Annotated in this window: 105 protein-coding genes (2 of these 105 cut by a window edge); 47 read left to right on the top strand and 58 right to left on the bottom strand. The window is 61.1% G+C overall.

Going from position 1 to position 114,192, the window contains the following annotated elements; translation table 11 throughout:
* From ACI512_RS08725 to ACI512_RS08755, 7 genes are all read left to right on the top strand, one after another.
* Window positions 1–877, top strand: partial view of a D-alanine--D-alanine ligase gene (locus tag ACI512_RS08725; protein WP_122810004.1) — the 3' portion only. It extends 80 nt beyond the left edge of the window; 877 of the gene's 957 nt are visible here — the last part of the coding sequence; the start codon falls outside the window, past its left edge; its stop codon occupies window positions 875–877.
* 3 nt (window positions 878–880) lie between these two features.
* Window positions 881–1,750, top strand: a complete 870-nt coding sequence (locus ACI512_RS08730; protein WP_046034338.1) for a cell division protein FtsQ/DivIB — start codon at window positions 881–883, stop codon at window positions 1,748–1,750.
* Window positions 1,751–1,765: 15 nt separating this feature from the next.
* A complete protein-coding gene (gene ftsA, locus ACI512_RS08735; RefSeq protein WP_010213031.1) occupies window positions 1,766–3,028 on the top strand; it encodes a cell division protein FtsA in 1,263 nt (420 codons plus the stop codon).
* Between the two features lie 66 nt (window positions 3,029–3,094).
* Window positions 3,095–4,300, top strand: a complete 1,206-nt coding sequence (gene ftsZ, locus ACI512_RS08740; protein WP_012722300.1) for a cell division protein FtsZ — start codon at window positions 3,095–3,097, stop codon at window positions 4,298–4,300.
* Between the two features lie 112 nt (window positions 4,301–4,412).
* The gene (gene lpxC / locus ACI512_RS08745; protein ID WP_003171886.1) at window positions 4,413–5,324 is read left to right on the top strand and encodes a UDP-3-O-acyl-N-acetylglucosamine deacetylase; all 912 of its coding nucleotides are present in this window, start codon (window positions 4,413–4,415) and stop codon (window positions 5,322–5,324) included.
* 362 nt (window positions 5,325–5,686) lie between these two features.
* On the top strand, window positions 5,687–6,160 hold the full coding sequence (locus ACI512_RS08750; protein WP_122810003.1) for a CesT family type III secretion system chaperone: 474 nt from the start codon (window positions 5,687–5,689) through the stop codon (window positions 6,158–6,160).
* Window positions 6,153–7,157 carry a hypothetical protein gene (locus ACI512_RS08755; protein ID WP_231808457.1) on the top strand — a complete coding sequence of 335 codons (1,005 nt, stop codon included), beginning with the start codon at window positions 6,153–6,155 and terminating at the stop codon, window positions 7,155–7,157. Before ACI512_RS08750 ends, ACI512_RS08755 begins: the two co-directional genes overlap by 8 nt.
* Before the next feature lie 68 nt (window positions 7,158–7,225).
* Here the strand turns inward: ACI512_RS08755 and ACI512_RS08760 are convergent, their stop codons facing one another.
* The 6 genes from ACI512_RS08760 to ACI512_RS08785 form a co-directional block, all read right to left on the bottom strand.
* Window positions 7,226–8,719 carry a sensor domain-containing diguanylate cyclase gene (locus tag ACI512_RS08760; RefSeq protein ID WP_064054791.1) on the bottom strand — a complete coding sequence of 498 codons (1,494 nt, stop codon included), beginning with the start codon at window positions 8,717–8,719 and terminating at the stop codon, window positions 7,226–7,228.
* Window positions 8,720–8,804: 85 nt separating this feature from the next.
* A complete protein-coding gene (locus ACI512_RS08765) occupies window positions 8,805–10,127 on the bottom strand; it encodes an OprD family porin (RefSeq protein WP_236380985.1) in 1,323 nt (440 codons plus the stop codon).
* Window positions 10,128–10,539: 412 nt separating this feature from the next.
* Entirely contained in the window at window positions 10,540–11,904 is a 1,365-nt protein-coding gene (locus tag ACI512_RS08770; RefSeq protein ID WP_236380984.1) for a heavy metal sensor histidine kinase, read from the bottom strand.
* On the bottom strand, window positions 11,894–12,586 hold the full coding sequence (locus ACI512_RS08775; RefSeq protein ID WP_236380983.1) for a heavy metal response regulator transcription factor: 693 nt from the start codon (window positions 12,584–12,586) through the stop codon (window positions 11,894–11,896). Before ACI512_RS08775 ends, ACI512_RS08770 begins: the two co-directional genes overlap by 11 nt.
* A 26-nt stretch (window positions 12,587–12,612) precedes the next feature.
* Entirely contained in the window at window positions 12,613–15,708 is a 3,096-nt protein-coding gene (locus ACI512_RS08780) for a multidrug efflux RND transporter permease subunit (RefSeq protein ID WP_236380982.1), read from the bottom strand.
* Window positions 15,705–16,871, bottom strand: a complete 1,167-nt coding sequence (locus ACI512_RS08785; protein WP_064054795.1) for an efflux RND transporter periplasmic adaptor subunit — start codon at window positions 16,869–16,871, stop codon at window positions 15,705–15,707. The genes ACI512_RS08780 and ACI512_RS08785 overlap by 4 nt, the downstream gene beginning before the upstream one ends.
* A 214-nt stretch (window positions 16,872–17,085) precedes the next feature.
* Here ACI512_RS08785 and ACI512_RS08790 point away from each other — a divergent pair, with 214 nt between their 5' ends.
* Together ACI512_RS08790 and ACI512_RS08795 are read left to right on the top strand one after the other, a co-directional pair.
* Entirely contained in the window at window positions 17,086–17,319 is a 234-nt protein-coding gene (locus tag ACI512_RS08790; RefSeq protein WP_064054796.1) for a hypothetical protein, read from the top strand.
* A gap of 164 nt (window positions 17,320–17,483) precedes the next feature.
* Entirely contained in the window at window positions 17,484–18,254 is a 771-nt protein-coding gene (locus ACI512_RS08795; protein ID WP_236380981.1) for an ABC transporter substrate-binding protein, read from the top strand.
* A 34-nt stretch (window positions 18,255–18,288) separates the two neighbouring features.
* Here ACI512_RS08795 and ACI512_RS08800 read toward each other — a convergent pair whose 3' ends face one another.
* The 5 genes from ACI512_RS08800 to ACI512_RS08820 all read right to left on the bottom strand — a co-directional run bounded on the left by ACI512_RS08800 (window position 18,289) and on the right by ACI512_RS08820 (window position 22,895).
* Complete coding sequence (locus ACI512_RS08800) at window positions 18,289–19,032, bottom strand: YkgJ family cysteine cluster protein (RefSeq protein WP_012722311.1); 744 nt, start codon at window positions 19,030–19,032, stop codon at window positions 18,289–18,291.
* A gap of 108 nt (window positions 19,033–19,140) precedes the next feature.
* Window positions 19,141–19,623, bottom strand: coding sequence for a GNAT family N-acetyltransferase (locus ACI512_RS08805; RefSeq protein WP_012722312.1), 483 nt, complete (start codon window positions 19,621–19,623; stop codon window positions 19,141–19,143).
* A 3-nt stretch (window positions 19,624–19,626) separates the two neighbouring features.
* On the bottom strand, window positions 19,627–20,529 hold the full coding sequence (locus tag ACI512_RS08810; RefSeq protein WP_236380980.1) for a chemotaxis protein CheV: 903 nt from the start codon (window positions 20,527–20,529) through the stop codon (window positions 19,627–19,629).
* 208 nt (window positions 20,530–20,737) lie between these two features.
* Entirely contained in the window at window positions 20,738–21,712 is a 975-nt protein-coding gene (locus tag ACI512_RS08815) for a D-glycerate dehydrogenase (protein WP_012722314.1), read from the bottom strand.
* A gap of 214 nt (window positions 21,713–21,926) precedes the next feature.
* Entirely contained in the window at window positions 21,927–22,895 is a 969-nt protein-coding gene (locus ACI512_RS08820; protein WP_058422937.1) for a LysR family transcriptional regulator, read from the bottom strand.
* 182 nt (window positions 22,896–23,077) lie between these two features.
* Here ACI512_RS08820 and ACI512_RS08825 point away from each other — a divergent pair, with 182 nt between their 5' ends.
* Genes ACI512_RS08825 through ACI512_RS08840 form a run of 4 tightly spaced genes read left to right on the top strand, consistent with a single transcriptional unit; the run spans window position 23,078 to window position 27,841 of the window.
* A complete protein-coding gene (locus tag ACI512_RS08825) occupies window positions 23,078–24,589 on the top strand; it encodes an efflux transporter outer membrane subunit (RefSeq protein ID WP_236380110.1) in 1,512 nt (503 codons plus the stop codon).
* A gap of 10 nt (window positions 24,590–24,599) precedes the next feature.
* Complete coding sequence (locus tag ACI512_RS08830; RefSeq protein ID WP_043204810.1) at window positions 24,600–26,777, top strand: FUSC family protein; 2,178 nt, start codon at window positions 24,600–24,602, stop codon at window positions 26,775–26,777.
* Window positions 26,767–26,967 (top strand): DUF1656 domain-containing protein, encoded by a 201-nt coding sequence (locus tag ACI512_RS08835; protein WP_064054799.1) that lies wholly within the window; start codon window positions 26,767–26,769, stop codon window positions 26,965–26,967. The genes ACI512_RS08830 and ACI512_RS08835 overlap by 11 nt, the downstream gene beginning before the upstream one ends.
* A 10-nt stretch (window positions 26,968–26,977) precedes the next feature.
* A complete protein-coding gene (locus ACI512_RS08840) occupies window positions 26,978–27,841 on the top strand; it encodes an HlyD family secretion protein (RefSeq protein WP_236380109.1) in 864 nt (287 codons plus the stop codon).
* A gap of 869 nt (window positions 27,842–28,710) precedes the next feature.
* On the opposite strand, the gene ACI512_RS08845 is transcribed toward ACI512_RS08840, so the two are convergent.
* The 3 genes from ACI512_RS08845 to ACI512_RS08855 form a co-directional block, all read right to left on the bottom strand.
* Window positions 28,711–29,112: a hypothetical protein gene (locus ACI512_RS08845; RefSeq protein ID WP_046034349.1), complete on the bottom strand. Its 402-nt coding sequence runs from the start codon at window positions 29,110–29,112 to the stop codon at window positions 28,711–28,713.
* Window positions 29,113–29,195: 83 nt separating this feature from the next.
* Window positions 29,196–30,008 (bottom strand): SDR family oxidoreductase, encoded by an 813-nt coding sequence (locus tag ACI512_RS08850; RefSeq protein WP_064054803.1) that lies wholly within the window; start codon window positions 30,006–30,008, stop codon window positions 29,196–29,198.
* Window positions 30,009–30,022: 14 nt separating this feature from the next.
* The gene (locus tag ACI512_RS08855) at window positions 30,023–30,487 is read right to left on the bottom strand and encodes a hypothetical protein (protein ID WP_012722322.1); all 465 of its coding nucleotides are present in this window, start codon (window positions 30,485–30,487) and stop codon (window positions 30,023–30,025) included.
* Window positions 30,488–30,664: 177 nt separating this feature from the next.
* Between ACI512_RS08855 and ACI512_RS08860 the strand changes: the two genes are divergently transcribed.
* Complete coding sequence (locus ACI512_RS08860) at window positions 30,665–31,078, top strand: hypothetical protein (RefSeq protein ID WP_122809996.1); 414 nt, start codon at window positions 30,665–30,667, stop codon at window positions 31,076–31,078.
* An 819-nt stretch (window positions 31,079–31,897) separates the two neighbouring features.
* Here ACI512_RS08860 and ACI512_RS08865 read toward each other — a convergent pair.
* The 13 genes from ACI512_RS08865 to yaaA all read right to left on the bottom strand — a co-directional run bounded on the left by ACI512_RS08865 (window position 31,898) and on the right by yaaA (window position 50,038).
* Window positions 31,898–33,349 (bottom strand): mannose-1-phosphate guanylyltransferase/mannose-6-phosphate isomerase, encoded by a 1,452-nt coding sequence (locus ACI512_RS08865; protein WP_012722325.1) that lies wholly within the window; start codon window positions 33,347–33,349, stop codon window positions 31,898–31,900.
* Window positions 33,350–33,520: 171 nt separating this feature from the next.
* Window positions 33,521–34,174 (bottom strand): alginate O-acetyltransferase AlgF, encoded by a 654-nt coding sequence (locus ACI512_RS08870; RefSeq protein WP_012722326.1) that lies wholly within the window; start codon window positions 34,172–34,174, stop codon window positions 33,521–33,523.
* A gap of 16 nt (window positions 34,175–34,190) precedes the next feature.
* Window positions 34,191–35,375, bottom strand: a complete 1,185-nt coding sequence (locus tag ACI512_RS08875; protein ID WP_012722327.1) for an alginate O-acetyltransferase — start codon at window positions 35,373–35,375, stop codon at window positions 34,191–34,193.
* 11 nt (window positions 35,376–35,386) lie between these two features.
* The gene (locus tag ACI512_RS08880) at window positions 35,387–36,919 is read right to left on the bottom strand and encodes an MBOAT family protein (protein WP_012722328.1); all 1,533 of its coding nucleotides are present in this window, start codon (window positions 36,917–36,919) and stop codon (window positions 35,387–35,389) included.
* A 216-nt stretch (window positions 36,920–37,135) separates the two neighbouring features.
* Window positions 37,136–38,245 (bottom strand): mannuronate-specific alginate lyase, encoded by a 1,110-nt coding sequence (locus ACI512_RS08885; RefSeq protein WP_085983627.1) that lies wholly within the window; start codon window positions 38,243–38,245, stop codon window positions 37,136–37,138.
* 8 nt (window positions 38,246–38,253) lie between these two features.
* The gene (locus ACI512_RS08890) at window positions 38,254–39,702 is read right to left on the bottom strand and encodes an alginate O-acetyltransferase (protein WP_236380111.1); all 1,449 of its coding nucleotides are present in this window, start codon (window positions 39,700–39,702) and stop codon (window positions 38,254–38,256) included.
* Window positions 39,703–39,713: 11 nt separating this feature from the next.
* The gene (gene algG, locus ACI512_RS08895; protein ID WP_012722331.1) at window positions 39,714–41,303 is read right to left on the bottom strand and encodes a mannuronan 5-epimerase AlgG; all 1,590 of its coding nucleotides are present in this window, start codon (window positions 41,301–41,303) and stop codon (window positions 39,714–39,716) included.
* A complete protein-coding gene (locus ACI512_RS08900) occupies window positions 41,303–42,790 on the bottom strand; it encodes an alginate export family protein (protein WP_012722332.1) in 1,488 nt (495 codons plus the stop codon). The genes algG and ACI512_RS08900 overlap by 1 nt, the downstream gene beginning before the upstream one ends.
* Entirely contained in the window at window positions 42,787–44,196 is a 1,410-nt protein-coding gene (algK, locus tag ACI512_RS08905; protein ID WP_236380106.1) for an alginate biosynthesis TPR repeat lipoprotein AlgK, read from the bottom strand. The genes ACI512_RS08900 and algK overlap by 4 nt, the downstream gene beginning before the upstream one ends.
* Window positions 44,197–44,336: 140 nt before the next feature.
* Window positions 44,337–45,503 carry an alginate biosynthesis protein Alg44 gene (locus ACI512_RS08910; RefSeq protein ID WP_012722334.1) on the bottom strand — a complete coding sequence of 389 codons (1,167 nt, stop codon included), beginning with the start codon at window positions 45,501–45,503 and terminating at the stop codon, window positions 44,337–44,339.
* A gap of 37 nt (window positions 45,504–45,540) precedes the next feature.
* A complete protein-coding gene (alg8, locus tag ACI512_RS08915) occupies window positions 45,541–47,022 on the bottom strand; it encodes a mannuronan synthase (RefSeq protein ID WP_236380104.1) in 1,482 nt (493 codons plus the stop codon).
* Window positions 47,023–47,105: 83 nt separating this feature from the next.
* Window positions 47,106–48,422: a nucleotide sugar dehydrogenase gene (locus ACI512_RS08920; RefSeq protein WP_012722336.1), complete on the bottom strand. Its 1,317-nt coding sequence runs from the start codon at window positions 48,420–48,422 to the stop codon at window positions 47,106–47,108.
* A gap of 836 nt (window positions 48,423–49,258) precedes the next feature.
* Window positions 49,259–50,038: a peroxide stress protein YaaA gene (gene yaaA / locus ACI512_RS08925; protein ID WP_064054808.1), complete on the bottom strand. Its 780-nt coding sequence runs from the start codon at window positions 50,036–50,038 to the stop codon at window positions 49,259–49,261.
* A 119-nt stretch (window positions 50,039–50,157) separates the two neighbouring features.
* On the opposite strand from yaaA, the gene ACI512_RS08930 reads away from it, so the two are divergent.
* From ACI512_RS08930 to moaE, 5 genes are all read left to right on the top strand, one after another.
* A complete protein-coding gene (locus ACI512_RS08930; protein ID WP_046034356.1) occupies window positions 50,158–51,282 on the top strand; it encodes a polysaccharide deacetylase family protein in 1,125 nt (374 codons plus the stop codon).
* A gap of 339 nt (window positions 51,283–51,621) precedes the next feature.
* Window positions 51,622–53,016: a PhoH family protein gene (locus ACI512_RS08935; RefSeq protein WP_012722339.1), complete on the top strand. Its 1,395-nt coding sequence runs from the start codon at window positions 51,622–51,624 to the stop codon at window positions 53,014–53,016.
* 88 nt (window positions 53,017–53,104) lie between these two features.
* Window positions 53,105–53,578 (top strand): cyclic pyranopterin monophosphate synthase MoaC, encoded by a 474-nt coding sequence (gene moaC, locus ACI512_RS08940; RefSeq protein WP_012722340.1) that lies wholly within the window; start codon window positions 53,105–53,107, stop codon window positions 53,576–53,578.
* Window positions 53,575–53,817: a molybdopterin converting factor subunit 1 gene (moaD, locus tag ACI512_RS08945; RefSeq protein WP_012722341.1), complete on the top strand. Its 243-nt coding sequence runs from the start codon at window positions 53,575–53,577 to the stop codon at window positions 53,815–53,817. The genes moaC and moaD overlap by 4 nt, the downstream gene beginning before the upstream one ends.
* Before the next feature lie 2 nt (window positions 53,818–53,819).
* Window positions 53,820–54,269 (top strand): molybdopterin synthase catalytic subunit MoaE, encoded by a 450-nt coding sequence (moaE, locus tag ACI512_RS08950; protein ID WP_064054810.1) that lies wholly within the window; start codon window positions 53,820–53,822, stop codon window positions 54,267–54,269.
* 147 nt (window positions 54,270–54,416) lie between these two features.
* Here the strand turns inward: moaE and rhlB are convergent, their stop codons facing one another.
* Together rhlB and ACI512_RS08960 are read right to left on the bottom strand one after the other, a co-directional pair.
* Entirely contained in the window at window positions 54,417–55,886 is a 1,470-nt protein-coding gene (rhlB, locus tag ACI512_RS08955) for an ATP-dependent RNA helicase RhlB (protein WP_405121887.1), read from the bottom strand.
* Window positions 55,887–55,982: 96 nt separating this feature from the next.
* The gene (locus ACI512_RS08960; RefSeq protein ID WP_236380426.1) at window positions 55,983–56,639 is read right to left on the bottom strand and encodes an alpha/beta hydrolase; all 657 of its coding nucleotides are present in this window, start codon (window positions 56,637–56,639) and stop codon (window positions 55,983–55,985) included.
* Between the two features lie 345 nt (window positions 56,640–56,984).
* On the opposite strand from ACI512_RS08960, the gene ACI512_RS08965 reads away from it, so the two are divergent.
* From ACI512_RS08965 to ACI512_RS08980, 4 genes are all read left to right on the top strand, one after another.
* Window positions 56,985–58,016, top strand: coding sequence for an amino acid ABC transporter substrate-binding protein (locus ACI512_RS08965; RefSeq protein ID WP_010212954.1), 1,032 nt, complete (start codon window positions 56,985–56,987; stop codon window positions 58,014–58,016).
* Window positions 58,017–58,088: 72 nt separating this feature from the next.
* A complete protein-coding gene (locus tag ACI512_RS08970; RefSeq protein WP_236380424.1) occupies window positions 58,089–59,270 on the top strand; it encodes an amino acid ABC transporter permease in 1,182 nt (393 codons plus the stop codon).
* A 10-nt stretch (window positions 59,271–59,280) separates the two neighbouring features.
* Entirely contained in the window at window positions 59,281–60,378 is a 1,098-nt protein-coding gene (locus ACI512_RS08975) for an amino acid ABC transporter permease (RefSeq protein WP_012722346.1), read from the top strand.
* A gap of 11 nt (window positions 60,379–60,389) precedes the next feature.
* Window positions 60,390–61,154: an amino acid ABC transporter ATP-binding protein gene (locus tag ACI512_RS08980; protein WP_003171943.1), complete on the top strand. Its 765-nt coding sequence runs from the start codon at window positions 60,390–60,392 to the stop codon at window positions 61,152–61,154.
* Window positions 61,155–61,383: 229 nt separating this feature from the next.
* Here the strand turns inward: ACI512_RS08980 and ACI512_RS08985 are convergent, their stop codons facing one another.
* Both ACI512_RS08985 and ACI512_RS08990 read right to left on the bottom strand, forming a co-directional pair.
* The gene (locus tag ACI512_RS08985) at window positions 61,384–61,875 is read right to left on the bottom strand and encodes a type II toxin-antitoxin system MqsA family antitoxin (protein ID WP_064054814.1); all 492 of its coding nucleotides are present in this window, start codon (window positions 61,873–61,875) and stop codon (window positions 61,384–61,386) included.
* Complete coding sequence (locus ACI512_RS08990) at window positions 61,872–62,183, bottom strand: type II toxin-antitoxin system MqsR family toxin (RefSeq protein ID WP_236380422.1); 312 nt, start codon at window positions 62,181–62,183, stop codon at window positions 61,872–61,874. Before ACI512_RS08990 ends, ACI512_RS08985 begins: the two co-directional genes overlap by 4 nt.
* A 158-nt stretch (window positions 62,184–62,341) precedes the next feature.
* Here ACI512_RS08990 and ACI512_RS08995 point away from each other — a divergent pair, with 158 nt between their 5' ends.
* Together ACI512_RS08995 and ACI512_RS09000 are read left to right on the top strand one after the other, a co-directional pair.
* A complete protein-coding gene (locus tag ACI512_RS08995; RefSeq protein ID WP_012722349.1) occupies window positions 62,342–63,001 on the top strand; it encodes a FadR/GntR family transcriptional regulator in 660 nt (219 codons plus the stop codon).
* Entirely contained in the window at window positions 62,991–64,256 is a 1,266-nt protein-coding gene (locus ACI512_RS09000) for a CynX/NimT family MFS transporter (protein ID WP_236380421.1), read from the top strand. Before ACI512_RS08995 ends, ACI512_RS09000 begins: the two co-directional genes overlap by 11 nt.
* A 22-nt stretch (window positions 64,257–64,278) precedes the next feature.
* Here ACI512_RS09000 and ACI512_RS09005 read toward each other — a convergent pair whose 3' ends face one another.
* The 10 genes from ACI512_RS09005 to ACI512_RS09050 are packed head-to-tail and all read right to left on the bottom strand — an operon-like array spanning window position 64,279 to window position 73,335.
* Window positions 64,279–64,929, bottom strand: coding sequence for a DUF1120 domain-containing protein (locus ACI512_RS09005; RefSeq protein WP_405121740.1), 651 nt, complete (start codon window positions 64,927–64,929; stop codon window positions 64,279–64,281).
* A 46-nt stretch (window positions 64,930–64,975) separates the two neighbouring features.
* Window positions 64,976–65,602: a DUF1120 domain-containing protein gene (locus ACI512_RS09010; protein ID WP_236380420.1), complete on the bottom strand. Its 627-nt coding sequence runs from the start codon at window positions 65,600–65,602 to the stop codon at window positions 64,976–64,978.
* Between the two features lie 10 nt (window positions 65,603–65,612).
* Window positions 65,613–66,758 carry a DUF1120 domain-containing protein gene (locus tag ACI512_RS09015; protein ID WP_236380419.1) on the bottom strand — a complete coding sequence of 382 codons (1,146 nt, stop codon included), beginning with the start codon at window positions 66,756–66,758 and terminating at the stop codon, window positions 65,613–65,615.
* Window positions 66,759–66,764: 6 nt separating this feature from the next.
* A complete protein-coding gene (locus ACI512_RS09020; RefSeq protein ID WP_405121741.1) occupies window positions 66,765–69,236 on the bottom strand; it encodes a fimbria/pilus outer membrane usher protein in 2,472 nt (823 codons plus the stop codon).
* Between the two features lie 51 nt (window positions 69,237–69,287).
* A complete protein-coding gene (locus ACI512_RS09025) occupies window positions 69,288–70,013 on the bottom strand; it encodes a fimbria/pilus chaperone family protein (protein ID WP_231808598.1) in 726 nt (241 codons plus the stop codon).
* 32 nt (window positions 70,014–70,045) lie between these two features.
* Window positions 70,046–70,672 carry a DUF1120 domain-containing protein gene (locus tag ACI512_RS09030; protein ID WP_012722355.1) on the bottom strand — a complete coding sequence of 209 codons (627 nt, stop codon included), beginning with the start codon at window positions 70,670–70,672 and terminating at the stop codon, window positions 70,046–70,048.
* Between the two features lie 44 nt (window positions 70,673–70,716).
* On the bottom strand, window positions 70,717–71,337 hold the full coding sequence (locus ACI512_RS09035) for a DUF1120 domain-containing protein (RefSeq protein ID WP_236380418.1): 621 nt from the start codon (window positions 71,335–71,337) through the stop codon (window positions 70,717–70,719).
* Between the two features lie 55 nt (window positions 71,338–71,392).
* Window positions 71,393–72,013 carry a DUF1120 domain-containing protein gene (locus ACI512_RS09040; RefSeq protein ID WP_093542112.1) on the bottom strand — a complete coding sequence of 207 codons (621 nt, stop codon included), beginning with the start codon at window positions 72,011–72,013 and terminating at the stop codon, window positions 71,393–71,395.
* Between the two features lie 38 nt (window positions 72,014–72,051).
* Window positions 72,052–72,675: a DUF1120 domain-containing protein gene (locus ACI512_RS09045; protein ID WP_064054823.1), complete on the bottom strand. Its 624-nt coding sequence runs from the start codon at window positions 72,673–72,675 to the stop codon at window positions 72,052–72,054.
* Window positions 72,676–72,708: 33 nt separating this feature from the next.
* Window positions 72,709–73,335: a DUF1120 domain-containing protein gene (locus ACI512_RS09050; RefSeq protein WP_236380416.1), complete on the bottom strand. Its 627-nt coding sequence runs from the start codon at window positions 73,333–73,335 to the stop codon at window positions 72,709–72,711.
* Between the two features lie 476 nt (window positions 73,336–73,811).
* On the opposite strand from ACI512_RS09050, the gene ACI512_RS09055 reads away from it, so the two are divergent.
* The 7 genes from ACI512_RS09055 to dacB all read left to right on the top strand — a co-directional run bounded on the left by ACI512_RS09055 (window position 73,812) and on the right by dacB (window position 81,343).
* Window positions 73,812–74,555 carry a response regulator gene (locus ACI512_RS09055; protein WP_236380414.1) on the top strand — a complete coding sequence of 248 codons (744 nt, stop codon included), beginning with the start codon at window positions 73,812–73,814 and terminating at the stop codon, window positions 74,553–74,555.
* A gap of 183 nt (window positions 74,556–74,738) precedes the next feature.
* On the top strand, window positions 74,739–75,374 hold the full coding sequence (locus ACI512_RS09060) for a response regulator transcription factor (RefSeq protein ID WP_012722361.1): 636 nt from the start codon (window positions 74,739–74,741) through the stop codon (window positions 75,372–75,374).
* Between the two features lie 91 nt (window positions 75,375–75,465).
* The gene (locus ACI512_RS09065; RefSeq protein ID WP_012722362.1) at window positions 75,466–75,936 is read left to right on the top strand and encodes a nuclear transport factor 2 family protein; all 471 of its coding nucleotides are present in this window, start codon (window positions 75,466–75,468) and stop codon (window positions 75,934–75,936) included.
* 37 nt (window positions 75,937–75,973) lie between these two features.
* Window positions 75,974–76,249 carry a GIY-YIG nuclease family protein gene (locus ACI512_RS09070; protein ID WP_012722363.1) on the top strand — a complete coding sequence of 92 codons (276 nt, stop codon included), beginning with the start codon at window positions 75,974–75,976 and terminating at the stop codon, window positions 76,247–76,249.
* A gap of 75 nt (window positions 76,250–76,324) precedes the next feature.
* Entirely contained in the window at window positions 76,325–77,260 is a 936-nt protein-coding gene (locus ACI512_RS09075) for a glutathione S-transferase family protein (protein WP_236380413.1), read from the top strand.
* Between the two features lie 109 nt (window positions 77,261–77,369).
* Complete coding sequence (locus ACI512_RS09080) at window positions 77,370–79,790, top strand: TonB-dependent receptor (RefSeq protein ID WP_236380411.1); 2,421 nt, start codon at window positions 77,370–77,372, stop codon at window positions 79,788–79,790.
* 95 nt (window positions 79,791–79,885) lie between these two features.
* A complete protein-coding gene (gene dacB / locus ACI512_RS09085; protein ID WP_236380409.1) occupies window positions 79,886–81,343 on the top strand; it encodes a D-alanyl-D-alanine carboxypeptidase/D-alanyl-D-alanine-endopeptidase in 1,458 nt (485 codons plus the stop codon).
* A 1-nt stretch (window position 81,344) separates the two neighbouring features.
* On the opposite strand, the gene ACI512_RS09090 is transcribed toward dacB, so the two are convergent.
* Window positions 81,345–82,124 carry an IclR family transcriptional regulator gene (locus tag ACI512_RS09090; RefSeq protein ID WP_236380407.1) on the bottom strand — a complete coding sequence of 260 codons (780 nt, stop codon included), beginning with the start codon at window positions 82,122–82,124 and terminating at the stop codon, window positions 81,345–81,347.
* 120 nt (window positions 82,125–82,244) lie between these two features.
* Here ACI512_RS09090 and hmgA point away from each other — a divergent pair, with 120 nt between their 5' ends.
* From hmgA to ACI512_RS09110, 4 genes are all read left to right on the top strand, one after another.
* The gene (gene hmgA, locus ACI512_RS09095; RefSeq protein WP_236380405.1) at window positions 82,245–83,528 is read left to right on the top strand and encodes a homogentisate 1,2-dioxygenase; all 1,284 of its coding nucleotides are present in this window, start codon (window positions 82,245–82,247) and stop codon (window positions 83,526–83,528) included.
* 4 nt (window positions 83,529–83,532) lie between these two features.
* The gene (fahA, locus tag ACI512_RS09100; protein ID WP_405121742.1) at window positions 83,533–84,819 is read left to right on the top strand and encodes a fumarylacetoacetase; all 1,287 of its coding nucleotides are present in this window, start codon (window positions 83,533–83,535) and stop codon (window positions 84,817–84,819) included.
* 12 nt (window positions 84,820–84,831) lie between these two features.
* The gene (gene maiA / locus ACI512_RS09105) at window positions 84,832–85,467 is read left to right on the top strand and encodes a maleylacetoacetate isomerase (RefSeq protein WP_236380743.1); all 636 of its coding nucleotides are present in this window, start codon (window positions 84,832–84,834) and stop codon (window positions 85,465–85,467) included.
* A 232-nt stretch (window positions 85,468–85,699) separates the two neighbouring features.
* Entirely contained in the window at window positions 85,700–87,070 is a 1,371-nt protein-coding gene (locus ACI512_RS09110; protein ID WP_405121743.1) for an MFS transporter, read from the top strand.
* 40 nt (window positions 87,071–87,110) lie between these two features.
* On the opposite strand, the gene ACI512_RS09115 is transcribed toward ACI512_RS09110, so the two are convergent.
* Window positions 87,111–87,914: a SirB1 family protein gene (locus ACI512_RS09115; RefSeq protein WP_012722372.1), complete on the bottom strand. Its 804-nt coding sequence runs from the start codon at window positions 87,912–87,914 to the stop codon at window positions 87,111–87,113.
* A gap of 187 nt (window positions 87,915–88,101) precedes the next feature.
* Between ACI512_RS09115 and ACI512_RS09120 the strand changes: the two genes are divergently transcribed.
* The gene (locus tag ACI512_RS09120) at window positions 88,102–89,121 is read left to right on the top strand and encodes a Glu/Leu/Phe/Val dehydrogenase dimerization domain-containing protein (RefSeq protein ID WP_043204825.1); all 1,020 of its coding nucleotides are present in this window, start codon (window positions 88,102–88,104) and stop codon (window positions 89,119–89,121) included.
* 54 nt (window positions 89,122–89,175) lie between these two features.
* On the opposite strand, the gene ACI512_RS09125 is transcribed toward ACI512_RS09120, so the two are convergent.
* Window positions 89,176–89,436, bottom strand: coding sequence for a YebG family protein (locus ACI512_RS09125; RefSeq protein ID WP_012722374.1), 261 nt, complete (start codon window positions 89,434–89,436; stop codon window positions 89,176–89,178).
* A gap of 372 nt (window positions 89,437–89,808) precedes the next feature.
* Here ACI512_RS09125 and ACI512_RS09130 point away from each other — a divergent pair, with 372 nt between their 5' ends.
* Window positions 89,809–90,297: a phosphate-starvation-inducible protein PsiE gene (locus ACI512_RS09130; RefSeq protein ID WP_012722375.1), complete on the top strand. Its 489-nt coding sequence runs from the start codon at window positions 89,809–89,811 to the stop codon at window positions 90,295–90,297.
* Here ACI512_RS09130 and ACI512_RS09135 read toward each other — a convergent pair.
* The 3 genes from ACI512_RS09135 to ACI512_RS09145 form a co-directional block, all read right to left on the bottom strand.
* Window positions 90,294–90,608: a DUF3509 domain-containing protein gene (locus tag ACI512_RS09135; protein ID WP_231807884.1), complete on the bottom strand. Its 315-nt coding sequence runs from the start codon at window positions 90,606–90,608 to the stop codon at window positions 90,294–90,296. The two genes, ACI512_RS09130 and ACI512_RS09135, sit on opposite strands and share 4 nt — an antisense overlap.
* A gap of 298 nt (window positions 90,609–90,906) precedes the next feature.
* Window positions 90,907–92,193, bottom strand: coding sequence for a serine/threonine transporter (locus ACI512_RS09140; protein WP_012722377.1), 1,287 nt, complete (start codon window positions 92,191–92,193; stop codon window positions 90,907–90,909).
* 62 nt (window positions 92,194–92,255) lie between these two features.
* Window positions 92,256–93,632: an L-serine ammonia-lyase gene (locus ACI512_RS09145; RefSeq protein ID WP_046034377.1), complete on the bottom strand. Its 1,377-nt coding sequence runs from the start codon at window positions 93,630–93,632 to the stop codon at window positions 92,256–92,258.
* 137 nt (window positions 93,633–93,769) lie between these two features.
* Here ACI512_RS09145 and ACI512_RS09150 point away from each other — a divergent pair, with 137 nt between their 5' ends.
* Both ACI512_RS09150 and ACI512_RS09155 read left to right on the top strand, forming a co-directional pair.
* Entirely contained in the window at window positions 93,770–94,717 is a 948-nt protein-coding gene (locus ACI512_RS09150) for a LysR substrate-binding domain-containing protein (RefSeq protein ID WP_012722379.1), read from the top strand.
* Between the two features lie 213 nt (window positions 94,718–94,930).
* On the top strand, window positions 94,931–95,341 hold the full coding sequence (locus ACI512_RS09155) for an HPF/RaiA family ribosome-associated protein (protein WP_012722380.1): 411 nt from the start codon (window positions 94,931–94,933) through the stop codon (window positions 95,339–95,341).
* Between the two features lie 59 nt (window positions 95,342–95,400).
* On the opposite strand, the gene ACI512_RS09160 is transcribed toward ACI512_RS09155, so the two are convergent.
* Window positions 95,401–96,915, bottom strand: a complete 1,515-nt coding sequence (locus ACI512_RS09160) for an MFS transporter (RefSeq protein WP_236380751.1) — start codon at window positions 96,913–96,915, stop codon at window positions 95,401–95,403.
* Window positions 96,916–97,022: 107 nt separating this feature from the next.
* On the opposite strand from ACI512_RS09160, the gene ACI512_RS09165 reads away from it, so the two are divergent.
* A complete protein-coding gene (locus tag ACI512_RS09165) occupies window positions 97,023–97,934 on the top strand; it encodes a LysR family transcriptional regulator (RefSeq protein WP_236380755.1) in 912 nt (303 codons plus the stop codon).
* 156 nt (window positions 97,935–98,090) lie between these two features.
* Here the strand turns inward: ACI512_RS09165 and fecA are convergent, their stop codons facing one another.
* The 3 genes from fecA to ACI512_RS09180 form a co-directional block, all read right to left on the bottom strand.
* On the bottom strand, window positions 98,091–100,427 hold the full coding sequence (fecA, locus tag ACI512_RS09170) for a TonB-dependent Fe(3+) dicitrate receptor FecA (RefSeq protein WP_231807881.1): 2,337 nt from the start codon (window positions 100,425–100,427) through the stop codon (window positions 98,091–98,093).
* A 91-nt stretch (window positions 100,428–100,518) separates the two neighbouring features.
* On the bottom strand, window positions 100,519–101,460 hold the full coding sequence (locus ACI512_RS09175) for a FecR domain-containing protein (protein ID WP_064054836.1): 942 nt from the start codon (window positions 101,458–101,460) through the stop codon (window positions 100,519–100,521).
* Window positions 101,457–101,945 carry a sigma-70 family RNA polymerase sigma factor gene (locus ACI512_RS09180; RefSeq protein ID WP_236380758.1) on the bottom strand — a complete coding sequence of 163 codons (489 nt, stop codon included), beginning with the start codon at window positions 101,943–101,945 and terminating at the stop codon, window positions 101,457–101,459. Before ACI512_RS09180 ends, ACI512_RS09175 begins: the two co-directional genes overlap by 4 nt.
* A 170-nt stretch (window positions 101,946–102,115) precedes the next feature.
* Between ACI512_RS09180 and ACI512_RS09185 the strand changes: the two genes are divergently transcribed.
* From ACI512_RS09185 to ACI512_RS09205, 5 genes are read left to right on the top strand one after another with little or no spacing between them, the layout of a single operon-like run.
* On the top strand, window positions 102,116–102,418 hold the full coding sequence (locus tag ACI512_RS09185) for a DUF3649 domain-containing protein (RefSeq protein ID WP_236380760.1): 303 nt from the start codon (window positions 102,116–102,118) through the stop codon (window positions 102,416–102,418).
* Window positions 102,415–103,989 (top strand): PepSY domain-containing protein, encoded by a 1,575-nt coding sequence (locus ACI512_RS09190; protein WP_236380762.1) that lies wholly within the window; start codon window positions 102,415–102,417, stop codon window positions 103,987–103,989. The genes ACI512_RS09185 and ACI512_RS09190 overlap by 4 nt, the downstream gene beginning before the upstream one ends.
* A complete protein-coding gene (locus ACI512_RS09195; RefSeq protein WP_064054839.1) occupies window positions 103,990–104,316 on the top strand; it encodes a DUF3325 domain-containing protein in 327 nt (108 codons plus the stop codon).
* A 7-nt stretch (window positions 104,317–104,323) separates the two neighbouring features.
* Window positions 104,324–104,902: an RNA polymerase sigma factor gene (locus ACI512_RS09200; protein ID WP_043204830.1), complete on the top strand. Its 579-nt coding sequence runs from the start codon at window positions 104,324–104,326 to the stop codon at window positions 104,900–104,902.
* Complete coding sequence (locus ACI512_RS09205; protein WP_236380766.1) at window positions 104,899–105,876, top strand: FecR family protein; 978 nt, start codon at window positions 104,899–104,901, stop codon at window positions 105,874–105,876. The genes ACI512_RS09200 and ACI512_RS09205 overlap by 4 nt, the downstream gene beginning before the upstream one ends.
* Here ACI512_RS09205 and ACI512_RS09210 read toward each other — a convergent pair whose 3' ends face one another.
* Window positions 105,877–106,227, bottom strand: coding sequence for a glutaredoxin family protein (locus ACI512_RS09210; protein WP_064054842.1), 351 nt, complete (start codon window positions 106,225–106,227; stop codon window positions 105,877–105,879).
* Complete coding sequence (gene yejK, locus ACI512_RS09215; protein ID WP_012722392.1) at window positions 106,227–107,231, bottom strand: nucleoid-associated protein YejK; 1,005 nt, start codon at window positions 107,229–107,231, stop codon at window positions 106,227–106,229. The genes ACI512_RS09210 and yejK overlap by 1 nt, the downstream gene beginning before the upstream one ends.
* 396 nt (window positions 107,232–107,627) lie before the next feature.
* Between yejK and ACI512_RS09220 the strand changes: the two genes are divergently transcribed.
* Entirely contained in the window at window positions 107,628–107,909 is a 282-nt protein-coding gene (locus tag ACI512_RS09220) for an HU family DNA-binding protein (protein ID WP_003188840.1), read from the top strand.
* 181 nt (window positions 107,910–108,090) lie between these two features.
* On the opposite strand, the gene rlmF is transcribed toward ACI512_RS09220, so the two are convergent.
* From rlmF to ACI512_RS09245, 5 genes are all read right to left on the bottom strand, one after another.
* On the bottom strand, window positions 108,091–109,110 hold the full coding sequence (rlmF, locus tag ACI512_RS09225) for a 23S rRNA (adenine(1618)-N(6))-methyltransferase RlmF (protein ID WP_064054843.1): 1,020 nt from the start codon (window positions 109,108–109,110) through the stop codon (window positions 108,091–108,093).
* 431 nt (window positions 109,111–109,541) lie between these two features.
* Window positions 109,542–112,388 carry a valine--tRNA ligase gene (locus tag ACI512_RS09230; protein ID WP_236383063.1) on the bottom strand — a complete coding sequence of 949 codons (2,847 nt, stop codon included), beginning with the start codon at window positions 112,386–112,388 and terminating at the stop codon, window positions 109,542–109,544.
* 260 nt (window positions 112,389–112,648) lie between these two features.
* Window positions 112,649–113,026: a hypothetical protein gene (locus ACI512_RS09235; protein WP_043204835.1), complete on the bottom strand. Its 378-nt coding sequence runs from the start codon at window positions 113,024–113,026 to the stop codon at window positions 112,649–112,651.
* A 7-nt stretch (window positions 113,027–113,033) separates the two neighbouring features.
* Window positions 113,034–113,462, bottom strand: a complete 429-nt coding sequence (locus tag ACI512_RS09240; RefSeq protein ID WP_012722396.1) for a DNA polymerase III subunit chi — start codon at window positions 113,460–113,462, stop codon at window positions 113,034–113,036.
* Window positions 113,463–113,620: 158 nt separating this feature from the next.
* Window positions 113,621–114,192, bottom strand: the end of a protein-coding gene (locus ACI512_RS09245) for a leucyl aminopeptidase (RefSeq protein WP_064054846.1). 919 nt of this gene lie beyond the right edge of the window; 572 of the gene's 1,491 nt are visible here — the last part of the coding sequence; its start codon lies beyond the right edge, outside the window; the stop codon is at window positions 113,621–113,623.

Consider the following 114,192-nt stretch of genomic DNA (forward strand, 5'->3'; position numbering starts at 1 on the left):
GAGCGCCGAGCGCGAAGTGTCGCTCAAGTCCGGCAACGCCGTGCTCGAAGCCCTGCAAAGCGCCGGTGTGAACGCGTTCGGCATCGATGTGGGCGATGATTTCCTCGCTCGCCTGCAGGCCGAGAAGATCGACCGTGCCTTCATCATCCTGCACGGCCGTGGCGGTGAAGACGGCAGCATGCAAGGCCTGCTGGAGTGCGCCGGCATTCCTTATACCGGCAGCGGCATCCTCGCCTCGGCGCTGGCCATGGACAAGCTGCGCACCAAGCAGGTGTGGCACAGCCTGGGTATTCCAACACCGCGTCACAGTGTGCTGTGCAGCGAAGACGATTGTATTTCTGCAGCCAAGGAACTGGGCCTGCCTTTGATCGTCAAACCAGCCCATGAAGGCTCCAGTATCGGCATGGCTAAAGTGAACTCGGCCGCCGAATTGATCGACGCATGGAAAGCGGCAAGTACCTACGATTCGCAAGTGTTGGTGGAACAGTGGATCCAAGGTCCCGAGTACACCATCGCCACCCTGCGTGGCCAGGTATTGCCGCCTATCGCATTGGGCACGCCCCACACCTTTTACGACTACGACGCCAAGTACGTGGCTTCCGATACCCAGTACCGGATCCCGTGCGGCCTCGACGCAGCCAAGGAACAGGAATTGATGGACCTCACGGCGAAAGCCTGTGAGGCGCTGGGTATCGCCGGTTGGGCGCGGGCAGACGTGATGCAGGATGACCAAGGGAATTTCTGGTTCCTGGAAGTCAACACTGCACCGGGCATGACCGATCACAGCCTGGTACCTATGGCCGCCCGTGCCGCCGGTCTGGACTTCCAGCAGTTGGTGCTGGCGATCCTGGCCGCAAGCATTGAGCCCAGAGGCTAAGACATGAAAGGCGCATCGCTTCGTCATCAGCCCCCACAAGCACCGAGCCGCAAGCCGGTGCCACGGGGTGCCAGCCGAATGGTGGCTAAAGAGCCGATGTCGGCGCGCCTGCCGAAAGCCAATTTTGGTTTCCTCAAGGCGCTGTTCTGGCCGGTGCTGCTGGTGGTGTTGGGCTTCGGCACTTACGAGGGCGCACAGCGTCTATTGCCGTACGCCGACCGGCCGATCACCAAGATCAGCGTACAGGGCGACCTGAGCTACATCAGTCAGCAAGCGGTACAGCAGCGCATCGGCCCGTACCTGGCGGCGAGCTTCTTTACCATCGACCTGGCGGGTATGCGCGCCGAGTTGGAACAGATGCCGTGGATCGCCCACGCCGAAGTCCGCCGCGTGTGGCCGGACCAGGTGACGATCCGCCTGGAAGAACAACTGCCCGTGGCCCGTTGGGGTGACGAGGCGCTGTTGAACAACCAGGGCCAGGCGTTCACCCCGCGTGAGCTGGCCAATTACGAGCACCTGCCGCAGCTGTTCGGGCCGCAGCGGGCGCAGCAGCAAGTGATGCAGCAGTACCAGGCCTTGAGCCAGATGCTGCGGCCACTGGGCTTCTCCATTGCACGCCTGGAACTGCGTGAACGGGGCAGCTGGTTTTTGACGACCGGGGCAGGCAGTTCCGGCCCGGGCATCCAGTTGTTGCTGGGACGCGACCGCTTGGTGGAAAAGATGCGCCGCTTCATTGCCATCTATGACAAGACCTTGAAAGAACAGATTACGAACATTGCGAGCGTCGACCTGCGTTACGCCAACGGCCTTGCCGTCGGCTGGCGTGAACCGGCTGCGCCCACGGCAGCGCAACCCGCTGTCGCGAAGAATTAAGAAGAGGCAGGACCCATGGCAAACGTGCAAAGCGGCAAAATGATCGTCGGTCTCGATATCGGCACCTCCAAGGTGGTGGCGCTGGTGGGCGAGGTCGGGGAAGACGGCGTCATCGAAATCGTCGGTATTGGCACGCATCCGTCCCGGGGCCTGAAGAAGGGCGTGGTGGTGAACATCGAGTCCACCGTGCAATCGATCCAGCGCGCCATCGAAGAAGCGCAGCTGATGGCGGGTTGCCGGATTCACTCGGCGTTCGTCGGCGTGGCCGGCAACCATATCCGTAGTCTGAACTCCCACGGCATCGTGGCGATCCGCGACCGCGAAGTCAGCTCGGCCGACCTTGAGCGCGTCCTCGACGCTGCCCAGGCCGTGGCGATCCCGGCTGACCAGCGCGTGCTGCACACCCTGCCGCAGGACTACGTGATCGATAACCAGGAAGGCGTTCGCGAGCCCTTGGGCATGTCGGGCGTACGTCTGGAAGCCAAGGTTCACGTGGTGACCTGCGCCGTCAATGCTGCACAGAACATTGAAAAATGCGTGCGCCGCTGCGGCCTGGAAATCGACGACATCATTCTTGAGCAGTTGGCTTCGGCTTACTCGGTGCTGACCGACGACGAAAAAGAGCTGGGCGTCTGCCTGGTCGACATCGGCGGCGGCACCACCGACATCGCGATCTTCACCGAGGGTGCGATCCGTCACACCGCCGTGATCCCGATTGCCGGCGACCAGGTCACCAACGACATCGCCATGGCGCTGCGTACGCCGACCCAGTACGCCGAAGAAATCAAGATCCGCTACGCCTGCGCCCTGGCCAAGCTGGCCGGTGCCGGCGAGACCATCAAGGTGCCAAGCGTGGGCGACCGTCCACCGCGCGAACTGTCGCGCCAGGCTCTGGCTGAAGTGGTCGAGCCGCGTTACGACGAGCTGTTCACCCTGATCCAGGCTGAACTGCGCCGCAGCGGCTACGAAGATTTGATCCCGGCCGGCATCGTGCTGACCGGTGGCACCTCGAAGATGGAAGGCGCGGTCGAACTGGCCGAGGAAATCTTCCACATGCCGGTTCGCCTGGGCGTGCCCCATGGCGTCAAAGGCCTGGGCGACGTCGTGCGCAACCCGATTTATTCCACCGGTGTGGGCTTGCTGTTGTACGGGCTGCAAAAGCAGACCGACGGCATTTCCCTGTCGGGGCCGAGCAACCGTGACAGCTACCGCAGCGACGACGAGGCGAAAGCGCCGTTGTTCGAGCGGCTGCAGGCTTGGGTCAAGGGCAATTTCTAACGATTTACCGCAACACCGCAGTAAGCAGTAGGCGAAAAAACTAGAGAAAACGAAAGGAGAGGGAACATGTTCGAACTCGTAGACAACATCCCCGCCAGCCCGGTCATCAAAGTGATTGGTGTTGGTGGTGGCGGCGGCAACGCTGTCAACCATATGGTCAAGAGCAACATTGAAGGCGTTGAATTCATCTGCGCCAACACTGATGCCCAGGCGCTGAAAAGCATCGGCGCGCGGACCATCCTGCAATTGGGCACAGCCGTGACCAAGGGCCTTGGCGCTGGCGCCAATCCGGAAGTCGGCCGTCAAGCCGCCCTGGAAGACCGTGAGCGTATTGCCGAAGTGCTGCAAGGCACCAACATGGTGTTCATCACCACGGGCATGGGCGGGGGTACCGGTACCGGTGCGGCGCCGATCATTGCCGAAGTGGCCAAGGAAATGGGCATCCTGACGGTCGCTGTGGTGACTCGTCCGTTCCCGTTCGAAGGTCGCAAGCGCATGCAGATCGCCGACGAAGGCATCCGTCTGCTGTCTGAAAGCGTCGACTCGTTGATCACCATTCCTAACGAGAAGCTGCTGACTATCCTGGGCAAGGACGCAAGCCTGCTGTCCGCGTTCGCCAAGGCTGACGATGTACTGGCCGGTGCCGTTCGCGGTATCTCCGACATCATCAAGCGCCCAGGCATGATCAACGTCGACTTTGCCGACGTACGTACCGTGATGAGCGAAATGGGCATGGCGATGATGGGCACTGGCTGTGCCAGCGGTCCGAACCGTGCACGTGAAGCCACTGAAGCGGCTATCCGCAACCCGTTGCTGGAAGACGTGAACCTGCAAGGTGCACGCGGCATCCTGGTGAATATCACCGCCGGCCCTGACCTGTCCCTGGGTGAGTACTCCGACGTGGGTAGCATCATCGAAGCCTTCGCTTCCGAGCACGCGATGGTCAAAGTCGGTACCGTGATCGATCCGGACATGCGCGATGAGCTGCACGTGACTGTGGTTGCGACCGGCCTGGGTGCCAAAATCGAGAAGCCTGTGAAGGTTATCGACAACACCCTGCATAACAGCCAAGCCAGCCACGCCAGCCAATCGGCTGCCGCTCCAGCGCCTTCGCGCCAGGAACTGCCGTCGGTGAACTACCGTGACCTGGATCGTCCGACCGTGATGCGCAACCAGGCTCAGGCCGGTGCTGCGGCGTCCCGTAGCCCGAATCCGCAAGATGATCTGGACTACCTGGACATCCCGGCATTCCTGCGTCGTCAGGCCGATTAATGGAATGTATCAGGGCTATGAAGGTGATTGGTGTTCAGCAAAGGTCTGGTCTGCTATTATCGCCAGCCTTTGTTGATACCAGTTCGCAATTTGCGCTGAAGCGGTCCAAGCCATGATTAAACAACGCACTCTGAAGAATATTATTCGTGCCACAGGTGTAGGTCTGCACTCCGGGGAGAAGGTATACCTGACCCTCAAGCCTGCACCTGTCGACACCGGCATCGTGTTTGTGCGTGCCGACCTGGACCCTGTGGTGCAGATACCTGCTCGCGCGGAAAACGTTGGCGAAACCACGATGTCGACCACATTGGTCAACGGTGACGTCAAGGTGGACACGGTGGAGCACTTGCTCTCGGCCATGGCCGGTTTGGGCATCGATAACGCCTACGTCGAGCTCTCCGCGTCCGAAGTCCCGATCATGGATGGCAGCGCTGGACCCTTCGTATTCTTGATTCAATCTGCCGGCCTGGAAGAACAGGACGCAGCCAAGAAGTTCATTCGCATTCTGCGGGAAGTGACAGTAGAGGACGGCGACAAGCGCGCCACCTTCGTCCCGTTCGAAGGCTTTAAAGTGAGCTTTGAGATCGATTTCGATCACCCGGTATTCCGTGACCGCACTCAAAGTGCAAGCGTGGATTTTTCCAGCACTTCGTTCGTAAAAGAAGTCAGCCGCGCCCGTACCTTTGGTTTCATGAGTGACATCGAGTACCTGCGCAAGCACAATCTCGCACTCGGCGGCAGCGTTGAAAACGCCATTGTGGTCGACGCGGATGGTGTACTGAACGAAGACGGCCTTCGCTACGAAGACGAGTTCGTGAAGCACAAGATCCTCGATGCAATCGGTGACCTCTACCTGCTGGGCAATAGCCTGATAGGCGAGTTCAAAGGCTTCAAGTCGGGCCACGCCCTTAACAACCAGCTGCTGCGCAAGTTGATTGAGCAGACAGACGCTTGGGAAGTCGTGACCTTCGAAGATGCCAGCACCGCACCGATCTCTTACATGCGTCCCGTTGCGGCGGTGTAAGTAACAACTCTCTTTCTTTAGTTTTGAAAGGCCACCTTCGGGTGGCCTTTTTTTTTGCTTGAATTTCAGTGCCTTGTATTTATCCGGGCGGCGATGGAGCGTCGAGGTGGAAATGTATTTGTGGTCGGGTAGGGGGTTATGTTCCGGTCGCCAGGTGTTGAATTTTTTTGCAATAGTTAGCGGGTTTTCTTTATTCAAGCTGTCTGAATAATGTAGTGCTGTCGTACTGTTTTTCGATGTGAAGCATGGATGCTCTGAATTGTGGTTTCCACGAATTTCGGAGTGATTTTTATGTTTATGATTTTAGAGCTTGGCAGATTGTTCGATATGAACTTCGTCGGTTATGCCGGGAGTGTTCGAACATGAGTAAAGAAGACGCTATCTTGCACTCGTTCGGTCTGAAGCTCGGTCTGCCCGGGCTGAAGTTTGATGCTTCTCGCGCTTGCCAGTTGAGAGTTGAGGGGCTCAAGCTGGCAATTTATGATAATCGAGTCAGAAAGAGTATGACAATTCTTTGTGAACTCTCGGATCACTCGATGAGTGACACGGAGGTCCTCGATTGGCATAAGTTTCTGTTTGAATCTCAATTTGAATACTTGAATAAGGATACGGCTGTCGTCGGGCTAAATTATCTGTCAGGTGCAATGGTCGCGATGAGTCATATCGCTGATCACGATCTGTCTCTCTCACAGCTCATTGCGAAACTAAATGAGCTGATTGAATGGGTGCTGGAGTGTTCCCACCGGTTTGCCACCCGATCACGTCAGGTGCTTATCGGCCTGTCGCCCCCCACTTATCAGTGTGCGAAGAGCCTGAGCAGAGGTCATTATGCCTAGTATCAGCCCGACCAATTCCCATGACACCCTTCCCACCTTCCCTGACGCATCGGCAGTCGGTGTTTTGGAAAGTAATGGTGTAAAGCGCCGAGTAACTATTGACGATGCCACTGGCCGATTGGGTGGTTCACTACCTGATTCATCAGGTAGCGGTTCCACGGTAGACAAGGATGTTGCTGCTCGACAGATTGTGAAGGCGATTCGGGGATTCATCAGTGGAAAGTCTCATGAGCGGATGATTCACAACGGTTCGCTATGGAGGGGCGCGCCGGCCAGTGCTGAGAAAGACCACATTGATAAACTTTCAAGAAATAACCTCAAAACGCTTTATAAAGAACTGGGGGGACTGTCCGCACAGGAAAGTAAATTTCTCACCGAGTTTTTTAATGTGCCTCTGTATGCGACCCATAGTACGGCCGCTCCGGTAAAACGTGAGGATGACAACATTGCATTGTTTTCGCGTCAAAAACTGATTGATCGAAGTATTATTTTTAATACTGATAATTCACCTCAGGAAGATATAAAGCTATTGGGTAATGATGACTTTGTATTTTTTGCCTTGGAGGCAGGCGTCGAACCCAAGAAGCCAAGTAGCCGTTTTGGTGGTACCACGTTTCGTTTCGAATTTGACGCGCCTGCGTTCAAGGATTCAGCGTGGTTAAGTTTGGTTGAAATGCGTTTTGCACAGACGCCAAATTTGGATCGACATATAGACAGCTTGAGCGGTCCCGAATACGCCCGGGTCTCAAAGCGAAAACTTAATCCATTTGAGACTGTTTTTTCAGGGGGGGACATGAGAGCGGGTATTGGCTTATCGCTTGTTCAGGATTTTCGGAAGCTTTCACCGGCATCAAACCATCGTATGCTTGAATGTACGGGAGAAGTGGAAATGAATAAGCTTGTTAATGGCTTCTATCGTCCAGAGATAAAAGTCGCCAGGCATTTTTTCTCGGACAACTATATGGAGGCGGCCGTCAGAAAGGATGACAAGACATAGGCCAACAGTTGACGGCGTGCGGGGCGCGGCGTTCGTGATGCGATGCACTTACCTGGCAGGCGCAGGTGTTACAGGGTGCTGGCATCCACAATCCGATTACGCCCTGTGTGCTTGGCCTCGTACAACGCCTGGTCCGCACTCAACAGCAACGCCTCCAGCGATAGGCGACTGCGTTTATCCCAGGTGCTCATGCCGATGCTCACCGTAATCGGCCGCTCGCTCCCCGTTACCCGCGGCAAGTGTTCGACAGCGCTGCGGATATGTTCGGCAATCACCCATGCGCCCCGGGTATCGGTCAAGGGAAGTACCACCGCAAACTCCTCACCCCCATAGCGTGCCGCCAGGTCGGCAGGGCGGCGGATGTTGGCGCCGATGACCTGCGCCACCGTACGCAGCGCCTCATCACCGCCTTGATGGCCATGGCGGTCGTTGAAGGCCTTGAAGTGGTCCACGTCGATCATCAACACCGTCAGGGGGTCAGTTGAGCGCTGAGCGCGGTCCCACTCCAGGCGTAGGCGTTCATCCAGCACGCGCCGGTTGGCCAGGCCGGTCAGCGCGTCGGTGGCTGCCAGTTCTGACAGGACGCGTTCAGCGCGATAACGACGCCGCAGTTCCCGGCGCAGCATCCAGGTCAACCACAACAAACCCATACACAGAAAGCCGGTGGCGCCACTGGTCAGCAGTGCGGCGCGTTTCCAGGGAGCGAACACATCCTCGCTGGACAGTGCCACTACCACGATCAGCGGCAGTTCTCCGACAGTGGTGAAGGTGTACAAGCGCTCCTTGCCGCTGATGGCTGAGATGGCCTGGAAGCTGCCGATGCCCTCATGCAGCATTCTCTTGAAATTGGGCCGCGTGCTCAGGTCCTTGTCGATCATGTCGCGTTCAAGCAGTGGCTGCTGCGCCAGCAGAATGCCTTTTTTGTTCAGCAGGTTAACGCTGCTGCCGTTGCCGATCGTGAGGGTGTTGAAGAGCTGGTCGAAATACGCCAGGCGCATCGTCGCGACCGCGACCCCGGCGAATTCGCCATTGGGTCCCGACACCCGGCGACTGAATGCCATGCGCCAGACCTGGTCGCAGTCGCAATGGATCTTGAACGGGCGGCTGATAAACAGGCCGACGTTCGCGTCCTGGGTATGCGCCTGGAAATAATCGCGATTGGAAAAATTACGGGCTGAAGGCCGCAGCGTGGAGGAGTCCGCGATCACATTGCCGTTGGCGTCCAGCAACAGGACTTCGCCCTTGAAGGGCGCCGCTGTGGATAAGTCAAACTGCACCAAGTGCTGGATATTGGCGGCGACCTGCGATAAGTCCTCGCGCTGGGTGGCTGCAATCAATCCATTGAGCGCCAAGTCGTACAGCTCGACGTTACGCAGCACATCGGCATTGATCAGTTGGGCAATGTTGGTGGTTGAACGGGTAGCAGCCTGCAGGGTGCTGGCGTGTTCGCGGATCAGTAAGGCCGCGACAATGATCACAATCAGAACAACAGTGAGGCCACTGCCCAGAATCAACAGGAGCTCGGGGTGTGCAGGTGCGGTACGAACACGGCGTTGACTCATCGGGCAGACTTCAGCGGTGTGGATGCTGGCAGTTTAGTTCTACCCGATGAAAATTAAATGGGTGGCTGGAAAGAAAGATTGCGCCTTAAAACACGTTGATCGGATAGTCGACGATCACCCGGTACTCATCCACGTCCCGATCCACCGCCGAGTAGCCGTTGCTGCCGCGGTTGACCGCCCATTGCAGGCGCACCGCCAGGTCTTTGGCCTTGCCCCCCTGTACCACGTATTTCAGGTCGATATCCCGCTCCCAATGCTTGGCGTCCTTGCCGTCGGCGCTGTACCAGGCGCTGTAGCCACGGCTTTGCGGGTCGACCTTGGTCAGGTCGGTCTTGCCGCTGATATAGGACACCGCCGAGGTCAGGCCAGGCAGGCCCAAACCGCCGAAGTTATAGGCGTACTTGAGTTTCCACGAACGCTCATTGGGGCCGTTGAAGTCCGAATATTGCTGGGAGTTGTCCAGGTACACGCTGTCGCCTTGCGCGATGTAGTCGAACGGCGTGTTGCCGTTGACCCGCTGGTACGCGGCGGTGACGCTGTGGTGGCCGACGTCCACGGTGAAGTGCAGGCTGTAGGTGTTGTTGTCGATATCACCCAGCAGCGACTGCCCGGTGTCCTGGGTGTGGTAGTAGTGCAGACCGGGGTTGAGACTGATCATCTCGTTGATCACATAGGTGTAGTCCAGGTCGTAGTAGTACTGGTTCCACACGTCCTTGAGCTCGGAGGCATAGAGGTTGCTGGTCAACCCGTCGATACCGCTGAACGACACACCGGCCCAGTTCATATGCTGGCTGTCAGCCGTGTTGGGCAGCGCGCCGTAGCTGGTGCCGATACGACGGTGGCCGCTCTGGTTGTAGAGCTTGGTGAAGCTGGCCTGGCCGCCTTCGAACATCCAGCCGTCGAGGCTGTGGTTGGTCAGGCTCACGCCACGGAAGGTCTGCGGCAACATGCGGGTCGCGCCGCCGGCGATCACCGGGTTATTGAGGAACAGGTCGCCGGCCCTCAACTCGGTATCGAACGCGCGCATTTTCAAGGTGCCGCCCGCCGTCGAGAACGAGCCGGGCGCCTTGCCGTTGCCGCTGCCGTACGGAAGGATGCTGGAACCGTCCGTGCCGCCACCGCCATCGAGCTTGAGGCCGAGCATGGCATGGGCGTCCAGGCCGAAACCGACGGTGCCCTGGGTGTAGCCGGATTCGAAGAGGCCGATGAAACCCTGGCCCCATTCCTTGCTGTCATCGGTGTGGATGTCGCGACGGTCGCGGTTCATGTAGTAGTTGCGGGTGTTGATGTTGAGGTGGGCGCCTTCGACGAAACCGTCGGCGGGGGTGGTGTCTGCCGCGTGGGCAAGAGGGACGATCGTTGCTGCAATCGCGAGGAATAACGGGGTCAACGTCAGCGAGTTCTTCACCGGTGTAGCTCCTTTGGTCAAACGGAAACGGCCAATGTCGTGGGGGGATGCCTGGCCTTTTTTACGGCAAAAAAAAGCCGCTGAAGTCAGCGGCTTTAAGACAGATTCCCAGTGTAGAGCCCTGGAAATAAGTCGAGGGAAATTCGGGTAAGCGGGAGGCTGCCTTTGCCGTCGCGCTCATCGATGCGTCAAACTAACGCAGGCGAGCGGTACGGTACAGAGTGTAACAAGATAATGACTGTTGCCCAAACCGCAACAGTTGCGATGACGATCTCGATAACGGGTGCACTGCGATCCCAGTGTGGGAGGGGGCTTGCTCCCGATGACGGTGTGTCAGTCACCGAGGTTCTGGCCGATCTATCGCTATCGGGAGCAAGCCCCCTCCCACGGTGGGTCGTGGTGGTTTCAGGAATCAGGCTGGCAGGGTGATGCCAAAGGTATTGCCACGACTGTCGCTGCGCACGAACACATCACCGCCGTGCATCAAGGCAATTGCCTTGACGATGGCCAGCCCCAGGCCATGGTTGGCGCCGCTGTTGCTGCGCGACGCGTCCACCCGATAAAAGCGCTCGAACAGGCGCGGCAGGTGTTCGCTGGCAATCACATCGCCGGGGTTGGTCACACCGATTGCCACCTGATGTTCCTGCACTTCGATACTCACCACGATGACTTGCCCCGGCTCGGTGTGCTGCACCGCGTTGCTCAGCAGGTTGATCAGCGCACGGCGCAGGTGGGCCTTTTCGATCTGCACCTGGGCATCGCCATGCACCTGTACCTGCACCTGGGCGTCTTCGAAGATGAAGTCCAGGTAGTCGAGGGTGGTCGCCACTTCGTCGGCCAGGGAGCTTTCGATCAGTTTGGTGGCCTTGCTGCCCTGGTCGGCGCTGGCGAGGAACAGCATATCGTTGATGATCGAACGCAGGCGCTCCAGCTCTTCGAGGTTCGATTGCAGCACCTCGAAGTAATGCTCGGCCGAGCGCCCGCGGGTCAGCGCGACCTGGGTCTGGCCGATGAGATTGGTCAGCGGCGAACGCAGTTCGTGGGCCACGTCGGCGTTGAAGGATTCCAGGCGCGAATAGGCCTGCTCCACGCGGTCGAGGGTGGCGTTGAACGAGTTGACGAACTGGTTCAACTCCGGTGGCAGCGGCGACAGCTGCAGGCGCCCGGAGAGTTTCGGCGGGGCGAGTTTGCGGGCTTCCTCCGACAGCTTGATCAGCGGCTTGAGACCGATGCGCGCCACCCAGAACCCCAGCAGCGAGGCCAGCACCACGCCCACCAGTGCCAGGCTGATCAACGCCACCAGCAGATGGTGCTGGGTGGCGCGGAAGTTCTCGGTGTCGATGGCGATCATAAAGCGCAGCGGCGGGCGTTGATCCTTGGCCGGGAACTGGCTCACCAGTGCCTTGAAGGGATGTTTGTAGCCCGGCAGATGCAAGTCGCGCTTGCCGGTTTGTCCTTCGGCGAAGGCGCGGATCTGCGCATCGGGCTCTCCGTATTCGTAGGTCGGGTCGCTGCTCACCACCCAGAAACGAATGCGCTTGTCTTCCTCACCCAACAGCTTGAGCTTGGCCTTGATCTTCTGCCAATGGTCCGGTGTGCCGAAGCGATTCACCGAGGATTCGAGCACGCTGTAACGGGCATCCAACTCGGCCCCCGGCAACAAGCCCAGGCCCCGGTCCACCTGCTGATACAACACGCCGCCGATCAACAGGAAGATCAGCAGCGCCACCAGGGTGAACATGCCGCTCAGGCGCAGCGCAATTGAGTTAGCCACCACTTTGAGTCTCCACCAGGCGACTCTCCAGCACATACCCCATGCCACGGATGGTGTGCAGCAGTTTCTGTTCGAATGGCCCGTCGAGCTTGGCGCGCAGGCGCTTGATCGCGACTTCCACCACGTTGGCGTCGCTGTCGAAATTGATGTCCCAGACCATTTCCGCAATCGCGGTCTTGGACAGGATCTCGCCCTGGCGCCGCGCCAACACGCTGAGCAGCGAGAACTCCTTGGCGGTGAGGTCCAGGCGCACGCCATTACGGCTGGCCTTGCGGCTGATCAGGTCGATCCACAGGTCGGCGACCGTTACCTGCACCGGCTCATGACCGCCGCTGCGGCGGGTCAGGGCCTGCAGGCGCGCCACCAGTTCCAGGAAGGAAAACGGCTTGCCCAGGTAATCGTCGGCGCCTTCGCGCAAACCACGGATGCGGTCTTCCACGCGCTCGCGGGCCGTGAGCATGATCACCGGCGTCTGCTTGCGCGCACGCAAGGCGCGCAGTACGCCAAAGCCATCAAGGCCGGGCAGCATCACGTCGAGCACGATCACCGCATAATCGTTTTCCAGGGCCAGGTGCAGGCCTTCGACGCCTTCGCGGGCCACGTCGACGGTATAGCCTTGCTCCGTCAGGCCGCGATGCAGGTAGTCTGCGGTTTTTTCTTCATCTTCAATAATCAGGACGCGCATGAGCCTTTTTGCTCCAGGGCCGGGCCTCAATCTGTGGTTGCCAACGCAGGCGTCGGTGTGGGCCGGTGGAAAAACTTCTCCAGGTACAAGTATATGACCGGCGTAGTGAACAGCGTCAGCGCCTGGCTCACCAGCAGTCCGCCGACGACCGCGATACCCAGCGGCTGGCGCATTTCCGCGCCGGGGCCGGCGCCGAGCATCAGCGGCACGGCGCCGAGCAGGGCGGCGAGGGTGGTCATGATGATCGGCCGGAACCGCGTGACGCAGGCTTCATAGATCGCATCCTCCGGCGACAGGCCCCTGACGCGCTGGGCGTCCAGGGCAAAGTCGATCATCAGGATGCCGTTCTTCTTGACGATCCCGATCAGCAGCACCAGGCCGATCAGCGCCATGATCGAAAAGTCCTGGCCCATCAGCGACAGCATGATCAGTGCGCCCAACCCAGCAGATGGCAAGGTGGAAATGATCGTCAGCGGGTGCACAAAACTCTCATACAGCACGCCGAGGATGATGTAGACCGCCACCAGCGCCGCCAGGATCAGCCACGGCTGGCTGGCCAACGAACTCTGGAACGCCTGGGCCGCGCCCTGGAAGTTGCCGATGATGGTGGTGGGCATGCCGATTTCATTCTTGGCCTGGTTGAGCATGATCACCGCATCGCCCAGCGCCACGCCGGGCGCCAGGTTGAACGACAGGTTGGCCGCCGGGAACATGCCGTCATGGCTGATGGACAAGGGCCCCACCGTCGGTGGATCGACCTTGGCCAGTGCCGACAGCGGCACCATCTCGTTGGTCAGCGGCGACCGCAGGTAGAAGTAATTCAGGCTTTCAGCTTTGCCGCGTTGTTGAGTGTCCAGTTCCAGCACCACCTGGTACTGGTTGATCTCGGTCTGGAATTCGTTGATCTGCCGTTGGCCGAAGGCGTCGTACAGCGCCTGGTCGACATCGGTGGCGGTCAGGCCGAAACGTGCCGCGGCCTGACGGTCGATGCTGATGTGGGTGATGCTGCCGCCCAGTTGCAGGTCGTTGGACAAGTCGCGAAACGCGGGGTTGGCGCGCAGTTTTTCGGTGAGGCGCTGGGTCCAGGTGTTCAGCGTCGGGCCGTCGTTGCTCTTGAGTACGTATTGGTACTGGGCGCGGCTGGGGCCCGAACTCAAGTTGATGTCCTGGCCGGCGCGCAGATACAGCACGATGCCCGGCACCTTGGCCAGTTTCGGCCGGATGCGGTCGATGAACTGGCTGGCGGACACATCGCGATCACCGCGATCCTTCAGCGCGATCCAGAAGCGGCCGTTGGCGATGGTCTGGTTGCTGCCGGTCACGCCTACCGAGTGAGAAAACGCTTGCACCGCCGGGTCGTCCTTGACGATCTCGGCCAGCGCCTTGTGCTTGGCGACCATGTCGGGGTACGACACATCGGCCGCCGCTTCGCTGGTGCCGAGCACAAAACCGGTGTCTTGCACCGGGAAGAAACCCTTGGGGATGAACACGTAGCCAACCACGGCCAGGGCCAGGGTCACCAGGAAGATCGCCGCCATGCTGCGTTGATGGGCCAGGGCACGGCGCAGGTTGCGCGCGTAACCAGCCAGCAGGCGCTCGCTGAAGCCGGGTTTGTCGTGGGTGGTGTGGGTCGGCGCACGCATGAACAGCGCGGCCAATGTCGGTGCCAGCGTCAGCGAGACCACCACCGAAATCAGGATGGTCGAGGTGGCGGTCAGCGCAAATTCCTTGAACAACCGCCCGACCACACCCCCCATGAACAGCAGCGGGATAAACGCCGCCACCAGCGAGAAGCTGATGGACACCACGGTAAAACCAATCTCGCCGGCGCCCTTGATCGCCGCTTCGCGTTGGCCCAGCCCGGCTTCCAAGTGACGGTGAATGTTCTCCACCACAACGATCGCATCGTCCACCACAAACCCCACGGAGATCACGATCGCCACCAGGGTCAGGTTGTTCAGGCTGAAGCCCATCAGGTACATCAGGGCAAAGCTGGCCACCAGTGACACACCGAGCACGCTGGACACAATCAGCGTCGCCGACAACTGGCGCAGGAACAGCGCCATCACCGCCACCACCAGCAGGATCGCGATCAGCAGGGTCACTTCGACTTCATGCAGCGACGCGCGAATGGTCTTGGTGCGGTCGGTCAACACGCTGACCTGCACCGAGGCCGGCAGCATGCCTTGCAGGCGCGGCAGCTCGGCTTGAATACGGTCCACGGTCTCGACGATATTCGCGCCGGGCTGGCGCGAGATCACCAGGTTGACCCCCGGCGTGTCGCCGGACCAGGCCTGCACGTAGGCGTTTTCCGAACCGTTGACGACCTTGGCGATATCGCGCAGTTGAACCGGCGCGCCATCCTTGTAGGACACAATCAACTGCGCGTAATCCTCGGGGAGGAACAACTGGTCGTTGGTCGACAGGGTCGACACGCTGTTTTCGCCGTAGATCGCGCCCTTGGCCAGGTTGAGGCTCGATTGCTGGATGGCCAGGCGGATATCGGCCAGGGTCAAGCCGATGGCAGCCAGTTTGTCGGGGGAGGCCTGTACGCGGATCGCCGGGCGTTGTTGGCCGGTGATGTTGATCTGGCCGACGCCGTCGATCTGGCTGATCTGCCGGGCCAGCAGGGTTTCCACGTAGTCGCTCAGCTCGGTACTGGGCATGCTGTCGGAACTGACGCTGAGGATCAGCACCGGGCTGTCCGCCGGGTTGACCTTCTTCCAGGTCGGCAGGCTCGGCATATCGCTGGGCAGCTTGCCGGACGCAGTATTGATCGCCGCCTGCACTTCTTGCGCGGCGGTGTCGATGCTCTTGTTGAGGGTAAATTGCAGGGTCAGGAGGCTGGAGCCCAAGGCGCTGCTGGAGGTCATCTGGGTCATGCCGGGGATGGCGCTGAATTGCACCTCCAACGGCGTGGCCACGGATGAGGCCATGGTGTCCGGGCTGGCGCCGGGCAGGGTGGCGCTGACCTGGATCGTCGGAAATTCCGCTTCCGGCAGTGGGGCGATGGCCAGGCGCGGGAAGGCAATCATCCCGAGCAGCACCAGGGCAAAGGTCAGCAGCAGGATGGCGACCGGGTGGTCGACGCACCAGGCCGACGGCGAGCGGCTGCCGCTCATGGCTGCACCTTGGCGTCGACGGTCTGGATCACCTGCGGCGGCTCCTTGAGCACCTCCACCTGGGCCCCGGCCTTGAGCCGCGACTGGCCGTCACTGACCAGCACATCGCCGGCCTGCACACCCTTGATGATGTTCACGTCGCTGTCTTGGTAGGTGACCTGCACCGGCACCACGTCGACCTTGTCACCGTTGACCCGGTACACAAAGTGCGAATCCAGGCCGCGTTGCACCACCGTCGACGGCACCACCAGCGCGTTTTTGTCGAGGGCGGTCTGAATCTTGATGGTCACCAATTGCCCCGGCCACAGGCGTTGCGAGGCGTTGCTGAATTCAGCCTTGGCGCGCAGGGTGCCTGTGGTGGAACTGATCTGGTTGTCGATCAGGCTCAAGTGGCCTTCGCCGAGCAGGTCGCCGGTCTGGCCGTCGGTGTCGGCGCCCATATAGGCATCGACGCTGGCCTTTGTGGGCGCCGCGATCAGGCCTTGCAGGGTGGGCAGCATCTGCTGCGGCAGGGAGAACTCGACGGCAATCGGGTCGATCTGGGTGACCGAGAACAGGCCCTGGGCATCGCTGGTGCGTAGGAAGTTACCTTCGTCCACGGTGCGAATACCCACGCGACCGCTGACCGGCGAGCGAATCTGGGTATAGGACAGTTGCACTTGAGCCGAATCGATCGCGGCCTGGTTGCCTTGGGCGGTGGCCTTGAGCTGGTTGACCAGGGCTTGTTGCTGGTCATAGGTCTGCTTGGACACGCCATCGTCGACGCTCAACGCCTTGTAGCGCTTGAGGTTGACCAGCGCCACCTGCAGCTGGGCCTGGCTCTCGCCCAGTTGCGCCTTGGCCTGGTCGAGGCTGGCACGGATCGAACGGTCATCGATGCTCGCCAGCAGGTCGCCGGCCTTGACCCGTTGGCCTTCCTTGACCAGCAATTGGGTGAGAATGCCGTCCACTTGCGGGCGTATGACCACGCTGTGCAAGGACAACACGGTGCCGATCCCACTGACAAAACGCGGAATATCCTGCTGTGCCACGCTCACCACCCGCACCGGAATCGCAGTGGGCGCCGCCAGTTTGCTCTTGGCCGGGCGGGTCAATGCCCAGGCTGCAATCGCCAGCACCACGAGGACACCCACGATCAGGGCGGTTTTCCGTTGAATTTGCATGGGGTGAGGCGCCAGGGCAAAGGATTGGAGGAAAGTGGAGCCTTTATAGCCCGTCAACCCGGTCAGCAAAGTGACTGCTAACTGACAGCGCTGTCAGTAAAGGTCGACCATTCGTACAGGCGGTGGTTAAAGATCCAAGGCGGGCAGGTATACTGCGCGCCAGCGAGGCCCGCAAGCCGGTCCCGCGTCATTTTTTGCACGCTCCGGAGCTTTCATGACTTCCCCGACACAACCCCCTGTTGAAGCGACCGACCTCGTCGATCCGGCCAGCGCCGACGGCGTTGAAAAAGCCGAGATCCCGGCGTTCAAGTTTCCCTTCAAGCCGGGTGAACTGGCCGGGGCCAAAAATGCCGCCCAGCCCTGGTACAAGAACGGCGCCAAGAACGGCCATACCAAGAGCCCGGGCATGGCGCCACCGGGAACTCGCCGTTCCATGGGTAAACGTTAAGAATAATCAGCTGTAATATTTGCAGGATGTTGCCTACAGCGTCCGTTGATATTTCTGCTTGTGGGCCTGCGATCGTTTCTTGAAAGTTTGCACAGCTTGCGCTCTGCTCCGATTTTTTACCGGGGCGGAGTCAAGGGCGCTCTTTCCGGAAAAGGACGTTTCCTGTGGCCCCGATACACCTCTGTGTAGCGCTTGTCCTGTTGCTCGCGGTCGATGCCGTTGCTGGCATTGATCAACCTCGGCGCGAAATCCGCTTTGCCGTTGCCGCGCACTTTCCCCCCTTCCAGAGCCGCAACCCGCAAGGGCAGTTGGTCGGTCTGAATATCGAGCTGGGCAACGCCCTTTGCCAGCAACTGAATGTGCGCTGTACCTGGGTCGACCAGGTGCTGGTCGAAAACTTCAAAGACCTTGATGCCCTGCAATTCGATGCAATCATCGGCATCGCCCCCACGCCTCAGCGTCAGCGCTGGGTGAGCTTCACCGATAACCTCTATCCCTTCACCACGCGCCTGGTCGCGCGCCGATCCTCCGGGCTGATGCCGACGCCAGCGTCGCTCAAGGGCAAGCGCGTCGGCGTATTGCTGGGGAGTAATCGCGAAGCCTTTGCCCGATTGCAATGGGCGCCCAAGGGCGTGATCATCAAGCGCTTCTGGCTCAACGACGAACTGGTCCGCAGCCTGGTGGCAGGCGACATCGATGCGACCCTGCAGGGCACCGTGGAAATCCGCGACGCGTTGCTCGACACCCCGGCGGGCCAGGATTTCGACTTCCTCGGCCCCGCCGTTTCCGCCGAGTTGCTGGGCCACGGCGTGGCAATCGGGCTGCGCACCACCGATACGGCGTTGCGTGCCGAACTTAACCGCGCCCTCGAACAGCTTAAACACAATGGTGAGTACCAGCGGATCCTTGCGCCTTATCGTCTGGAGGTGCCGTGATGGCTCAATGTGCTCGCGAAGCGGCCAGTCAGCCCTACGCCGCCCGCAGAGGGATAAACGCATAGTTGGCCGGCACCTCGGTCGCAATCTGCGCCCCGGCATCCAGCACCTGTTCGGCAATGTCCATCCCCGATACATGGAACACCCACTCATTGGCCACGGACGGTTGAGCCAGCGCCAACTCAATCGCCTGGGCAAACAGGCCCATGTCAGGCAGGTAAGCGGTAAACCCATCACCCTTGAGCGCCGTGGTGCGAATGCCCAGCAGGGCGCACACCGCCTCTTTGGTCTGCACGTCATCGCGGTCGGCCTGGCGTGAGCGTTGGATCAACTGCGCCAATTCCTGGTCCATCAGCTCACCGCCGACGATCAGCGCCGGGCCCTGCTCCCAGGATTCCGGCGGGCAATCCTTGGCGGCGGGGTTCAGCGGGATATGCGGGTTGATCTCCATCGGGTAGATGCGGCACACCAACGGCCGACGCTCATAGATGCGGCACAGGTTGTCTTCGTCAAGATTCCGGCAGCGTCCGGCGTTGTAGGCGGCAAAGGTGATTGCCACAAACGCTTCGGTAGTGCCACTGGGCACGACCACTGAGCGGCGTTCGGCATGTTCGCGTTGCTGCTCGGGCAGGCCCAGGCCATTGCCCAGGAAACCCTCCGCCAGAACGATGACATTGCCGCCGTCCGCCGCCCACTGGCGGGCCTCGTCGAGGGTCAGGGGCACGTGATGGTCGGTGCAGCATTTGCCGCAACCGACGCAGGAAAATCGAGTATTCATGGCGGATCTGTCACCAGGCTAGGTCAGAGGGCACGCAGGAACAGTGACGGGTTTTTACCTCTGTTCACCGTTTCAGCTCTCTGGAAGCAAGTTATACGCCAGTGCCTGTCAGCCCTCAGGCACTGCGTCGCGCAGGACAAATCGCATGCCCGCGCTTTCATACAACTGCCGTGCACGCAGGTTGCTCTCCCGCACCTTAAGGTCCACATAGGGCTCGCCGCGCTGCTTGAACGCCTGGAAGCTGTGCAGCAGCAACGCGCGGCCCAATCCCTGGCCCTGGGCGCAGGGGTGAACGCAGAGGTGCTTGATAAAGGCGCTGGTCCAGCACTGCGCCACGGCGAGAACGCCTTCGTCGTTGCTCGCTACCAGGCACAGTGTGGGGTCGAACTCGGCATCGGTGGTGAACCGCTGCTGCCAGGTTTCCAGGTTGGGCACACGACCGCCGCCCTGGTCCTGAGCGAGGCGCAACACGGCATGGATCGCCGGGGCCAGGTCGTCGCGGTAATGATCCAACTGCGTGCCGGCCGGCCACTGGGGGGCGGGCAGGCTGCCGGTGAGGTCGCGGCGCAACAGTTGGTAATACTCGGTCACCGGTTACAGGCCTTTCTGTGCCACGGTCTGGGCGGCGATCACCAGGCACTTGGTCAGCTCCGGCGACGAGAATTTGGTCAGTACCGAGTCGGCACCCGCCAGTCGTGCCTTTTCGCTGTTCATCGCGCTGTCCAAGGAGGTGTGCAGCAACACATAAAGGTGCTGGAAATCCGGGGTTTCGCGCAAGGTGCGGGTGAGGGCGTAGCCGTCCATTTCCGACATCTCGATGTCCGACACCACCACGTTGATCTGCTCGGCGGTGCCTTGCAGTTCCAGCAGCACGTCGATGGCTTCCTTGGCACTGCGCGCGGTGTGGCAGGTGAGGCCGAGGTTGCGCAGGGTGTGCACGGACTGTTGCAGGGCGACCTGGCTGTCGTCCACCACCAGGATGCGCGCGTTGCCGAGCACTTCGGCTTCTTCCATGGTCAGGTCGGTCGGCGCCGCTTCAATCGGTGCCGGCGCGATGCCGTGGATGACTTTTTCGATATCCAGCACCTGCACCAGGCCGCCTTCTACCTGGGTGACCCCGGTAATAAACGCGCGGTTACCGCCGGAGCCATAGGGCGGCGGGCGGATGTCGGTGGTCAGGCAATGCACGATCTTGCTCACCGCCTGCACATGCAAACCCTGCTTGGAGCGGCTCACATCGGTGACGATCAGGCAGCCGCCGTCCGGGTCTGCCAGCGGCATTTCCCCCAGGGCGCGGCTCAGGTCGATCACCGCCAGCGAGTTACCGCGCAGGGTGGCGATGCCTTTGACGTGCGGGTGGGACTCCGGCAGCTTGGTCAGCGGCGGGCATGGGATGATTTCGCTGACTTTCAGCAGGTTGATCGCCATCAGCTTGCCACTGCGCAAGGTAAAGAGCAGAAGCGAGAGTGAGTCTGCGCGGGCTTTGGTGGTGGGCATAAAAACCTTCTGTGGATCAGGGATGACGATCTATAGAGGGTTATCGACTTGGGGAGGCCAGGCTTTAACCGGATTTTGTGTCGGGATGGGGGTGTGTGGGCGCTGGCTTGCCTGCGATGCAGGCACCTCGGTCTTTCAGTTGCACCGGGGTGATGCTATCGCAGGCAAGCCGGCTCCCACACAAGCCCCATTCCACAAGGGGCATGGGTCAGCCCTTCCACACCTGCGGGTTCACCAGGTCCTGCGGACGCTGGCCCAGCAGCGCGCTGCGCAGGTTGTCGAGGGCGCGGTTGGCCATGGCTTCACGGGTTTCGTGGGTGGCCGAGCCGATGTGCGGCAGGGTCACGGCGTTGCTCAGTTGGAACAGCGGTGACTCGGCCAGCGGCTCCTGTTCATACACATCCAGCCCCGCGCCACGGATGCGCTGGCTTTGCAGGGCGTCGATCAGCGCCGGTTCGTCGACCACCGGGCCACGAGAAATGTTGATCAGGATCGCGCTGGACTTCATCAGCCCCAGCTCGCGGGTGCTGATCAGGTGACGGGTCTTATCGCTCAACGGCACCACCAGGCAGACGAAATCCGCCTCGGCCAGCAGTTCATCCAGGCTACGCAATTGCGCGCCCAGTTCCTGCTCCAGCGCCGGCTTGCGGCTGTTGCCGCTGTAGAGGATCGGCATATTGAAACCCAACCGTCCACGCCGGGCCACGGCCGCGCCGATGTTGCCCATGCCGACGATGCCCAGCGTCTTGCCATGCACATCGCAACCGAACAACGGCGCGCCGACGCTGGCTTTCCACTGGCCGGCCTTGGTCCAGGCGTCCAGCTCGGCCACACGGCGTGCGCTGCTCATCAGCAGGGCAAAGGCCAGGTCGGCGGTGCTTTCGGTGAGGACGTCGGGGGTGTTGGTGAGCATGATCCCGCGTTCGTTGAAGTACGCCACGTCATAGTTGTCGTAGCCCACCGACACGCTGGACACCACTTCCAGCTTGCTCGCGCCTTGCAACTGCTCGCGGCCCAGCTTGCGACCCACGCCGATCAGGCCGTGCGCGTGGGGCAGTGCTTCATTGAATTGCGCGTTGATGTCGCCCAGCTTGGGGTTGGGCGCGATCACCTCGAAATCCTGTTGCAGGCGTTCGATCATTTCCGGGGTGACGCGGCTGAAAGCGAGGACAGTCTTTTTCATTGCAGGCGGGCTCATCGACTACGGAAGAATGCCAAGCACGCTAACATTCCTGCCGACAATTGTCAGGACGCCTCAGGCCTAAAGTGGGCAGGGGGCAAATGTGGGAGGGGGCTTGCTCCCGATAGCGGTGGATCAGTCAATTCATGTGGTGACTGACCTATTGCTATCGGGAGCAAGCCCCCTCCCACCGTTGACCTGACTCGTCTGGTAGCACTCAGTTCGCCAGGCGCGCGCCGCTGAGGCTGCCGCTCAACTCATACGCCACCAGCTCCGCCTGGTGCGCCGCCAGGATCTCCGGCAGCGAGCCACGCAGGTATTCCACCCACGTCTTGATCTTCGCATCCAGGTACTGGCGCGACGGGTAGATGGCGTACAGGTTCAACTCCTGGGAGCGGTAGTTGGGCATCACCCGCACCAGGGTGCCGTTGCGCAGGCCTTCGATCGCGGCGTACACCGGCAGCAGGCCGATGCCCATGCCGCTGGTGATCGCGGTTTTCATCGCATCGGCCGAGTTCACCAGGAAGGGCGAGGTGTTGATCGCCACGCTTTCCTGGCCTTCGGGGCCGTTGAAGGTCCACTTGTCGAGCTGGATCACTGGGCTGACCAGGCGCAGGCAGGCGTGGTTGAGCAAGTCATTGGGGCGATGGGCGCAGCCCTTGGCCTTGACGTAGTCCGGCGAGGCACAGGCAATGCTGTAGGTGATGCCCAGGCGCTGGGACACGAAGCCCGAGTCCGGCAGTTCGCTGGCCAGCACGATGGACACGTCGTAGCCCTCATCGAGCAAGTCCGGCACACGGTTGGCCAGGGTCAGGTCGAAGGTGACGTCCGGGTGGGTGCGGCGATAGCGGGCGATGGCGTCGATGACGAAATGCTGGCCGATACCGGTCATGGTGTGCACTTTCAGCTGCCCGGCAGGGCGTGCATGGGCGTCGCTGGCCTCCGCCTCGGCTTCCTCGACGTAGGCGAGGATCTGCTCACAGCGCAGCAAATAGCGTTTGCCGGCTTCGGTCAGCGCGATGCGTCGTGTCGTTCGGTTCAACAAGCGGGTTTGCAGATGGGCCTCAAGGTTGGAGACCGCGCGCGAGACGTTGGCAGTGGTGGTATCCAGTTGCACGGCGGCGGCGGTGAAGCTGCCTGCCTCGGCCACGCAACTGAAGGCGCGCATGTTTTGCAAAGTGTCCATGGAGTGTTCTCAGGGGAGATAGCAAATTGTGACAGAAAGTTACGCCGTCCAGTGATCCCTACCAACGGATTATCGCCTGAACGGTAACAAAGATTCACAGGAATGCCAGCTTATCGTTCCCCATGTCGGCCCCTAGAATTGTGCCACCTCTCCCCGCACCACCACCTCAGGAATTCGCAGCAGTGCCGCGTCGCATCAACAGAGAGTTGAAGGCTCTCAGTGTCTGGGCTTTATCGTTAGCAATCAGCGGCTGCATCGGAACCGGAGGAATCGCCCCCCAAGGCCAGTCCCTCAACGCTAGCACACTGGCCACCGACGAAGCGATCCAGAGCGCCGCCCAGGACGCCCACTGGCCCACCGCGCACTGGTGGCAAGCCTACGGCGACCCGCAATTGAACCGCTGGGTCGACCTCGCGACCCAACACAGCCCAAGCATGGCCATGGCCGCCGCTCGGGTGCGGGAGGCGCGGGCCATGGCCGGGATCGCCGAGTCGGCCGAGTCGTTGCAGATCAACAGCGACACCACCCTCAAGCGCCACAACTGGCCCAAGGATCAGTTCTATGGCCCCGGCGAACTGAGCGGTGCCAACACCTGGGACAACAATGCTTCCCTGGGCCTGAGCTATGCCCTCGACCTGTGGGGCCGTGAAAGCAATGCCACCGAACGTGCCGTCGACCTGGCGCACATGAGCGCCGCCGAAGCGCGCCAGGCCCAGCTCGAATTGCAGAACAACGTGGTCCGCGCCTATATCCAGCTGTCATTGCACTACGCCAACCGCGATATCGTCGCGGCCACGCTGGCGCAGCAGCAGCAGATTCTCGACTTGGCCAATAAGCGCCTGAATGCCGGGCTGGGCACCCATTTTGACGTCAGCCAGGCCGAAACGCCGCTGCCGGAAACCCATCGTCAACTGGACGCCCTGGACGAAGAAATCGCCCTGAGCCGTAACCAACTGGCGGCGTTGGCGGGCAAAGGCCCGGGGGCGGGGGCGCAATTGCAACGTCCTACGCTGTCGTTGGCCGCACCGTTGAAATTGCCGTCGAGCCTGCCCGCGCAATTGCTCGGCCAACGCCCGGATGTGGTCGCCAGCCGCTGGCAAGTCGCGGCCCAGGCCCGTGGCATCGATGTCGTCCACGCCGGTTTCTACCCCAACGTCGACCTGGTCGGCAGCCTCGGCTACATGGCCACCGGCGGCGGTATGCTGGCGTTCCTGGCGGGCAAGAAATTCAACTATAACGTTGGTCCGGCGATCACCTTGCCGATCTTCGACGGTGGCCGCCTGCGTGCGGAACTGGGCGAAGCCAGCGCCGGTTATGACATCGCCGTCGCCCGGTACAACCAGACCCTGGTCAATGCCCTCAAGGGCATCAGCGATCAGTTGATCCGCCGCGAATCGATGGACAAGCAATCTGCCTTCGCCGCGCAGTCGGTGGCCTCGGCGCAAAAGACCTACGACATCGCGATGATCGCCTACCAGCGCGGCCTCACGGATTACCTCAATGTGCTGAACGCCCAGACCTTGCTGTTCCGCCAGCAGCAGGTGGAGCAACAGTTACAGGCCGCTCGCTTGAGCGCCCACGCTGAACTGGTCACGGCCCTGGGCGGGGGGCTCGATGCCGGCAACGATGTACCGCCACCCGCCCAGATCCTCCCGAGCAAGACCCCGGCGGCACTTGCCGTATTCGATCACTGAGTAGGATGTGATGACTTCCTTGCCTGCACCGCTGCGCTGGCTGCATTCCCTTGAGTGGCGCCGTGGTTTTTTCGACTGGGCACGCAGCGACGGCGTGACCTGGGTGTATATCTTCAAGGTGCTGGTCGCTGCCTTCCTCACGCTGTGGTTGGCCATGCGCCTGGAACTGCCGCAGCCGCGCACGGCGATGATCACGGTTTTTATCGTGATGCAACCGCAGAGCGGCCAGGTGTTTGCCAAGAGCTTCTATCGTTTCCTCGGCACCCTGGCGGGGTCGGCGGTGATGGTGCTGTTGATTGCCTTGTTTGCGCAGAACACCGAGTTGTTCCTTGGCGCGCTGGCGATCTGGGTCGGCATCTGCACCGCCGGCGCGACGCGCAACCGCAACTTCCGCGCCTATGGCTTCGTGCTGGCCGGCTATACCGCGGCGATGGTTGGCCTGCCGGCCCTGGCGCATCCGGATGGCGCCTTTATGGCGGCGGTGTGGCGGGTGCTGGAAATCTCCTTGGGGATTCTGTGCGCCACCCTGGTCAGCGCCGCGATCCTGCCGCAAACCAGCAGCGCTGCGATGCGCAACGCCTTGTACCAGCGCTTTGGCGTGTTCGCGCTGTTCGTCACCGATGGCCTGCGCGGGCGCAGCCAGCGTGAAGGGTTCGAGGCGAGCAACGTGCGCTTTATCGCCGAAGCCGTGGGCCTGGAAGGGCTGCGCAGTGTCACGGTGTTTGAAGACCCGCATATGCGTCGGCGCAATGGTCGGCTCAGTCGCCTCAACAGCGAATTCATGAGCATCACCACGCGCTTCAATGCCTTGCACCAGTTGCTTGAACGGCTGCGCACGGACGAGGCGGACCATGTGGTGGCGGCGATCAAACCCGGCCTGCAAGACCTTGCCGAAGTGCTCGACGGCTTTTCCGGTCGCGCGCTCACCAGCCCCGACGCGGCGCGCCTGGTCAACGCGCTGAGCGCCTACAAGGACGGTCTGCCGGCCAAGGTCCGCAGCCTGCGTGCGGCCTTCCAGGAAGCAGACCCCACCGAAGCCGAGCAACTGGATTTCCACACGGCCTACGAACTGCTGTATCGCTTCGTCGATGACCTGCACAACTACGCGCAAACCCACGCTTCCCTGGCCGACCACAGCCATGCGCGCGAGCAGTGGGACGAAACCTTTATCCCCAAAACCAACTGGCTGGCCTGCGCCGCCTCGGGGATTCGCGCGTCTTTCATCCTGATCGTGCTCGGCAGTTATTGGGTGGCCACCGCCTGGCCCAGCGGCGCGACCATGACCTTGATCGCCGCCGCGACTGTCGGCCTGTCCGCCGCGACGCCCAACCCCAAGCGCATGGCCTTCCAGATGGCCTGCGGCACCTTGATCGGCGCGCTGGTGGGCTTTATCGAAATGTTCTTCGTGTTCCCCTGGATCGACGGCTTCCCGCTGCTGTGCGTGATGCTCGCCCCGGTGATCATCTGTGGCGCGTTCCTCGCCTCGCGGCCGCAATACGCGGGTGTCGGCGTCGGCCTGCTGATCTTTTTCAGCACCGGTTCGGTGCCGGACAACCTCACGGTCTACAACCCCTACACCTTTATCAACGACTACATCGCCATGGTCATCGGCATGCTGGTGTGCGCGGCGGCGGGTGCGATCATCCTGCCGCCCAACAGCCGTTGGCTGTGGCGCCGGTTGGAGCAGGACCTGCGTGAGCAGGTGGTGTATGCGATCAGCGGCAAGCTCAAGGGCCTGGCTTCAAGTTTTGAAAGCCGCACCCGCGACCTGCTGCACCAGGCCTACGGCCTCGCGGTCGGCCAGCCGCAGGTACAGCGCGACTTGCTGCGCTGGATGTTTGTGGTGCTGGAAGTCGGCCACGCGATCATCGAGCTGCGCAAGGAGCAGGCGATTTTGCCGGTGCACCCGGCGTACGCCGAATCCCAGCCCTGGCGCCAGGCGATCCGGGTGATGGGCCGTTCGCTGGTGCGGCTGTTCCTGCAACCCAGCGCCAGCAACTTGGAGCGTGGCTTGATTGCCGTCGACCATGCGATCAGCCGCGTGCAGGCCACCGACGAACCTTTCGCCCCGCACTTCGACACCTCGGCGCTGCGCCGGGTGAAGAGTTACCTGCACTTTATCCGCACCTCGTTGCTCGACCCGCAATCACCCCTGGCGGCCCTCAAAGGAGCCACGCATGCCTCGTGAAATCGCCTTCCACGGCGTGTACATGCCGACCATGACCCTGATGTTTTTGGTCGCCGCCGTCCTGGCCTGGGCGCTGGACCGCTTCCTGGCCGGGTTCGACCTGTACCGTTTTTTCTGGCACCCGGCGTTGCTGCGCCTGAGCCTGTTCGTTTGCCTGTTCGGCGCCCTGGCGCTGACCGTTTACCGTTGAGAATGCCACGATGAAAAAGTTTTTCAGCCTGCTCGCGACCTTACTGGTACTGGCCTTGGCGATCTGGATTGGCCGCACGTTGTGGGTGCACTACATGGAAACGCCCTGGACCCGCGACGGCCGCGTACGCGCCGACATCATCAATGTGGCCGCCGACGTCACCGGCGAAGTGGTCGACGTGCCGGTACGCGATAACCAACGGGTGAAAAAGGGCGACCTGCTGATGCAGATCGACCCTGAGCACTACCGCATCGCCGTCAAGCAGGCGCAATCCCTCGTGGCCTCCCGCAAAGCCACCTGGGAAATGCGCAAGGTCAACGCCCACCGACGTGCTGACCTCGATGCGCTGGTGATCTCCAAGGAAAACCGCGACGACGCCAGCAATATCGCCGACTCGGCGCTGGCGGATTATCAGCACGCGCTGGCGCAATTGGAGGCGGCCGAACTCAACTTGAAACGCACGCAGGTGGTGGCAGCGGTGGATGGTTATGTCACCAACCTCAACGTGCATCGAGGTGACTACGCACGTATCGGCGAAGCCAAGATGGCGGTGGTGGACATGAACTCATTCTGGGTTTACGGCTTTTTCGAAGAAACCAAATTGCCCCATGTGAAAGTCGGTGACCCAGCCGATATGCAGTTGATGAGCGGCGAGACGCTGAAGGGCCACGTAGAAAGCATCGCGCGCGGTATCTACGACCGCGACAACCCCGAGAGCCGCGAGCTGATCGCCGATGTGAACCCGACCTTCAACTGGGTACGCCTGGCCCAGCGGGTGCCGGTGCGTATTCATATTGATGCGGTGCCGGAGGGTGTGTTGTTGGCGGCGGGCATTACCTGCACCGTGATTGTGCGGGAGTTGTCGCAAGATTGAGGTCGGTTATTGGAATAGCGTTTTGGCTCTGGCTTTGCGACGGCGTTTGACCCGCAAGATACTGGTATAACGCCGGTGATTTTTTGAGTTGATAACCAAGATGTAGAGCAGCGCCGAGAATAGCGGCAATACGTTGAGCAATGTCACAGCATGACTGCTGAGATAGGCGATCGCCAGCAAGATATTCGCGATAGTCAGGGGTATAAGCACTCGAAATGCATGGCGGGATCCGTCCCACAACATCGTTTGCCCCGTGTAGAAGATCAAGCAGAGTGCTACGCCGGTTCCGAAAGTATATTCGGTGGAAAAGTGATAGACCTTTGCGTAGTACGAAAGGCTATGTGCCATGTTGCCGGCAATCGCGTTCAAGCAAAGCAGTAAGGTCGCCCCCCCATGTCGGTAAAAAGCGGTACGCGTAACGTCGCCAAATTAAATACTCCCGGAAGGGGTCGACGCTATATTTCATGGCTGTCCAACTCCTCGTACAGTGCAATGATTACGTGGTTGACGTTCCCGGATAGGCTGCTACCCGCAACAGCCAAAGTGGCTCCGATTTGATCGTTGATCTGAGTCATGATGCTTAGGCGTATTTGGGAATTGCTGAAGCGTCTGGGCAACTGCCCAGATAGCTGTTTCAGGCGAATGATCGCGCTGGGATGGCGAGGGTTTTTCAGGCGTAACACTTCGCTTGTTAACTTTGCGCGCTCTTGGCGAGTCGTGGTGTGCGCATCCGGCACACCGCTTCGCAGGAAATCGCTTGGCATCCTTTCACCTGTGAGTAGACAGAGGTGAAAGAGCCTGCGGATAGTTTCCTTGTCGTGATGTCAGGCCGTTCGCTGTTTTATGTAGGAACCGGCCTGATGGTTATTTCATGGCGCGATAAACGTCTCATGCAGGTGGCGCCACAGCAGTGCGCCGCTGGCCTGCTTCTCAAAGATCACCGTGGCGCGGCGGTCCGTCCGGGTGCCGCTGTCGTCGATCTGATGCTCGCGGTAAGTCACCGTGGCGCCACGCGCATGTCGGTCAATCCCGGTCATTTCGCTCAAGGTGATTTTCAACCCCGGGCGCATGCCACCCAAGCGCGTGAACAGCGCATTCACCCCGGCCGCATTGACCCGTGTGCCGGTAGCGGGAGCGATCATGCTGAACGCCGGCGAGAAACGCGCAAGCAGGTTTTGCAAGGTGCCTTCGGGTGCAACGCCGGCAAACCATTGCTCGATTTCGACGTGGGTCTGGATCACTTCTTCAAAAAAATCGCTGTAGTCAATCATCAGTGAGGCTCGCTGGCAGGGGTATGGCAGAGGCTTGGTATTTGCCGCTGAAAGTGCAGGGGGTTATTGACTGGAATGAAAGGTTAGAGCGAACCGGTCAGCCCAAAGCGTTTCTTCAACACCGTCTCCAACAACCCCTTGGGCAACAATGCCGCCATCAATGGCAACGCCCGACTGCCATTGCCCGAACGTAGCAGGCGCGGCGCCTGAGGTTGCTGGACGGCCTTGAGCACATCCGCTGCAAACACGCTGGCCGAGGTCGGTTTGTCTTGAGAGGCCTGGCTGCGCGCACGAATGCCGTCGCGCAACGGCCACCACGGCGATTGTTCATTGATCAACAGTTCGGCCTGGGCGCCGGCGTTTTTGGCGAAGTGGGTGTTGATGGCGCCGGGTTGCACTTCCATGACGCTCACGCCAAAGGGCGCCAGTTCCATGCGCAATGCATCGCTCAATGCATGCACAGCGGCTTTGGAGGCGCAGTACGCGCCAGCAAATGGCGTAACCAGCACGCCGGAAACGCTGCCGATGTTGACCACCAACCCTTTGTTGCGACGCAGGGCAGGGAACAGCGCCTGGGTCACGCCGACGATGGAAAACACATTGGTCTCGAATTGGCGCTGCATCGCCTCGGTGCCGCCGTCCAGCAACGGCCCCATGGCGCCATAGCCGGCGTTGTTGACCAGCACATCCAGTTCGCCCAGTTGTTCGGCGAGCCGTTGCAGCGCAGCGCTGTCGTTAACGTCCAATTGCACGGCGTTAAAGCCTGCGGCGGACAAACCGGCGACATCTTCCGCGCGGCGAGCGCTGGCCCACACGTCGTAGCCGGCGGTCTTGAAGGCATCGGCGAGGGCGCGGCCGATACCGCTGGAGCAACCGGTGATGAGTACGTTGGGCATGGGTCAGTCCTTTGTCAGTCCGAGAAACTGCCTTGCAGGTGCTCGGCACGAAATTCCAGGGTTTGCGGGCGGTAGCCGGGGCGTAAAGGCGGTGTGGGCAGGCAATCGTCCCAGGTGGCGCCGGCCTGCAATTCACCTGGGCCGCGGTAGCGTGGGGCAGCGTAGACGTTGTCGGCGAGGTTGACGGTGTCGCCCGGCGCATAGGCGGCGACGCGCCAACGCAGCTCGGTGAGGGGCACGTCGTTGCCGTTGTTCAGGGTCAGTTTGAGTGGGCGGTCGGCCGGGCATTCTTCTGGGGCGTAGGTGATGCGCAGTTCCAGGCGGGCCAGTTGTGAGGCTTCGCGGTTATCCAGCCACACCACCCAGATCGCTATGAGCCCGAGGCCGACAGCGGCGGCCAGCGACACGGGCAAGGCTCTGGCCGGGTAGCGCAGTAGCAGGATCAGCCAAGTGATGATCAGTAGAACGCCAAAGAACATGGTGACAGTCTCATATGCGGATAAAACATCCTACTCGCGCGATGGCCTGGATGCCTATCGCAGGATCGGTTTTCCTTTATGAGGAACCTAACAACGCGTTTTTTCCACAGAGCCAACATAGGGAAATACGGTTTATCCAGGACGATATCAACGCAGTCTGATCAAGTGAGATGAATAATGACTATCGCAGCCCTTCTTGCGCCCGCGGTCACCTCAGCCCTCGCCTCGGTGGTGACCTCTCTCATCACTGCTCAGCGAGCACCAACGCCGAACGATGCTGGCGCGTCCACACACAAGAACGTAGAACCGAGTTCACGTCCGCCTGGCCGGATGCAGAATCACAAGCTTACAAACCTGGGGCAGACCCTGTTGCAAGCGCCTTCAACGGAACTACGCGATAGCGGTATGACTGCCAAGCATGCCAAGGGGTTTGGTATTGCCATGGGCGGCATGGCAGCCCAGGAGGCTGGGCAAAAAATGGCTTCCGGTGGTGGCTCTCTTTCTAAAGCCTTGGGCATAGCCATGGTGGTGGGGGGTAAAGTTGCCCAGTCGTACGGTGCGGATAAATTTGATAAAGCCGGAACTCATTAACGGTGCTTCATAAAGCCTGCAAGGTCATCCCGTAAAAAGGACAGGTCTGCGGTGTTGCTGTGCAATGTTCTCCAACGGGATGTTGCCTGAATTGCGCAGAGAATGCCGCCGAACCTGATCCTGCAGGGCAGGTGTTTATTTCCTTCATACAGGAACCGGTTTGGAATATTTTCCCACAGAGTTTGAGCATGGAAACGCACGCTGAACTATGAAGGAATCCGACCGTATTCTTATGAAGTGAGATGCCCTATGACGGTTTCAAATACCCTTGCCCCTACGCAGACTGCTTTCGTAGCACCCGCCTCCGCACCTGCGCCTACCGCGCAAGTATCCATCAACCCAGCGCAATACGAAGGAGGCGCCGCGTCGTCTTTGCCCCGCATGCAAGGTATGGGGCTCACGAACTTGCGGCAAACGCTGATGCAGGGTGTCAGCAACCACGTCAGTGCGCGCATGCCTACCGCGCTTAATATCAAACCTGAGGACAAGGAAAAGACGAAAGGGGCTGTTATCACCCTGGGCGGTTCAATGGCGCAGGGCATCGGAAAGAGGCTGGTCAACAGCGGTGGAGTTACCGGGAAGCTATTGGGCGGGGCCTTGGTCTGGGGAGGCAGGGCGGCTGAGGAGATTGGCAAGGACAGATACAGTAGCGCGGGCTCAAGCAGCAACAGTAGCGGTACTTATAACGCCTACTCCCCGTCGGCCTGGGGGGCCCCGTCGACGTCAAAGTAAGCGGGCGTTGAACTAAAAAAGCCCCCACCCAACCCACTGCGGATAGGGGACGCAATGGGCTGGGTGAGGGCTTCTTGTACGACTGTTTTACTGCGCGATAGTTTTCACCGAAACGCCACGTTCAACCGGTGTCGAGCGACCGTAGATATCTTCAAAGCGTTCGATATCGTCTTCGCCCAAATAACTGCCCGATTGCACTTCGATGATCTCCAACGGGATCTTGCCCGGGTTGCGCAAGCGATGCACCGAGGCGATCGGGATGTAGGTGGACTGGTTCTCCGTGAGCAGGAACACGTTCTCGTCACAGGTGACCTCGGCCGTGCCGCTGACCACGATCCAGTGTTCGGCGCGGTGGTGGTGCATCTGCAGGGACAAGCAGGCGCCCGGCTTGACCGAGATGTGCTTGACCTGGAAACGCCCGCCCATGTCCACCGAGTCGTAGGAGCCCCACGGACGATAGACTTCACAGTGGTTCTGGGTTTCGCTGCGGCCCTGGTCGTTGAGGGTCGAGACCATCTGCTTGACGCCCTGGACCTTGTCCTTGTGGGCAATCATCATCGCGTCTTTGGTTTCCACCACCACGATGTTGTCCAGGCCGATCACCGACACCAGTTTGCCGTTGCCGTGGATCATGCAGTTGCGGCTGTCCTGGATGACCACGTCGCCTTTGCTGACGTTACCGTGGATGTCCTTGTCGTTGACGGCCCACAGCGAGGCCCAGCAACCCACGTCGCTCCAACCGGCACTCAGCGGCACCACGCAGGCACGCTGGGTTTTTTCCATCACGGCGTAGTCGATGGAGTTGTCCGGGCAGCAAGCGAAGGTGGCATCGTCCAACGTCACGGTGTCGGCGGTCTGTTCACTGCGCTCCAGGGTCAGCACGCAGGTGTCGTAGATGTCGGGATCGTGCTTTTTCAGCTCTTCAAGGAACCGGCTGGCGCGGAACAGGAACATGCCGCTGTTCCAGAAATAACCGCCGCTTTTGACGAACTCGACGGCGCGTTTTTCATCCGGCTTTTCCACGAACTGCTGCACGCGGCTCACGCCTTCCGGCAGCAGCGAATCGTTGGTGGACTTGATGTAGCCATAACCGGTTTCCGGACGGGTCGCCGGCACGCCGAACAACACCATCTCGCCGCGTTCAGCGGCCACGGTGGCCAGGGCCAGGGCGCGTTGCAGGGCTTTCTGGTCGTCGATCACGTGGTCGGCCGGCAGCACCAGCATCAGCTCGTCGCGGCCTTCATTGACCAGCATCATTGCCGTCAGGGCCACGGCCGGCGCGGTGTTGCGCCCGAAGGGTTCCATAAGGATGCGTTGGCATTCCAGTTTACGGTTGGCCAATTGCTCGTTGACGATAAAACGGTGGTCCTTGTTGCAGACCACGATCGGGGTGTCCATGCCTTCGAACACCAGGCGTTCCAGGGTTTGCTGGAACAGCGTGTGCTCGCCGGTCAGGGCCAGGAATTGTTTCGGGAACTGTTTACGCGAAAGCGGCCAAAGACGTGAGCCGCTACCACCGGAGAGGATTACTGGGATCATGTGTTTCTCCTTGAATCAATTTGGGTCAGAGCTACGAAGGTTTGTCGTTTCACTCTTGTTTTTGTCTCGGTCCTTGTGGGAGCTGGCTTGCCTGCGATGCAGGCGACTCGGTCTGTCAGTGACACCGAGGTGATGCCATCGCGGGCAAGCCCGGCTCCCACAGGAAAATAGTTAGCGGGTCGATACCGGGCGTTTTACCCAGACTGGCGAAATGCTCGAACCCGAACCGGTCACGTACAGCACCGCGGCCTCACCGCGTTCCAGGGCCACCGGCTTCACGTCGCCGACTTTTTTGTCGCCGTCATACAGCGCCAGGCTCACCTTCACCGGGTTGATCTCGCGCTCGCCACGGCCTTTGGCAGCCACCGACTTGACCACGTCGGTCTTGCCGTCAGCGGTTTTCAGGGTCAGGGCCTTGTCGCTGAGGTTCTGCACGCGCACCAGGGATTTCTGCTTGTTCTTGAACGGCGGTTCTTCGATCAGCTGGGGCTGGCCGCTGCTGTTGTTGACCAAGGTGTAGTAGTGATCGGCGGCGAGTTTGACCGGCACGGTCTGGCTGCCGATCTTGGCGCTGTAGTCACCACCCGGCATGAAGCTGAAGTCGCTGCTGGCCAGCGGGGCCACTTCACTGAGGTTGGTGCTGCCAACCGTCGCGCTGACTTCCTGGTTGGAGGCGTTGTAGACGCGCACGAAGCTTGAACCTTTCGGTGCGACAGGGCCGTACAAGGCAGCGTCACCGGCGAAGGCGGACAGGGATACCACGCTCATACCGGCAGCCAGGGCCAGAGTCTTAGCGAGACGACGCGGAGTAGTAGTGAAAGTCATGTGAGTTACCTCTCTTTCAGTTTTGCGCCCGGTCGGGCGTCTCGGATTTTTGATGGTTAACGGGTGTATTCAGTGCCATGTTCTGTTGGCGCGAACCGGCTTGTTTAAGCTGCGCAACCCACGAGGGGTCGGCATCACCGATTTCGTTGTTCACGGGCAGATAACGTTCAGGAAACTCCCAGATCAGCACCTGAGGCGGGTTGTTCTTGAAGTCATCGCTTTTGAGGTAGCTGAGCATCGGCAGGATCGGGCCATGGCCGTCTTCGGCGTAGCTGATCACGTCGCTGCCCAGGGCTTGCTTGAGGGCGCCGACGAAGTTCCAGTTAGGGTTGGCGCTGTAGCTGGTGCCCACCAGTGCCACTGGGGTTTCGCTGTCGCTGAACAGCGCGTCGTCGCCTTTGGTTTCGGCCAGGTGCGTCACGCGTTTTTCCAGCGGCTCTTTAGGCGGCATCAGGTTTTCGAACAGCGGGTCCAGCGGCAGGAATAGACGCAGGTCGCCTTTGTGCGGTTCGGTCTTCTCCGCTTCGGTGACAAAGCGCTGTGGCTCACCGTTGAGCGGCGTCTTGTCGGCGATGGTCTTGGCCAACTGCTTGGCGGCGATTTCAGCACCGTCCGGGGTCCAGTGAGTGTCGGTACGCAGGAACACTTGCTTGCCGCCGAGCTTGGCCTGTTGCAGCGGGCCGAGCAGGTCCGGGGCGATGATCTTGTCGGCAGCGACACGGGCATGGAAGTCCTGGTACAGGTTGGCGTGGATGCTGGCCGGTTTGACCTCACCCAAGTGTTCCGGGTACAGGCGCACCTTGGCCGGCACGATTGCCATCACCAGTTGAATGCCTTGGGCCTTGAGCTTCTGGCGTACGCCTTCGACCAGCGCGTAGTTGCCTTCAAGGTTCTGGTCTTCGTTGACGGCAGGGTTGAACTCCTCGTCGCTGTAAAGCCAGTGATCGCGGCCCAGCACCACGCCAGGGCGGCCTTCGTTGAACAGCTTGTAGTCCAGCGCCGCCCAGAGGTTGGTGCCCAATCGCTTGATCGGGAACTCCTCGTCGTAGTGGGTTTCGACGGCCTTGGTCCAGCGACCGTTGAGCACGGTCGCGTCGGCATTGGTGCTGAAGCCGAAGAAACTGCGCAGCGACCAGGCGCCCAGGGCTAGCAGCAGCACCAGGAACAGGCCGATATAGAGGACGCGCAATGATCGGGTCATGGTCGGCTCCCTCAAAATTGGAAGTAAAGGAACGGCGAGAAACTCTGCGCCGACAGTTTGAGAATCGACGCCACGAACAGCAGCAGCACTGCAGCGCGCATGGCGTAGCGTGGCCAGTCAGCGGTCCAGTAGGCCGGTTGCACGGCGGCATCCTGGCCAACGGTGAAGCCTGGCTCGTGGATGCTGCCGGGGTTGTCGCCCGGTACGGCCTTGATCAGGCTCGGATCGGCTGGTTTGGTTTTCTCGGCAGGGCGGTTGGTGTAGAAGTCGCGCAGGCCAAAGAACGCCAATGTTGCGTACGCCACCACCAGGGTTGCCACTTGCAGGCCGGTGAGGTTGGCGCGGTTGAGTTCCGAGAGCGACCACTCGCCAAAGCTGAACATTGCACCGTACATGCGGCCGGCGACGTGCAGGTTTTCGGCGCGGAAGATCACCCAGCCCATCACCACCAGCAGGAAGGTAAAGGCCCAACGCACGGGGTTGAAGCTGCGCGGCGAGGTGTTGAGGCCGATGGCTTTTTCAATCGCCAGCCACATGCCATGCCAGGCGCCCCACACGATGTAAGTGATGTTCGCACCGTGCCACAGGCCACCGAGCAGCATGGTCAGGAACAGGTTGCGGTAAGTGGTCAGCGTGCCTTTACGGTTGCCGCCCAGGGTGATGTACAGGTAGTCACGCAGCCAGGTGGAAAGGCTGATGTGCCAGCGACGCCAGAACTCGGTGATCGACTGGCTGATGTACGGCTGCTTGAAGTTTTCCATGAAGCGGAAACCCATCATCAAGCCCAGGCCGATGGCCATGTCGCTGTAGCCGGAGAAGTCGAAGTACAGCTGCGCGGTATAGGCCAGCGCGCCCAACCAGGCATCGCCGGTCGTCGGGTTTTGCAGGGCGAAGCAATGGTCGGCCACCACCGCCAGGGTGTCGGCGATGAAGACCTTCTTGATGAAACCCTGCATGAACCGCGTGCAGCCCTCGGAGAACTTGTCGAGGGTGTGGGTACGGTTGTTGAACTGGTCGGCCAGGTCGCGGAAACGCAACACCGGGCCGGCAATCAGGTGCGGGAAAATCGCCACGAACGCCGCAAAGTCGATCAGGTTGCGGGTCGCCGGGGTATCGCCACGGTACACGTCGATGATGTAGCTGATGGACTCGAAGATGTAGAACGAGATACCGATCGGCAACAGCACGTGGGTCAGGATGAACGGCTCAAGGCCCGCCGACTTCATCATCACGTTGATGCTGTCGACGCCGAAGTTGGCGTACTTGAAGTAGCCAAGGATGCACAGGTCGACCACCACGCCCAACAGCAGCCAGCGTTGAGCCGGCTTGGTGCGCACGCCGGCTGCACCGACTTTAAGGCCGATCCAGTAGTTCCACAGCGTCACAGCGGCGAACAGCGCCAGGAAGTCCACTCGCCACCAGGCGTAGAACACGTAGCTGGCCAACAGCAGCAGCAGGTTGCGATAGCGTTGCCCGCTCAAATAGTACAAGCCGAGAAAGATCGGCAAGAACAGAAACAGGAACACATTGGACGAGAAAACCATCCCGATCTCTCCATGTTTAACCAACAGTCAAGGGCCAGAGCCCCCCAAACCCCCCACGAAAAGACGGGGAGGGCTGTACTACATTCCTACTGACGAAACCGACTCAAACTGTGGGAGGGGGCTTGCCCCCGATGGCGGTGTAACAGTCGCCATCTGTGTTGAATGACACACTGCTATCGGGGGCAAGCCCCCTCCCACATTTTTTACCGTGTTTCGTCAGGAACCTTTGTTGCCTTTTTCATGCGTCGGGTCGTAGACCTTGGTCAGGTCACCCCCGAGGCGGAACGTCTTGAACGGCTGCATCCCGTGCTTGCGCTCGATCACATCCGGGGCGCAGGTGTAGAGGGTGCAGAAGGGCTCAAGCCAGGCGTATTTCATGTCTTCCTTGAGGTCTTTCATGTCCTGCTCTTTGCCGTTCTTCTTCTCGAAGATCTCCGGGTCTTTCACCCCGGCCAGCACTTTGTCGCCCAGGCGTTTGAGCGCGCTGTTGTTTTCCTGGCGCAAGTCCACACCGTTGACCAGGGCAAAACTAGCGATCATCGACAGCGGCGGCAGGGCGTAGTTGTGGTACGACAGCGCCCGTTGCTGACGCTTCAGCTCGTTCGGCAGGAAGCCCTGGTCATCGACCTGGTTCACGCCGACCTTGTATTCCTTGACGGCCCAATCAAACAGGTCGCGGCGGTTGGTGGCGACGGACGTTGCCATCACCGACCAGGCGGCCCAGTAGGAGTGGTTGTTGGTTTTTTCCAGCGGCAGGTTGTCCCAATCGCTCACCACCTGATCGGCCAGTTTGTTGAACCAGGCTTCGATCAGCTGCGATTCCTGCTGGTGGTTGGCCAGCGGGTGCGAGTCAGAGAACTTCAGGCGCACATAGGCCGAAGCCATGCTGCCCAATGCCCATTTGCGCATGGATTTGCCGGTGTGGTTGAAGTCCTTGGACATCAACGCGTCGGCCTTGGCCCAGCTCGTAAGCCAGTTCAAGGTGCATTCCAGCTGCTCCGGACGACCGTCGCGCATGAACTGCATCACGCGCTTGCTGGTGTCTTTTTCCAGCTTGGTGATGTCGGCGGTGCTGTCGCGAAAGGCTTTTTCGGATTGCACGTTCAGCGTGGAACGGGCCTTGTCCGAGCCTTCGTACTTGCTGCGAAATTGCAGCGAGCCGGTGTACGGCGGCGGCATGGCGTCGCAGTCATTCTTGAAGTCGCCGGTCTTGAACGCTTCCACCGGGGCGAAATACCCCTGGGGTGGACGCAGTGGCGCGGCGGCGTTGACTGAGCCGGCGAACATCGCCAGGCCCAGCAGCGTTGGAATCAATAACTTCTGCATAGGTAACCTCATTGCCCGGCAGCAGCGGTCTGTTGACCGCCCGCCGGGAATACGTTGCGTGTGCAAATTTTCGCTTCGACTTTCTGCGCGGCAGCGCCCGCTTCGGGGCCCTGCACTTCCACGGCCAGCAAGTTCTGCGAGGCCCAGTCTTCATCGGTGCGCAGTTCAAAGGCGAAACGCCCGTCTGTATCGGATGTTTCGGGTTTCTCGATCTTGATGTCCTCGTGGCGCCCGTTCATGTACCAGAGGGTGGCTTGCAAGGTTTTCACCGACGGATCGGCGAAGCGGATATCAACCTGATGGTTGGCGTTGCGCAGGTCTTTGTTCGAACTGTTAACCAGCAATTCGTTCTTGCCGGGTTTCAATGTGGTGCTGGCGCTCATCTGCGCGGTCTTGCCTTCGCAGCCGTTGTCCAGCAGCGCCATCATTTGGCGGTAGATGGTTTCCTGGTCGAGGCGATACAGCGGCGAGAATTCCCAGATGAGAATTTTCGGCGGGCTCTTCTGGAATTCGTCGCTGCCCAGGTACTGGATCATCGAACCTTCCAGGCCACCGCCAGGGAAGGCGACGTTGAGGATGTCGGCACCGATTTCCTCTTCCAGGAAGCCGGCGAAGTTGTAGTTCTTGCCACTGTGGCTGGTGCCGACCAAGGTGATCTGCGGGTTGCCCGAATCGCTGAACAGGTCGCCGTCGCCCGCTTCGCCCTTGGGCTCGGTGGTGAACTGGTCCATGTACTGGATCGCGTAGCTGGTGCCGCAGAGTTGCCCGGCCATGTTGTGCAAGGTGCCGGTCTTGCCCATGCGCCCGGAGCGCTTGGTCTCGAATTCGCGCTTGGGAATCTCGGCGTACTCAGGCATTTGCTTAACCTTGGCCGCGACGATTTTCGCGGTGCGCTGGGCGCCGTACGGGGTCCAGTGCTGGTCGCCGCGGAAGTAGAAATCGTGGGCCGGTAATTCGTCCGGAAGCTGCTCGTTGGTCAACGGCGACAGGTCCGGCACCACGTAGCCCATCTTGGCGAAACGGCCAAGCATGGTCTTGTAGTTGCCCAACGCCTTGTCGAAATTGAACTTGGCCTTTTCTTCCGGGTTGAGTTTGTTGCGGTTCACCAGGCCACGGGTCGGCTGGTAGACCACCACCAGTTCCACGCCCTTGGCCTTGAACGCATCGTGCAACTGCTGCATGCGCTTGTAGCCGGACGGGGTGGTGTCGAATTCGGTGCGCAGGTCTTCCTGGGTACGGAACAGCCAGTCGCCCTGGGCTTGCACCAGGGTGGTGAAATTCTGCTGGTAACGCGTGGTGTAGTTCTTCGCGTCGTGGGCGGCCGGGCACAGGCTGCAGCACGGTTCGGCGGTGAAGGTCGGCGCCTTGATTTCGTCGGCGCGCACGCCCTGGCTGGCCGCGAGCAGGCCGAGGGTCAGACCCGATAGGCTCAGCAATTTGATCATGTGTGGGTGCATAAGGGTCATCCTCAGTCCTGCAATTCGGTCTGGCGTTCGACAGGGTCGATCAGCACGGCTTTCTGCTGGCGCACCAACAGGTCGAGAATCTCTTCCTGGCGATCGCCCAGCACGCCGTTGAAGCTGATGCCGCTGGATTTGGTCGGCGCCAGCATCGACACGCGGTACAACTCGACACTCAACGGCGAGTCGATGGACAGCGGCCCGCTGCCGTTACCCGCCAGTTCACCGCCGACCACGATCAGCGAGACCTTGGCGTCGAACGGGTCGAGGGCGATGTCGCGGTCGGTGTCGGTCAAGTCCTTGATGTGGCCGTAGAGGCCGGTCAGGCCGTTGGCCATCGAGGTGTTTTCGTACAGCTTGATGTTGACGCTGTTACGCACGCGGATACCGTGTCGACGGTTGGCAATCACCTTGTTGCCCCACAGCAGGTTGTCGCCGCTCTCATAGAGCGTGATGCCGTCGGTGTGGTTGCGGTAGAACTCGTTGTCGGCCACGAAGTTGTTGACGCTGTTACGGTCGAGTACCAGGCCCGACAGCTTGTTGTCGTAGCTGCGGTTATTGAAGATGAAGCTGTCGTTCACTTCCCGGGAAATGATGATGCCGTGCTTCTTCTTGGTGCCGTAGACGGTGTTGTCCGCGATGATCAGGCCGTGGGAACGGTCGTGGGGGTCAATGCCGTAGACGATGTTGTCTTTGTAGGTATTGCCCTTGATCACAAAGCCTGTGGTCTCGTAGCAGTAGAAGCCGTACCACATGTCCGAGAACTCGGAGTCGATGATCCAGCCCGTCGGCTCAGGGCGCTTGAGCACCTTGGCCATGTTCGGCGTGTACTGGGAAATACTCACCCCGTACGACTTACTGTTGGCGTAGCCGAAACTGGCCATCTTGGTGTTGGAGATGTAGGTCTCGGTACCGCCCCAGGCCAGCAGGAACGGGCGGAATTCCTTGGGTGACTTGTACAGCGCGGGGCCGTTGGCCTTTTCGCTCCAGCCGGTGACTTTGGTGTCACGCACAAACAGCTGGCCGTCGTTGATCAGGAACGAACCGGCTTCCTGGGACAGGCGCAGCTCTTGGGTTTTCTTGTCGATTTCCAGGATGCCCTTGCGTCCGACCACGATCGGCAGCTTGGCCAGGAACACACCGGGCGAGGTTTCGCTCAGGTACTGCTTAGGCACTTTGCCGAGCAAGTCCTTGAGGTTCATGTAGCCGTCGTCGATGAAGATCGCCTGGGGAATGCCGTGCTGGCGCACCACCCATTCAGCCATCTTGTTGTCACCGCCGATGAAGTCCTTGAGGGCGTCTTCCTGCATCATGCGGCGGATGCTGATTTTGCCCGGCTTGGCGCGCACGATCTTCTTTTCCATCGCCGCGTCGGTGTAGCCCGACAGGTCGGGCAGGGCCGGCTTGGCCATTTCCAGCGGCGCGGTCGGCGGGCTGGAGATGGTGTAGGTCTTGGCCTGTTGCAGTTCTTTGGCGATGGTCGGCGCTTTAGCCTGCGGCGCGACATCGGCCATGGCAGCACCGCTTGCCAGCAGCATCGCTGCCGCCAGCATGGCCGAGCCTTTGAGGGCTTGAGGGTTCATTGCGCAGGCTCCCATCAGAATTTCCAGATCACGTCGACAAACGCGCGGTGCATGTACGAGTCGACCTGGCTGCCATAGGCATCACCCGGCTTGAACACACCCGCCCGGAAGCGCACCAGGGCCGACGGTTCGTCGATCGACTGGCTGAGCGCTGCCGGCAGCAGGCCTTTCTTGAAGTACTTGGTGACCACCAGGTCCATCTCCTGGCCCAGGTCTTTCTTGCCGTCTTCAAGCGGCAGGGAAGTGCTGGACAGGATCGCGCCGGTCACGTCGTCGGTGTTGTTCTGCACGGCGTCGATACCGTTGCTGCCCACCGGCTTGTTGCCGTCGACACGCCAGAACTTGTGGTACACCAGGCTGGCGTCGTAGTCCTCGCGCAGCTGCCAGGAACCGAACAGGCTCATGGACTGCATGTTGTTCATCTCGCCGCGAAACGCTTCGCCGAAACGGTGCAGGCGGGATTGGGTGCCGGTGAAGTTCGAACGGTTGCTTTGCAGGCCGTTCTGCTCGTATTCGGCACTGGCGCGGGCGTAGGCCGCACCCACTTGCCATTGAGGGTCCAGACGCAAGCGGATACCCAGGTCGGTAGCCCAGCCACTGACGTCATCGCTGCGCTTGGCCTCTGTCGGGCGGGTGCCGTCGGCGTTCAAGGCATTGACCGAATCGCGGTCGCCTCTCATGCCGGTGACGCTGGCCCAGTAATTGACCGTGTTGGTGTTGCGCCAGTTGTAGGCGTCGCTGTTGGCTTCGATGCCGAGCCAGGTCAGGTCGCCGTTCTCGCGTTTGTCCAGCGAGTCGGTGGGCACGCCAGGTTCCGGGAAGTCGAGCTTGCCGTTGTCATGGGTGTGGTGACCACGCAGGCCGATCCACTGGCCGGGCGTCCACTGGTAGGCGGCGTCAGCGTAGAGGTGCTGGCGATCCTTGTCCTTGGGCGACAGTTCCTTGAGGTCGGTGCGGTATTCGCTGAAGCGTTCAGCGACGCCGACATTGGCCTTGAGCAGGGTGGTGTCGAAGGTCCAGTTCAGCGCCTCGATGTTGGTGTCGCGCCATTGGCCGTCGTCATTGCGCAGGCGTTGGCGACCCAGCTTGAGGATCTCGCCGGGGTAGGGCGTGAAGCCGCTGTAGCCGACCCAGAATTCGCGCATGGCCAAGTAGTTTTTCTTGGTCTTGCGGTCGTCGTTGGTGGTCTGCTGGTTTTCGTCATCCGCCGATTGTTGCAGGGTGTCGGTCTCGATGATGTCGCTCGACACCACTGCCTGGCCCATGGCGTAGGCGCTCCACGCGCCGCTTTCGCCGTAGATCCACGGGCGCAGGTCAAGGCCGATGCCGTTGACGTCGCCGCCTTTCTGCGTGCCGAGGTCACGGTCATCTTCGGACTGTGCGGTGGCTTTGACTTCCAGGCCGAAGTTCTTTGCTTCGGTCAGTGCGGCCAGGGTCGGGCACGACCACAGCAAGGCGAAGGTCAGGCCGATGCCGGCTTTGACGAATGGGTTGAGCTTCATAGGGATTCCTCGCCGTCTTCTTCTTCCAGGGCGTGCAGTTGCAACGTGCTCTGGGCCAGGGTGCCGCGGGTGGCCAGTTCCTGTTGCACCAGGCGTTGGCCTTGGGCGCGTTGTTCCGGCGTCAGCGGGGCTTCGAGCTGCGTGGCCAGGTCAATGGCCTCTGGCGTGTCCTGGGCTTTAGCCAATTGGCTGAAGACATAGGCATTCAATGGGTCGGGCTTGGTGCCCTTGCCTTGGGAAAACAACTGGGCGATGGCGAAGTCGGCGCTGTTCTGGCCGTTGCGCGCAGCGGTCAGCAAGTGATCCAGGGCTTTTTGCGAGTAGACCTGGCCCAGGTAGCCACGACGGTAGATCTGGCCGAGGTAGTAATCGGCGGCCACTTCGCGACCCACGGCTTTCTGGAAATGCGCTTCGGCCGCCTTGGCGTCCGCCGGCACCCACTTGCCTTCGTAGTAGAGCTTGCCCAGCAACAGCTCGGCGCGCGGCTGGTCGGCGGCGCGGCCGTTGTCCAGGTACTTCATCATCTGGTCGACGTCGCCCAGTTCAGGGAAGTCGTAGAGCAGTTGCGCCAGGCTGACCCAGGAAGCCGGGTAGCCAGGGGCGATTTTTTCCAGCAGGGCCTGGGCGGTTTTCTCGTCAGGCTTGCCCAGGGAGGCGTCGCCCAACACACGTGCCACGCTATCAACACGCTGAGCGGTGACGGTGCCACGGCTGTAACCGGCTTCCATCTGCTTGAGCAGTTCGGCCTGTTTTTCGGGTTCGGCTTTTTTCTGGTAGACGGTGGCCAGCTCGACGTAGCAGATGTCGGTGGTGTTCAGCGCGGCTTTACAGATGCGCTCGACATCATCCAGATGCTGGTCGTAGGTGTCCTGGGTGCGATACAGCAGCACCTGCGCCAAGCCGGCTTCCGGATAACCCGCTGCTTGCCACTTGCTGATCTGCTGCTGGGCGTTCACGTTCGGAAAGCTGTGCGGGTATTGCAGGTACAGCATGGCCAGCGGGATCAGGGTGTTGCCTTCGCCATTGGCAAAGGCTTTTTTCAGCAGGCCTTCGGCTTCATGGTGCTCGGCTTCGGTGGAGCCGGGCTTGGCTACCAGCAGGCGACCGAGGCGTGCCTGGGCGCGGGGCGAGGTGTCCGCCGCCGCACGGTAAGTGGCTTCAGCCTGTTTGATTTGCGCCGGGTCGCGGGTGCCTACCTGGATGTCGGCCAGGCCCACTTGGGCCTCGCTGTAACCCAGGTCTGCCAGTTGCTGGTAATTCTGCTGCGCGGTGACAGTGTCGCCACGCTTGAGCGCTTCATTGGCCAGGCGTTGGTCGGGCAGGCCGGCGCAACCGGCGAGGCTGACTGCGAGTGCCAGCAACGCTACTGAACCCAAGTGGCAACTGCTTTTGTGGCGAGGGAGCATGCTCCCGCTGGGGTGCGTAGCGCCCCCAAAAGCCGGCTCAAGCTGCGCTGTCGAACGGGAGCAAGCGCCCTCGCCACAGCAAGCCCGCTCCCGCAGGGAATGCGGCGTGTTTGGGATAGTCATCACAGGCATGTCCTCGCTTACAGACCGTGGGCCATGGCTTTATCGATCAGCCAGTTCAGCGATGGGCCACGGTCGCTGATCACTTCGACCGGGCGGCCGGCGTAGGTGCTGTCCAGCGGTGCGTCAGGTTTGATCTGTACGCGGATGTCGGAGGACAGGTCGGCGCTGTTCAGGCTGGTGCTGCTGACGATGGTGCCGGTTCGCAGCTGTTCTTCGTCGGCCACCTGGAAGCTCACGGGTGTACCTGGGCGAACGTCAGCGAACTGACGGTAGGTGAAGCGTGCTTCAACATTGGCCTGGGCGCCGCGCGGCACCAATTGGAAGATCACGTCGCCTTTGCTGGCGTACTGACCGTCGGCGACCAGTTGCTGGGCAACGATGCAGTCGCACGGCGACGTCAGGGTGCCAGTCATTTGCTTGCCGAACAGTTCTTCAACCTTGGCCGGTTGCAGTTGGTCTTCGTCCAAGTGGCCCTTGAGCACATCGAGCATGCTGGTGCTGAAGGTCGCCAGCGGCGCGCCTTTGGCGGCGATCGCGTCACCTTTGAGCAAGCTTTGCACGGTGCCGTCGCGCGGCATCGTTACGTTCATGCCGGGCACGCTCACCAGGCCAGCCTGTGCGTGGCTGACGAAATACATGCCATACACCGACTTGAAGACAAAGCCGAACGCCGCCAGGCCCACCAGGAAGATCGCCAGGCTGAACGTCACGGCGCGCAGGCGGCCGAAGGCACTCATGTTGCTGCCGCTGTCCTTGACCTTGCGCGCCTTGGTGAAGTTGTCGCGCTGCAGGGTCGCCAGCACGTCGCCCATGGTCACGATGTCACCGGACAGGTGCGAAGTGATCAGGTGGCGCAGGGTGGAAATATCCTGGGCGTCGAGGTTCTGGAACTGGCAACCGGTGCGGCCGGTCTGGCGATCGTAGGAGCGAATCTGCAGCTCCACGTCCATCGCCAGGCCGAGGTTATCGATGACGAACTGCAGGCGACCCTTGTGCACTTCACCGATGGTCAGCGGTTGGGTGGCGGTGAACGCCAGGCCGCCGGCGGAGAGGTCGATCACCCGTGCTTCGGTCTGGGTGCGGTCAGTGTTGAAGAAGCGCAGCTTGGCCGGGATTTTGACACGGGCGTGCTGGCGCTGGGCTTCGGATTCGTGGACTACGTTGGCGTTTACTGGACTGTTCATCAGGGCATTTCCTAGAGTTAATTCAGGCTTGGCAGGGTCAGACCATCATCAGCAACACGGCAACGAAGATGCTGCCGGCGGAGAAGGTCATGGTCCGAGACGACCAGGTGTTGAACCAACGTTGAAAGCTGGCCAAATCGCGGGTCAGTTTGGTGTCCTGGCGGGTCCAGGACTGTTGATCAAGGCGGAAGAACACGTAGATCTTCACCAACGCGCCCATGATCTGGTTGTAATAGAGAATCATCGGGTACGCCGGGCCGATTTTGTGGCCGGAGCACGACAGCAGCAGGGTCAGGATCAGGCGAGTGATGCCGATCCACAGCAGGTAGGCAAGGATGAACGCGCCGCCGTACTTGAAGGTGGCGATGATCGCTACGGTCAGGCCGAGCAGGGAGGTCCACATCGACACGCGCTGGTCGAACAGCACCACGCTGGTGAACAGGCCGAGGCGGCGAACACCCAGGCCCAGGGCGCGGGAGTTCTGGCGCAGGTTGTTGCCGTACCAGCGGAACATCAGCTTGCGGCTGGCCTTGATAAAGCTCTTTTCCGGTGGGTGTTCCACGGTGTTGATCGCCGCATCCGGCACGTAGAAGGTGTCGTAGCCCAGGCGCATCAGGCTGAACCAGCTGGATTTGTCATCACCGGTGAGGAATTTGAAGCGGCCCAGGCGCCAGTGTTGCAGCGAGTCGCTTTCCACGTCGGCGATAAAGCCCGGGTCGGTGACGACGCTGGCACGGAACACCGACATACGACCGGTCATGGTCAGTACGCGCTTGGACAGGGCCATGGAGCACATGTTGATGTGGCGTTGGGCGAAGCGCAGTTTGTGCCACTCGCTCATGATGTAGCCGCCGCGTACTTCGCAGAACTCGTTGGTGGTCAGGCCACCGACATTACCGAACAGCTGGAACCACGGCACGGTCTTGCGCACGACGCCTTCGGCGAGCACGGTGTCGCCGTCGATCACCGCAACCACGGCACGGTCGTCCGGCAGGTGGCGGGAGATGGCGCGGAAACCGAATGCCAGGCCATCGCGCTTGCCGGTGCCGGCGATACGCACGAAGTCGAGCTTCACATGCTCCGGCGGGTTCATGCGTTCCCACAGGCTCTTCACCAGCAGCTCATCGGACATTTCCACCAGCGAGCAGACCACGGTGGTGGGGAAGCCGCATTCGATGGCTTCACGGATCACCGAGCTGTAGACCTGCGCGGTGGTCAGCGCATCGATACGGAAACTGGTGACCATCAGGAACACATGGGACGGGTCGGCAGCCTTGCCCAGCTTGCGCACTTTACGGCGCAGGTGCGGGTAGACCACGTACAGGAACAGCATGCCGCGAAAGAAATGCGTTGCACCCATCGAGTAGCGCCAGATACCGACGGCGCCAATCAGGAAAATAAAATTCTTCGACTCGGAGTCGAACGTACTCGCCGGCAACAACGCGGCGAGACCCATCAGCAGGCTCAGAAAGAACAGCCAGCCGGCGGATTGGAGCAGTACGTGTTTTAACTTGGACATAAGCGTCATCCGAAGGTGAAGAAGGCTCCAGGCTGCAAGCGCTGGGGATTGGTACGCTTGCAGCCCGGAACTTGCCGTTGCTGTTACCAGCAAATGCCTTCGGTGCGGCCGCTGACGCTGGTGGCTGCGGACATGAAGCCCACCAGGTCGACGACTTGCTTGCCGTGCGGTGCGTTATGCGCCAGGGCACGGAACTTCTCATCGCGGTTGCCCAGGATGATCACGTCGGAGTTGTTGATCACGTCATCGAAGTCCGAATTGAGCAGGGACGACACGTGCGGGATCTTGCCTTCGATGTAGTCTTTGTTTGCACCGTGGACACGGGCGTACTCGACGTTGCTGTCGTAGATGCTCAGGTCGTAACCCTTGCCGATCAGCATTTCGGCCAACTCGACCAGCGGGCTTTCGCGCAGGTCATCGGTGCCGGCCTTGAAGCTCAGGCCCAGCAAGGCGATGCGGCGTTTGTCGTGGCTGGAGACGATGTCGAAGGCGTTCTGCACTTGGGACTCGTTGCTGCGCATCAGCGAGTTGAGCAGCGGCGCTTCCACGTCCAGGGAACCTGCGCGGTAAGTCAGGGCGCGCACGTCTTTTGGCAGGCACGAGCCGCCGAACGCGAAGCCTGGGCGCATGTAGTACTGGGACAGGTTGAGGGTCTTGTCCTGGCAGACCACTTCCATCACTTCGCGACCGTCGACGCCGACAGCCTTGGCGATGTTGCCGATCTCGTTGGCGAAGGTGACCTTGGTGGCGTGCCACACGTTGCAGGTGTACTTGATCATTTCGGCGACGGCGATGTCCTTGCGGATGATCGGCGCGTCGAGTTCTTCGTACAGCGACTGCAGGACATCGCCGGAGGCTTTGTCGAATTCGCCGATGACGGTCATCGGTGGCAGGTCGTAGTCGGCGATGGCGGTGGATTCACGCAGGAATTCCGGGTTGACCGCGACACCGAAGTCGACGCCGGCTTTTTTGCCCGAGCAGTCTTCAAGGATCGGGATCACTACGTTGGCCACGGTGCCAGGCAGAACGGTGCTGCGCACGACCACGGTGTGGCGAGTGGCTTTGTCACGCAGGACCAGGCCGATTTCGCGGCACACCGCTTCGATGTAATCCAGTTCCAGGTCGCCGTTTTTCTTGCTTGGCGTGCCGACGCAAATCATCGACAAGTCGGTGTCGCGAATGGCTTCGGCGAAATTGGTCGTGCCGCGCAGCCGGCCGGTTTCGATACCCTGGCTCAACAGTTCGCCCAGACCCGGTTCAACGATTGGCGATTTGCCTGCATTGATCAGGTCAATCTTGTCCTTGGAGATGTCTACGCCGACCACTTCGTGGCCACGGGCAGACAGGCAACCGGCACATACTGCGCCAACGTAACCGAGACCAAATATGCTGATGCGCATCGCATTTACCTCTTCGTCATTCAAGACTGTGTTAATCGTGCCTATTAAGGCCGGAGTTCATGTTTGCAAGCGTCACTGATGCCGCGAAAGTTAGGCGAATAGACGCCGACTTACCGCGTACAGGCATGTTAAATAGTGAGTGACTAACTATTGCACTCAAGTTGTGCGCAACTTGGCCTTGTTATTGGGGCTTGCCCTCAAATGCAGCCAGCCTTCCTGGGAGAAGGGCTTGGCGCCAGTGCCACAGGACCTTGATAGAGGCGTTTAGCCTTTAACTATCAATGCCTTGGGTTTTATCACTGACCCATTAGGGTAAGCACAGCCTTGGCCTATAGTTCGTGGCAATTGATCCTTATCGCCGCTCTCAACTAATCGGTTGGTAATGTGACCACTGAGTCAAAGTTAATGTGACAACTTTGCTACTTCCGTTGGTCCGCCATGTAAGTCATCTCCTACAGGAACAGAGAATTTCGTTACCGGTGGTATGAGCAGTGCTTTAGGACGAAGTTCCAGGCCGCTCATCCTGTTTCCAGAAATTTCTTGAAATATTAGGAAAGATGGCACTGGTAGTATATTGATAGCACTTGCTATTTGGGCCAGTAGTTATAGGGAGTTGGCGCGAAGGGATAGTTTTGTGCCACCAGTGTTTTAAAAAATTGGTGCCACTACGAAAAAAAACGACAAATGTCGAGTGAAAGAATTTTTAGGGAGGTGTCTGAATATTTTTTGACGCCAAAATAATGACGATTTCAGCTGTGGAATGCAGGCAAAAATGTGGGAGGGGACTTGCCCCTCCCACATTTGATTTTTAGCGTCGGTGAGGACGGAGCAGGGCTTTATTCCGGTGCGTGATCGCGCAAAAACACCAGATTGTCCGGCTTCGACTGCTCGGCATTGAAGCGATAGCCCTGCACATCGAACTGCTTGAGCTTGGCCGGGTCGTTGATGCGTTCTTCGATCACGAAGCGGCTCATCATGCCCCGGGCCTTCTTGGCGTAGAAACTGATGATCTTGTACTGGCCGTTCTTGAGGTCCTTGAACTCGGTGTTGATGATCCGCGCGTTCAGGGCGGTGCGCTTGACCGCCGAGAAGTACTCGTTGGAGGCGAGGTTGAGCAGCACGTCATCACCTTGTGCGGCCAGTGCTTCATTGAGCCACTCGCTGATGCGGGTGCCCCAGAAGGCGTACAGGTCCTTGCCACGGGCGTTGGGCAGTTTGGTGCCCATCTCCAGGCGGTACGGCATCATCAGGTCCAGCGGGCGCAGCAGGCCGTACAGGCCGGAGAGCATGCGCAGGTGGTCCTGGGCGTAGGTGAAATCGGCGTCGCTGAAGGTGTCGGCATTCAGGCCGGTGTAGACGTCACCCTTGAACGCCAGCAACGCCTGCTTGGCATTGGCTTGGGTGAAGGCGGGCGTCCAACTGCCGAAGCGGGCAGCGTTGAGGCCGCCGATCTTGTCGGATACGTGCATCAATTCGCTGATTTGCGCCGGGCTCAGTTCGCGCAATTGTTCGATCAGCTCCTGGGAGTGGTCGAGGTACTGCGGCTGGGTGAAGCGCGGGGTTACCGGCTTTGACTCGAAATCGAGGGTCTTGGCGGGGGAAATCACCATCAGCATGAAGTCGTCTCCTGTAAACGTGGAGGGATTCTAGGGGGTTGGGCGTTTTGACTCCACCTATGATGGCGATAGGCGCGATCCGCTATGATGGCCGGTGACTCTGGAGAGGGAGACCCTGTGTGCGAATAGCGCTTTTGTTGTCGGCTTGCCTGCTTTGCCTGAATGCCCAGGCGGCACCGGTGGATGTAGCCAGCCTGGACCGTGGCACCTGGCCCGAGAAGCTCAGCAGCCCGGCGCTGTTCGATGTGGCTTCACGCGCCGAAATCCTGATGTTCGCTCACAGCCTACTGGCCAGCGAGCGCCAGGATGAAGCCGCGCTCAAGCAGCGCCTGGGCCTGAAGATCATCAACATGGCCGCCATCGACGACCTGCGCCGCCAACTCTGGCAGCGCCTGCTGGAGAACTACACGTTCGCCCAGCAGAGTTGCGAAGTCGACGCCTCGTTCTGCTATCTGGTAGAGAACATGGATGATCTGCTCGAGCAGGCCGGCAAGTTTGAGGTAAGCGAAGACTCCTTCTATATAGGCTGGGCCAACCCCAGCCATGTGTTCCATGAGCGCTACCTGGACGAGTTGTTGCGCAAGGCTGCGCTGTTCCCACAAATCAGCAGCGAGGTCGCACTGTTCGGCGACCATGAGCGCAATGGCAACGAATTCAATGACCGCCTGTTCCTGTTGACGTTCGACGGCGGCCCGGCCCCGGTCAGTGGCAATACCGACTGGCTCACCGATTACCTGCGCAAACAGAAGATGAATGCGACCTTCTTCGCCCTTGGCAGCAGCCTGCAAACCCGTGTGGAACGTAGTTCGGTCGCCGATGTAGAGGCGCTCTATCAAGGTCAGTGCGTTGGCACCCAGGGGTGGCAGTACCGTTCGCACAGTCATTGGGTGGACTGGCAGAGTTCCATCACCCGCAGCGCATCGCTGGCCCAAAACCTGATGCCGGAAAACTACGTGCCGCTGTTCCGTCCACCGTATGGCCAGCGTCGCGCGGACAGCCAGGGCTTCTTTCAAGCCCAGGGCTTGCAGGTGGCGTTGTGGGACATCGATTCCCAGGACGAACCGGGCAAGCTCAAGGCCGATGAGTCGGCGCAGCGGGTGCTGACGCTGATGTTGCTGTGGCGCAAAGGGGTCATCGTGTTTCACGACACCCAGGACAAGGCGCGGGTGGCTTTGCCGATCTTGTTGCAGGCAACGGCGCAGAGTGGTTTGGGGTGGCAGGACTGCCGGGAGGCTTTTCGCTGAAATGCCCGGCCCTGTTGGGGATGAGGCATTTGTGGGGTGATTTTGTGCGACATTTCGATGCAGGCGGACTTCCGACTTTAACGGGGACCATGGTGCTCGGCTAGTGCTATTCGTCATCCTGAAAAATAAACTTCAAAAAAACGTCAAAGTGCTTTTTTCTGTCATGGGTTTTGCGGTATTACGAAGTCAGATCGCCGAAACCTGCAGCACAGGTGGCGTCTTCCAAGACTCCTCATGTGGGCACTGCGCTTGACGTCACTCAGGTGCAGTCGGTGGTCGAATCGAGGCGCAGCACCGCCCAGGTATTGCGTCGACTGGCTCCCACAAAGGTGACCGAGTATGGATGATCATGGACGTAACCCTTCTTCCGACCAGCCAATCCTTTATGTGCTTGATACCAACGTATTGATCCACGATCCAAACGCACTGCTTAACTTCGAAGAACACCACGTCGCCATTCCGATGATCGTGCTTGAGGAGCTCGACAAACTCAAAAGCGGGCACCACAGCGTGGCTGCCGAGTGCCGCCAGGCCATCCGCCTGATCGACAAGACATTGGGCGAAGCCTCGCCGGAAGACGTCGAGGTCGGCGTCCCGATCCAGCGCGGTAAAAGCGGGCCCAAAGGCTTGCTGTCGATCCTGATGAGCAAGCGCAGCGAGCCCAACAGCCTGCTGCCGGAAAACCTGAACGACAACAAAATCATCAACCAATTGATCGACCTGCACGCACGCGACAAGGACCTGCGCCTGGTGCTGGTGACCAAAGACATCAATATGCGCCTCAAGGCACGAGCGTGTGGGATCGCTGCCGAGGACTACAGTACCGACCAACTGGTCGACGATGTGTCGATGCTGTCCCGCGGCTATCACACCGTGACCGGCTCGTTCTGGGACCTTGTCAGCAAGGTCGAAACCCGTCAGGACCATGGCCGCACCTGGCACCAGGTGCAACTGATCGACAACCTGCCGGCCGTGCATATCAATGAATTCATCATCGACGAACAAGGCTTCGTGGGTTGGATCAAAGAGATCCAGGTCGACAAGCTGTTGATCCTCGACCTGCATCAGGAACCCCTGTTGCACCAGGAAGCCTGGGGCCTGAAACCGCGTGATATCTACCAGAGCCTGGCGCTGTATGCGCTGCTCGACCCGGACATCCACCTGGTCAACCTGACCGGCGCCGCAGGCTCCGGGAAAACCATCCTCGCCCTGGCTGCCGCTATCGAGCAGACCATGGTGACCAAGCGCTATCGCCGCATCATCGCCACCCGCAGCGTGCAGGGCCTGGACCAGGAAATCGGTTTCCTGCCTGGCACCGAAGCGGAAAAAATGGAGCCGTGGCTGGGGGCGATCACCGACAACCTCGAAGCCTTGCACATGGATGACGAAAACACCCATGGCAGCGTCGACTACATCCTCAGCAAAGTGCCGTTGCAGTTCAAATCCCTCAACTACATCCGAGGTCGCAGCTTCCAGCAAAGCCTGATTTTGATCGATGAATGCCAGAACCTCACGCCGCACCAGATGAAAACCATCATCACCCGTGCCGGCGCCGGTTCCAAAGTGGTGTGCCTGGGCAACCTGGCACAGATCGACACCCCTTACCTGTCCGCGACCAGCTCCGGGCTGACTTACCTGACGGAACGCTTCAAAGACTTCCCCAACGGCGTGCACATCGCGCTGCAAGGGGTGCCTCGTTCGATTCTGGCCGAATACGCCGAATCTCACTTGTAGATACGGTCAGTGTGGGAGGGCACTTGCCCCTCCCACATTTTGATCGGCGATAGGTTTACAATCGGTGCTCCTGATCAGGAGTATCCCTGTGCTGACTCATCTCGATTCCCAAGGTCGCGCCCATATGGTCGACGTCACCGACAAGTCCGTGACGTTCCGTGAGGCGGTGGCCGAAGCGCGCGTGCGCATGTTGCCCGAGACCCTGAAAATGATTGTCGACGGCGCCCACCCCAAGGGCGACGTGTTTGCCGTGGCCCGCATTGCCGGGATCCAGGCCGCGAAAAAAACCAGTGACTTGATTCCCCTCTGCCACCCGCTGATGTTGACCGGCGTCAAGGTCGAACTGAGCGCCGACGGCGCAGACTCGGTGCATATCGTGGCGCGCTGCAAGCTCTCCGGCCAGACCGGCGTGGAAATGGAGGCGTTGACCGCTGCCAGCGTCGCCGCGCTGACCATCTACGACATGTGCAAGGCTGTAGACCGTGGCATGACCATCGAAAGTATTCGCCTGCTGGAAAAACTCGGCGGTAAAAGCGGGCACTTCAAGGCGGACCAGGCATGAGCATCAACGTATTGTTTTTTGCGCGTTACGCAGAGGCTGTGGGCCTTGATTCGCTAGAGATGGAGGGCGAGTTCGCCACCGTCGATGCTGTGCGCCTCGCGCTGGCCAGTGACCCGGAGTTTGCAGTGCTCAACGAGACCAGCCTGATGTGTGCGCGCAACGAAGAGTTGTGCGGCCTCGATGAGCCGGTGCAGGCGGGTGACGAAGTGGCGTTCTTCCCTCCCGTGACTGGAGGCTGACCATGGCCATTCGTGTGCAAGCCCAGGCGTTTGATCCGGGCGTCGAGGTGAATGCCATGCACGCGGCCAATGTCGGCGTGGGCGCGGTGGTGAGCTTTGTCGGCTATGTGCGCGACTTCAATGACGGCCGCGACGTGTCGGGGATGTTCCTGGAGCACTACCCCGGCATGACCGAAAAGGCGTTGGCCAAGATCGCCGTGGAGGCCGAGCAGCGTTGGCCGCTGCTCAAGTTGGAAGTGTTGCATCGCATCGGCGCGCTGGAGCCGGGTGAGCCGATTGTGTTCGTTGCCGCCGCCAGTGCCCATCGCCAGGCCGCGTTTGATGCCTGTGCGTTTGTGATGGACTACCTGAAGACCCGGGCGCCGTTCTGGAAGAAGGAAAACACACCTGAGGGCGCCCGCTGGGTAGAGGGGCGCAACAGCGATCACGCAGCGGCGGATCGCTGGAAATAACCAGCCGAACACCTATCTCAACATCAGCTGAAATCAAATGTGGGAGGGGGCTTGCCCCCGATAACTGTGGCACATTCAACACCTCTGTTGACTGATACACTGCTATCGGGGGCAAGCCCCCTCCCACATTTTTTATCGCATTTCAGCTTACGGACGCTTGCGTTCCACGGCGCGCAACAGGTGCGTCGGCGGCGTCTCACAGCTGATCTTGCGACCCAGCAGCGTCTCGATCGACGGCAACTGATACGAGTCATCCTCCCCAGCAAAGCTGATCGACACACCCGCTGCCCCGGCCCGCCCTGTACGGCCAATGCGGTGCACGTAGTCGTCCGGCACTTCCGGCAGGGTGAAGTTGATCACGTGGCTGATGCCGTCGATGTGAATGCCGCGACCCGCTACGTCGGTGGCCACCAGCACACGAATCTTGCCTTCGCGGAAACCTTCCAGGGTCTTGATGCGCTTGTGTTGCGGCACATCGCCGGACAGCTGCGCGGCGTTCACACCATCACGCACCAGGCGCTCCTCGATACGCCGCACTTCGTCCTTGCGGTTGGCGAACACCATCACGCGCTCCCAACCGTTGTCGTTGACCAGGTTGTAGAGCAGCTTGTACTTGTCGGCACCGGCCACGGCGTAGATATGTTGCTCGACGTTCTCGCTGGCGACGTTGAGCGCTTCGATCTCGACGATGGACGGGTCGGTGGTCCACTGCTTGGCGAGGTTCATCACGTCTTCGGTGAAGGTCGCGGAGAACAGCAGGGTCTGGCGCTCGGCCTTCGGTGGGGTCTGGCGAATGATCTGGCGCACTTGCGGGATAAAGCCCATGTCGAGCATGCGGTCGGCTTCGTCCAGCACCATCACTTCGACCATGTCCAAGTGCACGTCGCCGCGCTGGTTGAAGTCCAGCAGGCGGCCCGGCGTGGCCACCAGAATGTCGCAGTGACGGGCTTCAAGGTGCTTGAGCTGCTTGTCGAAGTCCATGCCGCCGACGAACGTCATGACGTTGAGGCCTGTGTACTTGGTGAGGTCGGCGGCGTCCTTGGCGATCTGCACCACCAGCTCGCGGGTCGGGGCGATGATCAGTGCGCGCGGCTCACCCATGTAGCGTTCTTTCGGCGGTGGCGTCTGCAGCAGCTGGGTGATGATCGAGATCAGGAAGGCGGCGGTCTTGCCGGTACCGGTCTGGGCGCGACCGATGGCGTCTTTGCCGGCGAGGGTAAACCCGAGCACCTGCGCCTGGATCGGCGTGCAGTACGGGAAACCCAGGTCCTGGATGGCGTGCATCAGTTCCGGGGCCAGTTTGAAATCGTGGAAGCGGGTCTTGCCTTCCAGGGGCTCGACGACGAAGTCTTCGAGTTTCCATGGGATCACGGGCGGTTTTGGTGCACGTTCACGGCGCGGCTTGGACGCGACTGGCGCGGGAGCGGCCTCAACCGGCTCTGCCTGTTCAGGCGACTTCACGGTCGGCTTCTTCGGCGGGGTGACAGGTGCGGTCCGACCTGGCTGCTGACCGTCATTGCGGCTGCCGGGCGTGGGGGTTGGAGCACTGGAATCAGGCGCGAGCGGCTCAGCCTCGCTTTTGCCGAACATCTTCTTAAGTGCTTTGAGCACGGTGATCTCATTAATTGGTTAAGGAATGTACGCCGGCCAGTGTAATGCAAGAATCGGGCGCGGCGTAGTGCGTCTGTCATACGGCTACATAAACGCCGGGTTTCAGCCCAGGCGCGCGGTCAGCCAGGCGCCGATATCGTGTATCTCCTGGGGTAACACTTCGTGGCCCATTGGGTATTCCTGCCATGTCACGGTGACACCACGGCTTTTCAGGTGCTCATACGCCGTGCGACCCATGGCGTTCTGTACCACTTCATCGTACTGGCCGTGCAGACACAGCGTTGGAATGCGCTGCTGGCTGGCAGATAATTCCAGCTCATTATAGAAGGTGGGAGCGTAGGTGGAGAGGGCAATGACGCCACCCAAGGGGCCTTCCCAATTAAGAAACGCCGTGTGGAATACCACCGCACCGCCTTGGGAAAAACCTGCGAGGAAAATCCGCGAAGCGTCTATTCCGGTTCTCTTCTGTGCCTCGATCAAATCCGTGACCATTTTGGCCGACACTTCCAGCTCTTCCAGGCTGATCGACCGCGCCGGGCTCATGGCCTTGATGTCGTACCAACTGGGCATCTCGTAGCCGCCATTGATTGTCACCGGGCGGGTCGGTGCCTGGGGCAAAACGAAGCGGGTGGTCAGCAAGCTTTCCTGCAACGCTTCGGCCACCGGCAGGAAGTCGTAGCGATCGGCACCCAGGCCATGCAACCAGATTACGCAGGCGTCTGCGGGCTTGGCGGGCTGAAGAATCAAGGGTTCGGTCATGTCTGCTCCATTAATGTGCGTACGCTCCGATTGGGTGCGTCGGAACGGTGCGCGATGGGTTGATCTGTTAAGAAGATGTCGCACGGTTGAATCTTTTTCTATTGACCGTGGGCTGAATCGACTCAGCCGGCACTCTGGTACGGGCCTTGCTATGTGTTGAACGATGTCAGCGCTATCTCAGGACGGTAACACTATCAGTGACTGCCGCTTGTGGGATAGCAACTGGATTGATCGCAACAACCTCATGCCGCTTGACCCCAAAAAAAGCCAACACGGGTCGATATCGCCTCATAAGGGTGCGCTGAGGTTCGAGCTCCGACACAACAAGAGCAACTGGAGGTTTGAATGAAGGTATTGAAATCCACCCTGGCCATCGTTTCCGCGGCGGCTGTACTGGGTGTCAGTGGTTTCGCCCAAGCTGGCGCCACGCTGGACGCCGTGCAGAAGAAAGGCTTTGTGCAATGTGGCGTGAGTGACGGTCTGCCGGGTTTCTCGGTACCGGATGCCAGCGGCAAGATCCTGGGGATCGACGCTGATGTTTGCCGCGCTGTGGCGGCTGCCGTTTTCGGCGACGCGACCAAGGTCAAATTCAGCCAGTTGAACGCCAAGGAGCGTTTCACCGCGCTTCAATCCGGCGAAGTCGACATTCTGTCCCGTAACACCACCATGACCAGCTCCCGCGATGCCGGCATGGGCCTGAAATTCCCAGGCTTCATCACTTACTACGACGGCATTGGCTTTCTGGTAAACAACAAGCTGGGCGTGAAAAGTGCCAAGGAACTGGACGGTGCAACCATCTGCATCCAGGCCGGTACCACCACTGAGCTGAACGTTTCCGACTACTTCCGTGGCAACAACCTGAAGTACACCCCGATCACCTTCGACACCTCCGATGAAAGCGCCAAGTCGCTGGAATCCGGTCGTTGCGACGTACTGACTTCCGACAAGTCCCAATTGTTCGCCCAGCGCAGCAAGCTGGCCGCGCCGAAAGACTACGTGGTTCTGCCGGAAACCATTTCCAAGGAACCTCTGGGCCCGGTCGTGCGTAACGGTGACGACGAGTGGCTGGCCATCGTGCGCTGGGTTGGCTACGCCATGCTCAACGCTGAAGAGGCCGGTATCACCTCGAAAAACGTTGAGGCTGAAGCCAAATCCACCAAGAACCCGGACGTTGCACGTCTGCTCGGTGCTGACGGTGAATACGGCAAAGACCTGAAAGTGAAGAAAGATTGGGTCGTACAGATCGTCAAGCAAGTCGGTAACTACGGTGAAGTGTTCGAGCGCAACCTGGGCAAGAGCACCCCGCTGGAAATCGACCGTGGCCTGAACGCGCTGTGGAACAACGGCGGCATTCAATACGCACCACCTGTGCGCTGATCGCTGATGGTTCTGTCACCCGGTGGGCCAACCGCCGGGTGATGTTCTGTTCCATTATTTCCGGGGCACTTCATGCAAAATCAAATCGGCGCACCAAAGCAGAAGCTCAGCTTCAGCGATCCCAAAGTGCGTGCGTGGCTCTTCCAGATCATCACGATTGTGGCGGTGGTCTCGCTGGGCTGGTACCTCTTCAATAACACCCAGACCAACCTGCAACACCGAGGCATTACCTCGGGTTTCGACTTCCTTGAGCGCAGTGCCGGCTTCGGTATCGCGCAGCACCTGATCGACTACACCGAATCGGACAGTTATGCCCGGGTGTTTGTGATCGGTTTGCTCAACACCTTGCTGGTGACCTTTATCGGCGTGATCCTGGCGACACTGCTCGGGTTCGTGATCGGCGTGGCGCGGCTGTCGCCGAACTGGATGATCAACAAACTGGCGACGGTGTATGTGGAGGTCTTCCGCAACATTCCGCCGCTGCTGCAAATCCTGTTCTGGTACTTCGCGGTGTTCCTGACCATGCCGGGGCCGCGTAACAGCCACAACTTCGGCGATACCTTCTTTGTCAGCAGCCGTGGCCTGAACATGCCGGCAGCGCTTGCCGCTGACGGTTTCTGGCCGTTTGTGGCCAGCATCGCCGTCGCCATCGTGGCAATCGTGCTGATGGCGCGTTGGGCCAACAAACGCTTCGAAGCAACCGGCGTACCCTTCCACAAATTCTGGGCGGGCCTGGCGCTGTTCATCCTGATCCCGGCGCTGTGCGCCTTGATCTTCGGTGCACCGCTGCACTGGGAAATGCCCAAGCTGCAAGGTTTCAACTTTGTCGGCGGCTGGGTACTCATCCCGGAACTGCTGGCACTGACCCTGGCACTGACCGTCTACACGGCAGCATTTATTGCCGAGATCGTGCGGTCGGGCATCAAGTCCGTCAGCCACGGCCAGACCGAAGCCGCGCGCTCCCTGGGCCTGCGCCCTGGGCCGACGCTGCGCAAGGTCATCATCCCGCAGGCCCTGCGGGTGATCATTCCGCCGCTGACCAGCCAATACCTGAACCTGGCGAAGAACTCCTCGCTGGCGGCCGGTATCGGTTACCCGGAGATGGTTTCGCTGTTTGCCGGCACGGTACTCAACCAGACCGGACAGGCCATCGAAGTCATTGCCATCACCATGAGCGTGTACCTGGCGATCAGCATCAGCATTTCCCTGCTGATGAACTGGTACAACAAGCGCATTGCGCTGATCGAGCGGTGAGGAAGCGCCCATGAGTACGCATACTTTCAAACCTGATATGCCGCCGCCGAACAAAGTGTTCGGGCCGATGGCATGGATGCGCGCCAACCTGTTCTCCAGCTGGCTCAACACGCTGCTGACATTACTGGCGTTCTACCTGATCTACCTGGTGGTGCCGCCGATCCTGAGCTGGGCGATCATCGACGCCAACTGGGTCGGCACCACACGCGCCGATTGCACGAAGGAGGGCGCCTGCTGGGTGTTTATCCAACAGCGCTTCGGGCAGTTCATGTACGGCTACTACCCCGGCGACCTGCGCTGGCGCGTAGACCTGACCGTGTGGCTGGCCATCGTCGGCGTGGCGCCGTTGTTCGTCTCGCGCTTTCAACGCAAGGCGATCTACGGGCTGAGCTTCTTGGTGCTGTACCCGATCATCGCCTTCTTCCTGCTGCACGGTGGGATCTTCGGTCTGGCCAACGTGGCGACCAGCCAATGGGGCGGCCTGATGCTGACCCTGGTGATCGCCACCGTCGGCATCGCCGGCGCCTTGCCACTGGGCATTATGCTGGCGTTGGGGCGGCGCTCGAACATGCCGGCGATTCGTGTGGTCTGCGTGACCTTCATCGAATTCTGGCGCGGCGTGCCGTTGATCACCGTGTTGTTCATGTCGTCGGTGATGCTGCCGCTGTTCCTGCCGGAAGGCATGGGCATCGACAAGCTGCTGCGCGCACTGATTGGCGTGATCCTGTTCCAGTCGGCCTACGTGGCCGAGGTGGTACGCGGGGGCTTGCAGGCGATTCCCAAAGGGCAGTACGAAGCGGCCGCAGCAATGGGCTTGGGTTACTGGCGCAGCATGGGCCTGGTGATTCTGCCGCAGGCCCTGAAGATGGTCATTCCCGGCATCGTCAACACGTTTATCGCGCTGTTCAAGGACACGAGCCTGGTGATCATCATCGGCCTGTTCGACCTGCTCAACAGCGTCAAGCAAGCCGCCGCCGACCCGAAATGGTTGGGCATGGCCACTGAAGGCTACGTGTTCGCCGCCTTGGTGTTCTGGATTTTCTGTTTTGGTATGTCGCGCTATTCCATTCATTTGGAACACAAGCTCGACACAGGCCACAAGCGTTAGGAGTTGTTGTTATGAGCGAAGCGATCAAACAGCCTGTGAGCCCTGAAGGCATTATCCAGATGCAGGGCGTCAACAAGTGGTACGGCCAGTTCCACGTGTTGAAAGACATCAATCTCAACGTCAAGCAGGGCGAGCGTATCGTGCTGTGTGGCCCGTCGGGTTCGGGCAAATCCACCACCATCCGCTGCCTCAACCGTCTGGAGGAGCACCAGCAGGGCCGCATCGTGGTCGATGGCGTGGAACTGACCAACGACCTCAAGCAGATCGAAGCGATCCGCCGTGAAGTCGGCATGGTGTTCCAGCACTTCAACCTGTTCCCACACCTGACCATCCTGCAGAACTGCACGCTGGCGCCGATGTGGGTGCGCAAGATGCCCAAGCGCAAGGCCGAAGAAATTGCCATGCATTACTTGGAGCGCGTGCGCATCCCGGAGCAGGCCCACAAGTTTCCGGGGCAACTGTCCGGTGGCCAGCAGCAGCGTGTGGCGATTGCCCGTGCCTTGTGCATGAAGCCGAAAATCATGCTGTTCGACGAGCCGACCTCGGCACTCGACCCGGAAATGGTCAAAGAGGTATTGGACACCATGATCGGCCTGGCCGAAGACGGCATGACCATGTTGTGCGTGACCCACGAAATGGGCTTTGCCCGCACCGTGGCCAACCGCGTGATCTTTATGGACAAGGGCGAGATCGTGGAACAGGCGGCACCGAATGACTTCTTCGACAACCCGCAGAATGACCGGACCAAGTTGTTCTTGAGCCAGATTTTGCATTGATCGATGCTTGAAACGATAAACCCGGCCTAGTGCCTAATGCCAGTCAGTTAAGGGTGAGCACCGTACCTGTGGCGAGGGCGCTTGCTCCCGCTGGACTGCGCAGCAGTCCCATTTTTGGGGCCGCTTCGCGACCCAGCGGGAGCAAGCGCCCTCGCCACGGGTTACTTTTCGCTCTTGCTGCTTCTTAACTGACTGGAATTAGACCTGGTGCCGGGTTTATTTTTTGGGGCTAGGACACCTTGAGTGCTTCTGCTTCGTCGTTCACGGTGTAGGTGAAGGCGCCACGCAGATCAGCGCCTTCTGCCAGGATTTTCGCATCCGCAAGCAAATGTGGGTGACGATCTAAAAGCCGCATCAGCAGCACCAAAGGTTTAGGGGCAAGCAACTCGCCACGTTCGTAGCGAGAGAATGCGTTGTGGCCGCCACCGGACAGTAATTCCACGGCTTCCTTTTGGGTAAGGTGCAGTTTGCGACGGGTACGTTTCATTTCGGTGCCGATCATTTTTCGGGCGGCGAGTGTCAGTGCATCTTTTGCCTCACCGAATCGGTCTGCGCTGTCGTTGTCCGGGTCCCAGAAGCCGTCGCCGCAGACTGTGCATTCCCAGCCTGAAAGATTGTCGACCCGGCGCTCCATGTTTTTGATCCTGATGGTCTCGCTGCGCCCCTCGTAGTACGACAACCCATTGGGGGCGCCGCAGATGTAGCAGTCTTTCGTCTTCATAGGTTCTTCTCCTTAAAGGAGATCACCGGGGGGTCACCCACGGGGGAGTAAGTGACCTTGATGTAAATCTCCCTGCCTCTTGAGTGCGTGTGATACACGTCTTGCCAAACTCGGTGGTCTCTATAGGTAGTCATCGACTTGTACAACATCCAGTTTTGCAACTCATAGATGACCTCCTGCATATCCTCGATGTGAAAGCCAAGCGCGTCGCCGCATGCTTCTGCCGAGCGGGTAAACGCTTTCCTGCCAAGCCGCCTCACATCCGCCTTTATCACCGCCAAATCGTAATGAGGTGTGTACTTTTCCATAAGACACCTGAGTCCATAATTACCCTCAAAGGGTAATTTTACCAATCGAAAATACTGCTCCTTTACCCACCCAAGAACCCTAGTGCGTTGCCTTTGTAGGCAACTCCGAATAGGCTGTAGGAAAATTCATCCTATGATTGGACGAAAGCGCTGAACCCATGACAGACATCGCCCCGCTGATCAAACGCTCCCTGGTCGACCAGGCCCTTGAGCAGTTACGCCTGCGCATCACTGAAGGCCGATGGGCCATCGGTGAACGCCTGCCCACCGAGCCGGAGCTGTCCGCTGAGTTGGGTATCAGCCGCAACACCGTGCGCGAGGCCATGCGCGTGTTGGCGTTTTCCGGCTTGATCGAGATCCGCCAGGGCGACGGCAGTTATTTGCGTTCCATGACCGACCCGCTGGGCGCCATGCGCGCGTTATCCCACTGCACCCTGGAGCAAGCGCAGGAGACGCGGCAGATTCTCGAAGTAGAGGCCGTCGGGCTTGCGGCGTTGCGCCGTACCGAGGATGACCTCAACGCGTTGCGCGAGGCGCTCGAGACCAGCGGCGAGCTTTATCACGGTGATCTGGAGGCCTACATCAGTGCTGACCTGGTGTTTCACAAACATCTGGTAGACGCGGCGCACAACCCCGCGTTGAGCGAGCTGTACCAGTATTTCTCCCGCATCGTCGCTGCCCAGTTGCGCCAGACCCTGAACATTTCACCGCGCCGCCAGGCCGTGTTCGACCTGCACATCGCCCTGCTCGACGCCGTGGAAAACCAAGACCCCGAACGCGCCAAATCCCTCTGCCGGCAGTTGATCAATGAACCTTGAAGCCAAGCGCACACCTGAACTCGACGAACTCTTGATCGACGCCGAAGCGGACGATGAGGTTGTCCAGCACAGCCAGCCGTTGGTGCGCCGCCCATGGTTGTTGTTGCTCGGCCTGATCCTGGTGGCGCTGAACCTGCGCCCGGCGCTGTCGAGCCTGGCGCCGCTGTTGGCTGACGTCTCACAGAGCCTGGGGTTGTCAGCGGCCAAAGCCGGCTTGCTGACGACCTTGCCGGTGCTGTGCCTGGGCCTGTTCGCGCCGCTGGCGCCGATCCTGGCCCGGCGCTTTGGCGCTGAGCGCGTGGTGCTGGGGATCTTGTTGACGTTGGCTGCCGGGATCATCCTGCGCAGTTCGGTCGGTGAAGTCGGGCTGTTTGCCGGCAGCCTGCTCGCCGGTGCAAGCATCGGCGTCATCGGCGTGTTGCTGCCGGGTATCGTCAAGCGCGATTTCCCCAAGAAGGCGGGCGCCATGATGGGCGTCTACACCATGGCGTTGTGCCTGGGCGCTGCGTTGGCCGCCGGTGCCACGGTGCCGCTGAGCAAGGCCTTCGGCGACAGCTGGAACATCGGCCTTGGCTTTTGGGCGCTGCCGGCCCTGGTGGCGATGCTGTTCTGGTTGCCGCAAGTCGGGCAAAAGCACGGTGCCCATCACGTCGCTTACCGCGTGAAGGGGTTGCTGCGTGACCCGCTGGCCTGGCAGGTGACCCTGTACATGGGCCTGCAATCATCCCTGTCCTACATCGTGTTTGGCTGGTTGCCGTCGATCCTGATCGGCCGCGGCTTGAATGCCACTGAAGCCGGGTTGGCGCTATCGGGCTCCATCATCGTGCAATTGTTCAGCTCCCTGGCCGCACCGTGGCTGGCCACCCGAGGCAAGGACCAGCGCCTGGCAATTGTGGTGGTCATGCTGCTGACCCTCGGCGGGCTGTTCGGGTGCCTGTATGCACCCCTCGACGGCTTGTGGGGCTGGGCGATTTTGCTCGGCCTGGGCCAGGGCGGCACCTTCAGCCTGGCGCTGACCTTGATCGTGCTGCGCTCACGCGACGCCCATGTGGCCGCCAACCTGTCGAGCATGGCCCAGGGCTTTGGCTACACACTGGCGTCCCTTGGGCCGTTTGCAGTCGGGCTGGTCCATGACTGGACCGGCGGCTGGAACGCAGTGGGCTGGATCTTTGCGGTGCTCGGCCTGGGGGCGATTATTGCGGGGCTGGGAGCGGGGCGAGCGCGGTACGTCGCCGTCAGCAGCGAAAGCGTTTGAAGCCTGGCGTGGAAGAGGTGCATCACAGGTACACCACTTCCAGCGTCGCCGAACCATCCAGGGGTGTCTCCTCGCTGAGGTCAAGATTTTGCCGGGCGTTGAGGGTGGCTTCCAGTTTGACCGTGGTGCTCAGATTCTGCATCGATGAAGGCCCGGCCGTGCTGCCCTCCAGGTCGGTAAATCCCAGGTAGCTCCTGGAACCGATATCGATGGGATTGCTGTTGGAGGTGCGCCAGGCCAAGCCGCCGGTGGTGGACTCGGTCCCGTAGATCACCGGCAAACCATCGGCGGCGGTCTGTTTGGGGTCGAAGCTCAATGAATACACCCCCAGCTTGTTGCCGCTTCTATCCAGCCCCAGCCCATAGAAAATCTCGCTGTTTACGTGGGCAGTGCCGTCGCGGTTGTCACGCATGCGCAACGCATAGCGTGTCGCGTTGTTGCAACCGACGGTCAGGCTCAGGTACCGCAGCGGCAGGCGTGTGCCTTTCGTCAGGTTGAGGTCATTACGTGAGATCTTGCCGAAGTCCACCAGCCCACCGCCGACAAACACCGGCGTGCAGGCCGTGGGCGTGATCAAGCCACTCACGCTCAGGTCGATGATGGAGGCGGCCTGTGCGGTGAGGCTGGTGCAGAGCACGGCCAGGGCGCTCAGGGGGATCAGAATCGCGTTCACTATGATGCTCCTACACAATGAGATGATTTCGGCGGTGTCACCCGCCTTACAGGTACTTCATGGACAGGGTCACGGAACCGTCGATGGGCACTTCATTTTCCAGGGACAGCGTGTTTGTCGGAGCGATGGTCGGCGCGATATTCAGCTCTGCATTGAGCACCTGTACCGGCGTTGGGACCAAGGTGCCGATAGCGGCGAATGACGTGAGGAAGTCGGGCGACAGGAGGGCGCTCGGAGCCCAGGTAACGGGATCAGTCTGGCCGATCGGCCGCAGGGCGATGCCATCGGCAACCAGCGCTTGGAGGCGCAATACCATGTAACCGAGTTTCTGCTGGTCGTTGATCAGCCCCAGGCCGAATTTAAACGGTTTATCACTATCGTAGTTGGAGCCCAGGCGATTATCCCGAGGCTCCAGGGCCAGCAGGGTCAATGCCTCACAGGTGATCGCCATTTGTAGGCTGTAGGTGGGTAACGGTGTGGTCTGGTCGGCATTCAGGTCCCGCGCGGCGATTTTTCCCAAGTCATGCATGCCGCCATTGGACAGGCTGGGTTCACAGGCGCTGGGGGTGATCAGACCGTAGACACTCAAGTCCGTGGTGGACGCAGCCTGGGCCGGCAGGAGACTGCCCAGCCATGCCAATGCGATCAAAGGGGTCAACACTGTTCTGTTCATCGGTGAGTCTCTAGAGATAGATGATTTCCAAGGTGGCCGAACCGTCGAGCACTACATCGGTGCTCAGGTCCAGGGTGTTGGTCGGGGCGATGACCGCCTCCACGGTCACCCGACTTGACAGGTGTTGAATGGCGACCGGGCCCGCCTGGCTGCCGCCGATCGGGCTGAAACCCAGGTAACTGTTGGCACCCACCGGCAAGGGGCTGGCGTTGCTGAGGCTCCAGGCCACCCCGGCGGTGGTGGAGTCGGTGCGATACAGGCGCGGGAAACTGTCGGCTGAGGCGTCGGTGGGGTCGAAGACCAATGAGTACAGGCCGATGCGGTTGGCGCTCTGGTCCAGGCCCAGGCCGTAGTAAATCTCGCTGTTGACCGTGGCGCTGCCGTCGCGATTGTCTTGCATGCGCAAGGCGAACCGCGTCGGGGCATCGCAACCCAGGTTCAGCATCAGTGACTTGGACGGCAGGCGCGTCGATTGCCCGCTGTTCAAGTCGTTGCGTGAAATCCGGCCAAAGTCCACCACCCCCCCGCCTGACAGGCTCAGTTCACAGGCGGTCGGGGCGAAGGTGGCGCGCAGTTGCAATTCGCGGCTGGCGGCCCCGGCCGAGGCTTCGAACACCCCGGAGGCTTCCCAGACGAGCGCGTCGCGGACCCGCAGTGCCGGTTCCTCGGCCCAGGCACTGATGTCCAGTTGCACGGAGAAGGTCTTACCCTGCACCGGCGCACCTGCGCGCACCGGCACCACACCCACGGTGGGGCGCCAAGCCAACTGTGCGGCGATTTCGCCGGGCGGCTGGCCCTGACCGGCGATCACGCCCAGCTCCACCGCTTGCCCGTCCAACACGCCGTTGCGCAGTCGCAAGGCATATTCGCCGTGCTCGGCAAAACGAAAGCGTTCCGCCCCGTTGCTCACGGCGTTGTAGAACAGGCTCATGTCCGTGACGTGATCGCAGGCGAGGGTCAGGCTCAGGTGTTGCTCCCCCACCGGGTATTGCGTTGCCGGGGTGCTTTGCACGCTTCGATTGAACTGGCCGAAATCCACGGACGACTGGCTCAGGCTCAACCGGCATTCATCGCCCAACGCCGGGGTGCCGAGGGCTACCCCGGCCAGCCCTACAAGCCCGGCCAGCGGGCGACACAAACGGGAAATCACAGGCATTGCTCCTCAAGGGGTACGGCACTGGGCCGCAGCGGTTTCGTAGTACGACTGGGTGTCAGGCTTGGCCTGCAATTGGTAGTGCACTTCGCACGGTGGCTGCCCTGGCGCCTTGACCCACAGTGACGGCTGCTCCAGCGCGTTGGTCAGGAATACCTGGCCACCGTCCTGGACCAGGGTGATGAACTCACCGTTGGCACTGCTGACGGAGGCGCCCCTGGGCAGTGGTTTGCCGTCCACGGTGGTGACGGAGAGCAGGGCGCGGCGTGTCAGGCTGACGCCGAAGTCGACGCGGTCGACGGCACCGCGTCCGGCCGAGATCTGTGCCAGACCGTTGTTGATATCGGCATTGCGCGGCAGGGTGCGGGTTTCAACTTCCACGGCGGTGCGGCTATAGGCCGATACCTGCGGCACGACGGCCTGGCCTTGCCAGTCGGTCCACACCGGGCCGCTGGGCGTATTGACCTTGATCCCGGAAATGTCCGCCACCGACAGCACGGCAAACGTGTCGCGCACCGGGTACGGTGACAATGTCACACCGTCGCCATGCATCACCACCGCACCGCGGGCGCTGCCTTGATAGCTGTCGCGCTCGGCGTCATCGCGGCTGTAGTTCAGGTCCAACTGGGTATAGCGCGGCAGCGCCGAAACCCCGAGGCTCGATTGCACTTGCCGGTCACGGGAGTCGCGCTCGACGCCGGCGCGGTAGCTCAGTTGATCATTGAGCTGCTCGTTGAGCCCGACACCGATGCGGTGTTCGCCACCGGAGTTGCGCAGCCAGGTGCGGGCGCGACGGTTTTCGCCCAGGGGAATACTCAGGTTCAGGTAGAGGCTGTCGTCGCGACCCTGGCTGCCGCTGACTTGCCATTCAGCGCTGGCCGACACCGAGACATTGCCGACCCGCGTGCCCCAGGTGGCCAGCGCACGGCTGCTGTTGCGTCCATCGAACAAGGTCGAGCGCGAGTAGCCGGTGCTGAAGGCGCCCATCCAGGGGTGGGACCAGGCCACGCCGGCGCTTTGCTGGTCGCGATAACGCTGATTGCGCTCGTCGGCGTAGCGCTCGGCGATGCTTTCTTGTAACTCGCGATAGCCCTCGGTGCGCTGGGATGTGCCGAGGTAGAACGACCAGCGATCGTTCAGCTGTTGCGACAGCAATAGATCGGTTTGTACGCCTCGTCGTTGTGTGTGGCGGCGCGCGTCGGTAGCGGTCAATGAGGCCTGCACGTCGGCGTTGGTCCACAGTTGGGTACCCAGGCTGATGCCAGCGGCCTGATAGCTGTCGGCGAGTACGCTGCCACCGGCCAGGTTCACGCCCGGCAGCACGCCGCCGCTCCAGCCGGCGCTGACCACCCAGGGCTCGGCGCTTTGGTCGTGGCTGATATCGCGCACTCGGCCCGCCGCTACGGAATACCCGGGCGCGGGCAGGCCCACGCCGAGCATGGCCGCCGGCACAGTGAAACGGCGCTCGCTGCCGTCTATCTCCTTGACGGTGACTTCGACGTCCGAACGGCTGTCCAGGCGCCTGACATCACTGAGGGAAAACGGCCCGGCCGGCACCACCGTGGAGTGGATCAGCGCACCGTTCTGCCGCACCTCCACCTGGGCCTGGCTGTAGGCGATGCCGTCAATGGTCGAGCCCTGGTTTTCTTCTTGCAGGGCCTGCTCGGTGAGTACCTGCACGCCAGTGATCTGCGCGCCCGCCAGCACCGGGTTGTGGAGGTTGATCTGGCCGGCTTGCAGGACCAGTTGCTGCTGGGCAAAGGTGCGCTGGGCGTAGGCCTCCAGGTGGGTGGTGCGCGAGTCGTCGTCCTGCCAGGTTTGTACTTGGCGGCTGCGCACGATCCAGTCACCGGCGTTGAAGCCGACTTCGGTATTGGCCGAGCCGTAGCGACTGGTTTGATCGCCGTAGTGACTGTACAGCCCGGTCAGGTCGTAGTTGATCAAGCCGGCGAAGCCACCGGTTTCATAGCCTGAAAAATCCCGCACCACCGGGCGCAAGGCATCGGTGGGTACGATCAGCGAGAGGCCGAGGTTGGCGGTGTCCTGTTCAACCTGGGTGGTGGGCCAGCGCGTCATGAAATCATGGCAGCGCAGGGTTTCGTCGCTGTCGGGCACTGTGCCGAGCAGGTTGGCTTTATCCAGCAGCGACTGGTCGAAGCACAGTTCGCCGTCGGCGGTGAAGTGGGCGTTTACCCGTCCTTTCGGGCGGCCGTTGACACTTAACGTGACGGGATGACTGCCGCCGCCGAAACGCGGGGCCTGGACCAACAGCATGGCCAGTTCCGGGTCGATACCTCGTTGTTGCAGTGTGGTGGCGTCGAAGGTAGCTGCCGCTGGCTGGGCCACGGCCTCTGCCAGCCACAGGACGCCGGCCAGCGGGATGACGGACCGGGTTGCCGGGTGGATCAGGCCACGGCGCAGGGCGCGCGGCCGAATGACGGGCAAGGCTTCGCCGTCATGGCAAATCATGACTGTGTTCACAGAACTCACTCGGGTGTGGGCGCTGGTGGCCCAGGTTAGTGCTTGAGGAGGCTAAGGCCGGGCAGGTGTCAGGGGTGCGTCATAGGCGCTGACCGCGAAGCCGTACACGGTGGCGGGTTGAAACCGCACGGTGGTGGCGCCGGTGGCGTTTGCCTGAATCGGGATGTTTTCCCCAGGCAGCACATAGGCTCGCGGCAGCAGTGCCCTGTTGTCGCCGGGCAACAGTTGCAGCTCCTGAGCCAGGCGCACGACATAGGGTGTGTCGTTGTGCACCCACAGTTGCTCACCTTGCAGCGACCATTTCAGGTCGGTCCAGGGTGTGCGGTTGGTGGCCAGGCCTTTGGGGTGCAGGATCACCGGCAAATTCTGGCGCACTGTGACACCTACACGTGCATGCCCGGCCTTGGCGGGTTTACGGTTGGCAGGTATGCCTTCAAACACCACCCGTTTCAGGCGTTGGGTGGTCAACGGTTGTTTGGTTTGCAGGATAAACCGCACCAGTTGACTCTTGCCAGGCTCCACCCTGGTCAAGGGCGGGGTCACGAACAGCAAGGGTTCAATGTCCTGGGGAATGTCCTCGAGGGTGACGTGCAGCAGGGCCAGGTCGGGGTCGGTGTTGGTGACGGCCACCGAGGCTTCACCGGCCTCCTCGTGCACGATCACCACCGAGGTGTCCGGCACCATGCCGTCAGCGGCAGCCGGCAGCGTCTGGAAACAGGCCAGCAGCGTGCAACCTGCGGCGCTTAAGCGACGCAGAGTAGTGAATAAAAGGGTCATGCAGACGTTCTCCAAATGGTCAGTAGCACGGATTACAGGTAGCGCAACTCCAGGGTGATCAAGCCGTCCAGGGGCACTTCTTCCTTCAAGGTCAGGTTGTTGGCCGGACTGATCGAGGTGTCCACTCGCAGATTGACCACCAGGTTCCTGAGGGGCACGGGTATCAGGCTGCCCGGTACGGCGAAAGCCATGAATCTGTTCGGGTAGGCGTTGGGCTCCACGTGCCAGGTGGCGCCTTGGTCGGATGAGGTCAAGGTTTGCATCGGTTGTGCGTCGGCTACAGGGCCGCGCAGCGACAGGGCCACCGAGCCCAGCCGCTCGGTGGGTGCCTGGTGGTTCATGCCCAGCCCGTAGAAAAAATCAGGTGCCAGGGACGAGTCGGCTTGATTGTCGACGCCCACGAGGGCGAACAGCACCGCTGCGTTGCAACTCACGCCCAGCGCCATGGGGAAACTCGGCAACACGGTGAACTCATCGAGGTTGAGTCGGCGTGCCGGAATCTTGCCGTGGTCCACCATGCCATCGTCCGACAGTGACACCAGGCAAGCGTTGGGGGTAATCAGGCCTTCAACCTGCAGATCGACGCCCGAGGCGGCAAAGGTCAACGGCACACCCACGAGCAAAAACGCGAGTACCAGGGAGCGGAGAAGCATATTCATGACGATCAGTTACCTGGCGTGATTCGGGCTGGGCGGTCGAGGGGTTACAGGTAGCGCACGGTCAGTGTTGCGGAGCCGTCGATCGGGATTTCCGTGCCGCCGGGCAGGGCGTCACTGCGATTGATGATGGTGTAGACGGTCAGCATCGCGGACAGGTTTTGCACCGGAATGGGGGCGGCAAAGGTGGTCAGGCTGGGAGCGATCATGTAATTGGCAACCCATGCATCGTTGATGTCTTGCCAGAACCAACGGTCGCCATCCAGGGAGTAGACGAAGTCAGCGGGGACGGTATCGGCTACGGCCTTGGCGATGGTCAGGTTGAAGTAACCCAGTTTCTGGTTGCCGTTGACCAGGCCAATGCCGTAGCCGCCGTGGATGCCTGAGTCGGCACGGTTGTCAGTGGTTTGCAGAGCCATCAGGGTTTGGGCGTCGCATGCCACGGCCAGGTCGATGGTTTGTGCTTTCAGGTTGGTCGGGGTGGTCGGGTTGAGGTCTTTGAACGAGATCTTGCCGTGGTCGATGGTGCCGGCGTTGGACAATGTGGGCGTGCAGGCCGAGGGCACGATCAGCCCCTTGACGGTCAAGTCGACGGTAGACGCGGCAGCCGCCCATGGGCTGGCGATAGCCAGCAGAACAGTAGCGAGGACGCGGGGGGACAGGTTCATTTCAGTGGGTCTCCAGGGATACAGGGGGTAGGGTGAAACGCTTGCGGGCTCGGGCTCAGAGGTAGTGCACGGCGATGGTGGCGCTGCCGTCGATGATCATCTCTTGAGCCACGGGCAGGTTCTGGGTGGGGTGGATATAGGTGCGGATCGACAGGTCCATGCTCAGGTTTTGGACCGGGACCGGAATGCGTGGGCCAGCCACGTCGCCGACCGACAGGAAGAAGTCCCACATATCGCTGTCGTCGGCGCTTTGCCAGGTTGTGCCGCTGTCCCAGGACATCAGCATTCTGGGCGTCTCACCATCGGCGAGGACGTTGTCGTAGACCAGCGAATAGGCGCCCAGCTTTTTACCGTCGACCAGGCCGATGCCATAGTTGTAGGGACCGATTCCGGACGCCTTGCGATTGTCGGTAGGCATCAGCGCAAGCAGGGTTTTTGCTTCGCAATCCACTGACAGCTGCACGGAGACGGGCGGCAGGTAAGTGATGGCGGTGGGTTTGAGGTCGCCCACCGAAATCTTGCCGTGGTCGACAAGGCCTGCGCTCGACAAGGAGGGGGTGCAGGCCGACGGCACGATCAGCCCCTTGACCGTCAGGTCGGTGGTGGAGGCGGCGAGTGCCGGTGCGGCGAAGCCGATCATCAGGCAAGAGCTGAGCAGGCGCGATAGTGGTTTCATGGTGAGCAGGGTCCAGGGTAGGGAGAACGGATCAGGGATTACAGGTAACGCAATTGAACAGTCACGTGACCGTCCAGTGGGACTTCGTCGACCAGGGTCAGGCTGTCTGAGCGCGCGATCATGGTGTTGAGGCGCACGTCGGCATCCAACTCCTGCACGGCGATCGGGGTGAGGCTGCCGGTGGCCGAGGCCACGGCGGTCATCGCGGTGTGACCCAAATAGGTGCCTTCGACCCAGGTGGCGCCGCCATCGGTAGACACGATGGTGCGCACGGCTTCGGTGTCGGCCACCGCTGTAGAAAGCCTCAGGGAGGCGCTGCCGAGTTTTTCGTCGTTGGCCGTCATCCCCAGGCCATGAAACCGGTCCTGAATGGCCGAGGTGCCTTCGCGGTTATCCAGGGTGCTCAGGCTAAAAAGTGTCGGCCCGTCACAGCGCACATTCAGGCGCATCACCTGACGCTGCAGGGACGTGTGGGTGTCTGGGTTGAGGTCGCGGGCGGCCACTTTGCCGTGGTCGATCACGCCGCCGCCGGACAGGCTGGGGCTGCAAGCGCTCGGAATAATCAGGCCGGTCACGGCCAAGTCGGTGCTGCTGGCGGCCTCGGTTTGCGACGTCACGCCAATCAGCAAGGTGACCACCAGGGTCGAAGTACGAACATCCATATTCGGTGATGCCTCGGGTTGAGGAAAAAGGGCTTAGAGGTATTTCACTTCAAGGGTGGCGCTGCCATCGATCGGCACTTCGTTGGTCAGGTCCAGTCCTGAGGCGGGCGCGATAAGCGTCGAGACCTTGAGGTCGGCGGTCAGGTCTTTGATCGGGATCGGCGCCCAGTTGCCGCCGGACTGATTGCCAAAGCTGGCCAGGTTCAGGGTCGACCAGACATCGCCGCCCATGGCGTCCCAGGTTTCACCGTCGTCGACGGACTTGAGCGTGGTGGCGGCGGCGGTGTCGGCCGAAGCGTTCAGCAACTCCAGGGTGTAATGGCCCAGCGGCTGATTGCCGTTGATCAGGCCCAGGCCAAAGCCGTTCGGATTCGTGCTGCCGACGCTGTTCTCGATGCCCTTCAAGGCAAACAGGGTTTGCGCGTCACAGTTCACAACCATCTGCAGCGTGCTGGCGGGGAGCAGGGTCTGGTCGGTGGCACTCAGGTCCTTGGCCGAGATTTTTCCATGGTCCACCACGCCACCGCCGGACAGGCCGGGCGTGCAGGCGCTGGGTGTGATCAGCCCGGTCACGGTGAGGTCCACGCTGCTTGCCGCAAAGGTATGCCAAGGAGACCAGGCCATTAAGGTGGCGGCAACTACGGTCAGGGTCTTTCTCATTTTGATGATTTCCGGTGCAAGGCCGTGGGCATTTCCCCAGGCGATAACGTTCGCGTTCACTGGGAGGCGGGTGTCCGTCCAAGAGGCCTCAAACACCAAGAGAGCGAGGGTCCCTCGAAGGACGCCGGGGAATTTATCGGGTGCCTGTACTACGGGGAATACAACAAATACGACAATGGTTCGTGGCGACTCCGGCTGTCAGATAAAGACGTATTTATGCGTAAGGAGGGAATATTTCGTAGTTGTTGCATGGTTAAAAAATAATCCAAAAGAATATTATTTGACTAAATATGTAATCCATTTGAGTTGTTTTTTCGGGTTGTCGCGGCGGCACAGTGCACCTGCGTAATGGCTCATTCCTGGCCGGTCCATTCCGTAACGAGGTCATCATGCAGCCAGGTAGCCCACCCGGTGGGAACGCAGGGTCTGCGTCACTGCCGCTCGGCCCAATGACCTCTGGGCCTAAGGGATTGAGCGTGTTGGTGGTGGAAGATCATCCGGCCTATCGGATGCTGTTGGGGGGGATGCTGCATAAGCTGGGGTTTACCAGGGAAGTGGTGAACGACGGGCAGGCCGCTTTGACGGCGATGACCGACAGGCATTTCGACCTGATCCTCACCGACTGCCAGATGCCGGTCATGGACGGCTATGCCCTGGCCCGTGAGGTACGCCGTCGTGAGCGCCTGGCCCACACCGCGCCGGTGCCGATCATTGCCCTGACCTCGACCCTTGAGGCTGCCCAGATACATCGCTGCCTGGAGGCCGGCATCAATGCCTGGCTGGTCAAGCCGTTGACCTTGATACAACTGCGCGAAATCCTGACGTTATGGGTGCCCCAGGCGGACACCCAGCGACCCGATCTGGTTGCTCAAGACGTGCCCATCACCTGGCCCGCCCGCGCGACCCTGATAGAAACCTTTGGCTGTGCGGCAGTGGTAGAGCGCATGGTGGGGTGCTTGTTGGAGGAGGCGCAGGCGGATCTGGCAGCCTTGGACGACGCCCTCCTTAAACAGGATGCGACGGCGACGAGCCGGCACTTGCATCGGTTGGTGGGTGGTCTTGCCTTTTTGGGGGCCGGTCAATTGGAGGACCGCGGCGCCCACTTGATCACTGCGGTGACGTGTGAGGGCGTCGCGGCGAATTCGCGCTCACTTGGGCTTTTATACGCCGACTTGCGGCGTTACCTGCTGCGCCTGGCCGAGCTATGGCCTCAGGCTTAGTGAAGGAAGTTTCCCTCATCTTTGTAGTTCTATTCTGTAGGTGGCGTCTGTTTTTTCTGTGGGCCTAAAGTCGGGTTTCACTGATTGCTGGCTGAGGCCCGGAAACCGCCAATTTCGGCGGTTGTGGCTGAAAGCCATCAGCGCTATTTTGCCCGGACTCAATTGGCGATCCTGGTGGTGCCCATGCTTCGCGTAATTATTGCTGACGATCATCCCATCGTGCGTATTGGTCAAAAAGTGGTCATTGAGGCCAACGGAAAGTGCAAAGTCGTGGGGGAGGCCGATGGGCCCGATCAATTGCTGGCGCTGGTCCAGCGCACACCCTGCGACGTCTTGGTGACGGATTTTGCCATGCCGGGTAATCAACAGGCGGATGGCTACGGGTTGTTGGGCTTGCTGCATCGACAACACCCCGATTTGCCGGTGATTCTGGTCACCATGTTTGCCAACGTTGCCACGCTGAGGTCCTCGTTCTCCCATGGCGCGCGCGCCATCGTTGCCAAGAGTGCATCGGCCAGGGAACTGCCGCTGGCGATCAAGGCCGTGTGTGAGGGGCACACCTTTGTCAGCGAATGCCTGCGATTGCAACTTGAGGAGGCGGGCGTCGGTGACCAGCAGGGTATGCCGCAGTTGTCCGGCAAGGAGCGCGAGGTGGTGCGCATGCTCGCCAGTGGCATGACCGTCAGCCAGATCGCGGCGCGGGTCAACCGCAGTATCTCGACCATCAGCAAGCAGAAAAGCACCGCGATGAGCAGGCTGTGCATTTCCACCGATGTCGATTTGTTCGCCTATGCGCGCAGCAGTGGCATGGTGCCCTGAGGCGGGCTATTTACCTGGCGAATGTCAGTAGCCTTGGCGGCGTTGACGGCTTATCGTGCGCCTACTCTTTTTCCTCACGCGGAGCCTGCCCATGAGTGATGCCCATAACGCCTTGATCAGCGAGTTTTACACAGCCTTTCAGCGCCTGGATGCCGAAGCCATGGCCGCCTGCTACACCGATGATGTGGTGTTCAGCGACCCGGCGTTTGGCGAGCTGCGTGGCCGTGATGCCGGTGATATGTGGCGCATGCTCACCACGCGGGCCAAGGACTTTTCCCTGACGTTCGACCACGTGCGCAGCGACGAGACCACCGGCAGCGCGCACTGGGTGGCGACTTACCTGTTCAGCGCCACCGGCAATACGGTGGTCAACGATATCGGCGCGCGGTTTGTGTTTCGCGACGGCAAGATCTGCGAACACCACGACCACTTCGACCTGTGGCGTTGGTCGCGCCAGGCGTTGGGTGTGAAGGGGCTGTTGCTGGGCTGGTCACCTGCGCTGAAAAACGCCGTGCGCGCGCAGGCGCTCAAAGGGCTGAGGGCATTCCAGGCCAGTCGTTGATAAGATTGGCACTCTTCTGGTTTGCCGACATTGTCCCGTGACTGATATTCCTGAACCCAAGCCCTGGTTCGTCTACCTGGTGCGTGCCGCCAATGGTTCGCTGTATTGCGGCATCAGCAACGACCCGGTACGCCGTTTTGCTTCGCACCAGAGCGGCAAGGGCGCGCGGTTCTTTTTATCCAGCCCTGCCGTTGCGCTGGTGTACACCGAGCAATGCGCGAGCAAGGGCGAGGCGCTGCGCCAGGAACGCTTGATCAAAAAGCTGAAAAAGAGCGCCAAGGAGTGCCTGGCGGCCAGCGGCTCATTGATTTGACTGATGGGCTCCCATCGCCCCCATGCGCGGTTTTGCAGGCTAAGCTAGCGGCTCATCTATTGAGCGGAGCCTGGCATGTCTGAGTTGATCCTGCACCACTACCCGCAGTCCCCCTTCGCTGAAAAAGCCCGCCTGCTGCTGGGCTTCAAAGGCTTGTCCTGGCGCTCGGTGTTTATTCCACCGGTGATGCCCAAGCCTGATCTGACCGCCTTGACCGGTGGCTATCGCAAGACACCGGTGTTGCAGGTCGGTGCCGATATCTACTGCGACACCGCGTTGATCGCCCGGCGCCTGGAGCAGGAGAAGTCCGGGCCGGCGCTGTTTCCGCAGGGTTTGGAATTGGTGACCCAGGGCTTCGCCGCCTGGGCCGATTCGGTGGTGTTTTCCCATGCCGTGGCGCTGGTGTTCCAGCCGGAATCCCTGGCGGTCAAGTTCGCCAAGGTGCCGCCGCACATGCTGCAGGTGCTGGTGGCCGACCGTACCCAACTGTTCAGTGGCGGCACCGCGACCCGGGTGCAATTGGAGATGGCCAAGCATCAATGGCCGGCGATTGTCGGTCGAATCGACCAGCAGTTGCAGCACCAATCGGGGGATTTCCTGTTCGGCGAGCCGTCGATTGCCGACTTTGCCCTGGCCCATCCGTTGTGGTTCCTCAAAGGCTCTTCGGTGACCGCGCCGCTTGTGGACGCGTATCCCGCCGTCGCCGCCTGGCTCGACCGGGTACTGAGTTTCGGCCATGGCACCGCCAGTGAGATGAGCGCCGAGCACGCCTTGGACGTGGCGCGCAACGCCACCCCAGCGGCGTTGCCCGATGAAGTGTTCGAGGACTTGAACGGCTTCAAGGCCGGCCAGCAGGTGACCCTTTCGGCCACCGACTACGGCACTGACCCCGTGGCCGGTGAGCTGCTGTTTGTCGGGCGTGAAACGCTGATCCTGCGTCGTAGCGATGAGCGCGCGGGCACCGTGCACGTGCATTTCCCACGCATGGGCTTTCGCATTCAGGCGCACTAACGAAAAATATTTGCAAATAAAGGTGAGGTAAATCCACCGCTCAACCGTGTAGTGCTTGAAACTGCGATCTATTCGCATTAACAGCGTTTTCTACACGGGTTCTCACAGCATGAAGTCGACGGCGGGCGGTTGGATAAAACAGTGGCTGGGAGCCTCGGCATTGGCAGTCTCGGGGCTGGCGTTGCTGCCCCTGAGCGTGGCGCAGGCGCAGGAGCAGCAAAGCGCCCAGTTCAACTTTGCCCTGGCAGCCAAGCCGCTGCCCCAGGCCCTGAGCGATTTTAGCCGGGTCACCGGGATCAGCGTGATCTACACCGATGAAGCGCCCTACGGCCTGAGCGCCCCGGCGGTCAGCGGCCAGATGAGCGCAAACCAGGCCCTGCAACGGTTGCTGAGCAACACCGGCTTTACCTTCCGCCAGATCGACGCCCGTACCCTGGCCCTTGAGCCGGTGCCCACCGACGGCGCGGTGAACCTCGGCGCCACCACGATCAGCGGCGTAGGCCAGCAGGCCCAGGACAGCACCAGCTACCAGCCACCGCCCACCAGTTCGGTGATGCGCTCGAGTGGCTTGCTGCTGGAAACCCCGCAAACCGTCAACGTCGTGCCCGCCCAAGTGCTGCGCGATCAGACCCCGCGCAACCTGGATGACGCCCTGGGCAACATCAGTGGCATCACCCAGGCCAACACCCTGGCCAGCACCCAGGACGCGGTGATGCTGCGTGGCTTTGGCGACAACCGCAACGGTTCGATCATGCGCGACGGCATGCCGATCGTGCAGGGGCGTGCGTTGAACGCTACGGCGGAGCGGGTCGAAGTCCTTAAAGGGCCAGCATCCTTGCTGTACGGCATCCAGGACCCGGGCGGCGTGGTGAACATCGTCAGCAAAAAGCCTGAGCTGGTCCAATCCACCGCCCTGACCGTGCGCGGCTCCACCTTCGGTGATGGCAAGAACGGTAGCGGCGGCAGCCTAGACACCACCGGCCCGATTGGCGACAGCGGCCTGGCCTATCGGCTGATCGTCGACCATGAAGACGAGGATTACTGGCGCAACTTCGGCACCCACCGCGAGAGCCTGATCGCGCCGTCGCTGGCCTGGTATGGCGACACCACCAAGCTGTTGTTCGCCTACGAGCACCGCGAGTTTCTCACGCCGTTCGACCGTGGCACCGCCATCGACAAGTCCAACCACCCGTTGGACATCCCGGCCACCCGTCGGCTGGATGAACCCTTCAACAACATGGAAGGGCGGTCCGACCTGTACCGCTTTGAAGCCGATCACGACCTCAACGATGACTGGAAGGCCCATTTCGGCTACAGCTGGAACCGCGAAACCTATGACGCCAGCCAAGTGCGTGTGAGTGCGGTGAATGACAACGGCACCCTGACCCGCAGAATGGACGGCACCCAGGGCGCGATCACCACCGACCGGTTCACCACGGCCAGCCTGGAAGGCAAGGTCAAGCTGCTGGGCATGCAGCATGACCTGGTGTTCGGCCTGGATGACGAATACCGCAAGATCTACCGCGCCGACCTGATTCGCCAGGGCTCGCGGGGCACCTTCAACTACAACAACCCGGTGTACGGCAATGAAGTGGCGGGCACTACCGTCAGCGCCGTCGACAGCGCCCAGACCGACCTGCTGCGCAGCGACTCGCTGTTCTTCCAGGATGCCATCCACCTCAACGACCAGTGGATTTTTGTCGCCGGTGCGCGCTATCAGATGTACGACCAATACGCAGGCAAGGGCGTACCGTTCAAGGCCAACACCAACGGCAACGGCCAGGCCTGGGTGCCGCGTGCGGGCCTGGTGTATCGCTACACCGATGAATTGTCGTTCTATGGCAGCTACACCGAGTCGTTCAAACCCAACTCCACCATCGCCGCCTTGAACGATGGCAGCACCTTGACCGGCGACCTCACGCCTGAGGAGTCCAAGTCCTGGGAACTGGGAGCCAAGCTCGACATCCCTGGGCGCATCACCGCCAGCGCGGCGCTGTTCACCATCGATAAGCGTAATGTGCTGGTGTCGGTCGGTTCCGGCGCGAATACGATCTACAGCATTGCCGGCCAGGTGCGCTCACGCGGCCTTGAACTGGACGCCACCGGCCAATTGACCGACAAGTGGAGCGTGATCGGCAGTTATGCCTACACCGACGCCGAAGACATCAAGGACAACGACCCGACGCTGGAAGGCAACCGCCTGCAGAACGTGGCCAAGCACACCGGCTCGCTGTCGGTGGCCTACGACTTTGGCAACATCTTTGGTGGCGACCAGCTGCGCGTGGGGACCGGCGCACGGTATGTCGGCGAGCGCGCCGGCGATGCGGCCAACGACTTCAACTTGCCGGGTTATACCGTGGCGGACGCATTTGCTACCTACGACACTAAAATTGATGGGCAGAAGGTCAAGTTCCAACTCAACGTGAAGAACATGTTTGATCGCGTCTACTACACCTCGGCAGCCAGCCGGCTGTTTGTGTCCATGGGCGATGCGCGGCAGGTATCGGTGTCGAGCACCCTGGAATTCTAAAGTAGGACATGACGCCTTGTGGCAAGCCCGCTCGCCACAAGGGGAGGGAGCTGGTAGCGTTGCCGCCACTGACAGCTTTGCGGACAACGCTACTGATGTACTTTGGAAAATGCTTACACACCCGCGGCATGCTGGTTGGCTTGAGCCTTTTGCTGGGGGGCTGCGCGAGTGTTTCCCAGACCTCCACCCCAGCCACCCTCGATCACCTGATGGCCGACCCGGCGCTCAACGGCGCCACCGTCTCCCTGATGGTGCGTGACGCCCGCAGCGGCAGCACGCTCTACCAACACAACCCGCGAACACGGGTCATTCCTGCGTCCAACCTCAAATTGCTCACCACTGCGGCGGCGATGGATGTGCTGGGGCCGCAATACCGGTTTTCCACTCAACTGCTGAGTAACGGCACCCAGCAGGGCGAGCGCCTCAGCGGCAACCTCTATTTGCGCGGCTTGGGCGACCCGACCACGCAATTCGCCGACTACCAGGCATTGGCGGCACAACTGGCGGGGCAAGGTGTGCGCCAGGTCCAAGGCGATCTTGTCTTCGACGACAGCTGGTTCGACGCCGAACGGCTGGGCGTGGACTGGGCCCAGGACGATGAAAGCACCTACTACGGCGCGCAGATTTCGGCGCTGACCGTGTCGCCCAATGCGGATTTTGATGCGGGCACGTTGCTCGTCACGGCGAAGGCGCCCGTCGCGGTTGGCCAGCCGGTGAGCGTGGTGGTGAGCCCGTCCACCGATTATGTGCAATTGAGCAACCGCGCGGTCAGCGGTCCCGGTAACACCTACGGCATCACCCGCCAGCACGGCACCAACCTGCTGCAACTCACGGGTGCGCTGGCGCCAGGCAAACAAAGCCGGCAGTGGGTGAGCGTGTGGGAGCCGACGCAACTGGTGGCCAATCTGTTTGAGCAGGCATTGGCGCAGCAGGGCATCCAGGTACTGGGCCGACGCGTGATCGGTGGTACAAGCCCAGCGACGGCCAGGGTGCTGGCCGAGCATCAATCGGCACCGCTGCAGGAATTGATCACGCCGCTGCTCAAACTGTCGAACAACAACATGTCGGAAGCGTTGCTCAAGGCCATGGGGCGCAAGGCAGCCAACGCGGGTACGGCGCAGGCCGGTGTCGCGGCAGTCGCGGATTTCATGCGGCGCCAGGGTTTGGACCCGATGACGCTGAGCCAGGTGGACGGTTCAGGTCTGTCGCGGCGTAACTGGGTGTCGTCGCAGAACCTGACCGACCTGCTGCTGGCCGCAGCCAAGCAGCCCTGGTTCGAAGCCTGGTACAACGCCTTGCCGATCGCCGGTGACCCCGACCGCATGACCGGCGGCAGCCTGCGCTACCGCCTGCGCGGCACGGCGGCGCAAAACAACCTGCACGCCAAGACCGGCTCCATGGCCGGGGTTTCCTCGTTGAGCGGCTACATCACCGACGCCGATGGCCGACGCCTGGTGTTTTCAATGATCAGCAATAACTACGTGAGTGACGCCACGCCCATCCGTGCGCTGGAAAACCGCGTGGCACTGGCCCTGAGCCAATGGCACGACTAGCTCAGGGCTGATACCCCATCCGCCAACTCACGGCCTGGGTCGCCGCCAGCAAGTGCTGCGCCGCCGGGCCGTCTTCATCGGCGTGGAACAACGAGGTGGGGCCGACCACGGTCATCACCGCCGCCACTTGGCCGACAGCGTTGAACACCGGCGCCGACAACGCATCGACGCCGGGCATCAGCAGACCATGCACAAAGTGCAGGCCACGGCGGCGGATCTGTTCGCAGGCGGTCTCGTAAGCCTGGTCGTCCGCCAGGGCATGGGCGATGCCGGCCTGGATCTCGCGTTCCCGCAGCTCTACGGTTTCCCGCGACGGCAGGAACGCACTGAACACCAGCCCGGTGGACGAACTGAGCAGCGGCAACACCGAACCCAGCTGCGTGACCACCGTCACCGCACGCACCGCTGGTTCGATCTGCACCACGGTCGCGCCCTGGTTACCCCACACCGCCAGGAAGCAGGTTTCATTCAATTCATCGCGCAACTCCGCCAGGGGCATCGCGCCGACCTTGAGCACGTCCATGCTGCCCAGCGCCGCCAGGCCCACACGCAAGGCTTCGCGGCCCAGGCCATAGTGATTGGTGGCGGTGTTCTGTTCGGCGAAACCTGAGGCGATCAGCGCCTGCAGGTAGCGGTGCACCTTGCTGGCCGGCATTTGCACGTGCTCGGCCAGGCGTGAAAGCGAGGTCGCCGGTGACAGTTCGGCCAGGGCCTTGAGGATGTCGGTGCCCACTTCGGCCGAGCGGACTTTCTGTTTACCGGTGTCGCGGGGCTTTTCCATGGAAGGGCGAGAATCCGAGAGATGAATGGGCGTCTTTATAGCTTGACGGTCGTTAGTGATCAAATTACGTTATGCGTAACTGGATTACGATAAAAACAACTTCCGTACAGAGGATGATCCATGAACCTCGAATACCTGTCGGGCTTCGGCAATGAGTTCGCCAGCGAAGCCCTGGTCGGCGCACTGCCGGTCGGCCAGAACTCCCCACAAAAAGCGCCCTATGGGCTGTACACCGAACTGTTCTCCGGCACGGCGTTCACCATGGCGCGCAGCGAAGCCCGGCGCACCTGGCTGTACCGCATTCAGCCGTCGGCCAATCACCCAGCGTTTATCAAGCTTGAACGGCAGTTGGTCGGTGGGCCGTTGGGGGCGGTGACGCCGAATCGCTTGCGCTGGAACCCGTTGGATATTCCAAGTGAGCCGACTGACTTTGTCGATGGGCTTGTAGGGATGGTCGCTAATTCCGGGTCGGAAAAACCCTCGGGCATCAGCATCTACAACTACCGCGCGAATCGTTCGATGGAGCGGGTGTTCTTCAATGCCGATGGCGAATGGTTGATCGTTCCCGAACAGGGCCGTCTGCGTATCGCGACTGAATTGGGCGTGCTGGAAGTCGAGCCGTTGGAAATCGTCGTGCTGCCGCGCGGCCTCAAATTCCGCGTCGAACTGCTGGATGCGCAAGCGCGCGGCTACGTCGCCGAGAACCACGGTGCCCCGCTGCGCCTGCCGGACCTGGGGCCCATCGGCAGCAACGGCCTGGCCAACCCGCGCGACTTCCTGACCCCGGTCGCCCACTACGAAGACCTGAAACAACCGACAACGCTGGTACAGAAGTTCCTCGGCGAACTCTGGGCCTGCGAGCTGGACCATTGCCCGCTCAATGTGGTCGCCTGGCACGGTAACAACGTGCCGTACAAATACGACCTGCGCCGCTTCAACACGATAGGCACCGTGAGCTTCGACCACCCGGACCCGTCGATCTTCACGGTATTGACCTCGCCCACCAGCACCCACGGCCTGGCCAACCTCGACTTCGTGATCTTCCCTCCGCGCTGGATGGTGGCCGAGAACACCTTCCGTCCCCCGTGGTTCCACCGCAACCTGATGAACGAATACATGGGCCTGATCCAAGGTGCCTACGACGCCAAGGCCGAAGGCTTCGTGCCCGGCGGCGCGTCGCTGCACAGCTGCATGAGCGCCCACGGCCCGGACGGCGAAACCTGCACCAAGGCCATCAACGTGGCGCTGGCGCCGCACAAGATCGATAACACCATGGCCTTTATGTTCGAGACCAGCCAAGTGCTGCGCCCGACCCAGTTCGCCTTGGACTGCCCGCAACTGCAACCTTCTTATGACGCGTGCTGGGCCTCGTTGCCCGCCACCTTCAACCCGAACCGGAGATAAACCCATGACGCAGCCAACACTCACCCGCAGCTGGGTGGCCTCCGCGAATGGTCACACCGATTTTCCGCTGCAGAACCTGCCGTTGGGCGTGTTCAGCGTCAACGGCTCCGCACCGCGCGCTGGCGTGGCGATTGGCGACTCGATCCTGGACCTGCACGCCGCGATCGATGCGTTCGACGGTGACGCCCGTCGCGCCGTCGAGGCGACCGCCGGTGGCCAACTGAACGCCTTCTTCGAACTGGGCCGTGGCCCGCGCGTGGCCTTGCGCGAGCGCTTGCTGACGTTGTTGGCCGAAGGCAGCACACTGCAGGCGCGTGAAGCGCACGTGTTGCACCGTGCTGCCGATTGCCAGATGCACGTACCGGCGCGGATCAATGACTACACCGACTTCTACGTCGGTATCGAGCACGCGCAGAACGTCGGCAAACTGTTCCGCCCCGACAACCCTCTGCTGCCCAACTACAAGTACGTGCCGATTGGCTACCACGGCCGCGCGTCGACCATCCGTCCCTCGGGCACCGATGTGCGCCGCCCCAAGGGCCAGACCTTGCCCGCCGGCCAGGCCGAACCGACCTTCGGTCCGTGTGCACGCCTGGACTACGAGTTGGAACTGGGCGTCTGGATCGGCCAGGGCAATGAGATGGGCGATTCGATTGCCATTGGTGACGCGGCTGAACATATCGCCGGTTTCTGCCTGCTCAATGACTGGTCGGCACGGGATATCCAGGCCTGGGAGTACCAGCCGCTGGGGCCGTTTCTGTCGAAAAGCTTTATCACCACCATTTCACCGTGGGTGGTGACGGCCGAGGCACTTGAACCGTTCCGCACCGCGCAACCGGCGCGGCCCGAAGGTGACCCGCAGCCGCTGTCGTACCTGCTGGATCAACGCGACCAGGCAGCGGGTGCCCTGGATATCGAATTGGAAGTCTTGCTGACCACGGCCGCCATGCGTGAGCAAAACCTGCCGGCCTATCGCCTGGCCTTGAGCAACAGCCTGCATATGTACTGGACCGCCGCGCAATTGGTCGCGCACCACAGCGTCAACGGTTGCCAACTGCAGGCCGGTGACCTGTTTGGTACGGGGACTTTGTCGGGGCCGCAAGCCGGTCAGTTCGGCAGCCTGTTGGAAATGACCGAAGGCGGCAAAAAGGCCGTCGAATTGCCCTCCGGCGAGGTGCGCAAGTTCCTCGAAGACGGCGATGAAGTCATCCTGCGCGCTCGCTGCAGTCGTGAAGGTTTTGCCTCCATCGGCTTCGGCGAATGCCGCGGCACTGTGGTCGCGGCGCGCTAGGAGGAGACGGGGATGGAACTCTATACCTACTACCGTTCCACCGCGTCGTACCGGGTTCGCATCGCCTTGGCGCTCAAGGGCCTGGATTTCACTGCCGTGCCGGTCAACCTGCTGGTGCCGGCGGGCGGTGCCAATCGCCAACCCGAGTATTTGGCGATCAACCCGCAAGGGCGTGTGCCGGCCTTGCGCACCGATGAGGGTGAGCTGTTGATCCAGTCGCTGGCGATCATCGAATACCTGGAGGAACGTTATCCACAGGTGCCGTTGCTCTCCAACGACCTTGCGGCCCGTGCCCATGCGCGTGCGGTGGCGTCGATCATCGGCTGCGATATTCACCCGCTGCACAACTCCAGTACCCAGAACCTGCTGCGTCAGTGGGGGCATGACGAGGCAAAGGTGCTGGAATGGATTGGCCATTGGATCAGCCAGGGATTGGGCGCGGTGGAACACTTGATCGGCGATCAGGGGTATTGCTTCGGCGACCAGCCGGGGCTGGCCGACGCGTTCCTGATTCCGCAGTTGTATGCGGCCGAGCGCTTCAAGGTGCCATTGGCGGCGTACCCGCGCATCGGACGGGTGGCGGCGTTGGCGGCACAGCATCCGGCATTTGTGCAGGCACACCCCGCCAATCAACCTGACACGCCTTAGGACCCAATGTGGGAGGGGGCAAAAAATAACCTGTGGCGAGGGAGCTTGCTCCCGTTGGGCCGCGAAGCGGCCCCAGCTCTTTGTTTCAAAAGACTGGGACTGCTGCGCAGTCCAACGGGAGCAGCTCCCTCGCCACAGGTACAGTGTTTGCCCTTAACTGACTGGCATTAGGGCTTGCCCCCTCCCACATTTTGACCTGCGCCACCCTTATAAAAATAATAGGTACTTTGCGATGCACAATCAGATTGCCAGCTTTCGCGCGGCACTCGACGCTCGTCCGGTCTCGCGCTACCAGTGGTTGATTCTTCTGTTGCTGGCACTGTTGCTGGTGACGGATGGCTATGACGCCCAGGTGTTGGGGTATGTAGTTCCAGCGTTGGCTCAGGATTGGGGGCTGGAAAAGGCCGCATTTGGGCCGGTGTTCAGCGCCAACCTGCTTGGGCTGACCTTGGGTTCGCTACTGGTCACGCCATTGGCGGATCGCTTTGGCGTACGACGCATCCTGCTTGGCTGCGTGCTGATCTACGCCAGCCTCACGGTGCTGATGGTGTTCGCCCACTCACTGACCACCTTGATGGCCGCCAGGTTTATCTGCGGTATCGGCATGGGGGGCGCCATGCCCAGTGCCATGGCGTTGATGTCGGACTACTCCCCACCGCGCCTGCGCACGTTAATGGTGACCCTGGCGGCCTGTGGCTTCTCGTTTGGTGGGGCAGCGGGTGGGTTTGTGGCGGCGGGGTTTATCGAAGGCTTCGGGTGGCAGGCAGTGTTTTTGGCAGGTGGCGTAACGCCGCTGCTGTTGTTCCCGTTTCTTGTGCGGTGGTTGCCGGAATCTTTGCCGCGCTTGCTGCGAGATGCGCCGCCGTATGCGCGGCTGCAGGCCGTGACGTCACGCATGCTGCCCGGCTGGCAAGCGCCGCCTGCGAGCGAGGCCGAGAGCCAGCAGGAGCAGGGCAGCAAACTGACCGTCGTGGAGTTGTTCCGCAATGGCTATGCGCGTCCGACGTTGCTGATCTGGGCGACCTTTTTTGTCAGCTTGATCCTGCTGTATTTCATGATCAGTTGGTTGCCGTCGCTGCTGTTGGAAAGCGGGCTGGCGTTGAAAGAAGCCAACCTGGTGACGTCGATGTTCCTGTTCGCCGGCACCTTGGGGGCCATCGGCATGGCCTGGTTCTCCGACCGCTTGCAAAGCAAAGTGCGCCTCCTGTCCGGCGTGATGGCGACGGCGGCGGTGTGCACCATTCTGCTCGGTCTCAACCATGACAACCCGCGCTACCTGGTGGCCTGTGTGTTTGCGGCAGGGTTTTGCATCATCGGTGGTCAGCTGACCCTCAACGCCTTTGCCAGCAATTTCTACCCGGCGCACGTACGCGCTACCGGAACGGGCTGGGCGTTGGGCGTGGGGCGGTTTGGCTCGATCCTGGGGCCGCTGTTTGGCAGCATACTGCTGGCGATGCATATCCCGGTGGAGCAGATTTTCTTCTTTTGCGCGATACCGGCGGTGATCGCGGCGTTGTTGATTATCCGGGTGCGCTCGCCTGGCGGTGTGAGGCCGAACGCCTCGCTGCCGGGCGATATTCTCAAGGCGCCGGGCAATCACTGAGCCAGCGTCAATCAGCGTGGAAGCGCTCGAGAATCGGGCGTCAGTGCACCACTGAATTGGGCGGCAAATGCCCCAGGCGCTCGGTCAGGCGCAGGCGTTGGATCGGGTCTTCGCTGAGCATCAGCGCGTGTTCCAAGTCAAAACGCTCGGCGTTGGGGCAGTCCAGGCGCTGGTACAGGCTGGCCCGTGCCAGGTAATCGGCGGCGCTGGCATTGCCCAGCTCCAGCACGCGCTCGGCGTCGACCAAGGCTTCAAGCGGGGCGTCGTTGGCCAGGTGCAATTGCCGCAGGTTGCGTGACAGCCGCTGCAGGATCGAGCGTGGATCGGCGGTGTGCAGGTGGTCGGCCTGCAGCTTGAGGTTGGGGCCGTATTGGCGTTGCAGCAGGTCACGGCAATCATTGGGGTACAGGCGCCGGCCGCCGCACGGGTCCAGAAGGTGATCGGCGCCGGGGACCCGCAGTAGAAAGTGGCCGGGGAAATTCACGCCGACCATGGGGATATCCAGGCGTCGTGCCAACTCAAGGGCGATCAGCCCCATGGCCAGGGGTTGTCCGCGTTTGCGCTGCAAGACCTTGTCCAGCAGCGCGGCAGCGGGGCGCAGTGGCGTGAACTCATCCTGGGCAAACCCCAAGTCATTCATGCGCCGCAACAACGTCTGGCCCAGTTCATCCGCCGGCACCATGGGCATGCCGAGGCTCACCTGCTGTTGCAGCAACGTCAGCTCCTGCAGGATCAGCAATGGCTGCACTGCCGGGTCATGCTCGGCGGCGATCCACAGCGCGGCTTCAAACAGCGCAGGGGGGGAGCGTTCCAGGCAGGCAAAAAAGGCTTTGCGGGGATTCATTGCATTCTCCGGCGGATGCCCCCGTTTTAGCCTTGCTGGGAATTTTCGTCCAGTGGCTTAGGCGATAACCTGTGCGCTTATGCCGCAAGGCCTGCGAAATCGAGCGGCTTATTCCAGCGTATTTCGGCAGGTTTCTGCCGCAAGCCTATACTTGGCCCACTACCAGAAGTGATTCGGGAGCTTGACGATGTTTGCTCTCATGCACAGCACCCGCCTTGAATCGCTGCACTTGAGCGTCGACCCGGCCACCGGGCTGAAGGCGGTCATCGCCATCCATAACAGCCGCCTGGGGCCTGCTCTCGGCGGTTGTCGCTATCTCTCCTACCCCGACGACGAAAGTGCCGTGGCCGACGCTGCGCGCCTGGCCCAAGGCATGAGCTACAAGGCGGCATTGGCCGGTTTGCCGGTGGGTGGCGGCACAGCGGTGATCCTGCGCCCCGGCCATGTGGAAAACCGCGCGGCACTGTTTGAAGCATTCGGCCGTTGTATCGAGCAACTCGACGGCCGCTACATCACCGCCACCGACAGCGGCACCTCGGTGGCCGACATGGACTGCATCGCCCAGCACACCCGCTTCGTCACCAGCACCAGCGCGGCAGGCGACCCTTCGCCCCATGCCGCCATGGGCGTTTTCGCCGGCATCCGCACCACCGCCATGGCCCGCCTGGGCAGCGACAACCTCGAAGGTTTGCGCGTCGCCATCCAGGGCCTGGGTAACGTCGGTTACGCCCTGGCCGAACAACTGCACGCCGCGGGTGCCGAACTGCTGGTCAGCGACATCGACCACGGCAAGGTGCAGTTGGCCATGGAGCAACTGGGCGCGCACCCCATCGCCAACGACGCCTTGCTCAGCACCCCGTGCGACATCCTCGCGCCCTGCGGCCTCGGGGCCGTGTTCAACCGCCAGAGCGTCGGCCAACTGCGCTGCGCTGCCGTGGCCGGTTCCGCCAGTGCGCAATTGACCAACCTGCAAGTGGCTGACCAACTGGAAGGGCGCGGCATCCTCTACGCCCCTGACTACGTAATCAACTCGGGCGGCCTGATCTACGTTGCGCTCAAACACAGCGGGGCAGAACTGCCGACCATCACCGCGCACCTGTCCAACATCGGCACGCGCCTCACGGAAATCTTCGCTCACGCCCAAGCCGAAAAACGCTCGCCCGCACGGGTCGCGGATGAATTGGCCGAGCGCCTGCTTTACCAATAGCCGGTTATTAAAAAGGCCCTGAATCGATGATTCAGGGCCTGTTCAATTCGGGCTTTATTCCGCCGGTGCGTTCAGCAACTCGGACAACGCGTCCGGCTGGCTCTTGAACGCCTTGGCAAATACATCGCGGTTCTTCGCCATGTAGATCCCGGCTTCTTCCACCTGCTGCTCGCTCAAGGACGGCACGGCTTTTTGCAACACTTCTGCCAGCAACTCAGCGAGTTCAAGCATCTTGTCATGACGGTCAGCTTCGGCTTTATCCATGAACAAACGCTCCAGATCTCGGCTGCTGCGGTATACCACTTCGACGGCCATTCACCACCTCACATGCCTTCACGATAGTTGTCTTTCGCTACTACTGTATTCATATACAGTTAAAAGAGTAAGCCAAACCGTGGGGTTTGGGTAGCAGTTTTTTAATGTAGTCGGGAAATAGAGGTTTGCTACAACGGAAATTTCTGACAACACGGCGAGGTTGCCGGGTAATCCTAAGGTGACACCCTCTTCAATGTGACCCCCAACGGGAGCAAGCTCCCTCGCCACAGGTTATGTGCCACTTAATGAATCTGTGTCTCATGTCATGCTGCCACCATCTCAGTTCCCTGCCCTGGCCTTTTTTCTGCATGCAGAACAACCGTCACGTCCAACCCGCATTATCCGGTCGAGTCGACCTAAGGAAGCATCATCGTGAAAATCAACTGGGCCGAAAGGCTGCGCCAGCAAGTACATGGTCTGGCCGAGTCTCTGGGCAATCTGTTTGTCGAGTCGTTCCACTACCTGGCGCTGTTCGCCATTGGTGCGGTGACCGCGTGGGCAGCGGTGATGGAGTTTCTGGGGATGCTCGAGAATGGGCATATCAAGATTGATGACATCTTGCTGCTGTTCATCTACCTGGAATTGGGCGCGATGGTCGGGATTTATTTCAAGACCAACCACATGCCCGTGCGCTTTCTGATCTACGTGGCAATCACCGCGCTGACGCGTCTGCTGATTTCCAACGTGTCCCACCACAATCCACCCGACATTGGCATCATCTACCTGTGCGGCGGGATTCTGCTCTTGGCGTTTGCGATCCTGGTGGTGCGCTATGCGTCGTCGTCGTTCCCCTCCGTGAAGGTAGAAGGCCCGCGCCGCAAGGGCGAAGCGAGCCTGGAAACCGAGAAGGGTGAGCTTTAAAGCCCGACACTGAAGGGCAGGGGGCTGTTGGGCGGGCGCTGTAGCACTTTGTGATCGCCATCCGTCATCACCGCCAGGATTTCCATGGCACTGTGACCCTGCTCGATGGCGATGCCGAATTGGATACTCTGCACCAGACGCTTCAGCCGCTTTGGATCATTGCGTTGTTCGGCGCTGATCATGCGTTTGGCTACCACACCTTGCTCGTTGGAGAGGGTCAGCATGATGCTGCCGTCCAGCCGTTGTATGCTCAAGTTGACACGATATTCTGGCGTGAACGTGTCGGTGATGATCTGAAAAGGATTGTCCATGGTGCGTTACCGCCTGATAAGAACATGCAGTCATTGACGACCGGTGTCGGGTTTAGTTCGCGTCTCCTGACCACCGGCCACTCCGTCGCTGAAGCTTCACAAGATCCGTTTGCTTCAATGCTGTACAGCAAGGGGCGTGCCGTACAGAGATCTTTCAGACAGTGCGACTCCAATGTGGGAGGGGGCTTGCCCCCGATAGCAGTCTTTCAGCCGAGCATTCATTGGCTGACACACCGCCATCGGGAACAAGCCCGCTCCCACAGTTGTTTTGGGTTGTTCTTGAAGTCGGTGACCTGTTTCAGGGCAGTACCGAGAAAACGATCGCAGACAGCGCAATCAACCCAATCACCACCACAAACACATTCGACAGCTGACCCGAATACTGGCGCAGAGAGGGCACGCGGCGGATCGCGTACATCGGCATCAAGAACAGCAGGCACGCGATGATCGGCCCGCCCATGGTCTCGATCATGCCCAAGATGCTCGGGTTGAAAGTCGCCACGGCCCAGCACGTCAGCACCATAAACAGCGCGGTGCAGCGTTCCAGCCATTTGGACGACATCGAACGGTTACGCCCGCGCAGGGATTTGACGATCAGGCCTTGGAAGCCTTCGCTCGCGCCGATGTAGTGGCCGAGGAAGGATTTGGTGATGGCCACCAGCGCGATCAACGGCGCGGCGTAGGCGATCACCGGGGTCTGGAAGTGGTTGGCCAGGTACGACAGGATCGAGATGTTCTGGGCCTTGGCCGCTGCCAGGTCGGCCGGCGACAACGCCAGTACACAACTGAAGCAGAAGAACATCACGGTCAGCACCATCATGCCGTGGGCGGTGGCGAGGATGCCGCTGCTTTTGCGCTCGGCCTGCGGGCCGTACACGCGTTTCTGGTCGACGGCGAACGCGGAGATGATCGGCGAATGGTTGAACGAAAACACCATCACCGGGATCGCCAGCCACAAGGTCTTGAAGAACATCGGCAGCGGCATGCCCTCGCTGGCAGAGGCGAAGAACGCACCGTTCCAGTTGGGGACCAGGCTCACGGCCAGCAGCAACAGGGCGGCCACGAACGGGTACACCAGCACGCTCATGGCCTTGACGATCACGCCCTGGCCGCAGCGCACAATGGCCATCAGTCCGAGGATCAGCACCAGCGACAGGATCGCACGAGGTGGCGGGGCCATGTGCAGTTGGTGTTCCATGAAACTGCCGAGGGTGTTGGTCAGCGCCACGCTGTACACCAACAGGATCGGGAAGATCGCAAAGAAATACAGCAGGGTGATCAGCTTGCCGGCGCCGACGCCGAAGTGTTCTTCGACCACTTCGGTGATGTCGCCGGATTTGCCCGACAGCACAAAACGCGTCAGCCCACGGTGGGCGAAGAAAGTCATGGGGAAGGCCAGCAGTGCCAGCACGATCAGCGGCCAGAAACCGCCGACGCCGGCATTGATCGGCAAGAACAGGGTGCCGGCACCGATGGCGGTGCCGTAGAGGCCCAGCATCCAGGTGGTGTCGTGTTGGGTCCAGCCGGTGGTCACGGTGTTGTCTGAAACAGGATTTTCGGCAGCAGGTGTACGTACATCGGTCATCGTTATTGCCTCGTTATTATTTTTGCGCGGGCTCACGTTTGGGGCGGGTAGCAGTGCTCCGATCAGCACTCCACCCAGCTGACCGCCAGGCCGCCCCGTGAAGTTTCTTTGTATTTGTCATGCATGTCGGCACCGGTATCGCGCATGGTGCGGATCACCCGGTCGAGGGAAATGAAGTGTTTGCCGTCACCGCGCAGGGCCATTTGCGTGGCGTTGATCGCCTTGACCGCCGCGATGGCGTTGCGCTCGATGCACGGTACTTGCACCAGGCCGCCGACCGGGTCGCAGGTGAGGCCGAGGTTGTGCTCCAGGCCGATTTCGGCGGCGTTTTCCAATTGCTCGGGGGTGGCGCCGAGGATGTCGGCCAACCCCGCAGCGGCCATGGCGCAGGCCGAACCGACCTCGCCCTGGCAGCCGACTTCGGCACCGGAGATCGAGGCATTTTTCTTGCAGAGAATGCCGACGGCAGCAGCGGCCAGGAAGAAATTGACTACGTCGTCGTCAGACGCGTCGGCGTTGAACTTCATGTAGTAATGCAGCACGGCCGGGATGATCCCGGCGGCGCCATTGGTCGGCGCAGTCACCATGCGCCCGCCGGCGGCATTTTCCTCGTTGACGGCGAGGGCGAAGAGGTTGACCCATTCCATCGCCGACAAGGTTGAAGTGATCACATTCGGCTTGCCGATTTCCAGCAGGCTGCGGTGCAGTTTTGCCGCGCGGCGTGGCACGTCCAGGCCACCTGGCAGGATGCCTTCATCGCGCAGGCCTTGCTCCACGCATTCGCGCATCACCGACCAGATATGCAGCAGGCCGCTGCGGATGTCGGCGTCGCTGCGCCAAGCGCGTTCGTTGGCCATCATCAGTTCGGAAACCCGCAAGCCATGCTTGTTACACAAGGCCAGCAGCTCCACGGCGCTGGAAAAGTCGTAGGGCAAATCAACATCGCTGGTCGGCGCAATGCCGGAAGCGGCTTCTGCCGCTTCGATGATGAAACCGCCGCCCACCGAGTAATAGGTTTGCTCACTCAACAGGCCATTTTCGCCATAGGCGTGCAGGGACATGGCGTTGGGGTGGTAGGGCAGGCTCTCGTCCAGCAGCAGGAGGTCTGTGTGCCAGTTGAAGGCAATGTCTTGTGTGCCTGCGAGTAGCAGACGGCCGGACTCGTGCAATTGCTGGATGCGGGGATTGATCGAGCTCGGATCAACCTGATCCGGCCATTCGCCCATCAGCCCCATCACGCAGGCGCGGTCGGTGGCGTGGCCGACACCGGTGGCGGACAGTGAGCCGTACAGGCGCACTTCCACGCGGCGGGTATCGGTCAGCAATTGTTGGTCGATCAGGGCTTGGGCGAAGGTCGCCGCCGCCCGCATGGGGCCGACGGTGTGGGAGCTGGAGGGGCCAATGCCCACTTTGAATAGATCAAAAACGCTGATAGCCATGCTAAAGCCTTACAAGCAATGGAGTAGAAATCGCTGCCATGTTTTGTAGAGCGAGCGGAATTGGCGCGATACTGAGCCTCTGGATCGGCACTGACCAACGAATTATCCTAAGACACCCTTTAGCAGGACTAAACGCTATGACCCGGCCCCTTCATGGCCAGACGTATGTCTGGCTGCACGTTTTTTCCTGCGCTGCGCGGCATTTGTCATTTACGCGTTGCGCCGAAGAACTGCACATCACGCCGGGTGCGGTGAGCCAGCAGATCCGCCAGCTGGAGGAGCGATTGGGTTTCCGTTTGTTTCATCGACGCGCGCGTGGGGTAGAGCTGAGTGCCGAGGGGCAGCGTTTGGCGACGACGGTGGGTGAGGCCTACGGCAGCATCGATGCTGAACTGCAGCGCTTGGACGCGGGGATGATCAGCGGCACGTTGCGGCTGCGTTCGATCCCGTCGTTTCTCGGCAAGTGGCTGACCCCGCGTTTACCGCGCTTGCAGCAACGCTTTCCGGATATCCAATTGCGCATGGTTGCCGAGGACAGCAGCATCGCTCTGCATGAGGGCGATTTTGACTTGGCCATCGACTTGAACGACGGCAGCTACCCCGGCCTGTTATCCACAGCTTTGCTCGACGAGCAGATCTTCCCGGTGTGCGCCCCGAGCCTTCTACGCGGCAGGCCACCATTGCATGGCCCGGCCGACCTGGTGCATTTCCCGTTGCTGCACGACATCACCGCCTGGCGTGGGAGTTATGAGTACGCAGAGTGGGAGTTCTACCTGAATGCCATCGGTTATCACGACGCCGACGTGCGCCGTGGGCATACGTTCAATCGCAACCACCTGACCATCGAGGCGGCCATTGCCGGCATGGGCGTGGCCATCGCGCGGCGCACCTTGCTCAACGATGAATTGGAGCGCGGCACCTTGATCGTGCCGTTCGGCCTGGCCGTGCCCAACCACAAACGCTACGTGCTGCTCTATGCGCCGGGTGCACTGAGCCATCCGGGCGTGCGCGCGGTGCATGATTGGCTGGTGGAGGAAGCAGGGATTTTCCGCGGGTTGCACCCGTTGGGAGAGGGGCAATTGTAAGGTTGGCTAAGCGTAAGAAGATGTAACCAACTCCCCACCCTAACAGCGTTTTTGCTTGTCGTCAGACTTAATTTGTAATGTGGGATTTATCTTTGCAAAGGGGTTGAATTGTTCTTCGGACTGCTCAATTGTGTAATCAAGAGGTCATGGTTTCACCACCCCGGTGTTGCAGTTTGTGACCTCTCACGAGCTAGCTGAAATAAGGGAAGAACTATGCAAATCCAAGTCAATAGCGATAACCATATTGAAAGCAGCATCCGACTGGAGGAGTGGGTACGTACTACCATTGAGAGCACGCTCGAACGTTACGAAGAAGACCTGACCCGCGTGGAGGTCTACCTGCGGGATGAGAACGGCGACAAGCCCGGTCCCCACGATTTAAGTTGCCGCCTGGAAGCACGGCCAAAAGGCCATCAACCGCTGTCGGTACTGCACAAGGCCGATACCCTGGAACAGGCGATCGACGGTGCGGCGACCAAGCTGGACCATGCGTTGGAACATCTGTTTGGCAGACTGCAAGGCAAGCCACGCGCTGCCGGGAAAAGTCTGTCGGACACCAAGGTCAATGAAGATGAGCTTGAACAGGAGTTTCTGGAAAAAGAACGTGCTGTGTTTAACAGCTGATCACTGAAAGTTCTTTCATCCCCCACTGAACGGGCCTGCCATTGCAGGCCCGTTTTCGTTTAGTGTCCGCGCCGGAAGAAATACCTGCTCAACCACGCCAACCCACACGCCCCCCCTCCCGCGAAGAGCATGGCCCAGCCGACGCCATGGCGCAGGGCTGCCTGGGCATCGGTGACGCTAAGGTCCATCGATGAAGCCAGTTTGCCCGCCGCAATGTTTTGGCTGAGGGCCGCCCAATCCAGCGCTGTGCTTTCGGGCAATACAGCAGCCAGTTGATGGCTGATCCCCAGCAACAGCACCAACCCCATCAACGCGATGTTGAGCGCGAGGGTGATCAGCCGCGCGCTGAGGTCGATGCCCGAGGCCATGCCTGCGCGGTCGGCCGAGACTGAACCGGTGGTGGTGTTGGTGGTGGGGGAGTTGGTCAGCGCCAATCCCACACCGGCCGCGATGCAACTGCTCAGCACCAGCACGATGCTTGGCTGCGCGGCAGCGTTTGCTGCGGCCATGCTCAAGAAACCTGCACCCATCAAACCTAACCCAAGAGGGATGATGCGTTCGGCGCCATAGCGCAGGGCCAGGCGTTCGGCCAGTGGCGGCACCAGCAGTGTCGGCAAGGTGTAGGCGAGCAGGGCGCCGCCGGTGGTCAAGGTGTCGTAGCCCAGCCCGGCCTGGAAATACAGCGGCAGGTAGATCATGAACGGCCAGAAGCTGAAGTTCATGCCGATCGAGCCCATCAACGCGCCGTTGAAGCGCTGGATACGGAACACCGAGAAATCAAACATCGGGTGGGCGCTGCGCCGTTCAACAACGATGAACAGCAGCAGTGCGGCCACTGCCAGGCCCGCCCAGCCGAGCATGGCCGGTGTGCCAAAGCCGTGTTCGGTGCCTTGGGTGATGAAGTAGACCAGTGCGAATACCGACAGCGTCAAGGTGAGCATGCCGGCGATGTCCAGGCGATTGCCCGCCGGGTCGCGGGACTCCTGCACGCTGATGTGCAGCAGCACCAGGGTGAACACCGTGAGTGGCGCGTGCACGAGAAACACCCAGCGCCAATCCGCCACCGCCAGGATCAACGCGCCCACCATCGGCCCGAAGCCCAGGCCCATGCCGGCAATCACGCCCCAGATCGCGAATGCTCGCGCCCGCGCTGCCGGTTCGCGGAACAAGTGCGACAAAATCGCGAACTGGCAAATCATCATCGCCCCGGCGCCGATGCCCTGGACGAAACGCGCGGCGATCAGCGTCGAAGCCTGCTCCGCCAGTCCACAGGCCAGGGACGCTAGCCCGAACAGCCACAGGCACAGCACCAGCATGCGTCGGCGGCCAAAGCGATCGGCCAGAGTGCCGGCCGCCATCAACACACTGGTGCAGGCCAGGGTGTAGGCATTCATGATCCATTGGGCGTCCTGGAAGCCAGTGCCCAGTTCCCTTTCAAGGGTGGGCAGGATGACCGGCACGCTGGAGATTTCCAGGCCGAACATCAGGGCGACCAGGCACACGGCGGTCAGCGCGAGACCATTTTTGGCGGTGCGCGGTGGGCTGGCGACCGATAACGTGGCAGCGGGTGGCATGGGGACTCTCCTGTCGTTGGGGTATCGGGCTATTTTCAGGGGAATCTGGTTCTTTATTTGTGATAAGTTTTCCAGTAATACGGGAATCAGGAGCGACAATCGAGCCCATGACCACTCCACGTTTTGATGGCGTTGAACTCTTTCTGCAGATCGTCGAGAGCGGCAACCTGACCGAAGCCGCCGAGCGGCTGAATGTGACGCGCTCGGCAGTCGGCAAGGGCTTGGCGCGACTTGAGGCCCGCCTGGGCACGTGCCTGTTACAGCGCTCTACCCGTCGCCAACGGTTGACCGAGGACGGGCAGGCCTATTACGAGCATTGCCTGCGGGCGCTGGCGGAACTTGAGGCCGCCGAATCCGTGCTGGAAAGCGGACGGCAACAACCCCGTGGGCGGTTGCGGGCCAGCCTGCCATTAGCGTTCGGGCACCACTATGCGGCGCCTGCGCTCTGGGGGTTGATGGATAGATTTGCCGAATTGGAGATCGAGATTTCTTTCTCTGACCGGCTGATCGACGTTGCCCAGGAAGGCTTCGACTTGGCGGTACGCATCGGCGCGCTGCCCGACACCGACCGCTTGAGCGCCCGTCGCCTGGGCGAGCAGGCGATTGGCCTGGCGGCGTCACCGGCGTACTTGCAGCGCGTGGGTCAAATAGAGCGCATCGAGGACCTGGCCGGGCATCGGGGCATTGCTTATCGCTGCAGTGCCCCGCGCCAGGAGTGGGCGCTCAATGACGAGCAGGGCCGCCCACACCGTGCGCGGGTGGCCTCGCCGCTGATGATGGATGACCTCCAGGCCGTGGCCGATGCCGCCATCGCGGGCGTGGGCCTGGCCTGGTTGCCCAGTTGGCTGATCGCCCACTATGCGCTGCGCGGTCAGTTGCAAGCGGTACTGCCTGGTTACTGCGAGCAGCCCTCGCCGATCCACGTGATCTGGCCCACGGCGGCGCACATGCCGGCCAAGACGCGCTGTGCCATCGACGCGTTGGTGGCCGGCACGCCCTCGTGCCTGGCGGGCAGTTAGAACTCAGGATGAACATAGGCATTGTGGTGAGCGGGCTTGCCCCGCGCTGGACTGCGTAGCAGGCCCATTTTTCAGGGTCGCTGCGCAACCCGGCGAGGGGCAAGCCCGCTCACCACAACAGGCCCACTCACCACAGGTTATTTGTGGCTCGAGCCGTTAGAACGCGATGGAGGTCTGCACATACACCGTGCGTGGCTCACCGACGTATTTGCCTTTGTTGTTATCGTCGAATGAACGTGTGTAGTACTGCTTGTTGAAGATGTTTTTCACTCCCACCGCCACGTTCAGATCCGACAGCTGCGGGCCGAAGTCGTAGGCGGCGCGGCTGCTGAACAGCATGTAGCCGGGGATGCGCCCGTTCGCACCGTCGGCGCTTTCGGCCTGGGTGTTGGCGTTGTCGGCGAACTGGCTGCTCTGGTAGCTGCTGTCCAGGTTGAGCTTCCAGCGGCCTTCGGTGTAGCCCACGCCGAGGGTGCCCTTGTGTTTTGACGAGAAGGGCACGCGGTTGCCTTTGTTCGGGCCGTCTTCGCGGATGGTGGCGTCCACGTAAGCGTAGCTGGCATACACATCGAACCCTGCCAGCGCCGGGCTCAAGCCGTCGAGGGCGTAGTTGATGCTGGATTCGATGCCCTGGTGACGGGTCTCACCACGGGCAATCACCGAATCATTGGTCTGGTTGCTTTCGTACTGGTTGTCGAAGTTGATCAGGAACGCGCCGATTTCCGCGCGCAGGCTGCCGTTGTCGTAGCGTGTGCCGAGTTCCCAGGTGCGCGCTTTTTCCGGTTTGACTTCGCCGCTGGTCACACGGTTGGGCATCTGGCTGTATTGCACGCTGCCGAACGAACCTTCGGTGTTCGCGTAGAGGTTCCAGTCGTCGGTGAGGTGATAGAGCACGTTCAATGCCGGCAGCGCGGTGTTGTAGTCACCCTTGTATTTAACGTTGCTGAGGTTGTTGGTTTGCTGGGACTCGATCATCTCGTAGCGAATGCCCGGGGTGATGGTCCACTTGCCGATATCAATCCGGTCATCGATGAAGAAAGCATTGGCCTCGGTGCCGCCACGGGTGTCGCGGTCATTGCGGCTGTCGGTGGTGGGGATTTGCTGGTTGGCGGCAATCGGCGTGCGGTAGCGCAGTTCGTGGCCGGCCTCGTTGATATAACGGTAGCCGACGCCCACTTCGTGGCTGGTCGGGCCCAGGTCAAAGCCTTGGGCGAAGCGCGTTTCCAAGCCGCGCACCCAGTACTCGCGCGGGGACAGCGACAGGAACGTGCCTTGGTCGAGGTAGCCGCTGCGCAGCGTCTTGGTGAAGAAACTGTTCACGGTGAATTCGCGACGGTCCTGCTCATAGCGATAGCCGACGTTGAACATCGTACGGCGGCCCCAGAACTTGTCGTAGGGACGGGTGGACTGATACGGATCGGCCTTGTAGTCCGCGACGTTCAAACCACCGGGCATATCGGCTTGGCCTTCGTAGTATTGCGCCATGGCGTTGAAGCTGTTGGCATCATCGAGCTGGTATTTACCCTTGAGGATCAAGTCGTCAATGCGCGTGTTGCTGTTCTCGCGCCAGTCGCCGCCTCGGGTGCCGGAGTACAGCAGCGCGCCGCCCAGGCCGTTGTCGGCGGTGCCGCCGGCGAGCAGGTTGCCGGTGGTCTTGAAGCCGTCGTGGCTGGAGGACGGGCTGGTTTCGGTCTGCAGGCCGCCTTTGACCGTGGGCGCATCCGGGATCGCGCGGGTCACGAAGTTGACCACGCCGCCGACGTTCTGCGGGCCGTAGCGCACAGCGCCGCCGCCGCGTACGACGTCCACCGCATCCATGTTGCCCATGCTGATCGGCGCGAATGAAAGCTGCGGCTGGCCGTAAGGCGCGAAAGGCACCGGGATGCCGTCCATCAACACCGTGGAGCGCGAGGCCAGGCGCGGGTTGAGGCCGCGAATGCCGAAGTTAAGCGCCATGTCGTGGCTGCCGGTGCCGTTGTTGTCCGGTGCGTTGACGCCGGGGATGCGGTTGAGCACGTCCTTGGCCTGGGTCGCACCCTGACGCTCGAACTCTTCGCGGCGGATCACATCACGGGCGCCTGGGTGTTCGAATACGTTGGTTTGCGCCGCATCGCCGAGCCAGTCGCCGACCACGCTGGACGTGCCCAATTCGATACTGGCCGGTGCCGTGACCGGTTGCAGGCTGTAGGCATTGTCGCCCTCGGCGCGGGCTTGCAGGCCGGTGCCTTCCAGCAGTTTTTGCAGGCCGTCTGCGGCGCTGTAATTGCCGGACAGGCCACGGCTCTGTCTACCCGCCGTAACCTCGGAACCGAAGGAAATCAGCACGCCCGCTTCGCGGCCAAACTGGTTCAACGCAGCTTCCAGCGATGTCGGGGCGATGTGATACGGCTTGGCATCGGCCGCCATCACCGGCGGCAATACGGTAAGACTCAGGCTGGCGCCGAGTAGGAGTTGGCGCAAGGTGCGGGCGAGAAGCGTCGGTTGCTGGGGCATGAACAGCGGTCCTGAGAAGGAAGGATCAAGGTGGCTTTCCTTCTCTGTCACGCGAGGGGTGGAAAACGGCTCATCGTTTTTGAAATTAATCTCAGGCGCGTGCCTGCACCGTCACCCAATACCGCGTAAAGCGCCGTACTTTCACCGGCAGGCTCACTTCCAGCAGGTCGAGAATGCGTTCGCTGTCATCCAGCGGGTAGCTGCCGGAGATCAGCAGGTTGGCCACCTGTGGGTCGCAATTGACCTGGCCACGACGATAACGGCCCAGTTCGCCGAGGAAATCTTCCAGGCGCATGTGGGATGCGACCAGCATGCCGTCGGCCCAGGCGCCGCTGTTGGCGTCGGTGGGGCGCGGGGTGTCCCAGCCTTTGCGGGTGAAGTTGACCTGGCGCCCAGCCTCGACCGTCAGCGGCAGGCCGCTGTAGGTGTTGGGCATCACCTCGGCGCGGCCATCGAAGACCGTCAGTTGGGTGTGATCGTTGAACTGGCGCACATTCAAGCGCGCCGCCTGGCTGGTGAGCAGCCCCTGGCCGGTCAAGACATTCAGCGGCGTATTGCCTGCGAGGCTGGTCAGCAGGATCTCGCCTTCAAGCAGGCGGATCAGCCGCTGCCGGCCATCGAAATGCACGTCTACCGCGCTGCCGGTATTGAGCTGCAATTGGCTGCCATCGGCCAATTGCACCTTGCGACGCTGGCCGACGGGGCTGCGATAGTCGGCGGTCAGCGGCGGCAGGATATGTTGCTGGCGCAGGCTCCAGGCGGCGGCCGAACCGGCACCGAGGACCAGCAGTAACTTGAGGGCCTGGCGGCGGCTGGTGGAGGTCGGCGCATTCAATGCGGCATGGGCCAGGGGCGAGGGCATGCCGCGCAGGCGCTGATTCACGCGCTGCATATGGTCCCACGCGCGCTGGTGTTCGCTGTGGGCGTTCAGCCATTGCTGCCAGGCCGCTTGCTGGCGAGGGTTGAGCGCGCCTTGCTGCATTTCCATCAGCCAGTGCACGGCTTGTTCGGCGACTTGTGTGGAAAAATTCATAGGGCGAAATAGCAGCGCATGGCCGCTTTGTTCAGGTGGCGTTTGACGGTGGCGACGGAGATGCCCAGTTCAGCGCCGATTTGTGCGTAGGTCAGGCCATCCAGCTGGGCCAGCAGGAAAGCGCGTTTGACCGGCACGGGCAGGCCGTCGAGCAGCTGATCCAGCTCCACCAGGGTTTGCAGGATGATTGTGCGTTCTTCTTCCGACGGCGCGACGTGCTCGGGCATGTGCGCCAAGGCGTCGAGGTAGGCGCGTTCCAGGTCCTGGCGGCGGTAGAAGTTGAACAGCACGCGCTTGGCGACGGTGGTGAGAAACGCACGGGGCTCGATCAACGGGGGCGTTTCCCGTGCGGTGAGCACGCGAATGAAGGTGTCCTGTGCCAGGTCGGCGGCACTTTCCGGGCAGCCGAGCTTGCGTCGCAACCAGCCGGTGAGCCAGCGGTGGTGGTCGTTGTACAAAACTTCGACGGTGTTGGACGGGCTCAACGGGGACACTCCACAAGCATCGCCATGCTTTAGAGAACAAGAATTGTTCGCATTGTAGGGTGCGTGAGCGGCTTCGGCAATCCACCTGCGCAGGTGATTCATCCGTTCTGTTTTGCTTATGAGAATATTTATCATTAATATTGCGTGCTGATGAACCTGGCGCTTCCCGCATGAAAAGCAAAACCTCGCTGCCTGTCTCCTATCGTCTTGCTGTGACCTCGCGCGTGCTGGCTGCCGTGGTGGGGGGGTACCTGATGGCTTCCCTGGCCAGTATCTGCTTGGCGCTGTGGATGCCTATTTCCCGTGCTGACGCAGTGATCACCGGGATGATGAGTTCGTTCGTGTTCTATCTGCTGGCCGTGCTCTGGTGTTTCGCCTGCCGCAGTGCCGTGCGCGCCTGGTTGGGTGTGATGCTGCCGAGCGCGGCTTTCGCCACGTTGGCGGGTGTGGGGTTCTGGATGGCACGCACATGAAAGAGGGCTTTCGCCAGGCCATGGCTTGGCTGCACACCTGGGCTGGGCTGATCTTTGGCTGGCTGCTGTTTGCGATTTTCCTGACCGGCACCTTGGCGTATTTCAAGGACGAAATCAGTCATTGGATGCAGCCTGAAGTACAGGCCCATCCGCTCGACGACACACGCAGCCTCACGGTGGCACAGGCGTATCTGCAGCAGCAGGCACCGAATGCCGCGCGCTGGTTCATCACCTTGCCCGACAGCCGCGACCCTGGCCTTTCGGTGATGTGGCAAGACAAGGTCGACCCCGGCAAGCGCGGTAATTTCATCCAGAAAACCCTCGACCCGGTCAGCGGCCAGGCCGTGCAGGCCCGTGAAAGCATGGGCGGCGAGTTCTTCTATCGCTTCCATTTCCAGCTGCAGATGCCTCACCCGTGGGGCCGTTGGCTGTCGACCATTGCCGCGATGGTGATGTTTGTCGCGCTGATCACCGGCATCATCACCCACAAGAAAATCTTCAAGGACTTCTTCACCTTCCGCCCCCGCAAAGGCCAACGCTCCTGGCTCGACGGGCATAACGCGGTGGGCGTGCTGGTGCTGCCATTCCATTTGATGATTACCTACAGCAGCCTGGTGATCTTCATGAGCATGGTGATGCCGGCGCCGATCCTGGCTTCTTATGGCAACGACACCCGCGCCTTTTTCAGCGAGGTGTTCCCCAACACCAACAACGCGCCGGCCTTGGGCCAGCCAGGCACATTGCGGCCGCTGGTGCCGATGTACGAACAGGCACGGGCGCAGTGGGACGGTGGGCATGTGGGGCGCGTGGCGGTGAATAATCCCAGCGATGTAAACGCCTCGGTCAATGTGTTCCGCGCAGGTTCCGACAGCGTGGTGCACGATTTCGGCAGCACCGTTTCCTTCAACGGCAGCACCGGTGAGCTGTTGCGGGTGAGTGGTGGGCAGTCACTGCCGGCGGCCATCGGCGGCAGTTTCTACGGCCTGCACATGGGCCATTTCGCCGGTCCGGTCCTGCGCTGGTTGTACTTTATCTGTGGCTTGGCGGGCACGGCGATGATCGGCACCGGGCTGGTGATCTGGCTCGGCAAACGCCAGCTCAAACACGCTAAAGCCGCGGTCATGCCGTTTGAGTTGCGCTTGGTGGAAGTACTCAACATCGCCAGTATGTCCGGGCTGATGATCGCCATCGCGGTGTTTTTCTGGGCGAACCGTCTGCTACCGGTGAGCTTCGCCGAGCGTTCCGACTGGGAAGTGCAAACCTTCTTTATCGCCTGGGGCCTGAGCCTGTTGCACGCCATCCTGCGGCGCGGGCGACAGGGTTGGGTCGAGCAGTTAAGCGTCGGCGCGCTGCTGTTTATCGCCATTCCGCTGCTCAATGCGTTGACGACCTCGCACCACCTTGGCGTTTCGCTGGCCACCGGCGATTGGGCCATGGCCGGCTTCGACCTGACTTGCCTGGCCAGCGGAGTGTTTCTCGCCTGGGCCGCCTGGAAGATGCAGCATCGCACCGCGCCGGTGCCCAAGGCTGAACGCGCACGCCCGTTGACGCTCAAGCAGGAGACGAACTGAATGCTGCTCGCTCTGCTGATGTGCTACGCCGGGTTCACGGCACTGTGCTTGTCCACTGACCGTCACCACGGCGAGCTGCTGCACAGCAAACCCTCGCCCCGGCGGCGCCTGGGGTTGCGTGTGACCGGCTGGTTGCTGCTGACGCTGTCGATCTGGCCGGCGGTGAGTGTCGTCGGTTGGGGGCAGGGCCTGGTGGAGTGGTGCGCCGTGTTGATGCTCAGCGCGCTGCTGTTGGTGCTGTTGTTGCCGTATCGGCCAAGGCTGGCCTTGATCCTGGCAGGCGTCGGCCTGCTGGCCAGCCCGGTTGCGGCGTTTGCCACCCTTTGAGCCCACCTTGATGATCAGCACCCCACCCGAATCCCAGGACAGCCAGCACGCTGACGCGGCCGGTGGACGTGCGCATTTCCTGCAGGTGTTCTTGTCCCAGCGTTCGCAGATGGAAGCCCTGGTAAGTCGACGCGTGGGGTGCCGCGCCACGGCGGCTGACCTGGTGCAGGACCTGTTCCTGCGCTTCTGGCGCCGGCCGCTGGTGCAGGTTGAAGAACTCAGCACCTACCTGTTGCGCTGCGCCGGCAACATCGCTATCGACCACCTGCGCAGCGAAGGCGCACGGGTGCGCAGCAGCGAAGGCTGGCTGCCCGAGCAGCAAGACAACCAGGGCTCCGAACCCCAGGCGGCGCTGGAGGCAGGCAACGATCTGCGCCACGTCGAAGCGGCCCTGCGCAGCTTGCCCGAGCGTACGCGGCAGATTTTCCTGCTCAACCGCATCCACGGCCGTAAGTACGCCGAAATCGCCAAGGCCATGGGCCTGTCCCAAAGTGCCGTGGAAAAACATATGATGCGTGCCCTCGAAGCCTGCAAAGCCAGCCTTCGCGAACCTTCATCCCCCCGCACGCCAGGGAAAGCACCGTGAACGTCACCCCCACGCCCGCCCAGGAGCAAGCCGCACTGGCCTGGCTGAGCCTGCTGCACGACCAGCCCAGCAGCGGCGACCAGGCTACGTTCAGCCAGTGGCTGCGGGCCGACCCTGCGCACGTCGCGGCCTATTCCCAGGCGCAGGTGCTGTGGGAGTTGAGTGAAGTACCGGCGCGCAAGTTGGCGGACGAGGAGGCGTTGGCATTGCAGGGCTACCTTAATGCCATGCATGCCTCGAAGCGTTCGCGGGTCGTGCGCTGGTCCGGGGCGCTGGCCATGGCCGCGTGCCTGGTGGTGATGGCGTCGATGGGCGCCGGTTGGCAGCCGTCGCGCTGGGTCGATGACTTTGGCGCGGACTATGTGACGGCGCCCGGAGAAATCAAAACCGTCACCCTGGCCGACAAGTCCCAAATCACCCTCGATGCCGACAGCGCCATTGCTGTGGATTTCAACCATGGCGAACGGCATATCCAACTGCGTCGGGGCGCGGGCTTTTTCAGCGTGACCCACACCGGTGAGTCCTTCGTCGTGGCGGCGGGCAGTGGCGAAGCGCGGGTGCTGGGCACACAGTTTGAAGTCCGTCTGCAACCGGCAGGCGCTCAGGTAACGGTGTTGTCCGGGCGGGTTGGCGTGACGCCGTCAACGCAGGGCCAGCAGCAGATTCTTACGGCGGGCCAGCAAGTGGCCTACACCGATGGCATTGCCGATCAGATGCACGCGGTCGACAGCGAATCACGCCTGGCCTGGCGCGACGGCTGGCTCAACTACTACAAGGCGCCGCTGGCCGACGTGGTCAAGGACCTGGAGCGTTATTACCCTGGTCGCATCCTGTTGCTCAATGACGAGATGGGCGCCAAGCGCGTCAGCGGCAGCTTCCCGAGCCAGGATCCGCAGGCGGTGCTGAATGCATTGCAGGCGGTACTGGGTTTTGAACAGCACCATGTGCTGGGGCGAATGATCGTGGTGCGCTGATTACTTCAGCGCCGCCATGATTTTCTCCGGGCTGTAGTCGCGAATCAGCGTGCCGTTCACGTCCACGAACGGAATCCCGCCGCCGCCCAACGCCTCATACGCCTTGCGCGCCTGGGCGTCCTTCTCGATATCGAACGCCTGGTAGGGAATGCCTTTCTGGTCCAGGAACCGGCGGATCTGTTTGCAGTACCCACACCATTCGGTGGAATAGAGCACCACGCGCGCCGACGTGCGCACGTGCTCCGGCACCCCTTGCGAGGGGTTGAACACCCGCTCGATCTTGCCCCAGTTCTGGATCACCACCACGACCAGCAACACCAGCAGGACTTTCTTGAAAACCCCGCCCAGCATCAGTTGCGGCGCTTGAGCTGATCGGTCAGTTGGGTTGGCAGGCCCTTGATGATCAAGGTGCCGGCGGCTTCGTCGTACTCGATCTTGTCGCCCAGCAGGTGCGCTTCAAAGCTGATGGACAAGCCCTCGGCTCGGCCGGTGAAGCGGCGGAACTGGTTGAGGGTACGCTTATCGGCAGGGATTTCTGGCGACAGGCCGTAGTCCTTGTTGCGGATATGGTCGTAGAAGGCTTTTGGCCGATCTTCATCGATCAATCCGGAGAGTTCTTCCAGGCCCATCGGTTCACCGAGCTTGGCCTGGCTGCTGGCGTAGTCCACCAGGGTCTTGGTTTTCTCGCGGGCGGATTCGTCCGGCAGGTCTTCGCTTTCGACGAAGTCGCTGAAGGCCTTGAGCAGGGTGCGGGTCTCGCCCGGGCCGTCGACGCCTTCCTGGCAGCCGATGAAGTCGCGGAAGTATTCCGAAACCTTCTTGCCGTTCTTGCCCTTGATAAAGGAAATGTACTGCTTGGACTGCTTGTTGTTCTGCCACTCGGACACGTTGATGCGTGCCGCCAGGTGCAGCTGGCCGAGGTCCAGGTGACGCGAGGGAGTCACATCCAGCTCGTCGGTCACCGCCACGCCTTCGCTGTGGTGCAGCAGGGCGATGGCCAGGTAGTCGGTCATGCCCTGTTGATAGTGGGCAAACAGCACGTGGCCGCCGGTGGAGAGGTTGGACTCTTCCATCAGCTTCTGCAGGTGCTCGACAGCGGTGCGGCTGAAGGTGGTGAAATCCTGCCCACCCTCGAAATACTCCTTCAACCAGCCGCTGAACGGGTGCGCACCGGACTCGGCATGGAAGAAACCCCAGGCCTTGCCTTGTTTGGCGTTGTAGCTCTCGTTGAGGTCGGCAAGCATGTTCTCGATGGCGGCCGACTCGGCAAGCTCGGAGTCGCGGGCATGGAGAACTGCAGGTGTGCCGTCGGGTTTTTTGTCGATCAGGTGGACGATGCAGTGACGGATCGGCATAGGCTTCTCGGCTGGTTGATAGGGGAGCGGTTGGCCTCCCCGAAAAGTCGCCAAGTGTACCGCACCATTGGCCAAGACGTGCTTCGAAGGGTGTTTCGAGCACCCTCCGACGGGCCATATGCCTTTTTTTCACGGTTTAGAGCGATAAAGCTGACCAAATGGGTAGGTAGAAGCGGATATTTCCCCGTCTCTGTGCTAGTTTTGCCCCGTCTTACGCCAAGTCTCGGCGATAAGCGTGCATTCAGCATCTGTCAGGTCGAACCAATCCCCGTTTCAAGCATCTATAACCCCGATCTCCGTGGTTATAGCCGGGGGTGCCAGGCCATGACGGTCGGGCTCGACGGCTGACACTGCACTCTGCAATCCATATGAATTTGATAGGGAAGGAACACCACAATGGCTATTACTAAAGACCAACTGATCGCTGACCTGGCTGAAGCAGTAGACGCACCGAAAACTACCGTGCGCGCTCTGCTGGACCAACTGAGCCAAGTTGTTGCTGACCAGCTGGAAAACGGCGGCGAAATCACTCTGCCAGGCGTTGGCAAACTGAAAGTGACCGAGCGTCCTGCCCGTACTGGCCGTAACCCTTCGACCGGCGCTGCCATCGAAATCGCTGCCAAGAAAGTTATCAAGCTGGTTGTGGCCAAAGGCCTGACCGACGCTGTTAACAAGTAAGACGCAGCAAAAGAAACCGTGCTCCGGAGCGATCCGGGCACGGTTTTTTGTTGCCTGCGATTTACTGTGGTTGCGGGGTTACTGTGGCGAGGGAGCTTGCTCCCGCTGGAGTGCGAAGCGCTCCCAGACTTTTGGGGCCGCTGCGCAGCCCAGCGGGAGCAAGCTCCCTCGCCACAATGGATCAGTCGCGCACCCAGCGCTGGCGCCAGATCTGCTGCTCGTTCTTGGTCTGGAAGGTCCAGGCCACGAAACGGCTTTGCTTCTGGCCCTGGGACATTTCCACCACTTGGCTTTCCAGCACGCCGGCTTTTTTCAGGGCTGTCTCGATAGCGGGCAAGTTTGACGCTTTTGACACCAAGGTGCTGAACCACAACACCTTGTGGGCAAAATGCGCGCTCTCGGCAATCAGCTGCGTCACAAAGCGCGCTTCGCCGCCTTCACACCACAGTTCAGCTGATTGGCCACCGAAGTTCAGCACCGGCAACTTGCGCTTGGGGTCGGCTTTGCCCAGGGCGCGCCACTTGCGCTCGCTGCCCTTGGTCGCTTCGTCCATGGACGCATGGAACGGCGGGTTGCACATGGTCAGGTCAAAGCGCTCACCCGGCTCCAGCAGGCTCAGCAGGATCTGCTTGGGGTTGGTCTGCTGGCGCAGTTGGATGACTTTGCTCAGGTCATTGGACTGCACGATTGCCTTGGCGGCGGCCACGGCGATAGGGTCGACCTCCGAGCCGAGGAAGTTCCAGCGGTACTCCATGTAGCCAATCAGCGGGTAGACGCAGTTGGCGCCCATGCCGATGTCCAGCACCTTGACGATCGAACCGCGTGGGATCTTGCCGTCATTGACGCTGGCCAGCAGGTCGGCGAGGAAGTGCACGTAGTCGGCACGCCCCGGTACCGGTGGACACAGGTAATCGGCCGGGATGTCCCAATGCTGGATGCCATAGAACGACTTGAGCAACGCTCGGTTGAACACCCGCACCGCGTCCGGGCTGGCGAAGTCGATGCTTTCCTTGCCGTACGGGTTGATGATCACGAATTGCGCCAGTTCCGGCGTGGTCTTGATCAGTGCCTGGAAGTCGTAACGGCCTGTGTGGCGGTTGCGCGGGTGCAGGGTGGCCTCTTTGCGCGGCACGACGGGTTTGGCCGTGGTTGCGGTTTTAGGCTTCTTGCGCGGAGGTTTTGGCGTGCTGGGGGCGGTCATGATGATTCTGGTGTTGGCTCAAAGTGGTGGGCATTGTCACACATCCTGAGCCTGTCCCGGTCAAATGTGGGAGGGGGCTTGCTCCCGATTGCGGTGGACCCGCCAGTTCATAGGTAGCTGAGACACCGCTATCGGGGGCAAGCCCCCTCCCACATTGACTGTATTGCCAGCCTGGCATTGGGAGTCTCCAGGCAAAAAAAAGAGGCCCGAAGGCCTAATGCAAGTCAGTTAAGGGCAAACACTGTACCTGTGGCGAGGGAGCTTGCTCCCGTTGGACTGCGCAGCAGTCCCAGTCTTTTGAAACAAAGAGCTGGGGCCGCTTCGCGGCCCAGCGGGAGCAAGCTCCCTCGCCACAGGTTATTTTTTACCCTTTCTACGTCTTAACTGACTGGCATTAGGCCTGAAGGCCTCTTTCTTAAACGCGGTCCACCTTACAGGCTGGAAATCCGCGCATGTTGCTCCGCCAGCTTGCCCAAGGCCTGTTCAGCCTCGGCCAACTTGGCGCGTTCCTTGTCGATCACTTCCGCCGGCGCCTTGTCGACGAACGCCGCGTTGGACAGCTTGCCGCCCACGCGTTGCACTTCGCCTTGCAGGCGGGCGATTTCCTTGTCGAGACGGGCCAGTTCCGCACCCTTGTCGATCAGGCCAGCCATCGGCACCAGCACTTCCATGTCACCGACCAGTGCAGTGGCAGACAGTGGTGCGTCTTCGCCGGCCGCCAATACGGTGATCGACTCCAGCTTCGCCAGCTTTTTCAGCAGTGCGTCATTCTCGCTGAGACGACGCTGGTCCTCGGCACTGGCGTTCTTCACGAACACCGCCAGTGGCTTGCCCGGCCCGATGTTCATCTCGGCGCGGATGTTGCGCGTGCCAAGCATCAGGGTCTTGAGCCATTCGATATCGCTTTCGGCGGCTTCATCGATGCGCGCTTCGTTGGCCACCGGCCAAGGTTGCAGCATGATGGTCTTGCCTTCGATACCGGCCAGTGGCGCCAGGCGCTGCCAGATTTCTTCGGTGATGAACGGCATGAACGGATGCGCCAGGCGCAGCGCCACTTCGAGCACGCGTACCAGGGTACGGCGAGTGCCGCGCTGGCGTTCAACCGGCGCGTTTTCGTCCCACAGCACGGGCTTGGACAGTTCCAGGTACCAGTCGCAATACTGGTTCCAGATGAACTCGTACAAGGCTTGTGCAGCCAGGTCGAAACGGAACTGGTCGAGCTGGCGGGTCACTTCGGCTTCGGTGCGTTGCAGCTGCGAGATGATCCAGCGGTCGGCCAGGCTCAACTCATAGGCTTCGCCGTTCTGGCCGCAGTCTTCGCCTTTATCCAGCACGTAGCGCGCGGCGTTCCAGATCTTGTTGCAGAAGTTGCGATAGCCTTCGACGCGACCCATGTCGAACTTGATGTCGCGACCGGTGGACGCCAGCGAGCAGAAGGTAAAGCGCAGGGCGTCGGTGCCATAGCTGGCGATACCGTCGGCGAACTCGTCGCGGGTCTGCTTCTCGATCTTCTTCGCCAGTTTCGGCTGCATCAGGCCCGAGGTGCGTTTCTGCACCAGGGTTTCCAGGTCGATGCCGTCGATGATGTCCAGCGGGTCCAGGACGTTGCCCTTGGACTTGGACATCTTCTGGCCCTGGCCATCACGCACCAGGCCGTGCACATACACGGTCTTGAACGGTACTTGTGGGGTGCCGTCCTCGTTCTTCACCAAGTGCATGGTCAGCATGATCATCCGGGCAACCCAGAAGAAAATGATGTCGAAGCCGGTGACCAGCACGTCGGTGGAGTGGAATTTCTTCAGGAATTCGGTCTGCTGCGGCCAGCCCAGGGTGGAGAAGGTCCACAGGCCCGAACTGAACCAGGTGTCCAGTACGTCGTTGTCCTGTTGCAGCGCAACGTCCGCCCCCAGGTTGTGCTTGGCGCGCACTTCGGCTTCGTCGCGGCCGACGTAGACCTTGCCCGACTCGTCGTACCAGGCCGGAATGCGATGGCCCCACCACAGCTGACGGCTGATGCACCAATCCTGGATGTCGCGCATCCACGAGAAATACATGTTTTCGTACTGCTTGGGCACGAACTGGATACGGCCGTCTTCCACGGCGGCAATGGCAGGTTCTGCCAGCGGCTTGGTAGACACGTACCACTGGTCGGTCAGCCACGGCTCGATCACGGTGCCGGAGCGGTCGCCCTTCGGCACTTTCAGGCCGTGGTCGTCAACGCTGACCAGCAAGCCGACGGCGTCGAAGGCGGCAACGATCTGCTTGCGCGCTTCAAAACGGTCAAGGCCAGCGTATTCAGCCGGGATCTTGCCGTCGATGCTGTCGTTCAGCGTGCCGTCCAGGTTGAACACCTGGCAGGCCGGCAGAACGGCGGCATTCTTGTCGAAGATGTTCAGCAGCGGCAGGTTGTGGCGCTTGCCGACTTCGTAGTCGTTGAAATCGTGGGCCGGTGTGATTTTCACGCAGCCGGTGCCGAATTCAGGGTCGCAGTAGTCGTCCGCGATAATCGGGATGCGGCGGCCCACCAGCGGCAGCTCGACAAACTTGCCGATCAGCGCCTGGTAGCGTTCGTCGTTCGGGTTAACGGCTACGGCGGCGTCGCCGAGCATGGTTTCCGGGCGCGTGGTGGCGACGATCAGGTAGTCGTTGCCTTCAGCGGTCTTGGCGCCGTCGGCCAGCGGGTACTTGAGGTTCCACAGGAAGCCTTTCTCGTCGTGGTTTTCCACTTCGAGGTCGGAAATCGCCGTGTGCAACTTGGTGTCCCAGTTGACCAGGCGCTTGCCGCGATAGATCAGGCCGTCTTCATGCAGGCGCACGAAGGCCTCTTTCACAGCTTCCGACAAGCCGTCGTCCATGGTGAAGCGCTCGCGGCTCCAGTCCACGGACGAGCCCAGGCGGCGGATCTGACGGCTGATATTGCCGCCGGACTGGTCTTTCCATTCCCAGATCTTTTCCAGGAATTTCTCGCGACCCAGATCATGACGGCTCTGGCCGGTGGCTTCGAGTTGGCGTTCCACGAGCATCTGGGTGGCGATGCCAGCGTGGTCGGTGCCCGGCTGCCACAGGGTGTTGCGGCCCTGCATGCGGCGGAAACGGATCAACGCATCCATGATCGCATTGTTGAAGCCGTGGCCCATGTGCAAGCTGCCAGTGACGTTCGGTGGCGGAATCATGATGGTGTAGGAATCGCCCGCGCCTTGCGGGGCGAAATAATTCTCGGATTCCCAGGTGTTGTACCAGGAAGTTTCGATAGCGTGCGGCTGGTAGGTCTTATCCATGCGCGGCGGGACCCTAGTTGGCATTTATTCAGGAAAGCCGGCAAGTATAACGGGGGCGGACGAGGAGGGCGAGTTGAAGACGGGCTTAAGGCTGATGCAAGACTAATGGGGGAGGGGGCTTGTGGTGGTGAGGGGGCTTTTCCCCCGACGGGCTTACCGAAAAACCAAGGGGACTGCTTCGCAGTCCAGCGCGGGGCAAGCCCGCTCACCACAGCAAGCCCGTTCACCACAGCGAGCGCCACAGGGGATTTTGGTGTGGTTTAAGACTGGTACTGGCTCAGCAACCGCTCCATCCGCGCATCCAACCGACGCTTGATCTCGGTTTCGATATGCGGGGCAAAGTCGTCGATCACGTCTTGCATGATCAGTTGCGCGGCGGCGCGCAGTTCGTTGTCCAGGTGCAGCAGCAGGGCGTCGGGGCCTTTTTCGGCCGTTGCAGGGGCGGCGGCCTTGACCACCGGCGCCGGCTCGACCGGCTTGCCACCGACCATATCGAATAACAGCGGAATCTGCGGCTCGCCCTCGGCGGGCTCGGTCAACAGCGGCGGCTGCACGTTATCATCACCCAGCAACTGACGGATCGACTCCAGGTCGTCCAGCAGGTGGTCGTCTTTTTTTAGAGGGTTTGGCGTGTCCATCATTTACTCAAAGTCGTTGTAGCCGGTGATCCTGCAGAGGATAGCCCTGTTCGCGGTAGAAACGGAAACTCTCCCGCGCGGCCTGACGAATAGCCGGATCTTCCACCACCACTTCCGCCACACGGGCGAATGCCTTGGCGAACGGCGGCACTTTCAGGTCCAGGTTGACCAGCAGGTCGTGGTGATCGCCGCAACTGTCGCCTAAACCCAGCACTACCAGGCCTTCAGGTTCAGACTCGGCGGGGCCGTGGGGCACGAAGCTTTCGCCCTTGAAGCGCCACAGGCGGGCATCCAGCTCGTCGCGCTGGGCGGCATCGCTGCAATGCAGGTAGATGCGGTGGCCCATGCGCCAGGCTTTTTCGGTGAGTTTGCAGGCAAAGTCCAGGCGCGCGAGCGGGTCGGCGCTGGGCAATATATAGAAGTCGACTTGGGTCATTGCGGTTCCTGGGCGGCCTCAACAAGGGTAAAAGGCAGCTTGTTGTGGCGAGCAAGCGTGCTTGCGCTGGGGTGCGAAGCGCCCCCAAAAAGCTGGGGACTGCTGCGCGGTCCAGCGGGAGCAAGCGCCCTCGCCACATCAAGCCCGCTCAGACCGGGTCAGGCCTTGGCGCGATCCAGCAGGTATTGGGTCAGCAGGGGCACCGGGCGGCCAGTGGCGCCCTTGTCCTTGCCGCCGCTGGTCCAGGCCGTGCCGGCGATGTCCAAGTGCGCCCAGTTGAAGTTCTTGGCAAAGCGCGACAGGAAGCAGGCAGCGGTGATGGTGCCGGCTTTCGGGCCGCCGATGTTGGCGATGTCGGCGAACGGGCTGTCCAGCTGTTCCTGGTACTCATCGAACAGCGGCAGTTGCCAGGCGCGGTCGTCGGCGGCCTTGCCGGCGCTGAGCAGTTGCTCGATCAGCTCATCGCTGTTACCCAGCAGGCCCGACGTGTGGGAGCCCAGGGCGACGATGCAGGCACCGGTCAGGGTGGCGATGTCGATCACGGCCTGCGGCTTGAAGCGCTCGGCGTAGGTCAGGGCATCGCACAGCACCAGACGGCCTTCGGCGTCAGTGTTGAGGATTTCGACGGTCTGGCCGCTCAGGGTGGTGACGATGTCGCCTGGACGGGTCGCGCCGCCGCTCGGCATGTTCTCGGCGCAGGCCAGGATGCACACCAGGTTGATCGGCAGCT

This window comes from Pseudomonas petroselini, assembly GCF_045037875.1.
GTDB lineage: Bacteria > Pseudomonadota > Gammaproteobacteria > Pseudomonadales > Pseudomonadaceae > Aquipseudomonas > Aquipseudomonas petroselini.

Bases quoted from the DNA above. Each gene is read 5' to 3' on its own strand.
- ACI512_RS08730 (WP_046034338.1), top strand. From the start codon at position 881: ATGAAAGGCGCATCGCTTCGTCATCAGCCCCCACAAGCACCGAGCCGC.
- ftsA (WP_010213031.1), top strand. From the start codon at position 1,766: ATGGCAAACGTGCAAAGCGGCAAAATGATCGTCGGTCTCGATATCGGC.
- ftsZ (WP_012722300.1), top strand. From the start codon at position 3,095: ATGTTCGAACTCGTAGACAACATCCCCGCCAGCCCGGTCATCAAAGTG.
- lpxC (WP_003171886.1), top strand. From the start codon at position 4,413: ATGATTAAACAACGCACTCTGAAGAATATTATTCGTGCCACAGGTGTA.
- ACI512_RS08750 (WP_122810003.1), top strand. From the start codon at position 5,687: ATGAGTAAAGAAGACGCTATCTTGCACTCGTTCGGTCTGAAGCTCGGT.
- ACI512_RS08755 (WP_231808457.1), top strand. From the start codon at position 6,153: ATGCCTAGTATCAGCCCGACCAATTCCCATGACACCCTTCCCACCTTC.
- ACI512_RS08760 (WP_064054791.1), bottom strand. From the start codon at position 8,719: ATGAGTCAACGCCGTGTTCGTACCGCACCTGCACACCCCGAGCTCCTG.
- ACI512_RS08775 (WP_236380983.1), bottom strand. From the start codon at position 12,586: ATGCGCGTCCTGATTATTGAAGATGAAGAAAAAACCGCAGACTACCTG.
- ACI512_RS08780 (WP_236380982.1), bottom strand. From the start codon at position 15,708: ATGAGCGGCAGCCGCTCGCCGTCGGCCTGGTGCGTCGACCACCCGGTC.
- ACI512_RS08785 (WP_064054795.1), bottom strand. From the start codon at position 16,871: ATGCAAATTCAACGGAAAACCGCCCTGATCGTGGGTGTCCTCGTGGTG.
- ACI512_RS08790 (WP_064054796.1), top strand. From the start codon at position 17,086: ATGACTTCCCCGACACAACCCCCTGTTGAAGCGACCGACCTCGTCGAT.
- ACI512_RS08800 (WP_012722311.1), bottom strand. From the start codon at position 19,032: ATGAATACTCGATTTTCCTGCGTCGGTTGCGGCAAATGCTGCACCGAC.
- ACI512_RS08810 (WP_236380980.1), bottom strand. From the start codon at position 20,529: ATGCCCACCACCAAAGCCCGCGCAGACTCACTCTCGCTTCTGCTCTTT.
- ACI512_RS08815 (WP_012722314.1), bottom strand. From the start codon at position 21,712: ATGAAAAAGACTGTCCTCGCTTTCAGCCGCGTCACCCCGGAAATGATC.
- ACI512_RS08820 (WP_058422937.1), bottom strand. From the start codon at position 22,895: ATGGACACTTTGCAAAACATGCGCGCCTTCAGTTGCGTGGCCGAGGCA.
- ACI512_RS08830 (WP_043204810.1), top strand. From the start codon at position 24,600: ATGACTTCCTTGCCTGCACCGCTGCGCTGGCTGCATTCCCTTGAGTGG.
- ACI512_RS08835 (WP_064054799.1), top strand. From the start codon at position 26,767: ATGCCTCGTGAAATCGCCTTCCACGGCGTGTACATGCCGACCATGACC.
- ACI512_RS08840 (WP_236380109.1), top strand. From the start codon at position 26,978: ATGAAAAAGTTTTTCAGCCTGCTCGCGACCTTACTGGTACTGGCCTTG.
- ACI512_RS08845 (WP_046034349.1), bottom strand. From the start codon at position 29,112: ATGATTGACTACAGCGATTTTTTTGAAGAAGTGATCCAGACCCACGTC.
- ACI512_RS08850 (WP_064054803.1), bottom strand. From the start codon at position 30,008: ATGCCCAACGTACTCATCACCGGTTGCTCCAGCGGTATCGGCCGCGCC.
- ACI512_RS08855 (WP_012722322.1), bottom strand. From the start codon at position 30,487: ATGTTCTTTGGCGTTCTACTGATCATCACTTGGCTGATCCTGCTACTG.
- ACI512_RS08860 (WP_122809996.1), top strand. From the start codon at position 30,665: ATGACTATCGCAGCCCTTCTTGCGCCCGCGGTCACCTCAGCCCTCGCC.
- ACI512_RS08865 (WP_012722325.1), bottom strand. From the start codon at position 33,349: ATGATCCCAGTAATCCTCTCCGGTGGTAGCGGCTCACGTCTTTGGCCG.
- ACI512_RS08870 (WP_012722326.1), bottom strand. From the start codon at position 34,174: ATGACTTTCACTACTACTCCGCGTCGTCTCGCTAAGACTCTGGCCCTG.
- ACI512_RS08875 (WP_012722327.1), bottom strand. From the start codon at position 35,375: ATGACCCGATCATTGCGCGTCCTCTATATCGGCCTGTTCCTGGTGCTG.
- ACI512_RS08880 (WP_012722328.1), bottom strand. From the start codon at position 36,919: ATGGTTTTCTCGTCCAATGTGTTCCTGTTTCTGTTCTTGCCGATCTTT.
- ACI512_RS08885 (WP_085983627.1), bottom strand. From the start codon at position 38,245: ATGCAGAAGTTATTGATTCCAACGCTGCTGGGCCTGGCGATGTTCGCC.
- ACI512_RS08890 (WP_236380111.1), bottom strand. From the start codon at position 39,702: ATGCACCCACACATGATCAAATTGCTGAGCCTATCGGGTCTGACCCTC.
- algG (WP_012722331.1), bottom strand. From the start codon at position 41,303: ATGGGAGCCTGCGCAATGAACCCTCAAGCCCTCAAAGGCTCGGCCATG.
- ACI512_RS08900 (WP_012722332.1), bottom strand. From the start codon at position 42,790: ATGAAGCTCAACCCATTCGTCAAAGCCGGCATCGGCCTGACCTTCGCC.
- algK (WP_236380106.1), bottom strand. From the start codon at position 44,196: ATGCTCCCTCGCCACAAAAGCAGTTGCCACTTGGGTTCAGTAGCGTTG.
- ACI512_RS08910 (WP_012722334.1), bottom strand. From the start codon at position 45,503: ATGAACAGTCCAGTAAACGCCAACGTAGTCCACGAATCCGAAGCCCAG.
- alg8 (WP_236380104.1), bottom strand. From the start codon at position 47,022: ATGTCCAAGTTAAAACACGTACTGCTCCAATCCGCCGGCTGGCTGTTC.
- ACI512_RS08920 (WP_012722336.1), bottom strand. From the start codon at position 48,422: ATGCGCATCAGCATATTTGGTCTCGGTTACGTTGGCGCAGTATGTGCC.
- yaaA (WP_064054808.1), bottom strand. From the start codon at position 50,038: ATGCTGATGGTGATTTCCCCCGCCAAGACCCTCGATTTCGAGTCAAAG.
- ACI512_RS08935 (WP_012722339.1), top strand. From the start codon at position 51,622: ATGGATGATCATGGACGTAACCCTTCTTCCGACCAGCCAATCCTTTAT.
- moaD (WP_012722341.1), top strand. From the start codon at position 53,575: ATGAGCATCAACGTATTGTTTTTTGCGCGTTACGCAGAGGCTGTGGGC.
- moaE (WP_064054810.1), top strand. From the start codon at position 53,820: ATGGCCATTCGTGTGCAAGCCCAGGCGTTTGATCCGGGCGTCGAGGTG.
- ACI512_RS08960 (WP_236380426.1), bottom strand. From the start codon at position 56,639: ATGACCGAACCCTTGATTCTTCAGCCCGCCAAGCCCGCAGACGCCTGC.
- ACI512_RS08965 (WP_010212954.1), top strand. From the start codon at position 56,985: ATGAAGGTATTGAAATCCACCCTGGCCATCGTTTCCGCGGCGGCTGTA.
- ACI512_RS08970 (WP_236380424.1), top strand. From the start codon at position 58,089: ATGCAAAATCAAATCGGCGCACCAAAGCAGAAGCTCAGCTTCAGCGAT.
- ACI512_RS08975 (WP_012722346.1), top strand. From the start codon at position 59,281: ATGAGTACGCATACTTTCAAACCTGATATGCCGCCGCCGAACAAAGTG.
- ACI512_RS08980 (WP_003171943.1), top strand. From the start codon at position 60,390: ATGAGCGAAGCGATCAAACAGCCTGTGAGCCCTGAAGGCATTATCCAG.
- ACI512_RS08985 (WP_064054814.1), bottom strand. From the start codon at position 61,875: ATGAAGACGAAAGACTGCTACATCTGCGGCGCCCCCAATGGGTTGTCG.
- ACI512_RS08990 (WP_236380422.1), bottom strand. From the start codon at position 62,183: ATGGAAAAGTACACACCTCATTACGATTTGGCGGTGATAAAGGCGGAT.
- ACI512_RS08995 (WP_012722349.1), top strand. From the start codon at position 62,342: ATGACAGACATCGCCCCGCTGATCAAACGCTCCCTGGTCGACCAGGCC.
- ACI512_RS09000 (WP_236380421.1), top strand. From the start codon at position 62,991: ATGAACCTTGAAGCCAAGCGCACACCTGAACTCGACGAACTCTTGATC.
- ACI512_RS09010 (WP_236380420.1), bottom strand. From the start codon at position 65,602: ATGAACAGAACAGTGTTGACCCCTTTGATCGCATTGGCATGGCTGGGC.
- ACI512_RS09015 (WP_236380419.1), bottom strand. From the start codon at position 66,758: ATGCCTGTGATTTCCCGTTTGTGTCGCCCGCTGGCCGGGCTTGTAGGG.
- ACI512_RS09025 (WP_231808598.1), bottom strand. From the start codon at position 70,013: ATGACCCTTTTATTCACTACTCTGCGTCGCTTAAGCGCCGCAGGTTGC.
- ACI512_RS09030 (WP_012722355.1), bottom strand. From the start codon at position 70,672: ATGAATATGCTTCTCCGCTCCCTGGTACTCGCGTTTTTGCTCGTGGGT.
- ACI512_RS09035 (WP_236380418.1), bottom strand. From the start codon at position 71,337: ATGAACCTGTCCCCCCGCGTCCTCGCTACTGTTCTGCTGGCTATCGCC.
- ACI512_RS09040 (WP_093542112.1), bottom strand. From the start codon at position 72,013: ATGAAACCACTATCGCGCCTGCTCAGCTCTTGCCTGATGATCGGCTTC.
- ACI512_RS09045 (WP_064054823.1), bottom strand. From the start codon at position 72,675: ATGGATGTTCGTACTTCGACCCTGGTGGTCACCTTGCTGATTGGCGTG.
- ACI512_RS09050 (WP_236380416.1), bottom strand. From the start codon at position 73,335: ATGAGAAAGACCCTGACCGTAGTTGCCGCCACCTTAATGGCCTGGTCT.
- ACI512_RS09060 (WP_012722361.1), top strand. From the start codon at position 74,739: ATGCTTCGCGTAATTATTGCTGACGATCATCCCATCGTGCGTATTGGT.
- ACI512_RS09065 (WP_012722362.1), top strand. From the start codon at position 75,466: ATGAGTGATGCCCATAACGCCTTGATCAGCGAGTTTTACACAGCCTTT.
- ACI512_RS09075 (WP_236380413.1), top strand. From the start codon at position 76,325: ATGTCTGAGTTGATCCTGCACCACTACCCGCAGTCCCCCTTCGCTGAA.
- ACI512_RS09080 (WP_236380411.1), top strand. From the start codon at position 77,370: ATGAAGTCGACGGCGGGCGGTTGGATAAAACAGTGGCTGGGAGCCTCG.
- dacB (WP_236380409.1), top strand. From the start codon at position 79,886: ATGTACTTTGGAAAATGCTTACACACCCGCGGCATGCTGGTTGGCTTG.
- ACI512_RS09090 (WP_236380407.1), bottom strand. From the start codon at position 82,124: ATGGAAAAGCCCCGCGACACCGGTAAACAGAAAGTCCGCTCGGCCGAA.
- hmgA (WP_236380405.1), top strand. From the start codon at position 82,245: ATGAACCTCGAATACCTGTCGGGCTTCGGCAATGAGTTCGCCAGCGAA.
- fahA (WP_405121742.1), top strand. From the start codon at position 83,533: ATGACGCAGCCAACACTCACCCGCAGCTGGGTGGCCTCCGCGAATGGT.
- maiA (WP_236380743.1), top strand. From the start codon at position 84,832: ATGGAACTCTATACCTACTACCGTTCCACCGCGTCGTACCGGGTTCGC.
- ACI512_RS09110 (WP_405121743.1), top strand. From the start codon at position 85,700: ATGCACAATCAGATTGCCAGCTTTCGCGCGGCACTCGACGCTCGTCCG.
- ACI512_RS09115 (WP_012722372.1), bottom strand. From the start codon at position 87,914: ATGAATCCCCGCAAAGCCTTTTTTGCCTGCCTGGAACGCTCCCCCCCT.
- ACI512_RS09120 (WP_043204825.1), top strand. From the start codon at position 88,102: ATGTTTGCTCTCATGCACAGCACCCGCCTTGAATCGCTGCACTTGAGC.
- ACI512_RS09125 (WP_012722374.1), bottom strand. From the start codon at position 89,436: ATGGCCGTCGAAGTGGTATACCGCAGCAGCCGAGATCTGGAGCGTTTG.
- ACI512_RS09135 (WP_231807884.1), bottom strand. From the start codon at position 90,608: ATGGACAATCCTTTTCAGATCATCACCGACACGTTCACGCCAGAATAT.
- ACI512_RS09140 (WP_012722377.1), bottom strand. From the start codon at position 92,193: ATGACCGATGTACGTACACCTGCTGCCGAAAATCCTGTTTCAGACAAC.
- ACI512_RS09145 (WP_046034377.1), bottom strand. From the start codon at position 93,632: ATGGCTATCAGCGTTTTTGATCTATTCAAAGTGGGCATTGGCCCCTCC.
- ACI512_RS09150 (WP_012722379.1), top strand. From the start codon at position 93,770: ATGACCCGGCCCCTTCATGGCCAGACGTATGTCTGGCTGCACGTTTTT.
- ACI512_RS09155 (WP_012722380.1), top strand. From the start codon at position 94,931: ATGCAAATCCAAGTCAATAGCGATAACCATATTGAAAGCAGCATCCGA.
- ACI512_RS09160 (WP_236380751.1), bottom strand. From the start codon at position 96,915: ATGCCACCCGCTGCCACGTTATCGGTCGCCAGCCCACCGCGCACCGCC.
- ACI512_RS09165 (WP_236380755.1), top strand. From the start codon at position 97,023: ATGACCACTCCACGTTTTGATGGCGTTGAACTCTTTCTGCAGATCGTC.
- fecA (WP_231807881.1), bottom strand. From the start codon at position 100,427: ATGCCCCAGCAACCGACGCTTCTCGCCCGCACCTTGCGCCAACTCCTA.
- ACI512_RS09175 (WP_064054836.1), bottom strand. From the start codon at position 101,460: ATGAATTTTTCCACACAAGTCGCCGAACAAGCCGTGCACTGGCTGATG.
- ACI512_RS09185 (WP_236380760.1), top strand. From the start codon at position 102,116: ATGAAAAGCAAAACCTCGCTGCCTGTCTCCTATCGTCTTGCTGTGACC.
- ACI512_RS09190 (WP_236380762.1), top strand. From the start codon at position 102,415: ATGAAAGAGGGCTTTCGCCAGGCCATGGCTTGGCTGCACACCTGGGCT.
- ACI512_RS09195 (WP_064054839.1), top strand. From the start codon at position 103,990: ATGCTGCTCGCTCTGCTGATGTGCTACGCCGGGTTCACGGCACTGTGC.
- ACI512_RS09210 (WP_064054842.1), bottom strand. From the start codon at position 106,227: ATGCTGGGCGGGGTTTTCAAGAAAGTCCTGCTGGTGTTGCTGGTCGTG.
- yejK (WP_012722392.1), bottom strand. From the start codon at position 107,231: ATGCCGATCCGTCACTGCATCGTCCACCTGATCGACAAAAAACCCGAC.
- ACI512_RS09220 (WP_003188840.1), top strand. From the start codon at position 107,628: ATGGCTATTACTAAAGACCAACTGATCGCTGACCTGGCTGAAGCAGTA.
- rlmF (WP_064054843.1), bottom strand. From the start codon at position 109,110: ATGACCGCCCCCAGCACGCCAAAACCTCCGCGCAAGAAGCCTAAAACC.
- ACI512_RS09230 (WP_236383063.1), bottom strand. From the start codon at position 112,388: ATGGATAAGACCTACCAGCCGCACGCTATCGAAACTTCCTGGTACAAC.
- ACI512_RS09235 (WP_043204835.1), bottom strand. From the start codon at position 113,026: ATGGACACGCCAAACCCTCTAAAAAAAGACGACCACCTGCTGGACGAC.
- ACI512_RS09240 (WP_012722396.1), bottom strand. From the start codon at position 113,462: ATGACCCAAGTCGACTTCTATATATTGCCCAGCGCCGACCCGCTCGCG.